The following is a 115,343-nucleotide window of genomic DNA, read 5'->3' on the forward strand; positions in this document are numbered from 1 at the left end:
GACAATCATTTGCCCAAGGTTGGTTCATTAAGGTATCTATGGCCAGTTTCGGGGTATCACGTGGTAAAAGTGGATCTTTGAATACTTCAGCGGTGGAAACATGGGCATCGGGTGCGATGATTAAGTACCAAGGCTCACTCGGATTTACCGCTTGTAAGCGTTCACCTACACCTTCGGCAAAAGCGGCGAAACCATGAATAAAAACAGGAATATCGGCACCCAATTTAAGGCCGATTTTAGCCAGTTCTTCGGTCGATAATTGGGTGTTCCATAACGTGTTCAGTGCCACTAAGGTGGTGGCAGCATCTGACGAGCCGCCACCTAAACCTCCGCCCATGGGCAGACGTTTATCCAACCAGATTTCGGCGCCGCCAGTAAAGCCTGTGGTTTGTTGTAATGATTTTGCGGCTCGCAGAATTAAGTTATCGCTATCGGCGACAACATTAGAGATATTGGAGTGCAAAATCAGTTCTGCGCTTTCAGTGACCTTAAAATCGAGCATGTCACAGTAATCAATAAACTGAAACAAGGTTTGCAGTTCATGATAACCATCTGCGCGGCGACCATTCACGTGTAAGAATAAGTTAAGCTTGGCTGGTGCTGGCCAATGGCGTGAAATTGCTGCGGGCATGCTAAGGTTTCTCTTCGAGTATGATTGCAGGCTTGCCGAGGGCTTGCCATTGATTCAATTGTAGTTTGAGTTGTAAGTCACCACGCTCAAGCTTTAATTGATGGGGCACGTTGGCGCCGCTCTGGGATTGCCAACTTAAAAATGTTACCTGCCAAGGCGGTGGGGTTTGAGTGTTCGTGAGCTGTTTGGGTTTGCCTTGGCTATCGCTTTCCAGTACTTGGTCATTCGGGCCAACTTGGCCGGTGATCCATAAAGGTAAATCGGCCAAGGGGATGGACCAACCGCTGACGCGCTCGAGTAAACGCTGGGCATTATCGTCGCGAAAATCTTTGCCATCGATATGTAAATGGGCAGAGTTTGAGGTTGAATTAAGCGTCAACACCGTTGTACCTAGCATAGTCGTGAGTGTGAGTTCATCGCGATCTTCACTGTGGCGCCAGTAGATATTGGCACTGAGTTTATCGTCGGGAGTTTTTATCGCGAGTTTTCCCTGTAATTCCCAAGCTTTGGCTTGGCGCGCATCATTGACTGTGATTGGGCTTAAGTCAGTCATCGGCGGCAAAGTTTCACACCCCGCCAGTAAGAGTAGGGCGCTTAAGGTAAAACAAGAGAAAATGGTTTTTGTGAGGCGCTTCAAATTATTCATCTATGACTGATATACCAAAGTCCTTATGATACGAGGGCTTGGAAAGAATACCAATGCCAAACGTAAAATTTCCATCGGTGGTCACTTAGATTTGCTCCCTTGGGGCAAATTTTGCTTTACCTATTATTGATAGAAAATTTAGGTAAGAAGTTAGACCTTTATTCGGTTTTGTTAAGCGTATTCTGTTTTTAGTTGGGCCAATTCAGTAGAATGCCCTTATTAAGAGAGTCGCCAAGAATCTAGAAAGAGTCAGATGAGCCTTGTAGCAATCGGTATTAACCATAAAACAGCCACGGTAGACCTGCGTGAGAAAGTCGCCTTCTCTCCGGACAAAATTCATGACGCTATGAAGAGTCTGGCCAGTCGTACACGCTCGGGTGAAGCCGTTATTGTCTCGACCTGTAATCGCACTGAGTTGTATTGCAACAACGGCGATGAGGCCGACATTATTGCGTGGCTTGAAGAATATCACGGCCTAGATCATGAGGATGTAGCACCTTGTCTCTATAACTATCACGGTCAAGATGCCGTAAGGCATTTGATGCGCGTAGCCTCTGGGCTCGATTCTTTGATCCTTGGTGAGCCGCAGATTCTCGGTCAAGTAAAGCAAGCGTTCGTTAAGGCCAAAGAGGCTGGTACGGTTGCGCTAACCATAGATAGACTCTTTCAGAATACTTTTTCAGTCGCTAAGAAAGTCCGCACTGACACTGAAATTGGCGCCGCCGCAGTTTCAGTGGCATTTGCCGCGGTAAGCATGGCGAAACATATTTTCTCATCGATATCGACCACTAAAGTACTGTTGATTGGCGCAGGTGAAACTATAGAACTGGTTGCGAAGCATCTTAAAGACAACGGTGTGGCTTCAATGGTCGTAGCAAATCGGACGTTAGAACGTGCCCAAGGCATGTGTGAGGAGTTTGGCGCAACAGCAATTACACTGGCGCAGATACCAGATTATCTCCCAAAAGCCGATATCGTGATATCCTCTACCGCCAGCCCTCTGCCTATCCTAGGTAAAGGCATGGTCGAAAAAGCGCTAAAGCAGCGTCGCCATCAACCTATGTTATTGGTTGATATAGCAGTTCCCCGGGATATTGAGCCGGAAGTCGCCGATTTGGATGACGCGTTTCTGTATACAGTGGACGACCTGCATAGCATTATTGAACAGAATATGGCTTCTCGAAAAGAAGCCGCCGAGCAAGCTGAAGTAATTACTGAAGAACAATCTTTCCTATTTATGGATTGGATCCGTTCTTTAGAGTCGGTCGACAGTATTCGCGAGTATCGCAGCCAGAGCATGGCGGTAAAAGATGAGTTAGTGGAACGCGCCTTGAATAAATTAGCCCAGGGCTCAGACACTGAGCAGGTATTGATTGAACTAGCCAATCGCCTGACCAACAAACTTATCCACGCACCGACACAGGCCCTCACGGCAGCGAGTCGTCAGGGCGATTTGAATACTCTCGGTCAGTTAAGATCAGCGCTTGGATTAGATAAAAACTAAGGTTAGCGAGTTAAATGAAGGAATCCGTTATCCGCAAGCTGGAAGGCTTGCTCGAGCGCAATGAAGAAGTCATGGCTTTGCTGGGTGATGCTAGCGTCATTTCCGATCAAGACAGGTTTCGTGCGTTATCGAAAGAATATGCCCAGTTAGAAGACGTTGTTGCTGGCTTTAAAGCCTATCAGCAAGCGCAGGCCGATCTCGATTCTGCCAAAGAAATGCTGGAAGAAGACGATGCTGAAATGCGTGAAATGGCGCAGGAAGAGATGAAAGCCGCTAAGGCCAAACTCGAGCAGCTCGAAGACGAATTGCAAATTCTATTATTGCCAAAAGATCCTGACGACGATAAAAACGCCTTCGTTGAGATCCGCGCTGGTGCAGGCGGCGATGAAGCGGCTATTTTTGCCGGTGACTTATTCCGCATGTACAGCCGTTATGCTGAAGCGAATCGCTGGCAGATCGAAATCATGAGCTGCAACGAAGGCGAACATGGTGGCTTTAAAGAAGTGATCATGAAGGTCAGTGGTGACGGCGTATACGGCAAACTTAAGTTTGAATCCGGCGGCCACCGTGTACAGCGTGTGCCAGAAACCGAATCCCAAGGACGTGTGCATACTTCAGCGGTTACTGTTGTGGTACTTCACGAAGTGCCTGAAGCGGAAGCGATTTCAATCAACCCAGCCGATCTGAAAGTTGATACCTATCGTTCATCAGGTGCAGGTGGTCAGCACGTTAACAAAACTGACTCAGCTATTCGAATCACCCATATTCCTACTGGGATCGTGGTGGAATGCCAAGATCAACGTTCGCAACACAAGAACCGTGCCCAAGCCATGAGTGTACTGGCCGCACGTATTCAAGCTGTTGAAGACGAAAAACGCCGCAGCGCCGAAGAATCGACCCGTCGTAGTCTGGTTGCCAGTGGCGATCGCTCCGAACGTGTACGTACTTACAACTTCCCGCAAGGCCGCGTGAGCGAACACCGCATCAACTTGACCTTATATCGCTTGAACGAAGTGATGGAAGGCGATCTCGATGCTATTTTATTGCCTCTGATGCAAGAGCATCAAGCCGATCAGTTAGCCGCACTGGCTGACGAGCAGGGGTAATTTTGTCAGATCAATCTAGCATAGCCGAAGCCCTGCAATGGGCTTATGTGCAGTTAGCATCAACCTCTGAATCCGCTCATTTGGATGCAGAGGTTTTGTTGTTATATTGCCTCAATAAAAGCCGCAGCTATTTGTATACTTGGCCTGAAAAATCCCTAACGGTTGAACAGTGGAAACGCTTCCAGCAAATGGTACAGAAACGCCAAAAAGGCGTACCTGTGGCACATATTGTTGGTGAGCGCGAATTTTGGTCGTTGCCTTTTATCGTCAACGACACCACTTTGATCCCGCGTCCTGATACGGAAATTTTGGTCGAAACCGCCTTGAACCTGCCGCTTTCCACCTACGCCAAAGTGCTCGATTTAGGCACAGGCACTGGAGCCATTGCGCTGGCGTTGGCGTCTGAGCGTGAGTCATGGCAAATCACCGCGGTCGATAAAGTCGATGATGCCGTGGCTTTGGCTATCGCAAACCGCGAGAACTTAAAGCTGCCACAGGTCGAAATTCTCCAGAGTGACTGGTTCAGTGCCGTAAAGTCGCGGGACTTTGATTTAATCGTCTCAAATCCGCCCTATATTGATGAAGCTGACGAACACTTGCACCAAGGTGACGTGCGTTTCGAGCCCCAAAGCGCGTTAACCGCCGCCGAGGAAGGCTTTGCCGATCTTTATTATATTGCCAACACAGCTCGAGATTACTTAAAGCCTAACGGCTATATCCTGCTCGAACATGGTTTTGAGCAGGCTGTGAAACTCAGAGCTAAGCTTATTGAACTAGGCTACGAGAATGTCGCCACAGTGCGAGACTTTGGCAGTAATGACAGATGCACTATGGGTAAATGGGCGGAATAAGTTACTAAAAATAAATTCGATGACCCATAGAATAATGATGAGACTTTAGACTTATTAACTTGTCATCTCAAATATAACGCTATTGCCAATCTGCAATGGCGTTTTTTATGTATAGATATTTGCTTAAAATAGTGTCTTCAGTGAATATAAGATGACTATTCTTAGGCAATATAGTTATGGGATATAGTTTAATCAGCTGTGGAATGGGAAATTTTTCTTCAGCATTTGCTATAAATTTTATATAGCGTTAATAGAAATAACGTAATTAATTATGATGAAAATGGATTTTTACTAGAATTCTAAGTTAAATTTTTGCTTAGCAACATGATGCCAGCATTTACTGGCATTATGGGGTTTAAATTTATAGCCTTAGAAGCTGTAGCCTATTCCTACAGTGAAGCTCGTCATTTCAAATACTCCAGAATCCTGGTAGGCTAATGTTGTCATAATTTCGAAGCCATTATAAAAACGACAACGCCAACCTAATGCGGCATATAAGCCATATCCATCGTCTGAATACTCATCTATAGTTATAACATCATCACTACTATTTTCGTAGTCATTCAATTGATAATTAGCTTTAGATTGAGATAATCCTGCCTTAAATATCGCATTATGTCTTGCTGATATTTGGTATGTATATGTGCCAGCAAGCCGAGAGGAATAAGAGTTCTCCAACACGTAATCGTCAAAAACACCATGTATTGCTGCGGTAAAAGGCTCACTTTGAAATGGTGTGTAACCTACTTCAACTCCCCAATCTGGGGTGAATTGATAGCGATAGGCAAAGTCATAATGGGTTATCCCCCCATAGTCTTCTGTTGAGCCTAAACCCAAGCCTGCAGAGAAACCATGGGTTTCGTCTGCGCTAGATGCTGTAGTGGAAATGAGTAAAGCTAAAAGTATAAATAAGCGTTTCATTGTACTTCCTGTAATCACATTAATCCATGAACGCTAAAAGTAACAGATTTGGTTGCTAATTGTAAATGTTTTGATTTTTTATTTATTTCGTATGGTCTCCCGATAAGTAGACAGATATCAGTAAGTTTATATTGAAACAAATGTAATAATTTATTATTTCTTCTTCTTAGACTTCAGTAATTCGCTATGTATTTTACTTGGTAAGCAGTAATTATTGTTAAATCCTCATTGTTTCTAAATGAACTAAATTAAATTTTTATAGTATTTTTGTGTTGGCTGTATTTGTATACAGTGTGCGGAAATACATTTTTAATGAATGGAAGTAATTTAATTCAGATTTAAGGTTTGATTTTTATGTACCATAATAATTAAAATTTTTTTATTAACGCTATTTTTGATAGCCACGAGTTCAAATCCGAAGTGCAAGATTTGGCAACTAAACCACTATTTTATTATCCAGTTAGAACACTAGGTTACTCGCTCCTTCCTGCATACCGTTCTATTTTTTCGAATGTTTAGGACGTGATTTCGCGTTATTCTTTTGTAAACTTCCTTGTTATTCTGCCTCCATCAGCAAAGCGTTTGCGTCTTGTGTTAGCCGTATGATCTTGGCGTTTCACGTATCGCTTTGCTCAACCGATAGGAGAGCAGCAATGAAAGTATTAAGTCAGTTTTCCGCCAAAGCCGTGAGGGATGGCGATGGGGTCAATATTCGCCGTGTCGCCGATTTTGTGACGACTAAATTTGATCCTTTCTTGATGATCGACGAAATAAAATCCGATGATGAACAAGACTTTATTGGCGGTTTCCCCGTACATCCCCATCGCGGGATGGAGACCTTTACTTATATTCGTAAGGGCGGTTTTGAGCACCGTGACCAAATGGGTAATGTGAAGGCGATTCGTGCCGGCGATGTGCAGTGGATGAGTACAGGGTTCGGTGTAGTGCATTCTGAAATGCCACTTGCCGATGCTGTCGATGGTCTGCATGGATTTCAAATTTGGGTCAATATGCCCGCCAAAGACAAGCTGCGTCCAGCTAAGTATCAAGATACTGCGGGTAGCGCGAGCGTTGAAGTGACCAATAACACTGGCGCTAGCTTAAAAGCCTTAGCGGGTGATTGGGGCTTTAAAGATCAGCCGCTTATTAGTGCGGCTATTCAAGGATTAGCGGGTGAGGCTGCTATTGCTGATTTAAGTCTATCGCCAAATGCTGAGGCCACGCTCGATTTGTCTCAACATGAGTTTGTCGCCTTGTACTTGTACCAAGGTGACTTAAGTAAAGGTGAAGATTCACAGTGGTCATCTGCTTCAAATCAACATCATCAGGGCGAGTTTTTAGTGATCGATAGCCAAAGTGTGCTTAAGCTTAAAGCCGATGAGCGCGGCGCTGGGATGCTACTGTTTGCGGGTAAACCTATCCGTGAAAAAATCGTCCAGATGGGTCCCTTTGTGATGAACACCCAAGCGGAGATTCAGCAGGCGATTCGCGATTACCAAGAAGGGCGTTTCGGCCAGATCGCGTAATTTGTTAAATCTGCCGCACTGAGCTAATTCTAAATCCAAGCCTAAATCTAAGTCTAAGCCCTGTATTGCTACGGGGCTTTTTTGTTGCTGTTTACGCCTGCTATGTCTATTGCTTAAGGACTTGAGGCAAAAGCTGCGCTTTGTTGCTACAATAGCCGTGCTTTTGGGTTGAGCGAGCCTAGCGCTTAAATCTAAACTCAAGCTAGCCCAAAGCTAACCTGAATCTTGATAGACCAGTTAAATCGATAAGTAACGCAATTTCAGTAACCTAGCAGCCGCTTCGTTACCCACCACAGGATATTCACCTTGAGCAACTCTGATACTAAGCCTAATCCATCAATGGCTTTTTCGACTCTTAAGCTAAAACCCGAACTGCTTGAGAACCTTTCTTCTATGGGCTACAACGAGATGACGCCAATTCAGGCGCAAAGTTTGCCACCCATTTTAGCGGGGCAGGATGTGATAGGTCAGGGTAAAACTGGCTCGGGTAAAACGGCCGCCTTCGGCTTAGGATTACTGAACAAGTTAGACGTTAAACGCTTTCGCATTCAAACCTTAGTGTTATGCCCAACCCGCGAGTTGGCCGACCAAGTGGCGCAGGAAATCCGTACCCTTGCCCGTGGTATTCATAACGTTAAAGTACTGACACTTTGCGGCGGTGTGCCTATGGGGCCACAAGTTGGCTCGCTGGAACACGGCGCGCACATTATTGTGGGTACGCCTGGCCGTATCGTTGATCACTTAGATCGCAATCGCTTAGATTTAAGCAATCTCAACATGTTAGTGCTCGATGAAGCCGATCGCATGTTAGAAATGGGTTTCCAACCAGCCCTCGATGCGATTATCGAACAAGCGCCTCGTGAGCGTCAGACGTTGCTATTCAGCGCGACGTTCCCAGAGCAAATTCAATCGATTGCTAAGCAAATCATGTATGACCCAAGCATGGTTAAAGTTGAAGGTAATCACGACAGCTTGAGCATAGCCCAACATTTCTATCATTTAGATGATGACAAGGCGCGTATGCAAGCGCTGCAATTATTGTTGTTAGAACATAAGCCTGAAAGCGCGGTGGTGTTTTGTAACACGAAACGCGAAACCCAAAAAGTGGCCGATGAGCTTGAAGGTTTAGGCTTTAGCGTATTGGCTTTGCACGGCGATTTAGAGCAAAGAGACAGGGACGAAACCCTGCTGCAATTTGCTAATAAGAGTGCCTGCGTCTTAGTGGCGACCGACGTTGCCGCCCGTGGTTTAGATATCGATGCGCTGGATGCCGTGTTTAACTATCACGTTGCCTACGACACCGAAGTCCACATTCACCGCATCGGTCGTACTGGCCGTGCGGGCAGTAAAGGCGCCGCTTATACCTTCTATAACGACCAAGACGGTTACAAAATTGCCTTGTTAGAAGAGTATTTAGAGCGCGAAATCACCAGCGAATCACTGCCATCTGAAAGCCTGCTCGGCAACACGCCTGCAGCCCCAACCATGATCACTCTGCAGATCGATGGCGGAAAGAAGGAAAAACTGCGTCCAGGGGATATCTTAGGCGCGCTGACAGGCGAAAACGGTATCGAAGGCTCACAGGTGGGTAAAATCCAAGTGACCGATTACCGCGCCTATGTGGCCGTTAATCGTAAGGTTGCCAAGAAAGCACTGAACAAAATTACTGGCGGCCGGATCAAAGGAAAATCTTACCGCGCTTGGCCAATGAAGTAAGTTTGGCCTAGCTTGAGTTGAATCGTACCTCGATTTAATTCGCTCTATTTTTAAAGGGAATAAACTCAGGTTTATTCCCTTTTTTGTTGGGTTTTATAGCGGTAGTCACTACACCTTTGTGTCTACTTCACCTCGAATCTTATTGGGCGATTAAGTAACACTTTGTATTTGTCTGCTTAATTGATATGCCCCTCAGCTTGCCTGTGTTAGAAGTGATTCTGAGTAAAAAATAAATGAGCGGATTAACGGCTTTGTCAGGTGATAGGGCTGCATCGGTTTGGAGTATTTATGTTTCGATGGACTATTTTACTAAGCATCTTTTTAAGCGCAGCGAGCGTTGCATCAATTCAGCCAGAGCCGCAACCGGAGTCTAAGTCAGAGTCGCAACCGTTACAGCACTTTATCTATATTAATCATCGTGAGGCCAACGGAGAAAACATTCGTGCCGACAAGGCGCTGCACGATCCCCGTTTTGGCGGTGCGCAGATTGTTTATACTTGGCGCAGTTTAGAGCCTAAGCAGGGCGAATATGATTTCAGTGCGATTAGGGCCGATATTGCGTATCTCGATTCGATAGGCAAAAAATTGTGGATCCAGCTGCAAGAGAAATCCTTTACGCCCAGAGTCAATGTGCCGCGTTATTTGCTCGATGATCCTATTTATCAAGGCGGTGTGTTGAAGCAAAGCATGTTGAGTGCACCAGAGCGTGATCCCAATAAACCGGTGACGGATGATGAGTATGGCTGGTCAGCCAAAATGTGGGAGCCCTCAGTGCGTGCACGTTATCAACAATTGGTGCGTCAGCTTGGCCAAGAGTTTGATGGGAAAATTGCGGGCATTAACTTTAGTGAAAGCTCAATTGATGTGGGGACTGAAAACGCCGACGGAACAACCACCTTCCCCAGTGATTTTAATCCTAAAGCCTATATTGATGCGATTGGCGAGAATATGCAGGTATTAGCTGAGTCATTTCAGCATTCAACCGCTATGGTGTATTTGAACTTTTTGCCAGACGAATGGCTGCCATGGAATGACAAAGGCTATATGCGAGGCTTATTTGCGCAAGCCAAATCGCTCAACATGGGTGTTGGTGGCCCAGATCTGATGCCTTACCGTAAAAGTCATATGGCACAAAGTTATGCCTTTATTAAAGAGTACCCAGCGACACTGGTGAAAGGTATGGCGGTGCAAGACGGTAATTTGCGGCAGATTAATCCTAAAACGGGTAAAAAGAATACTGTGCCTGAGCTGTTGGATTTTGCACAAAACTACCTAGGCTTAGACTACATTTTTTGGGTTGAAGATGAACCCTATTTTACGGATGAAGTCCTGCAGCAGTTGCCAGATACAAAGGCGAATTAACTTAGGTTGCCGTTTTAGGTTGTTTAAGGCAGTGATTGTTCAAGCCGATTATTGTTCAAAGCGTAGATAACGAGCTAAGCATCGATAAAGACAAACTAAGACAAACTAAGACAAACTAAGACAAACAAAAACGCCCAATTCCATACGGAGTTGGGCGTTTCTGTTTGGGACTTAATACGGCTAAATCGCTAAGCAAGTTCGCTTAGCTTTTGCATTAATCCTGTGAATGTCTTGGACGACTCGCACCGTTATTTGGGCGACGGGTGTTTTTCTTTGGGCCATTGGCGTAAGGGTTCTCACCCGCTTGGCCACGATTCTCGCCAGCACCTGAACGGCTTTCAGTTGGACGACTAGTGCCTGCGCTATTGGCTCGGCCATCGTTTGAACGTGGTGGACGAGGTTTGGCATCGGCACGGGGTGCGCTACTGGCTTCGCCGCTGTGTCTTGGGTTCTTGTCGTTTGGCTTGTGACCGCGCGCGACGTCACCGCTGCGTTGACCGTCTTTATGCTCGGCGCTTCTTGGAGCACCATCGCGTGAGCTAGGTTGGTTTGAGCTGCGGGTATTTCTACGACTTGGTACTGATTTACCGCTACTTTTCCCGCCGCCACCCAAACGTGATTCTGGCAATTCATGGTTAAAGCCTTCAACCATTTCTCGGTCTAATACGCGATTGATCAAACGCTCGATATCGTTCAGCAGTTTGATTTCTTCGTTACTTACCAGTGACACGGCTTGACCCGATGCGCCAGCGCGGCCAGTACGGCCGATACGATGCACATAATCTTCTGGCACGTTCGGTAAGTCGAAGTTAACCACTTGTGGTAATTGGTCTATGTCTAAACCGCGGGCGGCGATATCGGTCGCAACCAGTACGCGAGCTTGACCATTTTTAAAGTCGGCTAAGGCTTTAGTACGGGCGGTTTGGCTCTTATTACCGTGGATAGCGGCGGCTTTGATACCTGCCTCTTCAAGGCTTTTCGCCAGACGGTTAGCGCCATGTTTAGTGCGCGAGAATACCAATACTTGTTGCCAATCGTTTTGCTTGATGAGTTGGATCAAGAGTGCCGATTTTTGGCTCTTATCAACTGGGCAAACCCATTGTTTTACTGTGGTCGCCGCCGCGTTACGTGGCGTGACCGAAATTTCGACTGGATCATTGACTAGGCCTTTGGCCAGCTCACGAATTTCATCGGAGAAGGTGGCTGAAAACATCAGATTTTGACGTTGCTTAGGTAAAATGGCCAAAATTTTACGGATATCGCGGATAAAGCCCATGTCGAGCATACGGTCGGCTTCATCTAACACTAAGATCTCAAGCTGGCTGAATTTCACCGCTTTTTGATTATATAGATCCATCAATCGACCAGGCGTGGCGACTAATACGTCGACACCGTGGCGCAATTTAGCAATTTGTGGATTGATAGGCACGCCACCAAATATCACCGCTGAGCGCAGTGGCAAATTCTTACCATAGGTTTCAACACTTTCTGCAACCTGAGCTGCCAATTCGCGTGTCGGAGTTAACACTAATGCGCGCACTTGGCCTGCTTGGGCACGGTTACCTTTACTCAGGAGTTCGAGCATAGGTAGGGTGAAACCTGCTGTTTTACCTGTTCCTGTTTGGGCGGCCGCCATCACATCTTTGCCTTGAAGCACAGCGGGAATTGCTTGAGCTTGGATTGGCGAAGGTGTGTCGTAGCCTTGTTCGGCAACGGCTTTAAGTATCGGGGCCGATAAGCCCAGGGAGGTAAAACTCATAGATTGGTCTCTTGTGGCAACACTGTGCTGCATTTATGGTCAATAGCCAGGTCTGCTGGCGGGCGTGCAGCTTACAGGATCAGGGCTTTAAGTGCCATCTAATAAAGGTTTTTGGGTTGGGTTTCATTCATATTGGCACATAAATCGCTTGTCGGCGGCTTTCACTCGGCCTCGCTTATCTTTTAGGCGCAAGTTTAGATGGCAGAGTTTGAGGTTATGGAAGTTAATTGATTTCAAGGAATAAGATGACTATTAAGCTTAGTTCATAATATCAATTGAAGTCATAGGCATTTTTTATCTAGAGTTAGAATGAGTTAGCGGTAGATCACGCTACAATAATGAGAGTGGTATAAACTAAAGTCGATTGGAGTAGAATTAATCAATGACTCAATTGGTTTAGCTATCTGTGCAGTTCGTGATTGATGTTATTCGCTGAATTTTTAACAATGAACCGAGCGAAAGAATTATTGAGTGTTTTCACGGTTACGTTTAACTGAGTCATTCATGTTTAACTTAGTCATTTAGATGGAGTGGCTTAAGAGCAGTTCTCTGCATGCTTGCGATTTATCTCACGTTTATTTTAGGATGAGGCATTGTGGGAACGGTTAAACGCCTCTCATTTATAGGTGGAATTATGACAGCGATACAGCATATTGAACGCCTTGCACGAGGACGCAGTGAACAAGCCGTCGCTGTGATTAAAAATGTGCAGCAGATGTCAAATATCCCCATGCATGAGATGCAACTCGCGCTTAAACAATTGCTCAACTGTGGCCGAATTGCGCTGCATTTTCACCCCGATAGAATCGACAGCCGTGGTATGACTGTTGCCGAAGGTTTACTGCGCGATGGTCAATACCGTAGCCAGTTTGAGACGCATATTTCCAATGGTCAGTTGTCACCTGAGTTAGGTGGCCCACGGGATCATTGGGAAAATCAGCTTTTTGGGGATGTATACAAGGGCACTAAATCTCGGCCTAAATACGGTGCACTCGATCTGGGGATGTGGCAAGACGGTCCCGCCCCACGTTTTGGTAGCTGCTATTTTTTGACTCATACAAGTGCGATGGCGCGCTCAACCTTTAGTTATCTCGACTCGTATCGTAATCCGAAAGAGAAAGGCACGCTGTCATGTTTCGATGATATTTTAGCGGCGCTGCTGACTGAGAGTTTTGAGCGTCACTATGCCTTAGGCAAATCCGACTTTAAGCCGCTGAATGTGATCCATTATTTGGGGCATCAGCTCAATGCTTCCTTGCTGTCACGTTTCGAGCGGCCGCTATCGAATAATCTTGATCATTATATCGAGGCGCAGATCCATGGTGATGTTTCCCTCGATGAAGATATCGCCATGCTGGTGGCGGACCCCAGTTTTAAGGGTACTGATATTGGCGCAAGCTTAAGTAAAATTTGCGATAAATATGATATTGAGCTGCAATATCATGATGGCTTTAGTCTGCATACGGCGCAGATCCCCAGTGATTTCCGTGGGCCAACTATGCCATCGCTGGCTAATCGGATTGCCATAGAAGACAGAGTTGATGCCCATGCCATAGGCGTGGCGGCGCGGGATTTATACCATTCCCCCCTGCATTGGCGTGAGCGCGGTAATCGTGCACAAGTCGCCCATGAACTTAAGTTGCTCTGGCATGTGCTAGTGAAATACGGTGGAGTGCAATAAGCGCGAACTCTTTAAAAATGCTTAATTGTAAACGTAAGCATTAACAACTAAATGAGTTTAGGGCGTAAATAAAACAGCGAGATAACATCAGGTTAACTCGCTGTTTTTTTCTATAGATATTTTATCGTTAAGGTCGCTTAGCAACCGGTGTCGACTTTTTTATAAGTGGGAACGCCCGTTGTCTCCCATTTATAGTCGATATAGCAATTTGTCGCTTCGACTTGCGCTTCTGTGGGCGTGGCAAGGTTCAGTTTTTGTTTTGGTGTGGCGATAACTTCATAGGTGCCGTTGGTGGTGTAAATTCGATAGGACCACTCATTCACATTTAGCCCTGCCGCTTTAAAAATTTCTGGCGGAGTCGTGTAAGCTGTACTTGGCGTTATACCGCTGGTACTGGCAGCCCAAGGCTGATAGTTTTCGCCACGGATTTCGTCGTAAACGACTCTATTCGTGGTGCCGCTGTTAGCAATTTCCGACTTTGCCTTGAATAAAGTGACGGCGGATTTCATCGAAGCCAGTGCACCTGAGAGCTGACTCTTATAGGCATCTGATTGTAAATTAATGAATTTAGGTGCAGCTACTACGGCTAATACGCCAAGAATAATAATAACCACAACGAGTTCAATCAGGGTGAAACCAGCATTTTTATTTGGCATAGATAGAGGACATTCAATACAAAGAGCTTCATGCTACCTAAGTTTTTTAAATCAGGCTAGTACTAGGTAAAGTTCCGTTAACTCCTAGATTTATTTATCTTTAGCTCGTTTTTGTGAGTCCGCTAGCAAAAGTCTGTGATAGGGTTTCATCTGTTGTAGATGCCTGCGATACTGCGTCCCTATCGGAACTTTTTAGCTGTTGCAAGCCCCTTAAACTGAGTTGTTATCGATAGTCGATCCCCGCTACGAGTCGCTTAATTGTTTTCTTGTTGGAGCACCATGGATAAGTCGTTAGAAAAATCCCTTCTTGTTTGGCTTAAAGCCCAGAAAAAAGCCTGTGGCCTGTTCCTTAAATTGTCGTTATGGCTTGGGATGATAAGCGCCGTCGCTATGGTGGCACAGGCTTATATTATTGCGACGATTCTGGATGGCGTGATCATAGGGCAGCAAGTCGTACCGCTAACTGACAATGCCCAAACGATCAGTTCCAGCGTGAGTATTGATACCTATACACCTCATTTTATTGCGCTAATTGCCTTGATGTTACTGCGTGCCTTGCTGGCTTATGGGCGTGAGCGCGCCAGTTTTGAGGCGGGTAAGCGTCTACGTGGCCATATTCGCGCGGCAGTGATGGATAAGTTGACTAAGCTAGGTCCTGCATTTATTAAAGGTAAACCCGCAGGGAGTTGGGCAAGCATAGTCTTAGAGCAAGTCGAAGATTTACAAGATTTTTATGCCAGATACCTTTCGCAAATCAGCCTTGCTGGTTTTATTCCCATCCTCATTTTAGCAGCGGTATTCCCGATTAACTGGGCGGCAGGCTTAATCCTGTTACTCACAGCGCCATTAATCCCTATGTTTATGATCTTAGTTGGCATGGGCGCTGCCGATGCTAATCGCAAGAACTTCAGTGCGCTTGCAAGATTGAGCGGCCATTTTATGGATAGATTAAAAGGCTTAAGCACCTTGAAACTTTTTCACCGTGGTGATGCCGAGCTTAAGGTGATCGCGAGTGCTTCAGAAGAGTTTCGTAGCCGCACTATGTCGGTGCTACGCATGGCATTTTTAAGCTCTGCGGTCTTAGAGTTTTTTGCCGCGGTATCGATTGCAGTATTGGCAGTTTACTTTGGTTTCAGTTACTTAGGTCACTTAGATTTTGGCTATTATAGCGTCCATGCTAATATTAGCTCGAGTATAGTGCCTGAGGTGGGCGGTATTCCTTTCAGCTTATTTACTGGGCTATTTATTCTGATTTTAGCTCCTGAGTTTTATCAACCGCTGCGCGACATGGGGACTCATTACCATGCTAAGGCGCAGGCTATAGGCGCGGCAGAAGCTTTGATTACCTTGCTCGAACATCCGGAACCTGAATTTGCCGGCCACGTCCGCATCAATAGCATAGAGACGCTGAGTGCCGACAATCTTGAGGTGTTCAGTGTCGATGGCACGCGTTTACTTGGCCCGCTGAGTTTTGAGTTAAAAGAGGGTGAACGCTTAGCTTTAGTTGGTCCGAGCGGAGCGGGTAAAACCAGTTTACTCAACGCCTTATTGGGATTTTTACCCTACAAGGGCCATTTGTTGATTAATGGCCATGAGTTATCCGCATTAGACTTAGCCCATTGGCGACAGCACTTAGCTTGGCTTGGACAGGAACCGCAGTTATTTCACGGCACAGTGCGGGATAACGTGGCCTTAGCCGACCCAACTCTGCCCGACGATACGCTGTGGCACTTACTGGCTGAGGCCAATATCAGCGACTTCGTTAAGGCGCAACCACTGGGTTTAGATGCGCCGGTCGGTGAACAATCTTCCGGTTTATCCGTCGGCCAAGCTCAACGTATTGCTTTAGCAAGGGCGCTTGGGCAGCAGGCGAGTTTGTTTGTCCTCGATGAACCCACAGCTAGTTTAGATAGCCAGAGTGAGCAGGCGGTGAGTTCTGCGCTGAATCGCGCCATGGCAGGTAAGATGTGCATTATGGTGACCCACAGATTAGATCAGTTAGATCAAATGGATACTATTCTTGTGCTCGATAAAGGCTTGATAGTACAGCGGGGCGACTTTACCACTTTGTCTGACACAAACGGCTTATTCCAAACTTTACTGCGTGAAAATGTTGAGTCCGTGGCGGATATTGAACTTGTACCGTTATCGGCCAGCGCCATTGAGACGCAGCTTGATAGTGACGCGCCACTCGACAGTGCCGCCGAGTCCACTAAAGGAGATGCCCAATGAAAGTGCTGATCCCCTTTATTCGATTGTTCTCGCGTCAATGGTTGATGATGTCCGTGGGCTTGCTGCTGACCATTATTACTTTGATGGCGGGCATAGGTTTACTGTCACTTTCGGGCTGGTTTCTTTCCGCTACTGCTGTTGCAGGTTTGACGATAGTCACGGCGCAGTCCTTTAACTTTTTCACTCCTGCTGGCGGGGTACGTTTCTTATCAATTGCCCGAACCGCTAGTCGTTATGGCGAGCGTTTAGCGACCCATGAGGCAACCTTTAAGTTGTTGACTGAGCTTCGTGTTTGGGCGTGGCGTAAACTCTTGCCGCTAAGTGCTAAAAATCTGCAGGGGCTACGCCGTGGCGACATGCTCAATCGCTTAGTGGCCGATATCGATACCCTCGATCATCTTTACCTGCGACTGCTCACGCCTATGGCGGCATCCCTTCTGATGACGGGGCTCTTGTATCTGTTTCTTGCTTGGTTCGATGCCAAACTTGCTCTCAGTCTTTGCTTATTCTTAGTCGCTGTTTGGCTGGTGATGCCACTGCTATTTTATCGCCTTGGACACGCGCCAAGCCGAACTATGCTCGAAACCAAGCGTCATTATCGGGTGCAGTTGCTGGATATGTTGCAAGGCCAAGCCGAACTCAGTCTATTTGGCGCGAACGACAGATTCAGGCAAAAACTGAATGATGCGCAGACAGAGCTGTTTCGCAGCCAAAGCGCGATGGCCAATATTACTGCACTCAGCCAAGCCATGTTGATCCTCTCCACGGGCTCAGCCTTGATCATGATGCTGTATTTAGCCGCTCAAGGTGTGGGTGATGCCGTGCCGCCGGGGCCCATGTTTGCACTTATGGTGTTTGCGACTATGGCCTGCGTCGAGATGATGATGCCGATCGCGGGCGCGTTTCAGCATTTGTCAGGTTGCGTATTGGCCGCAACGCGAATTAATGAAATCACCGAACAAAAGGCCGATATTCAATTTGCTGTCGATACTGGCTTGAGGGCAAAGTCTGGCGCATTACAGATTGAAGGTATCCACTTTGGTTATCGAGACGATCAAAACGTGCTGCAAGGTTTGTCCCTTGAGATAAAAGCTGGGCAAAAAGTCGCGTTACTTGGACCAACGGGGTGCGGTAAGTCGAGCTTATTGACGCTGATTACCCGAGAATGGCAAGCGCAGCAAGGGCACATCAAGCTCGATGGTCATGCACTTTCAGAGTACAGCGAGCGCGGTCTTAGGGATGCGATTACTGTGATTAGTCAACGCATCTATTTGTTTGCAGGTACTTTGCGGGAAAACTTAGTATTAGCGCTACCTGTTATCGAAGGCGAGAAACGCACGGCCCACGACGCACGCTTGATTGATGTGTTACAGCGGGTTGGGCTTAGCGCTTTACTCACGGGTGATAAGCCGCTGGATATGTGGATTGGTGAAGGTGGACGTCAGCTTTCGGGGGGTGAGCAGCGCCGAATTGGTGTTGCTAGGGCGCTGCTGCGTGATGCGCCGCTGTTATTGCTCGATGAGCCAACAGAAGGGCTAGATAAACGCACCGAGCGGGAAATTTTAAGTTTACTGTTTGAATTTGCTCAGGATAAAACCTTGCTGATGATTAGCCATCGTTTAACGGCTATGGCGAAGATGGATCAAATTCATTTACTCGGTCAGGGGAAGATTATTGCGTCTGGTACTCACCAGAGCTTAATTGAAGACAGTGCAGAGTATCAGGCCTTGTACCAAAGACTCGCTTAAGGTTTTAGATTAAAGTTCTTTGGATTTGATTTTTGGAATTAAGACGTTGGCGCTCAATATTATAAATAGCGATATATTTTACCCATTAAAAGCGGATATGAATCTATGAACCCTGCGATGCCAGAAGCATTAGCCCCACAAATTAATGCTCATTTTAATGGTAAGTTTGAGGTCGAGCTTAAATATCGTTTATTGGATCGCCACGCTTTTTTCGCTGCCTTACAAATGAGAAATCCCGAGGTCATGCTCGAAGATAACCTTGAGCATGACTGTTACTTTGATCTGCCATCACAATCACTTAAAGGTGAGCACAAGAGCTTGTGTATCCGTGAGATGCAGCCATCGGGGATAATGCTGTGGATAGTGAAAGGGCCAGAAAAAGACCGCTGTGAAGCCGTTAATATCACTGAAGCAACAAAAGCAAAAAGTATGCTGCAGACCTTAGGCTATGAGTGTGTACTGGAAATTAAAAAGCACCGCAGTATCTATTTTCTGGGTGAATTTCATCTAACAATCGATCATATCGAAGGTTTAGGGGATTTTGCTGAACTCGCGATTATGACCAATGATGAAACCCTATTGCCTAAATATGAAGTGCAATTACAACAACTCGCCGCTGACTTAGGCCTAAGTGAAGTGCAGCGAGAGTGGTTATCCTATCGGCAGTTGCAGCAGGCTTTAAATAATAAGTAATGGTTCAATCTTTTGGATTAACAGCTTGAGACTTACATAGCTTAAAGTTTCATCGCTTAAGTTTAATGGTTTACACCGCTAGGTTTTGCCTAACCAATCCTTCGCAACAAACCGCTATGGCTCAGTTCAAATCCCTTTGAGCGTCACTGTCCATATCGCATTCACAGTCTGTTTTAACTCGCTATCGACGACTTAAACTTAAGTAGCGTACTCAAATTTGAGTATCACATTTCAATTCAAGCCACCTTTACAAATTCAAATTCAAACGGCTTACATACTGATTATTCAGTTTTATTTGCCGTGAGTAACTTGATGCGTTTTAGCCTAAGCGTTGTGAAAAGGCGAGGTAGCGTTTAACTTCCGCTTCAGGGAATTTTAATTCGTCACCATCTTGAACACTTGAGAGTAAATTCTCCCGAGCGAAGCGTTTAATGGTCGCTGGTGTTTTATCTAGCATTTTGCACACTTCATCTAAGGTTAATAAGTTATCGCTCATGGCACTCTCCCAGTAATTCAATAGAAACATAACCCAAAGAGTATAGAACAATAATTCCAATCAAGATGACGCAGCAGCCTAAACCGCCAAGGCTATGATTCTATTTTGTGGTTGCGGGCGGTTTCCCGCACTTGGCTCTCTATTTGGAGATGGCCTTTCGCTGCCGTGATCGCCAGAACGGCACGGGACTTGAATTCGCGGCGATATAAGGTTGCGACCACAAATAAGCTGGCCGAGATAAAAAGTATCGGGTGTACAAACCAGCACAATACCGCCATTGAAAAGTAATAAGCGCGTAAACCATAGTTATAGGAGTGTGCCGCTTGATCTTGCACTGTCGCCATTTGTCTTGCATAGGCTTTGAGATTGTCATTTGAGCCATCGGTGTCCAGAGGGCCCGCGCCTATCATCACGTTCACAAAGCCGTATTGGCGCATTGACCAAGTAAACTGGAAGAAAGCCATCACAAAAATGCCGACTAGTAGAGCTAACTTGACTTGCACCAGAGCATGATTCGGTGGCGTAGCAAAGGGAATCGTCGCAATAACACTTTCTAGTCGTTCAACTTGCGCAAATAAGGTTAGTACACCCGCAAGCACAAACAGCGTGGTCGAGGCAAAAAAAGCAATATTGCGTTCTAAGTTGGCCAGTAGTGCCGCATCACCCACGCGCACACCGCGGGTCATCACCTCAAGCATCCAGTAAATTCTATGCTTATGCAGACCACGGGCAATACAGTCGGTATCTCTCGCCTTGCTACGGGCAAAGGCGGTGTAGCCAGCCCAAGAAACGATAAACCACACCAATGCAGAAATATCTAACAACGAAAATGTCATAGCCACCTAATTTTAAAGTTAAAAGTAGAAATCAAAAATCATCAAGTCTAATTAGAGTGTGATTATGAGGGCTTTTATCAACGATGTGCAATCCCCTACAAGTGCTTTAAAATCAAGTCGATTAAAAATTTGAACTCGCTTGCAATAGCCCGATATTAAGGGATAGATATTTCATTCTGAGGGTTGTGAAGAAATCTCTTTGAGAGGTAAAAATTAGCCAATAAAAAAGCCAGACTCAGTCTGGCTTTTTTATTGTTATCGCGATGGCTAAAGATGCATCGCGATATTCTAAAGCAAGTTCAGTGTACTTATTCTTCGCTATCACCGAGTGACAGTAGGGTCGCATTACCACCAATAGCTGTGATGTTGTTGGTGCGAGTCTTTTCAGTCACAAAACGGGTTAAGTAGTGTGGGCCACCGGCTTTAGGACCTGTGCCTGACAGGCCTTGACCACCGAAAGGCTGTACACCCACCACAGCGCCGATTTGGTTACGGTTAATGTAGACGTTACCCACATTCACTTTGTCGGCAACTTCAAGGGCATGGCCTTCGTTACGGCTGTGGATACCTAAGGTTAAGCCAAAGCCTGTGCTGTTGATCTCGTTGATCACTTGGCTCAGTTCGGCTGCCTTGTAGCGGATCACGTGCAGGATTGGGCCAAAGTGTTCTTTTTCGAGCACTTTGATTGAGTCGATTTCCACTGCAGTTGGCGACACGAAGTGACCGTTCTCAGTGCCAGCAGGCAGCGGCATTTGCTTGATAAGCTTACCGACTTGCTTGATATGATCGATATGCGCATCTAAGTTGGCTTTGGCGGTGGCGTCAATCACTGGGCCTACGTCGGTTTTGATTGAACTCGGGTTGCCAATCACCAATTCATCCATGGCGCCTTGTAGGACTTCGATCACGCGATCGGCGATGTCTTCTTGGAGGAAGAGCACGCGCAGTGCGGAGCAGCGTTGGCCCGCGCTGGTGAATGACGATGAAACCACATCGTTAACTACTTGCTCAGGTTGAGAGGTTGAGTCCACTACCATGGCATTTTGACCGCCCGTTTCGGCGATTAATGGAATAATCGCGCCTTCGCGGTTGGCGAGTGTGCGGTTAATCAGTTTTGCCGTGCCAGTTGAACCGGTAAAGCACACGCCACCGATACGTTCATCGGCCGTAATTGCGCTACCCACAGTCGCACCAGTGCCTGGTAGGAATTGCAGCACCTCGACAGGAATACCCGCTTGATGAGCGAGTTGCACCGCACGGTAACCAATAATTGAGGTTTGCTCCGCGGGTTTTGCGATAACTGTGTTACCCGCCGCTAATGCCGCCGACACTTGACCTAAGAAGATCGCCAGTGGGAAGTTCCATGGGCTGATACACACGAACACACCGCGGCCTTGGAGGAACAGTTCGTTCAGTTCACCCGTTGGGCCTGGAAGCAGTTCAGGTTTTGCCATCATCTTCTTGGCTTGTACTGCGTAGTAACGACAGAAATCAACGGCTTCACGTACTTCGTCGATACCGTCTTGAATGCTCTTGCCCGCTTCACGGGTGCACAGGGCGATCAATTCTTCGCGGTTTTCTTCTAATAAATCGGCTAACTTTTGTAGTGCAGAGGCACGGGTTTCCACTGGTGTGCGTGCCCAAGAGGCAAATGCTGCTTCAGCAGACGCGACTGCTGCTTCGATTGCAGCTTTGTCGGCGAAGGCGACTTGACCTACGGTTTGGGTAGTGTCGTATGGGCTAACAACCGTTTTATGTTCGCCAGTTAAGGTTTTACCGTTAACCAGAGGGCCCGCTTGCCATTGGGTATTTTTAAACTGTTCTAGTGCCGCGAAAAATGGCTCAGATTCGGAAATGATGTTCATATTGAGTCCCTTGGAATTTTTGCGTTCGCTACCGAAAATATCGGCAGGTAAAACGATTCTGTTGTTAGCCAGGGTTTTATAGCCCGTCAGCGTTGTTAGCGGATGTACCACTAATGACTCTATGGGGGTTTTAGGATCCACCAGTTTGTGGACGAACGAAGTATTCGCGCCGTTTTCCAGCAGACGACGGACTAAATAGGGCAGTAGATCTTTATGGGCACCGATGGGGGCATAAATACGTACCGCTTTAGCACCGGCTTCAGCCAAAATCGTGTCGTACAGCTCTTGTCCCATGCCGTGTAAGCGTTGGAACTCATGGTTACGATCGCCCGCCATATCGGAAATTGCCGCCACGGTTTGCGCATTGTGGCTAGCAAATTGTGGGTAGATAGCACCGCGAGTCGCATCCGATAACAAGTAACGGGCGCAGGCGAGGTAAGAAACGTCAGTACCGGCTTTGCGAGTGTAGAGTGGATAAGCGGCTTCGCCAGCTTGTTGCGCCCACTTAAGTTCGCTATCCCAATAGGCGCCTTTTACCAGACGCACAGGGATTTCATCCCCTTGATCTTTCGCCAGACGCGTTAACCAAACCAGAACTGGCAGGGCACGCTTAGAGTAGGCTTGTACGACTATGCCGAGTAATCCCCAGCCTTTAGTTGCCTCTGCATTAAACAATTTTTGGAACAGTTTCAGTGATAACTCGAGGCGATCGACTTCTTCGGCATCGATAGAGATACCGATATTTAAGCCGCGTGCCAGCTTAATCAGGCGAACTACTGTGTCGTACAGTTCAGTTAAGACGCGATCTTCATTGGCCACTTCGTAACGTGGGTGCAGTGCCGATAGCTTGATGGAGATGGTTGGCCGCGGTGATTCATTTTCGTTATAGCTTTGGGCACCGAGCTCAGTTATCGCATTGGCGTAATCGGTATAGTATTTCTCGGCATCTTTGCGAGTTAACGCCGCTTCGCCCAGCATGTCGTAGGAATGGGTATAACCTAACTTACGTTTGTCTTCACTGTTCTTCAGGGCTTCTTTCATGTTGCGCCCCAGTACGAACTGCTTACCCATGATCTTCATCGCTGCCATCATGGCTTGACGGATCACAGGTTCACCCAGACGATTCACTAAGCGGCTCAATAAGTTGCTTGGGGTACCATCGAGTTTTTTATCGAGTTTAACGATTTTACCTGTGAGCATTAAGCCCCAGGTCGATGCGTTAACTAGCACTGAGTCACTCTTGCTCATGTGCTCATCCCACTTAGCGCCTGAAAGCTTATCTTCAATCAGTGCATCGGCAGTGGCCGCATCGGGAATTCGCAGTAAAGCTTCGGCTAAACACATCAGGATAATGCCTTCCTGTGTTTCTAAGCTGTACTGTTGCAGGAAGGCATCTATGCCAACCATCAAACCTTTTTTATCGAATTGACGAACTTTGTTAACCAGTTCGTGGGCACGACGAGTGACGCGCTCTATGGCTTCATCACTGGAGGGAACTAGTTGGATCAACTCTGACAAGTATTGTTCTTCATCGACAATGTAGTTGTCGCTGATCGCTTTGAACAGTTCGTCGAGATTGGCAGAATCGTAGCGGCCTGCCAGCACTTCACTCGCTTTGAACATAGTTATCGCTTCCATCTTGGCCGTTATTGGGGCGCTATTGTTGAAACAAATTGGGAGGCGCCAAACGCATTTGATATTTTGTATACAATATGAGGGTTTGCGCGCGCAGATTATACAACCAAAATGTGACGGACAACACTATAGCGTGAAAGATTGTGAAGCTTGTTTGATTAGCTTGTTAATAAGTCGATGTAACGCTTGATTGACAAAAAAGCCAGTGTTTGAAAACACTGGCTTTTGGAAGGTAAATTAAGACTTTTTGTGTGTCAGACTCACATCCAACGTTTTTTATTGCGACGTTGTGGTCTAGGTAAATACACTAAAATAATGCCTAGGATTAAGCCCATGCCTGCGATTAATCCACCTTGGCGCCAAAGTTCAAAACGTTCGTCTTGAGCTGTGCGATCTACCGCATTTTTCAGTTGATCACGTTCTTGAGTCGTTTTAGCTAGGTTGGTTTCTAACTCGCTTAGTTTAGCCTTTAATTCGAGCAGTTCGTCGGCATGATTATCCGTTGAACTTGATACTTCTGCTAACTTAGCTTTGGCCTGTGCGAGTTCAGTTGTTAACGCAGGGACTTGCTCACGGAAACTTTGAGTCGAACTGATCAAGTTGGTTTGTACCCAACCTTCACGGCCTTTATGGTCGATTATTTTGGAGTAATCACCTTGAGTTTCGTTGAGCAGTGTCACAGGTTGACCCGCTTCAATTGATCCAACAATTCGAAACTCAGTACCAGGGCCACCTAAAAGATACAGAAACACGTTATCCGAGATGTAGCGGGATTGGCCTTCGGCCAGCAGGTTGGAAGACAGCAAGATCATTCCTACCAGAGTCAGGAGTCTAAACACTTTTGTATTCTCATCAACGAAATAGTCTGCACATGCTAGGGATTTGAGGCCTGTAATGCAAGAGGGAAGTCATAGACTTCCCTCAACTTTACGGCATCCATGCTATGACCATTCCAATTTAATTCAATCTTTCCTACGACCTTCTAGTCCTAGGCGCTAATACTGCTTAATGTCAGCAACACATTTAGCGAGACTTCTTAATTAAAAATACCTTTAATCATATAGAAGAAGATGATTGATAGGCCAGCACCTGCTGGTAGGGTCACAACCCAAGATACGACGATATTACGTACCACACCAATGTTAATCGCTGCGATACCACGGGCCATACCTACACCTAATACCGCACCCACTAAGGTTTGTGTGGTAGAAATAGGTAAACCAGTGCTAGAAGCAATAACTACAGTTGTTGCCGCGGCTAATTCTGCCGCAAAACCACGACTTGGCGTTAAGTGAGTGATATTTTTTCCGATAGTTTGCATAACGCGCTGACCAAAAATCGCCAGACCCATCACAATACCTACGGCACCCAAAGGTAAAATCCACCAGACTAGAGGTGATTTCGCTGCAATCTCACCACCGCTATTGACGACAGAAACAACCGCCGCTAATGGACCAATCGCATTTGCTACATCGTTTGAACCATGGGCAAAAGCCATACAACAAGCTGTCAGGACCATCAGGATCGCAAACACTTTTTCAACGTTTTTGAACTGGGTTTGACGATCTGCTTTATCGCTCATTTGTAAGCGTGAAATGGCGATTTTACCTAAGATACCAACTACAGCGGCAACAGCACTTGCGAGTAGGTAAGACTCGGTAACTGAGAAATGCAGACCAACATGGGATAAGCCTTTCATAATCGTCATTAATGACATGATGAAACCAGCAAATGCCATATAGAAAGGTACGAAACGCTTAGCATTACTCAATGGGTCGTCAGTGTTGAAAATGAGTTTTTGAGTGCTTTGGAAGAGGATGAATGCCATAAAGCCCGAAATAGCAGGGGTTACGATCCAAGAGCCTACAATCCCGCCCACTTTATCCCATGAGACTGAATCTGCGCCAACACCCACGGCGGCGAAACCAATAATGGCACCGACGATGGAGTGAGTCGTTGATACCGGCCAGCCAAGAGCCGATGCGACGACAAGCCAAATACCTGCTGCCAACAATGATCCTATCATGCCGTAAACCAGCAATTCAGGAGTCGCAGTGAAATAGCTAGAATCAATAATACCGCTACGAATGGTATTGGTAACTTCGCCCCCAGCTAAAAATGCACCGGAAAACTCAAAGATCATTGCGATAATAATCGCTTGTTTAATTGTAATTGCGTTTGAACCTACAGAGGTTCCCATCGCATTGGCGACGTCATTCGCCCCAATACCCCATGCCATGAGAAAACCAAATGCAGCCGCAATGGCAATAAGCCACGGGCCATTGGTGACTAAGACGTTAGCCACCTCAATACCTGCATCAACCATATTGATACCTTGATAACCTTAATTTGTTAAACGCGAGCCAGCATAAGCTCAAGACGCGAACCGACGCGTTCGGCAAGATCTGCAAGACCACCGACCCATTCAATCGTTTTGTAGAGGAACATCACATCGACAGGATTCAATTCAGATTCCATAGCGAATAACTGACGGCGTAACTGAATTTGTAGATCGTCAGTATCTTCTTCGATGATATCGAGTTCATTTATCATTTTTGCCACTAAGTCGACTTCACGACCACGGAAACCTGTTTCTAACAGATCTTCGAGTTCATTAATGACTTGTTTTGCTAGTGCTACCGCATCGATACAGCGTTGAAGATAAGCAATAAATGGGACTTGCATGACCTGAGGGATTAACAGCTGACGGCCGATAACACGACCGGAAATATCTTTGGCTTTGTTGGCTATCTTGTCTTGTTGAGTTAAAAGTTCCAATAAATCTGTACGTTCTACTGGCATAAATAAACCGCTTGGCAGAGTCAGGCGGATTTCACGCTTCAGTGAATCTGCTTGCTTCTCGGCTAAACTAATTTGCTTACGTAATTGAACTGCACTGTCCCAGTTGCCTGTGATAGTGGCTTCGAAAAAGGGGACGAGTAACGATGCGCAATCGTGTACTTTGTCCATGTGCTCTTGAAGAGGCTTAATTGGCGATTTTGCAAACACGCCCAAAATAGAGTTTACTGGCATTGCCGTTTACCTATTTAGATTGTTCCATTATTGGAAAAAGCGGGCGCATGTTAACCTATGCGTCCGCGTATTGAAACTGTGTTTTTTCAGAAAAAACGACAGGTTTATTCTAACGGGTTATATACCAACTGCAAAACCAAATCCTACGGGATTTTTATGACACATTTGTGACATTATGAACTAAAGATGACGCATCGATGAATATTTGATGACAAAGTGAGCGGTTACGCAATGAATGCTGAGATTGAATTAAAACTGTTTTTCCTGCCGATATATCAAGAATCCCTGATAAATAAGTTAGATAGTCTCGATAATGCCGTACCTCAAGGTCAACGTCGTTTGGCGAATGGTTACTTCGACACCCCTGACTTGCAATTACGTCAGTGGGACATGGGATTGCGGGTGCGCGGTTACGATGCGCACCGAGAGCAGACCATAAAAACCGCAGGACAAGTCGTGGGCGGCATTCATTCGCGGCCCGAATACAATGTGACTATCCAATCCGATAGCCCAGATTTAAGTCTATTTCCTACCAGTATTTGGCCCGCTGATGCCGATTTAGCGGCAACTCAAGCTCAGTTAACTTGTATATTTCACACCGATTTTCATCGTCGCGCTTGGCATGTTCAGATTGATAACAGCGTGGTCGAAGTTGCGTTAGACATAGGTGAAATCACCGCTAATGGCCAGCAAGAAGCCCTGTGTGAGCTCGAGTTTGAACTCCTCAGTGGCGGTACTGAGGCGCTACTTAAGCTAGCGATGCAAGTGGCGAGTGTGGTGCCAGTGCGTTTAGGTAAGGCCAGTAAAGCGCAGCGGGGCTATCGATTGGCGGGCAAGGCTAAGCCGCTCGATTTAAAAGCATTGGAATTTCTGCCACTGGCCGAGTCACACGATTCTTCTTCACAGGATTTAAGTGCAAACTGCCAAATTCTGCTTGAAACCGCCCTTGAGCGCTGGCAATTATTAGAGAGCATGATTGCAGAGGAAAGCGACCCTGAAGCCTGTGTTGCACTATGGTGGCGGATGCGCGCCTGTATTCGTTTGCTGCGCATGACCTTAAATCAGTTCGAATTATTGAATGTGACACTGTCTAGCCAATTTATGCTGATTGAAAAGCAGCTCGATTTTATTGAGCAGGCACTGGCGTTGACCGCCTTGCTTGGTAGCCAAAGAGGCTTATTTGCTAAACTTGGCCAACACGCCCAAGTTAAAGTGCGACTTCTGGCGCAACTGACAGAGATTAATCTGACGGAACGCTTACTCTCCCTATGGCAACAGACCGAATATGGTCAATTACAGCTGGCTATTGTTGAATTGTTACTTAAGATCAGTGTTGGTGAAGTGGACATCACCCATCAGCCTAGCTTACGCCAGCATGCCGATAGTGCTCAGCAAGCTTCTTGGATGGCGATAATTGAGGTCATGCCACTCAATAGCGTCATGACAGCGGCGAATTATCTACAAGTGGCCACAGTGTTGGATGCGAGCATTCTTGTGGGTCATGCCTACGGCAGTTTATATGAGGCGAAATCACGGGACGCATTTCGTGCACCTTGGCAAGATCTTGCGCTTGGGATTAAAACTTTGGCTTGTTATCGCGCCTTACAGGATACGAGTCGGGAGTTAGATATCAATTTAGCTGAGTGGCTGGAAGACAAGCAGCAGAGTTTGTTGTTTGCTATGGAATCGACACGCCGTAACGCGATGCAACAGCAGGTCTACTGGTAATATTACTTTTTATCGCTGATAAACGGAAAAGGCTCAATCTAATATAGATTGAGCCTTTTCATTAGTCCGTTTTCTCAACAAAGTCAGCTATTTTTTGTTTCGATAGCCTGCTTAAGTTCCGCAATTTGAGCCAGCATTTGCGCTTGATTTTGTTCTATTTTTTGTTGGTTCTCTTCCATTCTTGCTAAGGCTAATTCAAGCTCTGATTTGATTTCGGCTTTATGCGCATCTTGGCGTTCTTGACGTTCAGATTCATCTGGCGCAACAAATACCGATGCCATATAACCTGAAATCACCCCAAAAAAACTCACACCGCTGACAATGACCACGCCACCTATGATGTGGCCTGCTGTGCTTACAGGATAATAATCGCCGTAGCCGACGGTAGAGATAGTGACTAATGCCCACCAAATCGCTTGCTCAGCGGTCTGGATATTGGCGCCTTCGGTGCCGCTTTCGACGATGAGCATAATGACGGAAGCTAATGTCAGAATCGTCACCATAGCAACCAGTAAACTGGCTAAGGTGGCTTGTTTACGTTGTTTTACCAGTGGGAGCAGCAGTGAGCGACTCATGCGGATCAGGCGTATTACCCGTAGGATTTGAAAAAGCCGTGCCATACGTAGGGCTTCAATCGCCGGAATACTGGCAATAAAATCAATCCAATGGTGTTTAATGAAAAAGCGTTTATCGCGAGCACGGATCAACCCAACAAAGAAGTTGATCATAAAAATCATACAAATACTGGTATCGACAAAGAAGAGTAAGCGGTAGGTTTCGCTATCTAGGCGGCCGAAGGTCATGACAAGTACTATGATCACCGACAGCAAGGACAATAGCATCATCGCCATTTCGAATGGAGAAGGAGTGCCAAGGGTGCGAAGCGACCATGGGGTTTTATCTGTCATGCCAAACATGATCCCTGTTAAGTGCGGCGAATATCACTACTAAAGTAAAAGACTTTAGGCTGTGAGTAAATTGACTGAGTTAATAAAAGGGCTATATATCGATTAATCGCGCCAGCCAATGGTAAGAAGGGTTGGCGCTTGAGATCAGCGTTGCTTTAGGTTTCATCAACAAAGTGGACTAAATCGTCGAGCACACGGCGTTTAATTTCTAGCTGTGAATCGGCACTTAAACCATATTTCTCTGCCAGTTGCACATAGTCATCTGCATTGAGTGACACGGTAAGACGCGGACGCGTTGGCCGTTTCGATACGCTAAGACCTAAAATAGTGCGAATTTGATCAGAAGGGCTAACGCCTGCATCTAACGCGGCTTTACGAATAGAGTATTGAAATTTTTCATCGAGATCGAAGGCAACCTGTGTCGCCTTAGCGGCTTGTTGGTTCTTTAACCATTGCTCGGGCAGAGGGTGTTTGGTTTTACTCATGGCGTATTACCTATTGCTATCAACCGTTTCTAGCGCTTATCTGTGAGATTGTATTGGGATTATTGATAAAGTGCGAGCACGCACTTTATCTTATTTTCGTGTTATTTCGCCGGCCAGTATTCCCGAATATCCGTTAGCGGGCGATATAGGGTCAAGACGACATCGGTATCACCCCCTTCGTAGACTTCCACTTCGACGGCGCAGCTTTCATTGTCATCAAGTAATAAATAGTACTCAAAAGGCTCACCTGTGGCGCCATTGGCATCCTGTGGCGGCTTTTGGCCACGATAATCCTGACGATGGAAATAGCCAAAAGCGGCAAAAGTCACTTGGTGGTATTGTTTTCCAAGCCATTGTTCAAGTTGTTCAGCTAAGTCGGCCGATAATACTTGCGTAGTTAACTCGGCATGACCCGGTTCCTCGAACAGGGCGCTGAATTGCTCGAGATCGAATAATTGCTCCACTTGGGCGCGGGAAACCTTAATCGAAAAGGCGAGATAGGTTTCGTCGTCTTCTTCAATGCTCAAAAAGAGAGTATCGCTACCATGTCCCTTGAGTAACCACTCGGAGTGTTGTTTACGTTCAGACTCGTAAGTATGTACGGCTTCGACTCTTAATTGTTGACCACGGAGTTGTGGTGGCAGGGCAAAACTATCATCGATTGAGATCATGTCGCCGACATTGAGCTGGGACGGGTGATTGAGCTCGCGCTGTGGCGGGGCTTTCTTACCAAAAATACTATTGAAAAATCCCATAGTGACTCCTGCTGACTATGCTCGCGTGCGGCCTCATATCGATTGGCTGCGGATATTCACGGGCAATAGTGGTCATTTTTATTTAATGAGGATGAAACAAAAAAATGCCGAGGTCAGTAGGGGGTGATGATCCCACTGAGACTCGGCATTCGGTCAATCATTGCTTAGCTTTTACGTGCTTTGATTCGATCTAGCACTGCATTTGCGTTTGACTTTTGCTCACCAATACCCGCTTCGGCTAATTTGGCTTGCAACGACTTATCACTGTTTTCATCGGCTAAGGTTTCAGCCGCTTTTAAACGGTCGTCAAATTGTTGCTGACGTGCCTTGATACGTTCTAGTGAATCTTTAGCGTTCAGCAGCTTAGAGTTGCTAGACGCGAACGAGTCAGTAATGGTTGCCGTCGCTTTTTGGACGCTTTCGGTGGTTTTAACCATGCTCAACTGACGTTGATAATCAGACAATTGGCGTTCGGTTTTCTTCACTAAGTCTTTCAAGCGTGCAGCATGGACGCTAAAGCTGTCGTTGGCGCTTTGTTGCTCAGACAACTCTTGGTCTAACTGAGCAATCTTTTCAGCAATTTCAATCGCTAAGGCTTCATTACCTTTGTCCAATGCTTGAGTTGCATAACCTTCGTGTTCTGCAATCGAACGTTTCAGACGGTCGATTTCACGGCTGGCTTGCATTTCTTTTGCCATGACATCGGTCAGTTCACGTTTAGCATTGGTTAAATGCTTTTCTGCATCACGGATTTCCTGTTCGAAAATACGGGTTGAGTTTGCGTCAACGATGCTTTGGCCAACTTCGGTGGCACCACCGCGAAACGCTGTTAAAATTTTATTCAGAATGCCCATTTTGTGGCTCCTTATTTCAGATAGTCGACCAATTCATCAATAACTTCTAAACAGTTATCAGATAAAACTGCTAATTCTTGCTCGATTTCGAGCATGCTAGATTGTAGTGATAGCGCACCGTAAACCACGTATTTGTCATCAATTTTTGCAAAAGCTGACAAGGGCATTGGAATGTTGAGCTCTAGCATGGTTTCAAACATTTCACTGCGACGTTCTTGATTTACTTCGTTCTCGCCCCACAGGTAGCTGATGCAAAGTACTTGGTTGTCCGTTACCGATACAAATACCGGGATTTCTTCACGGCCGACCACATTCACTTGCAACACTTCGACTTCACCATCGATTGGATAACAATCAAATTGAAAGCCAGTTTGGCTGTTGTTGCCAAGACTGTTGAGGTGATTGGCAATGGTATGGATATTCATATTTGTCCTTATTGACATATTATGTCTGTGTTCAAAGATAGCACTGAGACATAATATGTCAAGTGCTATCTCATCCTATTAAAAAAGATCCAGTCCTTGATTCTCGGACCAATCTTGCAAATGGTAGTGATACAGCTGCAATGAACCCAATTCATTGGGTTTTATGTTGGCGGCATCTTGATAAAAATTGGCTGGAAACTCAAAGGCGCCATCCACTAAACCTAAAGTGAGCCAGTCATCTTTGATGGGCAACACAGTTAACTTCGCTAATCTGTGTTGTGCATCGAGTCCGCCTAAGGTTGCAATACTCCAGCCCCATTCACCAAAACTGGGCACATTATGATGGTACTGCTTGACGTCAAATCCCGCCAATGCCAAGGTTTTTGCTACCGAAATAAAGGCCTTAGGGGCATGGTAAGGCGATGTCGACTGTACAGTCAGAGCGCCATCACTGCTCATAAGTTCCTTTAATTTACGGTAGAAATAGTCCGAATACAGCTTATTAAGATCGGGATGGCTCGGATCAGGCAAGTCTACGATAATCGCATCGTATTTCACGCCTGTGGCAATCAGTTTATCGACACCATTAAATGCATCGTCGTTGATCACTGTGACACGGGGATCATTCAGTGCATTGCCATTGAGCGCCAACATAGCGCGACTGAGACTATCGGGCATATCTGTATCGGGCGATTTAAATAATTGCACTAGGCCCACATCGAGATCGAGCAGCGTGACTTGTTCAGGTTCCCAGCGCAGTACTTGTTTTAGACCGAGTCCATCACCGCCGCCAATGATCAGCACCTTGTTGTGACGGGCACTGGCCGCGAGCGTAGGATGAACGAGAAACGTATGGTAGATGTGCTCGTCTATGCTAGAAAATTGTAAGCGACCATTGATGTATAAAGCATAAACGGGCGGTAGACCGTTACCGCGCAACCGCTCGGTGAAGGTCAGCTGTTGGAAACGTGTCGCCTTGGCGTAAACCACTTTGTCTTTATAGAGCAAATTATTGAATTCTTGCTCCCAGCGTGGGCCGTGGATTGCTAATACGAGTAAGACGCCAGTCACGATAAAATGCCCACTCAAAAGCAGTTTAGGGCGGCGGATTTTAGGCCAGAATCGCCAGATAAACACAAAACCTGCCAATAGATTGAAACTGGCGGTTAAGGCGGCGGCGAGTTGGATATCGATGGCGAGCATAAAGCCAACCCAAATGGCGGCACCTATGCCTGCGCCTATGTAATCAGCTCCGTAAATGGTGCCCGCGTTATGCAGTAAATGCTCGTCGGAAAGGGATTGGCGAACCCTAGCAATCAGCGGGATTTCCATACCAATCATCAGGCCCAATAACACACCCCACACATAGGGTAAGTATTCGCTGAGTTTTTGCAGCGAGCCTATCATGCCACCTTCGGGCAGTTGATCTGGCGGTAAACCTAAGGTATTAGCAATGATCAATGGCAGTTGTTGACCAAAACCAATCACCGCTGCTGTGATTAAAATGGCGAGTGAGCCACAGAGTGCAACTGTGAGTTCTAAAATCACAAAACCGGTAAAGGCATCACGGATCTTACGGGCGGCGAAGGCACCTAGCCCCATGGAGACAATCATTAAGCCTATCATGGTGTAAATGGCGGCTTCTAATGCGCCTAAAATGCGGCCCGCATAGTGGGATAAAAGATATTCGTAGATCAGGCCGCAACCTGCTAATACGGCCATAATGCCCAGTAAGAGAACATCGTCGAACCAACCTAGGCGGCTAGGTTTAGCCGCCGAGGGAGTTAAGCTAATTTCTTGCATTCGATTAAGCCATCAGTGCCGTAAGAATAAGTGCGATAGCGATACTGATCGCCATTTCTACTGCGGCGATACCGATATTGTGTTGTCTTTCCACTTCATCGGCTAAATCGATACGGGCTAATACCAGTTTCTTCACGACGAACAGCAGTAAGGAGAGTGCGATCAGCATAATGACTGAGAACACTAACCAACCGATCACGTTAGTCACATAAGCCGTTGGATTATAAATAATAAAGTGACTGGCGGCATTAAAGCTCAGTGCCATAGCAATCATATAACCCGCGTGGCGTAGCGCTAACGCTGTATGACCTTGGGCTAAGGCTTGCTGCATAGACGAGTCTTGGTTGCGGCTTGCGAAACGGTTTTCACGCCAGCGCGTGAGTAGCACTAACATCAACTGCGAAATCGCAAAGGCGCTGAAGATGGCAATGAAGGTATCGACAGTTAAATCTTCTGCCCACAGCAAGACAGAGCGAATGATAATGGCGGTAGCAATAGCAACGCTGGCATCGACGATAGCGACGGACACATTACCTTTGATGATTTGCTCGTTCTTATCAAACTCATTTAGCGCTATTTTATCGTGGAGAAAACGGCCGAGTTTAATCAGTACTAAACCGAATAAACCATAGCAGCTCATGCCAATCGCTTCGGTAAGATAAGAGTGTGCCGCAGCGCCTGTGATAGCGCCTGTAAGCACTATGCCTAGGGCGGCAACTGCGCCAGCGGTACTAATGCCAAAGGCAAAGTTATCCCGCTCTGCCAGCTCCTTACTGCTATTGACCTTTACACTCCAACCTTGCAAATAACGCATTAGCGTTAGCAAAATCACGGCTATGGTGAGATCGATAGCCAGAATGATGGCTAGCTCTGGTGTGATACCGAAATCCTGAAATAATGTCATTGGAAATCCTTAGTTACTTGCCCCGGCGCACACTGCGGGTCGTGCGATTACTGGAATTGCGGAAACTGCTGTCTTTAGCATAGTTAGATCGAAACTTACTGTTCGAACTCTTGCTCGCACTTGTCGTGCTGGCCTTAGGTGCGCTGGTACTTTCACGGGATAACGCCGTGCCACCAGTTCGCGGCTTAGCATAAGGGCTGTCAAAGCGCTTGCCTTGTGAGTCGAAACGTTTTTTCGTTTGTTCGAAAGTCTTATTTTGCGCATCCGCTTGTTTGGGTGAGGTATAGCGATAACGACCTACGTCATTGTAATAGCTATAACCTCGGTTACCCGACCAACGATCGTAGGAAACTGGGCGATTGAAGACATTCGAAAACATCGAATACATGCCATACCAAGCCCAAAACGAAGTGCCGCTTGAGTCGGTTTGCCAGTTGCCGTAAGAGGGATTACCAACTAATTGACTGCCTGGACCAAAATCTTCACCGCCGTTGGCTAATGTTGCGGCCTCACGGCTAATCGCATTTACGCGAGCCAGTTTGCCGTCGGACATATCGGCGACCACGTTGACGGGATCAGATAACATATCGTTAAACAGACTGGGATCTGCGGCTTGATAAAGATTTTCTGCTTCGGCCAGCTGTTGATCGAGATCAGCAAAGTTACTCGCCACTTTCGATTCATCTAAACGACGTTTTAGCGAGGTATACATGGGACCTTGGGTACCAGAATCCTTTGCTAATTCATCGAGTAAGGGTGCTAAATCGGGTTTCTGTTGCTTTAGCAGTGTCGTGTATTGTTTTAAGAGATTAGCGTTACGCAACTGGCCGTCATCGATCATCGTCGTGAGCGTAGCGAGACGTTGCTGTGTGAGTTGTTGATACTTCGCGATTTTATCCGGTCTGTCATCGCCACAACCCGTCAGCGATAGCGAAACGGCTAAAAAAAGTATCGATGTGAGAACACGGGTTAGCATTCCTGCCATGTTTTCTCCAAAAGGTAATGAAATAAAACTCAAATACTTGCAGGCAATAATAATCCGCTTGCCCAATATGCCTGCCGCGCAGGTTATAGTACCCTTAAATGCCACAGATAAAAGTGTAAACCTTTATTTGTGTGTTGCATCAGGTAGCTGCAAGTCTCGTCGAACATAACATGATGTGGCGTCAATCTATATCATTTACGACATAATATGTCGATAGCTAAATTTGTTAGGGATTATTATGACCATGCAAAAAGACAGTAATAAGTCATTGTCTATTCTTATTAATCAAACCGCTGAACGCAATTGGCTGCGATTAGAGGAAGCATGGTCCGAAGGACTTGCGCAATTAACGCCTGCTCAGCAGCAAGAACTCAAAACGGTTTTGGGACTCAGTGATTATGTAGCGGCTCAACTATGCCGACATCCCGAGTGGATCGCTATGCTGTTTGCAGGCGATTTAAGCCTGATTGATCGTAAAAACTTTGATGTTGATTTACATGAAGAACTGGCTAGCACGACCACTGAGGAGATGGCTAAAACCACCCTGCGACGATTTCGTAACTATCAAATGGTGCGTTTAGCTTGGCGTGACTTTTTAGACTATGCCAGTTTAGAGGAATCCTTGCTTGATCTGTCGGCGCTAGCCGAAGCGTTAGTAATCTGCGCCCGCGATTGGCTCTATAAAGATATGTGCGCTCAATATGGCACGCCTATGGACAAAGAAGGGAATCCGCAACCGCTACTGATTTTAGGCATGGGTAAGTTAGGCGGCCGCGAGCTTAATTTCTCCTCCGATATCGATTTGATTTTCACGTTTCCTGAGCATGGCGAAACCGTCGGCGGTCGTCGCAGTTTAGATAATCAACAATTCTTTATCCGCATGGGGCAAAGGCTAGTGAACTTGCTCGATCAAGTCACAGTCGATGGTTTCGTGTTCCGCGTGGATATGCGTTTGCGCCCCTACGGTGAAAGTGGCCCCTTGGTGGTGAGTTTTAGTGGTCTTGAGGATTATTACCAAGAACAAGGGCGAGACTGGGAGCGTTATGCCATGGTCAAGGCGCGTGCGCTCGGGCCTTGGAACCATTTCTCCGATGAACTACACAGCCTCCTGAGACCCTTTGTGTATCGCCGTTATATCGACTTTTCGGCAATTGAATCCCTGCGGAAAATGAAGCAACTCATAGCGCAAGAAGTGCGGCGCCGTCATTTGACCGACAATATTAAACTCGGTGCAGGCGGTATTCGTGAGGTCGAGTTCGTGGTGCAAAGTTTTCAATTGATCCGTGGCGGCCGTGAGCCTGCGTTGCGTCAGCAGAGTTTATTCGGTGCTATCGATACGCTTTACAGCTTAGGGCAGTTTGAATATTTGGCGGTGGATGAGCTTAAACACAGTTATTTACTGCTGCGCCGGGTTGAGAATCTGCTGCAAGCCATTGACGATAAACAAACCCAAACCTTACCGAATAATCCATTGGATTGGGCTCGATTGTGCCATGTACTCGATATGGCTAATGAGGTTGATTTACGCACTCATATTGAAGCGGCAATGAGCAAAATCCATCGTCATTTTAAAGCCACAGTGGGCGGCGAAGAAGGCGAAGAAAAAGCTGAACATTGGACGACGCAGCTGTGGAACATGCAAGACCTTGATGATGGCATTACGTTGTTGGCCGAACAGCAAATTGATGATGACAAGCTGTGCCCTATGCTCAGCAGCTGGCGCGAAACAGTGACTAAGCGTTCGATTGGTCCACGCGGGCGGGAAACCTTAGATAAATTAATGCCAAGATTATTGGAAGAATTGATTCATCAACAGAGTCCATCGTCAGCTTTTGAACCCGTGTCTAAGGTGCTGGAGCAGATTTTAACTCGCACCACTTACCTTGAGCTTTTGTGTGAAAACCCCGGCGCGCGGCAGCAGTTGGTGAGCTTGTGCTGCGCCAGTCCTTGGATTGCCGCGCAGTTGGCTAAATTTCCCATGTTGCTCGATGAGCTTATCGATCCGTCGCAGCTCTATGACACGACCTCCATTGACGATTATCCGAGCGAGCTGCGTCAGTACATGATGCGCGTGCCCGAGGATGATATGGAGCAGCAAATGGAAGCGCTGCGACAATTTAAGCTTTCACAACAACTTAAAATCGCCGCCGCCGATGTCACGGGGGTTTTACCCGTGATGCAAGTGAGCGATCACTTAACCTTTTTAGCCGAAGCCATTATAGAACAAGTGGTGATGCAGGCGTGGCAACAGGTTTCAGTGCGCCACGGCGTGCCTGCATACCTTGAGGGCAGTGACACAGGCTTTGCCGTTGTCGGTTATGGCAAGCTCGGCGGGATTGAATTGGGTTACGGCTCCGATCTCGATTTAGTTTTCTTGTGTGAAAATAAAACAGAAAACGGCCTGACCAATGGCGATCGCCCGATTGAAGTTGGTCATTTTTACCTCAAACTCGCCCAGCGCATTCTGCATTTATTCTCGACTCGCACCACTTCGGGGGAGTTGTATGAAGTGGATATGCGCCTGCGTCCTTCTGGCGCCTCGGGTTTGATGGTCAGTGAGATTGAGCGTTTTGGCGAATACCAAGCTAACGAGGCGTGGACTTGGGAACATCAAGCTTTAGTTCGCTCGCGTTTTGTTTTTGGTGACAATAGTTTAGCGGTTAAATTCAGTCATATTCGCGCTTCAGTATTGGAAAAGTCCCGTGATAAAGCTGAGCTGCAAAAAGCGGTACGTGAGATGCGTCAGAAGATGCGCGATCACTTGCTTAAAGTCAGTGATGGCATGTTTGATTTAAAGCAGAGTCCAGGTGGGATTGCCGATATTGAGTTTATTGCCCAGTACTTAGTGCTGGCTAATGCTCACGAGTATCCAGAGCTAACGATTTGGTCTGATAATGTGCGGATTTTTGGTGTGTTAGCTGAGCTTGAACTTTTGCCAATGATGAGTGCCCAGCATTTAACTCAGACATATTGCTTACTACGGGATGAAAATCATCGACTTACTCTGCAACAAAAGGCGGGGCAGTTACCAGTGTCAGAGGTAGAAGACCATGCTGAGCGGGTGTTAAACATTTATAGTGCTGTGCTTGAATAGTGCAGTCTTTAAGGGGATTAAGGCTGATACGAATTTCAGCCTTAACACCGCAAGAATACACCATTTAGGCTAGAGTTTAATGAGAGCAGTTAGCTGAGAGTGCCATGCAATTACCTACAATTCCTGAAAACGAGCTGCAACGCTTGGCCACATTACGCGCACTTAATGTGCTCGACACCGATGCCGAGGAACGTTTCGATCGTATTACTAGGCTTACGCGTAGAATTTTCTCTTTGCCCATCTGTGTTGTGACTTTAGTGGATGCCGATAGGCAATGGTTTAAATCACGCCAAGGATTGGAGGTGACTGAAACACCTCGGGAAATTTCATTTTGTGGACATGCGATCAATCATGACGGCATTTTCATCGTGAACGACGCCCTCAAAGATCCCCGCTTTAGTGACAATCCTCTGGTGACTGAGCAGCCGCATATTCGCTTTTACGCCGGCTATCCCCTCACCATTCACGAGCAATATCGGGTGGGTACTTTGTGTTTAATCGGTACTGAACCGCGGGATTTTACGGCTGAAGACATTGAAACCTTAACGGATTTAGGACAAATGGTAGAGGCTGAATTACTCTCTATCGCGCAAAACACCTTAGATCCCTTGACTACGATTTCGAATCGACGTGGTTTTGAATTACTGGCCCATCAGTCACTGGCGAGTTGTCGACGTACCGAATCTGAGGCGGCCTTAGTATTCTTCGATCTCGACTTTTTTAAGGAAGTGAATGACAGCTTTGGTCATCGCAAGGGCGATCAGGTGTTATATGATTTTGCCCATATCTTAATGACCGCTTTTAGGGAGTCGGATGTGATCGCAAGGCTTGGCGGCGATGAGTTTGTGGTGCTGCTAAGTTTTGTGCATAGAGATACAGTCAATCGGGTCATCGAGCGTTTTAAGCAGTTACTTGAGCAATATAATCAACAGCATCCTAAGCAACATAGATTGGCGACCAGCATAGGTATCGCCCATTGGACACCGGATTCAGATATGAGCTTAGAGGATCTGTTAGATTCCGCTGATAAAGCCATGTATCAGAATAAAGCTGCACATCACAGTGATGCATCTTAAATTGTTTACGCTTATGCCAATGAAAAGGGAGACAATAATGCCCCCCTTTCATTGGACTTTATTCGGCGAAGAAGTACTAAGCTGCGCCATTAAGCCGTAATGAGCATGACCCAGTGTTGATATAAAGGTAAGCCAATTAGCACGTTAACCGGAAATGTGATCCCGAGTGAGGCTAGCATAGCCAGACCTATATTGGCTTCGGGGATTGCGGCACGAATGGCCGCAGGCGCTGCGATATAAGATGCGCTGGCACTTAATGCCGCTAACACTAAAATGCTGCCTGAAGGTAAGTCCAACCAAACGCCTACACCAATACCACACCAAGCCAATACAAAGGGCGCTACGGCGGCAAACACTAATAAGCGCCATTGTTTAAGTGGTAGCGGCAAACACACTTTGGCCGTTACTAAGCCCATTTCCAGTAAAAATAATGCCAGTAAGGTTTTGAATCCGCCTAGTAGCACAGGTGTGAGCGACGCAAGTCCCGTTGGGCCATAAAGCCAACCTATCACCACACCGCCAAGGAGTAATACAACGCCACGACTGGTTAAGGCTTCGTGCAACACGCTTGATTGAGTTTCATTTTTGGGTGATGTTTCAATTGCTTTTTTGGCACTTAAGTATCTGTGTAACCAGAGCATTACGACAATAGCAGGTAGTTCCAGCAGCACGAGATATAGGGTCGTTTCTGGCCTTAAGATCAGTCCAGATTTTTCAACCATAGCCATCACCACCGCAAAGGTTCCCGCACTGACGGAGCCGTAATGGGCGGCAATACTAATGGCATCGGTATGGCCAATGCGAACCAGCCGAGTTAGTACAGGGTATAAGGCCAAGGGGATAATCAAACCTAAGGCAACAACCGCTAACAGCTCAGTGATCACTAAGTTTTGAGTGTGACCGTGGAGCGCCATTCCGCCCTTTAAACCTAAGGTAAGCATTAACAGTATGGATAGGGTTTCGTAGATCGCGGGGGGGACTTTAAGATCTGATTTCACTAGGCCAGCTAACAGGCCTAAGGCGAAAAATGCAATGACAATATCGGGCATAGGTATCTCATTAAGTTTGACTTTTAAGCGGTTCAAAACGCGCTTGTTTGTCGAGTGATCCTGATGGCTGGTGATTTTGGACCTAATTAGTTATATTGAAAAATAAATTGTTTACCACCTAGGTATAGATAATTGTCTATGGATAAGCGTTCGTCATCGACTCAGCTTAAATTGCGGCATTTGAGTTTTCGGTTACTGCAGGTGTATGTGCAAGTGGTGCGGTTAGGTAATATTTCCGCAGCGGCGAGGGCATTGCATTTAACTCAACCCACAGTGTCATTACAGCTTAAAAAACTGGCCGATGTGTTGGGCGAGCCATTACTCGAGAGTCGTGATGGCCGCATGTTACCGACCTTGATTGGTAATGAGTTGTACCGCGCAGCCTGCGATACCTTGAGTCGTTTTGAGGATTTCGATGCTTTTATGCAGCAGGCTAAAGGTGGCAGTGTCGGTCACATTAATATCGGTATTGTCACTACCGCAAAATACGTGTTACCACGGATTTTAGGGGCATTTTATCGGCAGTTTCCACAGGTTAAAGTGACCTTAAACATTGGTAACCGTGCCCATGTATTAGGCAGATTTGAACGTCAAGAAGATGATTTATACCTGTTCAGTCATCCTCCAAGTGGCGATAACGTGTTATCTGCACGCATCATCAAAAATCCGCTGCAACTGATTGCACCAAAGGAGCATTGGGCTGTGGGTCGTGAACAAGTGAATTTTAACGAGCTTAAAAATGAGCGTTTTATCGTTCGCGAACCGGGGTCAGCCACCCGCTTAATGTTCGAGTCTTGGTGCAGCGGCCAAGGCATCACGCTCGGTGACACTATGCAAATCGAGAGTAATGAGGCGATACGCTTGAGCGTCGCGTCGGGCTTAGGTTTGTCGGTGATTTCGGCGCATACCTTGCAAGAAGGGCGCGAAAAACCTGCAATTCTAACTGTTACGGGGTTTCCGCTCGAAAGTAACTGGTATCTAGTTGGCCGTAAAGATCGCCGTTTGCCCTATGCCGCCATGCAACTGGTGGACTTTATGGCGGCGCATTTGATCGAGTGTATCGAGCCAGAATGGGTTGCCACTGATATCAGTGAACTGGCTATGCACTTTAATCATGCACCACAAACTCGATCCTAGCACTCTTGAGTCTTGCTTGTATTATGGAATGCTTTAATAAACTAGATCATAGCGTTATGCATTGAGGGTAACGGTTGAACACATCTTGCGCCATTACCCTCTGATTCCATTATAAAGCGATACTCTAGACTTTAAATCGCGTCAGTAGATTGTTCAGTTCAACGGCGAGTCTTGAGAGTTCATGTGCCGAGGCACTGGTTTGCTGTGCCCCCGCAGCACTTTGGCTGGCAAGATCACTAATATTCACAATGTTTTTATCGACCTCACGTGCGACTTTCGCTTGTTCTTCGGCGGCGCTTGCGATGACCATGTTGCTGTTATTCATCGTACTGATTTGGCGATTAATCGTGTTTAATGCATCCCCTGCCAATCTTGCGACTGAGAGTGCCTGTTCAGCCTTTTGGCCGCTGTGCTGCATTGATTGCACTGCCGTTTCGGTGCCGTGCTGGATTTTGTTAATCATGTCTTCAATTTCACGGGTCGAGGACTGAGTGCGATGGGCTAGGGCACGAACTTCATCAGCAACAACCGCAAAACCACGGCCTGTATCGCCTGCTCGCGCCGCTTCAATGGCTGCGTTTAAGGCCAGTAAATTCGTTTGCTCAGCAATGGCGCGGATCACATCGAGAACTTTACCTATATCCCTCGCTTGAATCGCTAAGGTTTGAACAACCTGTGAACTTTGTGTCACATCCTGATTCATGTCGATAATGGCTGCGACTGTCTGATCTACCTGTTTTTTACCTAATTCGGTACTGCGGGCGGTTTCTTCAGAGGCTTCTGAAGCGAGCACCGCCGTATTGGCAACTTCATCTACTGCCGAACTCATTTCGGTAATCGCAGTTGCCGCTTGCTGTATTTCATCATTTTGTTGCTGTATGCCGCGGGAAGCATCTTCAGTGACGGAATTGAGTTCTTCGGCGGCGGAGGCGAGCTGGCTAGAGGAGTTTGCTATATGGGATAAAGTGTCGCGCAGGTTTTGCTGCATTTCAGCTAATGATTGCATCAGTTGACTGGTTTCATCTTTACCCTCTGTACTGATTTTCTGTGTTAAATCCCCCCTTGCGACTGCTACTGAAATGCCTACAGCTTCCTTCATTGGCTGCACGATACTGCGAGTTAAAAATATTGCCACTACAAATGCAGCGATTAAGGAGCCCACTATCATAATGCTGTTTAGCCATTTACTCTCGTCGTAGGCTTGTGCAGTTATTTGACCTTGTTCCTTTGCATATTCAGTATTCAAGCTGCCAATGCTAATGAGCGTCTTTGTCATTTTTTCGGCTTGCACTATCATGACATCATCCATGATCCGTTTAGCTTCGGCTGCATCATTCGCCTGTAGCTTGCTGATCATCTCATCTTGATGCTTTAAATACAGATCAAGGCTGCCACTAAATTCTTGATAGAGCTCCTGCTCACCTGGCAGGCTAATTAAAGGCTCATAGTTTTTTTGATCCGTTTTAATACTCTGGCGGATTTGCCTTAATGTATCGAGTCCTTTGTTAAGTTCAGCAGCCGAATTTGCTAATAACAGGCGAAATGTAAACACCCTAGCGCGCATCACATTGAGGTTGATGCTCGACAGACTGACCAGCGTAGGTAGGGTATTATCTTCAATTTCTTCTGCAGTGGATCGCATGGATGACATTGTCTGTAATGACATGATTCCTTGAAGTAGCAACACAAGAGCAAGTAATCCAAACGCAGCAATTAATCGTGAGCCAATCTTAAATTGTCGTAACCACATAAGTTAATCGTCCCTGTATTTAAAAGAGTTCCGTTTAAGGCAGTTCTTAATATTTTCTAGCGAATATTTCGAACTAAGTGTCATGGCGCTTAGTCAGAATCATGAGTCTTTAGTTGGTTGCATAAACTATAGATTATATTTTTGAGCTTTTATGTTGCAGGTTGTAAATTTGATCGATTTAAACCTATAGGCTGTAAATTAGAACAATTGAAACTAAGTTACACCGTACCTTAAAACTCAAGGTTAGCAACAGCTAGAAGCAAATTGAACGTAATGAGTCATTTAGTTGTGTGGATTGAATCGATTATGGTGGATGGATTTTCTATTTTATGTATTTGATTTTTAATTATTATAATGTTTTTGCTGTACTAGTTTGTCTATGATTGCAGATTTTCAATTTAGGTACTTATTCATCTTTCTAGGCTTGTATCTGCAAATAGCGTATTTGACTTGTTATATTCTGAATACATGAATTATCTTGTCACTAATTGTTCCTCGAATTTTTATCGTGATGGTTAACTTCTCGCTTATCAATATTAGGGTTTTGGTCTAACTCAACAGAGCGATAAATCGCTAATGTTTTACGGTCATTCACTTCGACTCATTGCTATTAATCGACTGTAGGTGCGGCGGAATTCAAAACTGAGTGCACCACCTTGATAGAGTTCACTCAGTGGCACGTCGCAGCTGAGATATAAGCTGACATTTTGATCGTATAACTCATCAATCAAGCTAATAAAGCGCCGTGCTGTGTCGTCGTTGGCCGCATAGGAGAGTTTGCGCTCGCCCGTGGCTGCGGCTTGGTTATCACCTGTACCGTCCTCTGTGCCGCGGGCACGGATCCAGCTTTTCACTTCGCCACCTAATTTGGGAACGCCGCTTACCATTAAGATCTTAAATCGACTGGCGATTTCGATGTAATCGAGTTGGGATCTCGGGCCGTCACATAGGGCATAAAAATCGAACCAAGCGACTGAGTTGCCTGTTGGTGCTATAGCGGCGCGGATCACTGGAATTTCACGGTTGCAGATGGTGAGGCTAGTATTACTCATTCTGCTATCACTAATGCCAATAGCGCTCATATTGGGTGTATTTGGCGTTAACCTATTCACTAGCTTGTCAAAAATCTGCTCAAAATCGAGTGTTCCGGTAATGCCGATATTGCGGGAAATCGAGGCGTTAACTTCAGCGCTATCAATGCCAATCTCGTTGTTTAATGAAGGATTGCTAGCGTGCATCCTATGGTCTTGGTTGCCATTGAGGTGCAGCATTTGAGTGTGTGTTTGCAGCAGTTGGATGCAAGGTAAAAATCTGTGCCTAGCTAGGCCGTTCTCATATAAGCGCTCAATAGGAATATTTGAGGTGGCGACCAGCACCACACCTTGTTTGAATAGGCATTCAAAGAGCCCTGCGAGTATCATGGCATCGCCAATGTCCGAGACAAAAAACTCATCGAAACACAGCACCTTGCACTCTTTTGCGAGATTTTTAGCTATGAGAGTTAACGGATCTCGTTTACCCGAATGTTCGCGTAATGCTTCGTGTATCCGCGCCATAAATCGGTGAAAATGCAGTCTTAACTTGCCTTCACTCGGCAAGCAATCGAAAAACAAATCCATCAGAAACGTTTTGCCCCGACCCACATCGCCCCACAGATACAGACCTTTGATTGCTTGTTTGTTGATAAGGGAAAACTGTGCTGAATGTGGCTGTAGCATCAACTGCTTAAATAGCACATCGAGCGCCAACACCGCCTGTTGCTGCGCGGGATCGTCAATGAGATCTATGCTCACCTTGGCGCGATACGCTTCAAGTGGTGTCACGATTGGGGTTATCGATTGCGAGCTAGCGGAGTTTGAATGTGCCATGTCGGGGTCTCGTTGGCGGTTTGTTTTCGGTGTTTGCTGCTAGTGTGTTCTTTAGCTTTGTTTTAGTGCGATATCAATACTCACCTTTTTGAGGCATCCTGTTACTCATATTCAGGTACTCGGGAGCCATATGGCAAGATGCTCAGGGTAACATAGTCGCTGGCGTGACTTAAGTCCCGCTCTGGGGCTTAGGTTAAATACTAAGCGAAACCAGTGCTTTATTCTCGAGGACTTTTACCATAACATCTTTGTCACAAAAATAATGATATGGAATGAATCCTATGGCGAGTAAGGGCAATGGCATTACGGTTATCAGTGCGCAAACCTTGATTGAGGGCGACATTCAGTTAGAGAGCGCGGCATTCATTGCGGGTAAATTGCAGGGCAAGATTAGATCAGCAGGACAAATTAAGATCGAACTTGGCGGCGAGATCTCTGGTGAAGTCAGTTGTCATGAGCTGCGGGTTTGTGGCGTATTTCGCGGAAGAGTCTGTTGTAATAAGTTGATTATTACCAGTTCTGGTGTGGTTGACGGTGAAGTCGCCAGTCATCAGATGGAGATTTACGAAGGCGGGCAGTTTATTGGTCAGCGTATTAAAGGTCCTGAACTTGATGCCTTGCCGGACATGCTACAAGCACTCGCGCCAATAGCTCAACGCTCGGATGCGCATTTATATGCCAGTGAAAGCACTTTACTAAGAGGTGATCATCTGGCGATTCGCCCTTGGCTGTATGTTGCTGTGGCAACTGTCGTCATAGCGTTAGGTTTTAGTTTTGGACCAGAGCAATTGCGTGAGTGGTTACCGAATCTTAGTGACAGCCCGCTGAAAACTGAGGTGTCTCCGGCAATCGAGGGGCTTAAGGCAGTAAATGGTATGGCTCCTGATCAACCTGCTACGCCAAATAGCGCGAATGCCGACAATATGGCGGTATTACCGGCAGATGATCCTGATCCGCAGATCATGCAGCAGGATTCGGCGATGGAAGATTTACAACAAATGGAACAAGGCCATGAACAGATGACGCAGGGTGATAATGGCGCACCGCCTGCCAGCGACAATGCGACCAATAAGCTTTAATCTGTCGATCGCGCATTTGAATCTTTTAGAAGGATAATTTGGCTTTAGTTGTCAGTTCGGCCAACCTTGACCCTTTCAAACTGCCACTCTGGTAGCTTAGTTTTTAAGTCAGGAAGAATTCGAGCAACATCGCCCCGCAAGATAATCAATGGCTCACCGCTAAACGCCGCGTTGGCTAACTGCTGCAGCCTTTCGGGCGTTAGAGCCTGCAACTCTGCATTCAGCTTTTGCACATCAATTCGAGTTAATCCTGTCGCGACTTGGTGGATATATTGATTTTCACGTTGAATGCTGTTGTCTTGGCTGAGCAAATCTTCACCGATCAAATAGGTTTTAAGTGCATCGATTTCACCTTGGCTAACACCTTGCGTCTTAACGAGTGTTAGGTGATCTACTATCCCCACCACAAACGCGCCCGTATGTTCTATGGCTGTACTGCCATAAAACTTGATACTGCTGGAGAGCGGTGCATTAGCACATTGGCCGTAGATGCCATAGGTGAGGCCGCGTTTTTCCCGTAAATCATAGTAGAGTCTGCCCGAAAAACTGCGGCCCATGAGTGCGGATAAACTGCGACAGCTTAAGGCGACTTCCTGTGGGTTCAGTAGCTGCTGAGTTGATGCATCACTTAGGACATGATCTATGGCATAGCCTAGGCGGACTTGGGTTTGCACGCTGCCCGGCGCATCAATAAGGTAAATCCGCTTGATTTGCTGAGGCTTTACTGTCTCTAGTTTATCCACTTTCGGCACTGAATTAGGCAATATTGGCCACAGTTTAAGGCTAGCCTGAAGGTCAAATTTAGCGTTATTTGCCAAAGAGTTGGGTAGAAAAAGATGCCACTGTGCTTGTGTTACCGCCTGCTGTTGGATTTGTTGCAGTTGCCTTAGGCTGAGCGAATCGAACAATGCATTATTATTGATCACTCTATTGTAGGGATGTTCAGGGCCGAGCAGTTTATCGCGCCACACTTTATCTATCTCGGCGCCACTAAAGGCGTTTAAGTGTTTATTGAGCTTGAGTTGACGGCGAATATTGTCGACATCGACGGGGGCGGTTGTCGCATCAACAAAGGCATCTGGCTGCCAAAATTGCAGTAGTAAGCCGTAGATATGGTTAACATCATCGGGGCAAGTGAGGCTTAAATTAATGCTGTGCAAGCTGACACGCATACTGAAAGTTTCAAGACAGGGATCTGAGCGGCTAATGGCAAGTGCGCGGGCCTTTTCTTGAAAGGCAATCTGTAAAATATCAGGATTATTGAAGGGAACTTGCGGGCTCACAGCCGCTAAACTGACCCTGTTGCTCACACTGTTATTCATTTGAACTGAGGCAAGGCGATGTAACTGATAGGGTAAATCCAATTCGGTATGGACTTCATCGGTAAAAATTTCATCCGTTACGGGGATAATGACGCCGCTTTTGGGTAAATGACTGTTCAAAGAGCTAGGCAAAGAATGGGCTAAAGAGTTTGGCGTTTCAAAATGGGCCAAACTCGGCGGTTCGCTCGGCGTGAAGACGATTTGCGTCTGCTGGCAGGCGTTTAGTGATAAAGCCACAGCGCAGAACATTAAGCCTTGTAGCTGCTTTGACATTGTCTGAGTCGTCATAATACCGCATCCTCTAAACTGTCACTCATATCGTTAGGCAGCCATTCCAGTAGCGTTTTACCCCAGCGAATATACCAAGGTGGCAGTAGGTCGACTCGGACATAATCTTGGTTGAAATACCGTTTTGCGACGCTTTGGATATCGTCGGTCGTGACTGCGTTGATCCGTTGCCACTGCGCGGTAAAGGGATGGTCTTTATCTTGAGCCGACGTTGCGGAAAGCTTGATGGCTAAGGCCTGTGTGTCATCCAGTTGTTGTAATTGATTGTTTAACCACACTTGTTTAAGTGTGCAAAGACTTGCTTCATCCAGAGCATCTTGCTGCGTTTGTGCCACAAGTCCCAACACTTTTTGCACTAAGGCATCGAGTGAGGTCCGTGCCCGTGGAACCAAGACGATATTCGCTATGCCGTGATTTTCTAACTCAAAGGGCAGGGAATAGCTGAGCATTTGTTCGGGATTATGCAGACTGAGTTTAGCGAGTGCACTGGCGGTGTTTTGAAATAAATAGCCTTCTAGCAGCCGAATTGCCGCAGCATCGGGGTGATCTTTACCTACTGTATGCCAAGCGAGCAGTAATCCGGGCCAAGGTCCGCGCTCATCCACTAACTCAGCATGTACTTGTTTAGGCTGGATTGTTAACTCAGAAAATTCAGGTTCAGCAATCGTTGGCCTAGACCAAGCCGCAAAATTTTGCTCAATCCATTGTCGGGTTTGTGGGCTTAGTTTGCCGACAAGGGAAAGCTGCATCGCATCGGGACGATAATAATCACGGTGAAAGGCCGTTAGGTTTTCTGGCGTGGCTTGCAAGATATCTTCGCGGCTGCCAATAATACCGTGACCGTAGGGAGTACCTTTTACTTGCTCGAGTAAAAACACCATCGCGCTGCGGATATAGGGCTGATTATCTATGGTTTGTGCCATTTCCTGCAGTACGGTTTCCTGTTGATTTTTAACCGTAGTGGCGTTAAGGCTAGGGCGGATAAAGCGATCGGCTTCGAGATATAAGCCCAATTCTAATGCTTGGTTTGGCAGCGTCACATAGTAGTTGGTGTAGTCAAAATGCGTGCTGGCATTAAAACGTGCACCTAAAGCACTGAACTGCTGAGCATAGGTATCGCCGGGGGCATTTTTACTCCCTTTAAACAACATGTGCTCAAACAGATGGGCGTAACCGCTCTGACCTTGGGCTTCGTTGCGGGCGCCTAAATTAAATTGGCTGGCGACTGTGACTGTTTGTTTATCTGCCATGGGCAGTAATCGCACTGTTAGGCCATTTTGTAGCGTATAGGTCTCTATATTCGCTTCGAGCGCATATAAGGCTTGTGCATCTTGCTCAGCGCGACATTGGGCCTGTAGCGTATGACTGAAAACACTGGCCGAAAGGGCGATAAAAAAGGTGATTTGAGTGTTCATAAGGGCGTCCTGCCGAGCTTATTTTTTAATTTGTTAAATGTCTTACTCAAGCTGGATACCATTAACGACAGGCAATTGATACATTCGCAGGTATCGATACAGATTGCACCACTGTCGACGACTGCTCGGATTTCATCGAAATCAGTTGAATAGCATTCAGTTTTTGAAAAGAACTGCTATGATGGCACAGTTCTTTTTCTGGCATAAGTACAAGATATGGTAAGCAGATCTCCGTTCGAATCCTTTCAGTGGAAAAGCGATATTTTTAACTGTGAAAGCACTGATATTGATAATTTCTATCTGCTGCTTGAGCAGGAAATGACCCGTTTGGGCATGGTTGAGAAAACATTGGGTGAAGTGGGTAAATACGATGTTAGCTTGTATCAGTCACCGGCCGCTAAGTCAGGCTTACCTTCTTTATTGATCAGCACAGGATTTCATGGCGAAGAATCTGCAGGCCCATGGGGTTTGTTGCATTTTTTGAGTGAAGCTTCAGCAGACCTATTTGAACGGGTGAACTTGAGTTTATTGCCTCTCGTCAATCCTACTGGATTCAGTCGTGGTCATAGATTTAATAAATACGGCGAAAACCCAAATCGTGGTTTTGTATTTGAGAATGGTAAACCTAAAGCGAATGAACATACATCGGTTGAAGGTAAGCTATTGTTAGAACACGCACAGTTACTGCTTGCTGCGAGTCGAGACGGTATTTTAACTTGCCATGAAGATGTCTTGAGTCGTGAAGCCTATGTGTATTCTTTTGAGCCAAGCCAAGTGCCAGGACGTTTTAGTCTCGATCTGCGCGATACTTTAGGTGGTTATTTCCCGATTGAGGTAGACGGTGAGATTGATGGGTGTCCTGTTAAGGATGGTTTGATCTTCAATCATTTTGATACGTCTTTTGAAGCTTGTTTAGTACGAAGTGGTGCTCGTGTCGGTGCTTGTACTGAAACGCCTGCGTTGCAAAACTTCGATCAACGCGTATTAGCAAACAGTGCTGCTATGACTCACTTCTTGGCCCTGTGTGCACCTTTATGTGATTGATATTTTAGTCTATTACGTTAGTGAATAGCCTGACATGACAAAAAAATACCCGCAGATTGCGGGTATTTTTTTAGGTGATATTCGCCAGTGAATTATTGATTAATTCGCATTGGCACACCAGTACGTTCATCGAGTAGCTTCTTGATCACAGAAGAATCAGTGTCAGCTTTAGCGATAAACTTAGCGATCTCTTTTGGCAGTGATATCGCAACGGGCTCATTTGATTCAAACTCCGCCACAGTGCGAGACAATGGTTGATGCACGGCTAAGTAGCGTTTACCGTCTGGCTCTTCGGTTGCTTTAATCGGCTGGTTCACAAATTGTACCCGAGTTCCCACTGGTACAGTCTTGAATAGATGTTCGATATCTTCATGGCGTAAACGCACACAACCTTGACTGACACGCAAACCGATACCGAAACTTGCGTTAGTACCGTGAATCGCATACAAGTTGCCGATATACAGCGCATACAGTCCCATAGGGTTATCTGGACCCGCTGGCCATACCGCTGGCAGGATTTCACCTTTAGCAGCATATTCTTTACGAATGCGCGGTGTGGGTGTCCAAGTTGGATTCGCACGCTTGCGTTGTACTGTGGTCACCCAGTTTTCTGGTGTGTCTTTACCGATTTGGCCAATACCAATAGGCAATACTTCAACAGTCTTTTTGCCTTTGGGATAGTAATATAAACGCATTTCAGCCACGTTGATCACTATGCCTTCACGGGGAGCGTTTGGCAGGATCAATTGCAATGGAATGATCAGTTGGCTACCTGGTTTTGGCAGAAATGGATCCACACCTGGGTTAGCTTCGAGTAAGTTACTGAGACCAAGCTGGTATTTGGCTGCGATATCTTCGAGAGTGTGTTTACCCTCTGGAACCGTATAATACTGGTTCTCGCCAATTAGCCTGCTTTGGGCGGCTGGTAAAGGATATTCCGTTGCTAAAGCGGACAGACTAGGGAAAACCAAAGTCAATAATAAAGCTGTGGTGCGAAGCATACTCATAAGCGGATACTACGATTCCTGTTAATAAAAAAGCGTGTTTAACGCAGCTTTCTCTCTTAAAACGAGAGCGGCAATTTGACGAGCAAAATGCACTGGCGCGCGAAGCTCGCATCCTTCCTTATTTTGGACATTATTTCAACTGAAATATGATCAGTACGGCGTATTTATCGCTTAATTTTTTGTTTTAACGGTTTTCCTTGGCGGCGTCAATTGTCAGTATTTAGTCTTGTCGTTAAAACCTGCTGTACTCAATTGTCTTGTGTATGCCTTCCTGCTTGATGATAAATATTTGCAGTGTTAACCAATCTAAAACGTGTCTGTTTGAATGGCGAGCATGTATGGCGTTACTGGAACTGAATTGATTTGTTTTGGGAAAACAGTGTGTGGTCATTTTCTGACAAGGCTATTGCTCATCGGATAAAGTGAGTTTAAATCATCTCATTGGCAAATAAATGGAGTTAAAACAATTAGCTTAAGGATAATGTTCAAATATTCACTCTTTACACGACATTATTTTATCTGACACTAAATTGGTCATGATACCGTTAGTTTATACAGGTTTGTGAGCTGAGTTTTGCTTGAATGATTTGAGTTTACGTTCAGTTTGTTATTTTTAACTATTTGATATTTATTTATTTTAATTCTTATTAAGTCGTGTGGAGATGTTCTGCTATCCTTTAGGTTTTACGTTAGCCTTTATCTAAAGGTTAATAGAAAGTTGTTTTTATGACATTTTTTATGTAGATGATTGAAATTTAATATTTAACGCTCCAATAATTCGATATTTTTGTGCTAATATAAAATCATAAAATTGTGAGTTGAGTCATTTTTAACCTCGGTGATTTGTCTATCGTTTAACTAAACAACCTGTATTAAGGAGGCGTTTGTGGATGCAGATTCCATCAATAGTTTTTTTCTGATTGGCGCCTTGCTTACAGCAGTGAGTGTTTTACTTAGTCCTATGTCTTCCCGTTTGGGCATCCCTATTTTATTGATTTTCCTCGCTGTGGGTATTTTGGCTGGCGAAGATGGCCTTGGTGGAATCCAGTTTGATGATTATTCAACTTCCTATTTAGTCAGTAACTTAGCCTTAGCGATTATTTTACTCGATGGCGGTATGCGCACCCGCGTTGTCAGTTTTAGGGTGGCGCTATGGCCTGCATTATCGTTGGCGACCTTTGGCGTTGCCATTACGACCAGTATCACCGGCATGATGGCAGCATGGTTGTTCGATTTGCATTGGTTGCAAGGTTTGCTGGTGGGCGCGATTGTGGGCTCGACCGATGCCGCCGCGGTATTTTCCCTGCTTAAAGGGCGTAGCCTTAATGAGCGGGTTGGTGCGACCTTAGAAATTGAGTCCGGCAGTAACGATCCCATGGCGGTATTCTTAACCGTAACCTTGATTGCCATTCTTGCCAATGTCGACAGTGAGTTGTCCTTCAGCTTTATGCTTATTAGCTTTATTAAGCAATTTGGTCTGGGGATCTGTTTAGGTTTGGGCGGCGGCTGGATGCTGTGGAAGCTCGTCAATTTAAGCAAGTTAGCTGATGGTCTGTACTCTATTTTAGTTTTAAGCGGTGGTCTGATTATTTATGCTGCGTCCAATAAACTGGGTGGTAGCGGTATTTTGTCGATTTACTTAGTGGGTCTGTTCCTCGGCAATAAGCCAACCCGTGGCCGTCATGCGATTTTGAACGTACTGGATGGTATGACTTGGGTCAGTCAAATCGGCATGTTCCTCGTATTAGGGTTATTGCTTACCCCTTCAGATTTAGTCGATATCATGATCCCAGGTTTTGCTCTGGCATTCGGAATGATTTTATTTGCTCGCCCTGTCGCCGTATGGATCAGTCTATTGCCATTTAAGAGCTTTAGCAGTCGCGACCGCTGGTTTATTTCTTGGGTGGGGTTACGCGGCGCTGTGCCTATCATCTTAGCAGTATTCCCTATGATGGCGGGCTTACCGGGTGCTCAGTTGTACTTCAACTTAGCCTTCTTCGTTGTATTAGTGTCGTTGCTGGTTCAAGGTGCATCTTTGACCACTGCAGCGCGTTTAGCTAAGGTGGAACTGCCCCCAAAGCCGTTACCCGTTTCGCGCTCGGGAGTTGAAATTTACCCGAGCAGCGAATGGGAAGTGTTTGTCTATCGTTTGAGTGAAAGTAAGTGGTGTATTGGTGAGCCGCTAAAGCGCTTGGCTATGCCAGATGGGACACGGATTGCGGCGGTATTTAGGGATGACACTTTGCTGCATCCATCGGGTAGCACTCGTCTCGAGGCGGGCGATATACTCTGTGTGCTGGGTCAGGAGAAAAGTTTAGAAGCCTTGAGTAACCTCTTTAGCCAAGCGCCAGAAAATAAAGAAGTACAACGATTCTTCGGTGATTTCTTTATTGAAACAGACGTTAAGCTTGCGGATCTCGCGCCTATTTATGGTTTGAGTTTAGATAATCTCGCTGATGATATGACAGTCGCAGACCTTGTGGTATCTCAGCTTGGCGCCAATCCTGTACTTGGGGATCAGTTCCACTGGCAATCGTTGCATTGGGTGGTGGCGGGGCTATATGAAGGCAAAGTCACTAATGTAGGTATTCGTTTACCGACTGAGAATGCGCTCTAATCCTATGTGCTAGATGGTCCTTACTATCGAAAGTCGCCATAAAAAATGCCAGCTTATTTGCTGGCATTTTTGTATTCAAAGCTAATTGAGCTTATTGATATAAAGATTTGTCCGTTGGGTCGGGACGGGTCTTAAAGCGGCGATGTAACCACATATATTGGGCGCGGTTTTTATCTATGATGGATTCAATAATCTTGTTACCGCGAATCGCGTCGGCTAATTCATCTTCGCCGGGGAAATTATCCAGCGGTGGCATCACTTCAATTCGATAGCCTTTATCATCTGTAGTACGTTCCACAAAAAAAGGCAGGACTTTGGCTTTGCCGAGTTTAGCTAACGTGGTGGCACCGGTAATCGTTGCCGCATCTGGCATGGCATAAAATGGGATAAATACCGCGCTGGAACGGCCAAAGTCTTGATCGGCCGTGTACCAAATCACATCGGGATTGCGTAGGCAGCGTATCATTTGGCGCAAGTCGCGTTTAGAAACGAGACCTTTATTGGAGCGTAAACGGCCTTTGACCTGCAGGTATTCCATCACAGGATTATTGTGTGGGCGATAAACCCCCACGCCGGGTTGGAATTGGCCGAAGATACGTGCGCCCATTTCCAGCGGCAAACAATGCACGGCAAAGAGGATAACTCCGTGGCCAGCATCGAGGGTGTCTTGCACGTGTTCTTCGCCTTTGATACTCATGTGCTGCTGCACTTTTTCATCGGGCCACCACCATGCATTGATGGTATCGAAAATGGCTTTGCCCGTTTCTTCAAAGTTACGCGTGAGTAAATCTTCTCGCTGTGCTTCCGTCATTTCAGGGAAACAGAGGGTCAAGTTACGGCGCGCTGTGTGGGTGCGGCCAGCTGCGAATTTCATCACTAAGCGACCCAATCCCTTACCCAGCGTCATCTGCCAAGGAAGCGGTAGAAGCTGAGTTAAACGCATCAAAAATACGCCAAACCACATGGGCCAATGCTTAGGATGATATAAAGAAGATGAAAACTCGGCTTTCTCGACCACAAAAATACTCACTACTTTTGAAAATTACTGCTCATTCTAACTCAATTTTTGCTGAAAATTAGGTACAATCACGGTTTAATTTCTGCATAAAGATAAGAGCACTATGAAGGTTTCTCTGCCAGCATTTGAAAAAGCCAGAGTGTTAGTCGTCGGCGATGTGATGTTAGACCGCTATTGGGTTGGCCCTACGGGACGTATCTCCCCTGAAGCCCCCGTACCTGTGGTGAAGATTAATCAAGTCGAAGACAGACCCGGCGGCGCGGCCAACGTGGCGCTCAATATCGCGACCTTAGGGGGGCAAGTCCAACTTGCCGGGCTCGTCGGCCAAGATGATACTGCCCATGCCCTAACGCTCGGTGTGCAAACTTTAGGGGTTGAACCCCAATGGTTAAGTATTACTGATAAACCAACCATCACTAAGCTGCGGGTGTTATCACGTAATCAGCAGCTTATCCGCCTCGATTTCGAAGAAGCCTTCGACAAGGCCGATAGCGTGCGTTTATTGAAACAATCCGAGGCCTTACTCGATTCTGTCGATGTCGTGGTGCTATCTGACTATGCAAAGGGCGCTATCGATCAGCCGCGAGATTTTATTGCTTTAGCGCGTTCGAAAGGTGTGATGGTATTAGTCGATCCTAAGGGCAGTGACTTTGGTCGTTATCATGGCGCGTCGCTCATTACCCCAAATATGAGCGAGTTTGAAGCAGTTGTTGGCACTGTGACCTCTGAAGCCGACCTGCTGGAAAAAGCCCGTGGCTTACTCAAGCAACATCATTTTGATGCCATTTTAGTCACCCGCTCTGAAAAGGGCATGACCTTAGTGACCGCTAATGCGCCTGAGTTGCACATTCCTACCGTTGCCCGTGAAGTCTATGATGTGACGGGGGCTGGCGATACTGTGATTTCGGCCTTAGCAACCTCATTAGCCGCGGGCGCCGATTTACCGCAAGCTTGTGCGATTGCGAACACCGCCGCAGGCGTTGTGGTCGGTAAACTTGGCACTTCTACCGTGAGCCGCATTGAGCTTATTGAAGCTTTAGCTTTGCACCATGGAGAATCGGGTTTTGGGGTGGTGAGTGAAGATCAACTGGCTTACGCCTTAGAGCAAGCCAAACTACGCGGTGAACGTGTGGTGATGACTAATGGTTGCTTTGATATTTTACATGCGGGCCACGTGAGCTATCTTAAACAGGCGAAAGCTTTGGGCGATCGTTTGATCGTCGCGGTAAACGATGATGCCTCGGTTAAACGCCTCAAGGGTGAAGGCCGTCCAGTTAATCAGGTTGATCGTCGTATGGCTGTGCTCGCTGGCTTAGCTTCTGTTGATTGGGTTGTGCCTTTTAGTGAAGATACGCCGCAGCGCATCATTACTCGATTGCTGCCAAATCTGCTGGTCAAAGGTGGTGATTATAAGCTTGAGGATATTGCTGGTGGCGCTGAAGTGATTGCCGCCGGTGGCCAAGTGCAAGTGCTGGGCTTTGAGGATGGTATTTCAACCACGGCGATTATACAAAATATCATGGCGAATCAGTGAGCTTAGTCGCTCTGGCATTCGCATCTAGCCTGACTTGGACGCCCATTGCCGATAAGCAGGCTTTGATTTGCCCTTTACCAGAGCTTGGCACTTGCTTGGCATTATTGCCAGAGCAAGTGTTGGCGCAGCTTCCTGCAACACTCGAACAATTTAGGCTTGATTTAGGCCGCAGAAGTGCCATGGTCATGCCCGTCGATGATAATAAGATTGCAGGCCTAGTCTTAGTGAATGAGCAGCTGACACCACAAGTACAGTTAGCCAGTGTCGATATGGTGACCTATCAATTACCTTTGCTTGAACAGCCGCAATTAACCCTATGGCATGAGCTCGGTCATTTGGAGAACCTTGCTCTGCAAGGCTCTGTGTTACCGACTCACTTGAGTGCATATCAACATGAATGGCTAGCTGACATTTATTTGGTTTGGCGTATCGCTCGGGAGAAAAATGATTTTTCCTTGGCGTGGCAGCAATACCACAGACGCAACCTTGATGCATTAACAAGCCCGCAATATTTGTCGCATTGGAGTTCGCCAATGTTGATACAAGTGTTGCATCGATACGATGTTGCTCAAGTGGCTAAATTTGCCGAGTATCGGGACTTTTTAACGAATTTTTACCCTAAAGCCGAGCAATTAGAGCCGAGATTATTAGGTGAGTATTCGAGCTTAATGCAACGCACTTTTGGCGCGAGTGTATTGCAACCCCTTCCTGAATATCTATTTTGGCGAAAAGCGGATCTTGGACACTATCTCCAACCGACGTTCGTTTTACTCATGGGCGAAGAAAAAGCACATAACTGGTTGGTACAAAATTCAATGTTATGAATGTGTTAATTAAATCAGTAGTGAAGCCTGTTTTAAACTGAACCCTAGCTGAACAAAAGTGAAATACGCTGGTTACGGCCCAGTGAACAGCAGTAATCCCTGAGCGGCTTTGGTAAGCTTTCCCCCTAAAAATAAGAGGGGAGACATTACTATGGCTAAGCGCTCGCGAGTACAAACTGAGCAAACCATAAATCAAATTATGGATGAAGCGTTAAGACAAATTTTGACTATCGGCTTTGAGACTATGTCTTATACTACGTTATCTGAAGCAACGGGTATTAGTCGCACAGGTATTAGTCACCATTTTCCACGCAAAAGCGATTTTCTTGTTCGTTTGGATAGTCGTATCGGCAATCTATTTGTTGCTGCGCTGGATTTTTCTAGCCAAGAGGCATTGGAAACATCCTGGATGCAGGCAATGCAGGAAGAGCATTACCGCGCAGTATTAAGACTGTTCTTTAGTCTTTGTGGTGGTGCAAATAATGAAATTACCCTCTTTAGAGCGGTGAGTACAGCGCGTCAGCAAGCGATTGCTGAGTTAGGCTTAGCGGGCGATCGCACGATCAACCACCTATTAGGCCGTACAGCTGTGATGTTGCTATCCAATTTTGATGTGGCAAAAGCAGCATAATAGACTGACCAATGAATATAAAAATGGAGCCAGATGGCTCCTTTTTTGTGGGTAAAAATCGTGATTTGTACTGAGGTAAGTCATACCCCAATAGTGTAGGATGACCACTCAATAATGATTTAAGTTAGTGATATTGCCTTGTACTCTTGATTTGACAGGATAAAACATATGGACATGACACCCATCTCTAATGAGGCAGATATGCCTAAACGCACCATTAAGCTTGATAACACTGAGCTTATCAAAACCAGTTTTTGGGTGAGTCAGATTTTTATAATCATTGCGACTGTTGTTGGCGTGTATTTAGCCGCGCAAGAAGGGTTGTCACAGGCAATTAAATTTGATGCCCTGAGCAATATGCAGAATAACTATCATCTGCGTCATGCCCTATATGACGAAGTGAGTGACAATGTTGAAATCTTGAGTCATTACGCTGACACAGTTGAGACTGTGAGTAGTAATAGTTTAGTGAAAATGCATCCGCAGATGGGATTATTTGTCTGGGATAACATGCGCTATTCTGCCAATGCGCTAGAAACACCGAGTGATATTTTGTCTGATATTCGTCGTTTGTATTTAGAGTCTGAGAAGATCATTAGCAATATTGAAACCCGTCACTATAGCGTTTCTTACGGTAAGGATCAGTTGCAAAATGTATTGAGTAAAATCAAAGAAGATACTTTGCCAAAACTCAAAACGAATTATGAAACCTTGTCAAAAGAGCTTAAAGATAACGATATTGCCGTCGACTAACGTATCTTGGCTTAGCTCCCCCCAAACATCAGGGGTTATTCTTATCCCTGATGTTTGAATCCATGGATGAATTCAGTGTTGCTGACAACACTTCTGCATGATCTGCTTTAGTCCCCCATTATTTTATGGCACTTAAGCTAATGATGAATCTAGCCAGATTTTCTACGTCGGTATTTGTCATCAAAACCTTGTTGAGTTAGCTTAATTCCTGTCGATAGGCTTGAGTTAATTTTTGCTGTTGTAGATAGATGCGAATCGCCAAGAAGGTTAATGCGGCAGCAATCACGGCACTGATTGCGTGGTGGAAGACTAAGTGACTTATCAGGAACGTGGGCAAGTCTTCAAAGCTGTCGATAAGGAAAAGCTTAGTGATTAAGCCGATATAGACGAGAAGATGCAGAGCCGCGCCAGTGATAAAGAGTCGTTTAAATTTATCAATCAGTTTGATATCTAAATTGATATTAAACCATCGACAAAACAGGTACCCACTCAGGCCTATGGTAATCGATATCCAGCCAAGCCCGAGTAATGAGGTTTTGATTAATACGGCAGACAGGATAAACAGCCCAAGCAACATTTATTATTTCCTTAAACCAGCTTCAGATTTAACTTACTGTTTTAGCTTACATTAAGCATATCAGCATTGTGGGCAGATAAGCCTCGCATCATATTGGCGCAGAGACTAGCTTAATAGGCTTAAAAAAATGTGAAAAGAAAGGGAGCCATTGGCTCCCTTCATTTCTTTAGAATAGTGTTTATCGCCTAAACGATTTTTACTCTGTTGATATTAAATCAAGCTCAAAGTGCCTTTAAAATGGCTTCAACACTGGCCTTAGCATCCCCAAACAACATTTGGGTATTTTCTTTGAAGAACAGTGGGTTTTGCACGCCGGCATAACCTGTGTTCATCGAACGTTTAAAGCCGATCACGTTTTGCGCTTTCCATACTTCCAGCACTGGCATACCTGCGATTGGACTGCCTGGATCTTCCATTGCCGCGGGGTTAACCGTGTCGTTGGCGCCGATAACGAGCACAACATCTGTGTCTTTAAAGTCTTCGTTGATTTCGTCCATTTCGAGCACGATATCGTAGGGGACTTTCGCTTCAGCGAGCAGTACGTTCATATGGCCTGGTAATCGACCTGCAACTGGATGGATACCAAAACGCACTTTCACGCCGCGATCACGTAGTTTTTGAGTGATTTCCGCAACAGGATATTGCGCCTGCGCCACTGCCATACCGTAACCCGGAGTGATGATGACTGAAGTGGCATTTTTCAGCATATCCGCCACATCTTCGGCGTTGGTTTCACGGTATTCACCCATTTCTTCATCGGCAGTCGAGGCCACACCATCTGTACCAAAACCACCTGCGATAACTGAAATAAACGAGCGATTCATGGCCTTACACATGATGTAAGACAGAATAGCACCCGATGAACCCACTAACGCGCCGACCACAATCAAGAGGTCGTTCGACAACATAAAGCCTGCCGCTGCCGCTGCCCAACCTGAGTAGGAGTTCAGCATAGACACAACCACTGGCATATCCGCGCCGCCAATGGATGCCACTAAATGCCAGCCAAAGGCGAAGGCAATCAAGGTCATCAACAGCAGTGCTGGCATAGTGCCGCCTGTCTGTACGAAGTATACCAACAGGGCGAAAGACACTAGCACTGCGACTAGGTTCAGCTTGTGGCGATGTGGCAGCATCAGAGGTTTAGATGAAATCAGTCCGCGTAACTTACAAAAGGCAACGATAGAACCCGTAAAGGTCACCGCACCAATGAAGATCCCGAGGAAGACTTCGACCAAGTGAATGTTAAGCATAGCGCCAGTGAGGTGCTCTTTGCTGGCGGTCTTCACCGCTTCACTTAGCGCATCTTGTACTGCGGCGAGGGTCGTATTGATATCACCACCGACAGCCACCACGACTTGTGAGACTTCCTGTGGGTGTAAGTCGATAAAACTGTTGAAACCCACTAATACCGCGGCCATACCCACAAAGCTGTGCAATATAGCAACCAGTTCAGGCATTTCAGTCATTTCGACTTTTAGTGCTAAACGGATACCAATCGCGCCGCCAATCACCATAGCGATTAAGATCCACGCAATTCCGTTAGTATCGGGGTTGAAAATGGTAGCCAGTAGGGCGATTGCCATACCTAAGATACCGAATAAATTGCCGTGTTTTGCCGTCTCTTGCTTCGACAGTCCCGCGAGACTGAAGATGAAGAGAATGGCGGCAATAATGTAAGCTGCTGTTACCAGTCCTTGAGACACGTTAAACCCCCTTAATCCTTACGGAACATCTTCAGCATGCGCTGAGTGACGGTAAAGCCACCGAAGATGTTAATACTGGCGATCAGCACGGCGATAAACGCCAGTACAGTGACCAAAGTTGAACCCTGACCGATTTGCAGTAGGGCGCCGACCACGATAATGCCCGAAATCGCGTTAGTGACTGACATTAAAGGCGTATGCAGTGAGTGGGATACGTTCCATACCACGTAATAGCCAACAACGCAGGACAGCAAGAATACTGTGAAATGCGACAGGAACTCTGGTGGTGCTACCGATGCCACGGCAGCAAACCCTGCAACGCCTAAGGCGGCGAGCACGTATTTGAGCTTAGATGGCGCCTTTGGGGTGGTATTTTTAGGCTCGATTTTCGCCGCTGGTTTTGCTGGCGCCGCAGAAACCGAAATCGGTGGTGGCGGGAAGGTCACTTCACCTTCTTTAATCACTGTCATATTGCGCATGACTACATCATCAAAGTTGATGCTGGCTGTGCCGTCCTTTTCTTTACACATTAACTTCATCAGGTTGACTAAGTTAGTGCCGTAAAGCTGCGAGGATTGCGCCGGTAGACGACCGGGAAGGTCGGTATAACCAATCACTTTTACGCCGTTAGGAGTAACAAACAGCTCACCCGATTGCGTGTATTCGCAGTTACCACCCGTCGCAGCGGCTAAATCGACGATCACTGAGCCGCTCTTCATGCTATCGACCATGGCTTTGGTGATGAGCTTAGGCGCTGGACGACCAGGAATTAGCGCTGTGGTGATGATGATATCGACTTCTTTGGCTTGCTCGGCAAACAGTGCCATTTCGGCGGCAATAAATTCATCCGACATGGTTTTAGCATAACCGTCCGATGAGCCACCTTCCTCGTTACCAAAATCCAGTTTAAGGAATTGGCCACCCATAGATTCGATTTGCTCGGCTACTTCTAAGCGGGTATCGAAGGCGCGCACTATGGCGCCAAGCGATCCTGCGGTGCCAATGGCGGCAAGGCCAGCTACACCAGCACCAATGACTAACACTTTGGCGGGCGGCACTTTACCGGCAGCGGTAATTTGGCCAGTAAAGAAACGGCCAAATTGATGTGCGGCTTCAACAACGGCGCGATATCCACCAATGTTTGCCATAGAGGAGAGGGCATCAAGTGACTGGGCGCGGGAGATGCGTGGCACCATGTCCATTGCCATCACGTTGATCTTGCGTTTAGCTAACTTCGCAACCAGCTCAGGGTTTTGTGCGGGCCAAATAAAGCTGACGATAGTCGCCCCGTCTTTGATTTGTTCAATTTCGGCGTCGCTTGGCGCATTGACCTTAAAGATCAGATCGGCTTGCCAAACGTTTGATGTCACCTTCGCGCCCGCAGCTTCAAAAGCTGCATCATCGAAACTTGACAGTTGACCTGCATTGGCCTCAATAACAACTTCAAAGCCGAGTTTTTTAAGCTGCTCAACGGTGGCTGGGGTCGCGGCGACCCTAGTTTCACCAGCGAGACTTTCTCTCGGTATTCCAATCTGCATGACTACTCCCTGATGGTTTATATAATCGTTCCGCCTGCTGTTCTTCCTTCATCGTACTCAACTGCAAAATCTGTCGTCACCAGCGTTTATTCGGCGGGTGATTCGAGTCAGTTAGGGCATTCAATCTAGGATGGACACTTTTTGTTTTTAAAACAAACTATTCTGTGGGCAACAGAATAGTTTGTTCGACAGGCTCATGACCATTGTGGCAATACTTTAGCTTGGCACAAGTGCATATTTCTCAAGCAGGCCGTTTCTGCACTGGTCGGATCAAAAACTTTTAACCAGTGCACACTTTTGTAGCTTAAATTTTGCACTTTGTATATTCCAAAATGGAATTAAAAATCCTATTTTATTCTTTTTTGCTTTTCTTAAACCGCGATAAGCTTGTGGACATTACACTGTCATAGGGCCGTCTCATGTTGTTAAAAGAACTTTCATCGCTGGCTTCGCCATTGTCTCAAGGACAAGTCGATAAGCTAAAACAACTCACTTCTGAGTTAAGTGCTGTGCAATTGGCCTGGGTGAGTGGCTATCTTGCTGCCACAGCCAATGCGGGCCAATTAGCGCCTGCCGCACAGGCGCAAACGGCTCAAACTGTGACTATCCTCTATGGCAGCCAAACGGGTAATGGCCGTGGTGTCGCCAAAGCGCTCGCCGATAAGGCGCAAGCGCAAGGTTATGCGGTCAATCTGGCTTCAATGGGCGAATACAATGTTCGCCAATTAAAGCAAGAAGCTGTGCTTTTATTGGTGGTCAGCACCCATGGTGAAGGTGAAGCGCCGGATGATGCGATTGAATTACACAAGTTTTTAGCATCGAAACGTGCCCCTAAGTTAGACAATCTACATTACTCTGTGCTTGCGCTGGGGGATTCTAGCTATGAATTTTTCTGCCAAACCGGTAAAGACTTCGATGCCCGCCTAGCGGCACTCGGTGCTAAATCACTATTACCTTTAATTGAATGTGATGTGGATTATGAAGCTGCCGCGGGCCAGTGGCACGCCGATGTATTAGAGGCCGTTAAGCCGCTAATCGAAACCTCGTCCGCCAGTGTGGTATCCATCGGCACCGCTAAAGCGATTGGCGAAAGTGAATTTACTAAGCAAAACCCCTATAGCGCCGAAGTGCTTGTGAGCCAGAAAATTACCGGCCGTGGATCAGACCGAGACGTGCGCCATGTTGAAATTGACCTTGGCGACTCAGGGTTAACCTATCAAGCGGGTGATGCCCTCGGTGTATGGTTTAGTAATAACGAAGTGTTAGTCGATGAAGTCTTAGCAGGCCTGTCATTGGTCGCTGATGAGTTAGTAACCCTAGGCACAGAATCCTTGTCCCTTAAGCAAGCTTTGCTTGAGAAGAAAGAGCTGACTCAGTTGTATCCTGGATTAGTCAAAGCCTGGGCCGAATTGAGCGGCAGCGCTGAACTGCTGGCATTGAGCGAAGATAAAGAACAAGTGCGCCACTTTATCCTTAAGCATCAATTTGCCGATTTAGTCACTCAGTATCCGTTATCAAACAACTCAGTAACCTTAAATGCAGCAAAACTGCTTGAGCTACTGCGTCCATTAACGCCAAGACTTTACTCTATCGCCTCAAGTCAAAGCGAAGTTGAAACAGAAGTCCACTTAACTGTGGCCTTAGTGGAAGATGAGCGCCACGGCTCAGCACGTTTTGGCGGCGCGTCACACTTCTTAGCGTCTGCGCAGGAAGGCACGCAAGTTAAGGTTTATGTTGAGTCGAACAAGCATTTCCGTTTACCCGAAAATCCAGAAACACCGGTGATCATGGTGGGCCCTGGTACCGGTGTTGCGCCGTTCCGTGCCTTTATGCAGGAGCGCGTAGCCCAAGGTATTCAAGGCGATAGCTGGTTATTCTTCGGCAATCCACACTTTGAGCAGGATTTCTTGTATCAAACTGAGTGGCAACAGTATTTGAAAAATGGCGATCTCAGCCGTATCGACGTGGCGTTCTCACGCGATCAAGCCCATAAGATTTATGTGCAGCACCGCATTAAAGAGCAAGGCCAAGCCCTGTGGCAATGGTTGCAAAATGGCGCGCATCTTTATATTTGTGGTGATGCTGAACGTATGGCCAAAGATGTTCACCAAGCCTTGATTGAGGTGGCAGTCGAAGTCGGTGGTTTGAATACCGAAGCTGCCGAAGCCTATTTTGAAACCCTGCGCAGCGATAAACGTTACCAAAAAGACGTGTATTAATCTCAACCGTTGCGCAGATAAGAAACGCATAAGAATAGCCAAAGCTGCACACGTGATGACCTGTGCAGCCAGCGAACCCAATTTTAAGAGGCAGTTGCCATGAGTGAGCAAAAGTTAGCGTTAAACGAATACCTAAAGACCGACAGTGATTACCTGCGCGGGACCATCAAAGAAGGTTTAGATTCTTCTGTGACTGGCAGTTTCAGTGACGGCGATCAGCAGCTGATCAAATTCCATGGCTTCTATCAGCAGGATGACCGCGATTTACGTAACGAACGTAAAGAGCAAAAACTCGAACCTTTATATAGTTTTATGTTACGCGCCCGTGTACCTGGCGGTATTTGTTCTCCACAGCAATGGTTAGGCGTGGACAAAATTGCCTCGACGCTCACCAGCTCGAACAGTATTCGTTTGACGACCCGCCAAACCTTCCAATACCACGGTATTCCTAAGCGTAACTTGAAGACCATTATTCAAGACTTAGATCGTGAAGCGCTGGATTCGATTGCCGCTTGTGGTGACGTTAACCGTAACGTGATGTGTAACCCCAATCCGGTGGAATCGAAACTGCACGAGCAAGCCTATGCGGTGGCGAAACAACTGTCTGATCATCTATTACCACATACTCGCGCCTACGCCGAAATCTGGTTAGATGAAGAAAAGTTACTTTCGACCGAAGATGAAATCGTCGAACCTGTGTATGGCAAAACCTATCTGCCACGTAAGTTCAAAATGGCGGTTGCGGTTCCTCCCGATAACGATGTTGACGTTTACACTAACGATTTAGGCTTTATTGCTGTTGCCGAAAATGGCGAGTTGGTTGGCTTTAACTTAACCGCGGGCGGCGGCATGGGCTCGACCCACGGCGAAGTAGAAACCTTTCCCCGCCTAGCGGACGACTTTGGTTTTATCAAAACTGAAGACGTGATGAAGTTTGCCGAAGCTGTGATGACAGTGCAACGCGACTGGGGTAATCGCTCTAATCGTAAACGCTCGCGCCTTAAATACACAATCGTTGACCACGGCTATGAGAAATTTAAAGCCGAAGTTGAAGTACGTGCTGGGGTGAAATTTGAACCTAAACGTGATGTAGTGATTGGCGATCGCGGCGATCGTTATGGTTGGGTCGAAGGCGTTGACGGTAAGTGGCATTTAACCTTATTTATCGAAAGCGGTCGTATTAAAGATTTACCAGGCCAAACCCTGCAAACGGGGCTGCGTGAAATTGCTAAGATCCACAAGGGCGATTTCCGCATGACCTCGAATCAAAACATGATCATCGCAGGCGTCGCAGCTGAAGATAAAGCTACCATTGAAGGTTTAGCCCGTAAACATGGTCTGCTGGGCCAAGTGTTGACGCAAACCCGCGGTCACTCGATTGCCTGTGTGGCGTTGCCGACATGCCCATTAGCGATGGCGGAAGCCGAGCGTTATTTCCCTGAGTTTATCGATCATATCGATGCGCTGCAGGCAAAACACGGCATTAGCGAGCAAGCGATTGTCGTGCGTATGACGGGTTGTCCTAACGGTTGTGCTCGCCCATTTGCCGCTGAAATTGGCCTTGTGGGTAAAGCGCCGGGCCGTTATAACTTGTACTTAGGTGCAAGTTTTGAAGGGACTCGTTTGAACAAAATGCACAGAGAAAATATCCAAGAGGCGGACATTCTCGCCGAATTGGATACCCTGTTTGGCCGCTACGCCGTAGAGCGTGATGCAGGCGAAACCTTTGGTAACTTCACCGTCCGCGTGGGTGTAGTGAAGGCGGTGATCGATGCCGCTAAGGATTTTCATGGCTGATATTGAGCAAAAAACCAGTGATAAAGTGCCGACTGTGGTCAGCGCTGCCGAACTCAAGGCATTATTGAGTGCGCCTAAGGCAGAGCAAGCGATAGAGCTTGAACGTATTAATCAGTTCTTAGGTGGATTAAGCGCACAAGAGCGAGTTCTATGGGGCTTAACTTATTTGCCCGGTAATCATGCGCTGTCCTCAAGCTTTGGGATCCAAGCCGCTGTAATGCTACATATGATGAGTCAGGCACAGGCGAATATTCCGGTTATTCTCACGGATACGGGTTATTTATTCTCTGAGACTTATCAGTTTATCGACGAGCTGACAGAGCGTTTATCACTGAATTTAAAAGTGTACCAAGCAGTGATGACATCGGCATGGCAAGAGGCGCGCTTTGGCCAGTTATGGGAGCAAGGGGTAAACGGACTAGAGCAATACAACCGGTTAAACAAAGTTGAGCCTATGCAACGCGCTTTAGCCGAGCTTGAGGTCGGCACTTGGTTTGCAGGGCTTAGACGCAGCCAAGCCAGTACCCGTGAGGCGTTGCCGATACTGGCGATTCATGGTACTCGCTTTAAGTTACTGCCGATTATCGAGTGGTCGAATAAAGATGTTCACCTCTATCTGACGCAATTTGATTTGCCGTACCATCCACTTTGGGACCAAGGCTATGTTTCTGTGGGGGATACCCATTCGAGTAAACCACTCGAATTAGGCATGACAGAGGAAGAAACTCGCTTTAATGGCCTACAACGTGAGTGTGGTTTGCACTACGATATCTAGTCATTTTATTGATTTTAAATATTAAACGCCTCAACTTAGTTTGGGGCGTTTTTTTTATCATTTTAAGGTAGGTGGGGTTTGGGGTGAATTTAATACTCTGGATTGCCGAGGAAGTTAAGTGATGTGATTTAAGCGTCATTTAACTAAGATAGATTGATATTCATAGAGTTAGTTTGCATTCATTTTTAAATGCTAAAAATGTTGTACATTTTTACTCACAGAGTTATGCACATTGGTTAAGCCTGCGCTATATTTTGAAGTTCCCGTAGATGGTTTTGAAGCGTTTTACTGCGTTAATTGACATGATTCATGTCTTTTATGAGGTTAAGTTGTTGTATATCGGTATTTATGGGCTGGGTTTGCTGTGTATCGATATGGCTTAATTGGATGCAGTGAAAGCGTTGAAAACCTGACTCGCACCTGCGAGTATCAAGCAGTTTGATTGACTTGCTAGCTCTCGTTAATCAGCCATCATTACCTCGGTCAGCTGTCGTCAAAGCTGCCGAGGTCAAGTTAAGTCGACCCCAGTCAATCTCCAATAGTGATTTGTTCTTGTTATGGTTATTTCTCAACCTATCTTTGATTATCGAGTAAGATATCCTTGGTGTTTCCTTTATTCTCGTAGCATGATCAGTTTGCAACTCGCGTAAAGCTTTAGAATATTTTCTGTAAGCCTAGGTTGCGCCAAAGAATCCTTGCAATGGGATGGCTTGACTGGATAGATGAGAAACAAGAAATGAGAGTGTGTGGATGAGATGGTATAAATGACGGCCCCTTTATATGCGATGCGAGATCATGTCAGGCGTCCAAGTGTTAATAAGTCGAGTGACCCAGCACCTCAGAGACGAAAGCGTGGTTTTCGTCGTTTATTGTCTTGGTTATTTAAGGGATTAGTTTGGGCATTTATTTGCTCAATTTTATTAGTGATCCTACTACGATTCGTCGATCCTCCTATGTGGACTTGGCGTATCGAGCGTGCCTTATTTCCACCAGCACCTATCGGTGAGATCAGGCATCAATGGCGCGATTTAGCGCAAATTTCTCCCGAATTACAATTGGCTGTGATTGCTGCGGAAGATCAACGTTTTGTTGAGCATACTGGATTCGATTTAGCCGCGATAAGTTCGGCACTGAAATACAATCAAAAAGGCACCAAAGTCCGCGGGGCAAGTACCTTAAGTCAGCAGGCGGCGAAAAACCTTTTTATGTGGTCGAGTCGCAGTTTCTTTCGTAAGGGATTGGAAGCTTGGTTTACGTTATTGATGGAGTTGACTTGGGATAAGTCGCGTATTCTTGAAGTGTATTTAAATATTGTAGAATTTGGCCCAGGCATTTATGGCGCCGAAGCGGCATCAAAGCATTATTTTGGAAAGTCAGCGGCAAAACTCACCCAATACGAGGCCTCATTACTCGCAGCCATTTTACCCAATCCTTGGCGCTATAAGGTGTCTCCACCGTCATCCTATGTGCAGCAGCGCTCAGTTTGGATCCGTAAGCAAATGCGTCAGCTAGGTGACATCACGCTTAAAAAAGTCCACGAAGCACGATGACGCTCTGGTGAGGTAGTTTGAGTGAGATGAGCTTAATTTGTCATTGAGTTCTTTGCTTAATCGTCGATGACTTTGAGATGTTTTATTACCGAATTGAAATAAGATTGGAGTTATGTTTAATAAACGTTAATTCTAATGCGTTTTTAATGCTGCGAACTCCTATCCTGTTCGCTTCTGTGTCGGTTTAATGTTAAATTATCGGGAAAATTTTATACCTTAGTTTCGCTTAGCCTAAGCATTTTAAACTGGGTTTGTATTGCGTAGGGCTGAGTCGTTGCGTTTTCTGATTTTGCATTATCTGCGTAAGGGATATGTAAGAGCGGATAAATATTTAAATACCTAAGGTGAGTTCTTTAGGTATTGTTTTCATAAAATTGAATGTCATTAAATGGAGTTTCTTAAATGAAAAAGATTGTGATTGCCGCGGCAATTATTGCAGCAGGTGCTGGTGGTTATTGGTATATGCAGAATGGCGCTGGTTCTAGTGCCTCTGCCAATCCTTTGCTCGACTATGTGCCTGCCGATACGCCGATATTTTCGGGCCAGTTAAAACCCTTCCCGTTAAAAGCGTATTTACAGTCTATTTCTGGAAATTATCAGCAATATCCAAGTAACACGCTTGATGAACTCGGTGTGCAGGATAGCCCTATGGGCAAGTTCTTCGTTAGCATTTATCAGCAGTATATGGATGGGATGAAAGATCCTGCCTTACTGTTAAAAACCTTCGGTTTCCCCGATGAAGTTAAACCTTATATTTATACTTTAGGTGCTTTGCCTGTATTAAAGATTGATGTTAATCAGGCTGAAGCATTTTGGGCTGTATTAGATAAAGCCGAAAAAGACAGTGGTGTAACCCACGAAATGCGTAAAGTGGGCGATGTTGATTATCGCGCTTATGCACTATCGGATGAAAGCTCAGCAGAGAAAGCTGAACTGCTATTTGCCCAGAAAGATGGCATATTAACGATGACTTTCAGCACCTCTATTACCGAGCCTGAGTTATTAGAAATGGCATTTGGTATTAAGAAGGCGCCGCAGTCATTAGCCGCTTCTGGCATATTAGAAGATATTATTAAGACCCATGGTTTTAAAGATGACAGCATTAGCTTTATTAACCATGTGGAAATTGTAAAGGCATTGACCTCTGCAGATAGCAATATGCTAGCTAAGCAACTGACTCAATTTTTTGCTGATGAAAGTGAGGGTGAAGATCCATTAGCTCAAATCAGAACACCAGAATGTCGTACCGAACTGACTGCGATTGCCGCTAACTGGCCGCGTACTGTTGCTGGTTTAACGGCGTTTTCTGTGACTGAAAAAGAAAGCCATATGGCGGCTTCATTTGTTGTCGAAACGAAGAATCAACCTATTCTTGCGGCAATGCAAAAGATGCGTGGTTTTATTCCATCGCATCTGGCGGATATCGACAGCACTATCTTCTCCATGGGTATAGGTTTAGATATCAATGAAATTACCCCTTCATTAACGGCTATTTGGGATGATCTGCAAAAGCCACAACTGACCTGTGCACCATTGGCAGAGTTGCAGGCTGAGTTGAGCCAACAGAGCCCAGCTATGCTAGGCATGTTCACTGGCATGGCTAACGGTGTGAAAGGCATGAGCGTTTCATTGCTCGACTTTAAAATGAGCACACAAGATCAAGAGCCTAAGTTAGAAAGCTTAGATGCTTTAGTCAGCCTTAGCGCCGAAAACCCATCCATGTTGTTCAATATGGTCAAACCTTTCGCCCCTATGCTGGCTGAAGTGCAATTAGCCGATAACGGCGATGCTACTGATTTATCTCCAATATTGATGTTGCCTCCAGAGTTAGGTGTTAAGCCAATGCTGGCGATTAAAGGCCAACATTTAGTGGTGTATAGCGGTGATAAAGGCTTGGCTTTAGCCAACAAATTAGCAGGCGAGAAACTGTCAGCTAATGGCATGTACAGCTTGTCTGCTGATTACGGCAAGATGTTTACGCCAGTGCTTACACTGTTAGAAATGAGCGGTGAGCCGATCCCTGAAGAAATGCAAATGCTTAAAGATTACAACATGCGAGTTCAAATGAGCTTCGATGTGAATAAGCAAGGCTTGGTCATAGGTTCAGTCGCCAATTCTAAAGCGACTGAAAAGAAGTAATGCGTTAGTAAACTCATATTTGTTTGAAATGAGCCAGCAGATTGCTGGCTCTTTTTTTGGCTTAATTTAGCTTAGCTTGAGCCAACTTAGTGTGCTGTGCTGGCAGAACAAGTTGCGCTTTGGGCTTGGCGGAGCGCATTAAACTAACGAGCCCTTGCCATTGAATATCACTGTTCTGAGGGAGCAAAATATCCGGTTCAGTCCCAATACCGGACAGGAGTCTCCCCTGTGCATCATAGGTTAACGAACTGCTGAATCTTATGTTTAATCCACTGTTTGGCAGTTTGAAATGATACTGACGTGCAAAGTCGCCTGAGGTTTTTTCACCAATCAAATTTGCCCTAGACCAAGATTTAGTACGATAGGCAATCCACTCGCATTCTTGGCGACAATGGGGACTCACGAGTAGCGCTAAGCGATTTCGCCCTTCAGGAGCCACCGCAGGCTTAGTGCGAACATACCAAGGGCTGAATTTCTCTTTATCGACAGAGGGTAAGTTACGGGTGAGAGATTTGAGCCTAGGAGGACTGTACTCTAACGCATCCAGAGGCATAAAATTGAGCGGCTGTAGATAATCATTTCTCAGCTCTGGTGAGCGGCGATAGTGCGCAAATCCCATCACGTTAGGTGCTAAAGTGTTATTTAAATCCGCATCTTGATATCGCGACAGCATAGTCAATAATTTCGGACTAAAGCCACTGGCATCACGTAAATCAATGATCAGTAAGGGATGTGTCATGCCTTTGAGCAGTTCTTGCTGTTGTTCTTTATCTAATTCAAAGGCGTAGAGATCGCTGATCTTAAGTTTGACCGTCGTATTGTTGACCGTCTCTAATTGATTTGGCATGTCTTGAAATTCGGTGCGCTCAAATTGAGATAATTGGTTAATAAACTCGAGCACATTAATATCTTGAGTCTCGTCTTTTTCACTGATAGTTGCTAATTGAACTTGCGGTTTATGGCTTGGCAGGGCGAGAGTCACCTGCTGGCTTTGCAGATCATCATTAATTAGCGTAATGACTACATAGGGCTTTATGCTGAGTCCTAAGTCTTCGCGCAGTAGGTTAAGTTTTTTCAGCCAAGGTAACTGCATTTCTTGACTTTGTTTTGCCGGCTCAGGTAAGTAGGCTTGACTGGTCGCTACCCATTTGCTCATAGGTAAACCATCGATATGAGTGATAAAGGGGAAGTCGTTGTTGACTGGATTATTACCGTTATCCAAGGCTAACCATTGGTCGTTGACTGGCCTTAGCGTTAACGGGAGATCGCCGCTTTGATCGTCGAAGTTATGCACTTGAGCGCCTGGATCTTTGAGGGTATTGAGTAATTTAGTGACTTCAGCAGCAAAGCGATCATTGGGAGTAATATCTTGATACTGTTCAACAATAAGGCTAGCCATAAATTTAAGCTGCGGGTTGGCTTTGTCGGCCGTTAAGGCATAAAACGCTGAGTGTTGCTCGATTTGATCCAATAAGGCATAGAGATCTTGGCGTACCTCTTGTGCATTCAGCACTGGTGCAGCGCTATCTTTTGGCACAGCGAAAAACGCGAGCTTAAGTAAGCTCGCGAAAATAATGACACTGAGTAGCATGACTATGCTGCGGTAGCTAAAACTCATATTCCTCCATGATGTTAAGGCGCTGCTTCAGGGCACAAAAAGGTGTGCGACTATCGGCTTAAATGCCATTAGGATCAATGTAAATCGTCCTACTCAACCCTAAACTCAGGTCCATCTGAGCAATTTAGCAGCAGGTTTGGTAGATTAGCAGCAAATTATGGTCGATTTTTGTACTTAGTCACTTTATATACCCAAACAATCTTAAATAGCGGGATCAAGTGGGTATATCTTTCTTAAAGAATATCGTTGAGTGAAATTCCGATACCAATACGTTGATTGTGATAGTTGTAATCGATTAGGCTTTCGCCATAACCATTAAAGTATTGAGTATAAAAGCGTAAGTTGCCGACGATAGGATGACTCCAAGTCAGTTCTGCTGAGCCTCTGTCGATATCTTCTAGATTCGTTTTAACGGTTAAAGTGAATCTATGTTCATCAATACCATAAACGCCAATAAACTCTGCTTTACCTATATAGTCATCAATATTCGGGTTATCGTCGCCGCTGGCTTTATATGGATCTGTTTTTTCATCTTCAGGAATACGCCACCACACTTTGGTGGAGAAGGCGAGTGGGCCTGCATCAAAAATCATAGTGGCATAGAGGCGATTCCAACTGCGGGAAAGTGGCCCTGCTTTACCATTCGATTGATGTACGGCACCAAACCCCCAAAAGGAATTGGTCACACTGCCAATTTTCCAATCGTTATTAAACAGCATAAAGACTTCAGGCTCGTGATTGGTTTCCCTAAAAGGTGATGAAGTGTCTTTGTTATAAACCTGCCAATAGGATTGATTGGTGTAAGCAAAAAATAAATGGCCATTATCACCAAACACATTGTACCAAATAGGAAATTTAAAACTGATTTGGAACTTAGCCTCAAACTCATCTAATGAATAGGGGTTGAGTATTGCATCTTCGGTGAAAGGTGCCATGTTGGGATCTGGGCTGTAGGTAACTGGTAAAAGGTAATTCACTTTATGTGGCGTAATCACAAAAGGTAGATCCGCCGTGGCAAGTTCATCTTTTACTCTTCCTTTGACTAATGATTCTTCGGCATTTATGTCCGTACAGGCTAATAGCCCTGCCAATGCAATACTTGAGTAAAGTGGTTTCATCTGCCCTCCTTGATGTGTTTATTTATTTGTCAGTCGTACTCAACAAAGATAGTTATTTCCAGCTTAACATTAGAAAGTGAATTTATGGTTATGGAAAAATCCTGTGTCACTTAATGACAAATCTTGTAGTCAGCCATTTTTAGTCCCATAGAGACATGTTTAGGTAGAATTTTTGGCAATAACATAGTGCCAAAATCATGCACTTAGCGGACAGAAATTAATTTGATGCAATTCGCTTAATCTTATTAAGTCATTTTATTTCAATTGGTTAACTTGGGTTTGGGGCATTTTTGATTTTGAAACCTAAGGTTTTCCCCACTTTAAGTGAGTGGTCACTTATTCTTTTATATCTAAATGATATAAAAACTAATAATTATCTATTTATTATGGAATATAAGACGCGCTATATTTCTACAGACTAAAGTGATCTTGGGGATTCTGATGGAAATTTTCTCTTTACCGGGCCAAGCGGCCAAAGGCAAAGTCTGGCTGGTGGGTGCAGGTCCCGGCGACGTTGAGCTATTGACGTTAAAGGCATGGCGCATCCTTAAAACTGCTGATGCAGTGCTATACGACGCTTTAGTCAGCCAAGATATCCTCGATCTTATTCCCAAAGACGCTGAGAAGATTGCCGTAGGTAAACGTGCGGGCAAGCATAGCGCCGCACAGGACGAGATTAATCAGTTACTTGTCACTAAAGCCTACACCCGTAAAAATGTGGTGCGCCTTAAAGGTGGCGATCCTTTTATTTTCGGCCGCGGGGGCGAAGAGTTACAAACTTTAGTCGAAGCTGGGGTTGAGTTTGAAGTCGTTCCCGGCATTACTGCTGCCAGCGGCACGTCAGCCTATGCGGGAATTCCCCTAACCCACAGAGACCATGCCCAAGGCGTCACTTTTATCACTGGCCATTGTCAGTTAGAGAGTCGCCCTATGGATTGGCAAGGTTATGCTAATCCTAACAATACCTTAGTCGTGTATATGGGGATTCTGAACGCAGGCATTATTCGCCAAGGTCTAGTCGATGCGGGCCGAAGCCCTGAAACACCCGTGGCGATAGTGTCAAAGGCAACCACTAAAGAGCAACGTCGTTTTATCGGCCGTTTAGGTGAGCTTGAACAGCTTGCCGCCGATCCAGAATTACAAATGCCAGCTTTGATGATCATAGGTGAAGTCGTCACGCTGAGTGACGCCTTGCATTGGTTCAAACCTGAAGCGATTGAATCGACTCAGGTCAGTGATGAACAGACTCAATCGGTTAGAGTCTCGGCCGTCGCGTCGATAAGCTAAGCTGCAAACAGTTAAAGTTATTAAGCAGTTAAAAATATTAAGCTAATCCATGCTGTGGTAACACGGCGAATTTAAGGTAACGGAGAATAATATGGCCGGGCGTGAACTAAGCCACTTACAACAACTGGAAGCTGAGAGCATCCAGATCATTCGTGAAGTTGCAGCCGAATTCGATAATCCTGTGATGTTGTATTCCATCGGGAAAGATTCTTCCGTTATGTTGCATTTAGCACGTAAAGCCTTTTATCCAGGCAAGATCCCATTCCCGCTACTGCATGTCGATACAGGTTGGAAATTCAAAGAGATGATCGCGTTCCGTGATGCGCAGGCAAAGAAATTTGGCTTCGAGTTACTGACGCACATTAACCCAGAAGGGTTGGCGCAGGGGATTAACCCCTTCGACCATGGCAGTGCGAAACACACTGACATAATGAAAACCCAAGGTTTAAAGCAAGCACTTAACCAATATGGTTTCGATGCGGCTTTCGGTGGGGCTCGCCGCGATGAAGAAAAATCGCGCGCCAAAGAGCGTGTGTATTCCTTCCGCGACCGCCACCACAGATGGGACCCTAAAAATCAACGTCCAGAATTATGGCGCACCTATAACGGCGCAGTGAACAAGGGCGAAAGTATTCGTGTGTTCCCATTATCTAACTGGACTGAGCTGGATATTTGGCAATATATTTATCAAGAAAACATTGAGTTAGTGCCTTTGTACTTTGCTGCTAAACGTCAAGTGGTTGAGCGCGGTGGTCAGTTAATCATGGCCGATGACGAGCGGATGAAGTTAGCCGAGGGCGAGCAGATTAAAGAAGAAGTGGTGCGTTTTAGAACCTTAGGTTGCTACCCACTCACGGCCGCCATGTATTCTGAGGCCGACAGTCTAGAAAAGATTATTGAAGAAATGCTGTTAACCCGTTCGAGCGAACGTCAGGGCCGATTGATCGACTCAGATCAAAGTGCCTCTATGGAGCAGAAGAAGCGTCAAGGCTACTTCTAATCTCTACAGGGTTAACCCTATTTCGCGAAGGTGGCGCTAATCAGCGCGACCTTCAGCCAAGCAGATCAAGAGTGAGAATATGATGGACAAAGCGGTCAATAAAACCAATCTCATGGCGGCAGAAATTACCCTCCATGGTGTGAAAGAATATCTAGCCCTGCAGCAACACAAAGGCTTACTGCGTTTTTTAACTTGTGGCAGTGTTGACGATGGTAAAAGTACCTTAATCGGCCGTCTGTTACACGACAGCGCGCAGATCTATGAAGATCAATTAGCGAGCCTAAAGAGCGACAGCGCTAAGATGGGCACCACAGGTGAAGCCATTGACTTAGCCTTACTGGTGGATGGCCTACAAGCTGAGCGCGAGCAGGGCATCACTATCGATGTGGCTTATCGTTATTTTTCAAGTGATAAGCGCAAGTTCATCATCGCCGATACGCCAGGGCATGAGCAGTACACTCGCAACATGGCAACGGGTGCATCAACCTGTGATTTAGCGGTGATTTTAGTCGATGCCCGCTACGGCGTGCAGACTCAGACTAAGCGCCATGCGTTTATCGCGTCATTACTTGGTATTCGTCACTTTGTTGTGGCCGTGAATAAGATGGATTTGCTTGGGTTTGACGAGCAAGTATTTAACCGTATTCGTGCCGATTTTACGGATTTTGTTAAAGACTTCGGTAATCTCGATATCCACTTTGTGCCGTTATCGGCGCTTAATGGTGACAACGTGGTTGAGCGCAGCACCCAAAGCCCATGGTATCAAGGCGGTACACTGCTTGAACTGCTAGAAACCATTGATACTCAACGTGAACTCAGCTCATTGCCAGTGCGTTTTCCGGTACAATATGTGTCGCGCCCTCACTTAGATTTTCGCGGTTTTGCAGGCACTTTAGCCTCTGGCATCATTAATGTTGGCGACGAGTTAGTCGCTTTGCCATCGGGCAAACGCAGCAAGGTTGAACGTATTGTGACCTTCGATGGTGACATACCAGAAGCGGTTGCAGGCCAAGCTGTGACTATCACGCTGGAAGATGAAATTGATATTTCCCGTGGCGATTTACTGGCAAAACCGGATTCTGCACCTGCCGTCGCTAACGTGATCAGCGCTGACATAGTGTGGATGGATGAAAAGCCATTACAACTTGGTCAGTTATACGACATCAAAGTGGCTGGTAAGAAGACGCAAGCCTCTGTGACTGCTATCGATTATGTGGTTGACGTTAATACCTTAGCGCGCAGTGCGACGGATACGCTTGGGTTAAACGCGATTGCGCGTGTGACCTTAGAGCTGACCGAAGACATAGTGTTTGATGCATATTCGTTAGTGCGTGATACGGGCGGAATGATCTTAATTGATCGCCTGAGCAATGCGACGGTTGCCGCTGTGATGGTGGTGTCGGGTCAACACGTTAACAAACAAACTGCATCGCAATTTAGTGCCTTTGAAGTCGAGTTTAATGCCTTAGTGCGTAAACACTTCCCCCATTGGCAAGCGATAGATATCACTAAGCTTGGAGCTTAATTTGTGAGTGACTTGTGGCTATTAGCGATTATTTTGATAGGGCTTGTGGCTGGCTTAATTAGCGGCCGTATCAATCCAGCGGTATTGTTTTTATTTGCATTTTTGCTCTGTTATTTGCTTGGCATGGTTGCGCTCGATACCGCATTAACAAGCTTTACCAATATTGGCTTAGTCACGCTGGTCCTGCTGGTGTTGGCCGCGACGGCGTTAGAAAAAACGTCCCTGCTGGGGAAGTTGAGTCAAGTCATAGGCAATAGTTCTTTGCCTATGACAATGGCAAAGCTCGGTTTTTCGACGGCTTTACTGTCGTCATTTACTAATAACACTGCGGTCGTGGCATCACTGATTGGTGTTGTGCGCCGCAATCAGGCACACGCGCCGGCTAAGTTATTATTGCCGTTAAATTATGCGGCAATTTTAGGTGGCACACTGACCCTGATTGGTACCTCGACCAACTTGATTGTGAACTCCTTTGTAGAAAACGCCGGCTTACCCGCCTTAGGCTTCTTCGAGTTTACGCCAGTTGCAGTGGTGATCGTCGTCGCAGGCATTTTGTTACTGACCTTACTGGCGAACATTCTGCCCGACAGACGGGAAGAATCAGGTGAAGAAGCGCTGCCATATTTGCTCGAAGCCCATGTGGCGAAAGGTTCGTCCTTGGTCGGTCGCAGTGTGGTGGATAACAAACTTAGGGCACTAAAAAAGTTATATCTGGTTGAATTAGAACGCAGTGGCATTTGTATTTGCCCTGTGCCGCCCCAGTTAGTGTTGCAAGCGGACGATGTGCTGCGCTTTAGTGGCGCGGTGGAATCGGTTGAGTTATTGCACCAATTCGATGGTTTAGATTGGTTTGGTAAACATCAAGCCAAAGGACAAAATTTAGTTGAAGCTGTACTCGCACCGTCGTCCAGTTTAGTGGGCAGTTCATTGAAAGCATCGCGTTTTCGTGAGCTATTTGATGCGGCTGTGATGGCCATTCGCCGCGGAAATCATCCGCTGAAGGGTGGACTCGGTGACATTATTCTGCAACCCGGTGATGTGTTGTTATTGACGCCAGGTGATGGTTTTAGCAATAGCGCAAAGCTGAGTTCAGAGTTTGCAGCGATCAGTGGCTTAGATTTGAATGTGCGTCTAGACAGTCGTCGTGGTCGTTGGGTATTGCTGGGCTTTGCGGCAACGATCATCCTGAGTGTCACTGGCATATTACCCTTGGCTAAAGGTTTAGTGATATTGCTGCTCAGTTATTTTGCCATAGGCGCAGTCACACTGGCTGAGCTTAAACGCCGTTTCCCATTGGAATTAGTGGTGATCGTGGGGAGTGCATTAGGGCTTGCCAACTTGATGATGAGTACAGGCCTTGCGAACAGTTTAGCCCAAGGATTACTCTCAGTTATTAACGGTTATGGGGTATTTGGCGCTTTTGTCGGCGTGTATTTAATGACTTTATTGCTGACTGAACTGGTGACCAATAACGCAGCGGCGGCGCTGGCGTTCCCTATCGCTTACGCGATTGCACTTAATTACGGTGTCGATGCAAGGCCCTTTATTATGGCCGTTGTCTTTGGTGCCAGTGCGAGCTTTATTTCACCCTACGGCTATCAGACCAATTTGATGGTATTTAATGCGGGTAATTATCGCTTCAGTGACTTTGTCCGCCTTGGATTGCCGTTATCTGTGCTGTATTCCCTGATAGTGATATTTATGGTGCCGATCATCTTTCCATTTTAGTGATTAGCTTGAGTTTATTGCCCTTATGTTAGCGGTTAGTCAACATGGGGATTGAGGAGTTTTTATGACAAATATCGTGTGGCATCAACATCCTGTAGACCAAGCCGCCAGAGCCGAGCAGAAAGGCCAAAACCCAGTACTACTTTGGTTTACCGGACTTTCTGGCGCGGGCAAGTCAACATTGGCGGGTGCACTAGAGCGGGCGTTATTTGAGGCGGGATTCCACACTTATTTGCTCGATGGCGATAATGTGCGCCATGGCCTGTGTAAAGATTTAGGGTTTACGGTTGAAGACCGTGATGAGAACCTGCGTCGTGTGGGTGAAGTGGCTAAATTGATGGTGGATGCGGGGCTTGTGGTGTTATCGGCCTTTATTTCCCCGACCCGTGAAGAACGTGATGGTATTCGTGCCCGTTTTCCTGCGGGGCAGTTTATTGAAGTGCATGTAGCGACGCCTTTGAGTGTGTGCGAGCAGCGTGACCCTAAGGGGTTGTATGTGAAAGCGCGCAGTGGCGAAATTAGCAATTTCACTGGTATTTCATCACCCTATGAAGCGCCATTAGCCGCTGAGTTAACCATAGATACCAGCAAAGGCGATTTAGTGACACAAGTGCGTGCATTAATCGATTATTTAACGGCGATCAATGTTATTAATGCCGATAAGGCAAAAGCGCTAGCTTAACATTTAGCCCTTATCTTGCTTAAAAGGAGCCTTTAGGCTCCTTTGTTATTTCTGGGTTTTACTGCTTATACCATTGATTCATAATTTTTTATGGCGTGAGCATTATTCTATTTTAAAGTCTTTAGCAAACAAGAGCTGTAGAGCCTTCAAGTATTCTTGATCCGGCTTAGGCTGTACTAGTTGGGCGAGTTCATCACCAATCGGTGTTAAGCGATAATAACTAAAAAGCAGATTACCGCTCTTGGGCGTAAGCTTCATTTGTATGCCTTGCAGGGCAAATTGAATCGGTGTTTTGTTATTGAGTAGGCCGGTTTCGAACTCACTGCTGTGAAGTATTCCCGCATCGACTAAGGTCAGAATACTGGAATAAGGTAGCCCAAACTGGGATAAGCCTAAATTGACTGAGGTGGTTTTACGGAAATACTGGCCAATCCCACCCGACAAGCGGTAGCCACTGATGAGTTTTAGGCGCTGCTCGTTATTCACCTTAGCCGCCATGCCAAGGGCTTTTTCAAGAATTTGTGCTTCCCTGTGAGTCAGTTGCTTGAGCAGCGCTAGGGTACGTAGACTGAAGTTGCCCGGATTGACTATCTCGCTCGACAATATCCGAGCCCATAAATCTTGCATCTTGCGGTTATGGATTTGTTCCGCCATCAAGAAAAATTGATGGCTCCAATCGGGATCAAGATCGACCCCAGTGACATCTGAGTGGGTATAACTGAGGGCTAAGGCAAAAATGGTTTCCACATTGGCCTGATATTCGCTCGATAACTTGCGTGCTCTATGTTGAGCTCGCTCGGCTATTGAGGCGTTCGCAGGGCGATATTCTTGCTCACTGGCGAGCCCTAATTGGCGACCGAGTAGCAGGGCTTTTTTGCGAGCGGATACCTCGGATGCTGACTCGCCTTCTTCTGCCAACAGTAAAATATCTGAATCCTTCATCGCGTTATTAATCCTTGAGCCTGCACTGTGGTTGAGGTGAGGGTTTAGTGAACTCTTACATTCGGTTGTAGCTTACTTTAGATGATCATCTCTTTAGTTTGAGCATCTCGTTAAGCCAATTCTTTGGTTCGTTATTATGCCGTTTTATTTAACGACTTTAGCGATTGATTTCGCACTTTTAGTTGGCCAAGACCATAAGGTTTCATTACCCGGTTCAGGATGGCGCGGAACATTCAGCGCTAGCAGTAACGAACATACGGCAAAGCCCGCCCCTATGTAAAATACAAAGGCGGGATCGGTTAACCATAATAAGCCCAAAAGCACAGGAATAATCACAGCCGCTATGTGGTTTATGGTGAAACTGACTGACATAGTGGCGGCAATATCTTTGCTGTCGGCGATTTTTTGAAAATAGGTTTTCATCGCAATTGCCATCGCAAAAAGTAAATGATCGATAACGTAGAGTGCTGCCGCCATATTGGCTTGTTCGACTAGGGCATAGCAGATAAAGACTAAGATGAGTCCGATATATTCCACAGTAAGCGCATTACGCTCACCAATACGTCCAATCAAACGACCAATAGCAGGCGCAAACAGTAGATTAACGGCATAGTTGATTAAGAACAGCGCAGTGATTTCACTGACGCTATAACCAAACTTTTCAACCATCATAAAGCCCGCAAATACCATAAAGATTTGCCGCCTTGCACCTGAAAAAAAGGTGAGCAGGTAATAGAGCCAATAGCGTTTACGCAGTATGATTTTTTTGTGTTGTATTTCCGTTGTCTCAAACTTGGGGTAATACCATGTTATGGTTAGCACAATGACGAGACCTAATACGCCTATAATCAAATACATCTGCAGGTAGTCTAGCTTCAACCAAGTCATTACTAGCCAAATGCTGGCATAACCGACTAAAGCGGCCGCCGAACGCCACGCCAGTGCTTTACCCATAAAGCCAGCCGCGTCTTTTTTATCGACCCATTGCAGCGTTAGCGATTGGTTGATGGTTTCAAAATAGTGAAATCCGACAGACATCAACACAGTCGTTAGATATAGGCCTATGACCTGAGGAAAGAAACCTGTTACCGCTACGCCGATACATAAAATGGCGAGCGAGAGCAGGGCGAAGGCTTGTTCTCGAATGAGCAGCAGCACAAAAATCGCCGTAAAAGCCAAGAAGCCGGGGATTTCGCGCAGGCTTTGTAACATGCCGATTTCAGCACCAGTGAATTGGGCTTTCTCAATCACGAAGTTGTTGAGCAATGCCTGCCAAACGGCAAACACGAGTGACATAACAAAGGTCATCCACAGCAAGAGTGCTTTAGGATCTTTTGCTTGAATAGCTTTCATGGATAAGGGACTCAGGCGATAAGTGTTCAAATGCTAATGCTTTTTTCTTAGGTTGGCTATATAAGGTGTGACTTATCCCTTTCAATTTTGTAACAATGTTTAGGCGAATTAACTCTCTAGGTTACAAAGACGCTAAAGCGAGAATATACCTAAGGCGTTATTTTTGTGAGGCAGTTAAAACTACCGCATATACTTGGGGTGTTTGGCGCTAAGCCCGTGATCTATTTCATGTAAATTGGCGGGTAAATCACCTAGTATGAAATATCATAATTGTCATTTTACTTTTGCATACCAAGTTAAATTCCACTGGAATGCCAATGACTCTGGGTGTCCATTGCTACTTTTAGCGCATTTAGTCTGAGCGTTGTGATGTCATTTGATATGCCAAACGGGCATAGAGAGTCGAAATTAAGTCGCCTGCACCGTCTTTTCTAGGCCGCTTATTGTTATTTTGCTTGGGATTAATCGAGGCTAAATTGAAAAGAATTCTTATCATTTACTCTAGTGTTCACGGCCAGACCCAAAAGATTGCTAAAAAGCTCGCACAGCAGTTAATGGCTTTGGGTAATGAAGTGGTTACTGCCGATATCAAGGCCGCTCCAGTGCTCACTGAGTTCGACAAAATCATCATAGGCGCCAGTATTCGCCATGGTAAACATAACCCAAGTTTGTACGAGTTTATTGAAAAGCATCAAGCCGTATTGACGGATAAGGTCAGTGGTTTTTTCTCTGTCAGCTTAGTGGCACGTAAACCCGAGAAAAACACCCCAGAGACCAATCCTTACATGCAGGCATTTTTAAGTAAAACCACTTGGCGGCCACAATTGCTGCGCGTTTTTGGGGGTAACTTGAATTACCAAGGCTATAACGCTTTAGATAGAAATATTATCCGTTTCATCATGTGGTTAACGAAAGGACCTACGGACCCTGTTACCAATGTTGAATACACGGATTGGCAGAAAGTGACTGAGTTTGGTGAGCAGATCCACAACGCTTAAGCTTGATATCAAATTTCGGTGCTTCATTTAGCCCTATTCTATTCGCGCCCTGAAAGCGGTATGTATGCCTTAGTCACGAGGGCAAAGGAGCATTAAATATGATCAGTATGATGACTAAACTTCGCTCCTTATGCCGAGTCATTATGGCGCAACTGCATGTGTGGATTGTCGTGTCGACGAGCCTACTCGTGTGTGCCAGTCCGTGGATTTTTATGGGCCGACGGATACCCGATAACGCCAGTTTTTGGGATTATTTGCATGTATATTTAGGTTTAGCGTGCACTGTGCTTGGGATTCTTTTTTTACTCAGTAATACCTTGCGTGGCAAGTGGCACCAATACTTTGGCTGGTTGGCGGGCGATTGTGCACAGTTAAAGCAAGATATTGTTGGACTTGCTAAAGGCAAATTCCCCGTCGCTGGTGGCAAAGGGCTGTTTAGTGCCATAGAAGGTATCGGCATGCTGTTGCTAGTGGCTACAGGGGTTACGGGCCTAGTTTGGTTTGTTGTTCAAGGGACGCCAACAGCACTGGCATGGCGTGGTTATCATCAAGTCTTTGCGCAGGCTTTTATTGGTTTCTTGATCCTACATCTCGTCTTGGCTGCGAGCCATATTCTTGATTTTATTCGGCAATAAACTTCAGAACCCATATTGAGCGCTTATACCAATCACTTGGATTGAACACGCATAAAAATGGCCTCCTAATTTGGAGGCCATTTTTTTATTCCAACGATTGTTTTGAATTAGCTAAGACGTTGCTGACGGGTCACACCAATTGCGGCGGCGAAGACTAGAAATAACCAGCTTAGACTGCCACCCGATGAGGTTTTAGCGGGGGCGGCATCTTTCTCAACAGCAAGGTAGTTAATTAACCCAATTAACTCATCTAAGGTTTTGATGCTGTTTAAATTTACCGCATATTTATCGTTCACGATAAAGGCGGGTACGCTGTCGATTTTGAATTCATTCTGCTGGGTGCGCCACAGGGAAAGCTTTTCATTAGTGCTTTTGCTATCGGCTAATTCATCGTATTTAGCAGCATCGACATCAAATTGGGCGAAGACTTTTTTGATGTCATCACGGCTGTTAATTTGCGGCTCGTGCTGATGGCCTGGTGCACTGTGATCGTGGCCGTTTGCGCCCTCAGCACCTTGGATTGCGGTAAACATGGCATGGGTTAAGGCGTCTTTGTTATCAACGCTTTGGATCACGGCTAATGAACGCATCACTTCGGTGCCAATGTCGCTATTCATAAAGTCGACATGCTTATTGTCGAAACTTATCTGTTTGTTGAGGTTCGCCTTGATATCAGGCAAATAGTTGGTTTCCATATTGAAGCAGTTATGGCAATAAAATGAATAGAATTCAGTGAGTTTTGGTTCGCTGCTAGGCGCTTTGGTCGAGATTTGAGTGTAATGTGTGCCTTCAACAAAATTGGCGGCAAAGGTGCTCAATGGTGCAATCGCTAAGGTTACAGCCAAGGCTAATTGTTTAATCATAGTTTCCTCAAATTCGGTGGGATTGAATTCACAATGTCAGTCGTTGTTATCGTTGATATTCAACGGTCAACATTAGAGATAGAGTGAGCTTCAACCTAGGAGTTAAGCTAGCCCAAATGGCAGCGTTGACACATAGGTTCAGGTTAAATGGAAAGGCTTAATTATGACTGAATTGGCATGAAGCTAGTAGGCTAAATCTGTGATCTCAATGGAAGTTTTACCTTAGATTTGGCAGGACTGCAGACAGGATCGCATCGCTAAGTCGGTGCATGTTGATTAAAGCCCCGTTCTGCATCATCACTGGCTAAATTCTTACGCAATATCCCTAAGCGACTGCCAAGCTTCGCACACCTCGCGAAAACGCGCCGCATCGCCATCGGGTCTGTCTGGGTGCCATTTGAGTGCTAAACGACGCCATTGCTTGCGGATATCACGGGCGGTAGCACTCTCGTCTAATTCGAAAACTCGCAGCGCGTTACCTTTGTTCATCAGATTGATATTTAAGCCAATATAGCTCTTATAATTGCTCCAGAATGCCTCAAGTAATTCTCGTACTACGTTTTCGCTGGTGTCGTAGTTATTCCAATCGAGGTAATACTCACGCAGGGAAGTATCTTGCATTATCAGCAGGTTAACGTTTGATGGTACTAAGCGGAAGATTTGAATTTCCATGGCTTTGACTTGCAGCCATTGCTTGGGCAGTAATATTTCTTGCAGCTCAAACAGGGCGTTCATCAGCAGGAAGTTACGTTTGAATAAATCGTTACCCGGATTTTCATCAAGCTGGTGGATCAGCCCTTGGGTTTGTAATTCAGTGGCTAAGTGATGGATTTTCCAACTTTGATTTGAAGCTTGTAAAACCGTAAGCAACGGCCAAATCAGTGGGTTATCGCCCTTAGTGTTTGCAACTCGAATCGATTGAGATTCTTCAGTGAGTGAGGGTTTGGCAAATAACATACTGACTGTCCCATCCTAAATTGTGAGTGTTACCAATGCGCCGATAAAACCGCTGGGCTGCAACAAATATGACTCGAAAGGCGACGATAAATGATCATTCACTAAGTTGAGCCGCAAACTATGCCACAGAGCCAAAGTGTAGGCAAAGATGAATTTTAGAGCAATACCGTGATGGTTTACTCCTACTTTAGATGGTTTCTCGGCGTAAATAAGCCGTTAACAGCAGTGAGGTTTTAGGGGAAGGTAGTTAAGAGAGGGCTAGTTTTAGACATGACGCCCTTGTTTATATCACATAAAATCAAGGGCATGCTTATTTTTCACATAGAGTGAAGGACTAGATTTCGGTGAAGATCACTTCTTGATCTAAGCGAGACTTAGGCAACTTAGCGTTGAAATCATTTTCTGAGTGATAACCTAATGCAACAACCACGCAGGCACATAGAGCTTGCTCTCTTAAGCCTAGGACTTGATTCATTTTAGTGGTATCAAAACCTTCGATCGGACACGCATCAATATCTAATACACTTGCACCGAGCATTAAAGTGCCAAGCGCTAAGTAGACTTGTTTTTCCATCCAATGCTGGGCATCTTTCAGCTCAAATTTATGCATATTAGCGAAGAAAGAACGGCCATTATGTTGGCCTTGCTTGGCTTCTTCATTAGCAAAGCGGCCATCCTTCGCTTCTTGCTCGAGTACTTGCAGTAAGTGTGCTTCATCTAATTGAGCACGAGCACAGAGTACGAGTACATGGGAAGCATCGAGAATTTTTTGGGTATTAAACGCATAGTTTTCGGTCGCTTGGGCAACTAACGCTTTACCTTCCGCCGTACTCGCTAACACAAAATGCCAAGGCTGTGAGTTAGTCGATGATGGGCTGTACTGCAATAAGGTTTTGATTTCTGCTATTTTATCCGCAGGAATCGTCTTAGTTGGATCAAAGGCCTTAGTGGTGTAGCGCTTTTTGGCGAAGAAACTTAAATCACTCATGTAACGGCTCCAAATCATTAAGGAATACAAATTCAATGGCAGCATTTTAAGCAGGTTTAAGTAAAAAACAATGTGATCAAAGCAGGTATTAGTTTCAAAAAAAATTTGAAACTGGGAGCTTATGCGCACTAGACAAAGCTTATGTGTGATGGAGTAGATGGCATGAAGTTTCAGACAATCCCAATTATGCGGATCTTTGATGAAGATAAAGCCAAAGAGTTTTACCTTGGCTTTCTGGGGATGGAATTAGATTGGGAACATCGCTTTGAGGATGGCTACCCGATTTATATACAAGTTTCACTTGGTAATTTTGTTTTGCACTTGAGCGAACATTCAGGCGACTGTACTCCTGGCTGTAAGGTTTTTGTGAATGTGAGTGAACTTGATCAATTATTTGCTCATGTGACTTCTAAGCCATATAAATACAACAAACCTAGTATTGAAGATGCGCCTTGGGGCGATCGTTGCTTTACTGTAACAGATCCGTTTTCAAACAGGATTTTGTTTAATGAAGCAGCAGACACATAACAGAGTGAGGCATTCGAGGCCTGCGCATTTACAAGTTTACGCGCATGGGCACTGCGTTATGCTTTCAGGAGAAAAAATGAGTTCAGTTGAATTGTGGAGAAGCTTTGTTGACGAGTTTGCTCAGTTACATGATGGAGTATTTGAAAAATGGGTCTTGCAAGACGGGAGCTATCCAAACAGGCAGGAAAATTCAGAAATAAATGAGTTCTTAACGTCACTAACTGTCCCGCAAAGAGAGATTCTCGTCAAGATGCTTATTAATGCTAGACATGGTGGTATTCATAATGCCTTAGTACGACTTAATGACAGAATGGACTGCGAAAATGGTCAGTATTACGAAAACGGCATTGAGATGGAATTTCAGCCCTTTGGTTCCACCCTTTACTATGACTATGTTTGTCGCCGAGAAGGGGATAATTGGGAGCAAGAATAGGTATTATCGGAATATCTCGCTTCCAGTGATCACCCTGCATATAGCCTAGCACACAGCTTAATGATTTCAGTTGCTTAACAAAGCAATCGCTGGTTGAAGGCAAACCAAAAGTGCATTAAGTTGTTGGTTTAAAATGGTTGGCTTGATTTATTATTCGCTAACGCGGATCCGCTTATACCCAACGTTATGTGTAAGGGAATCTTAATGATCGAAAGACCCAAAGTAATAAACCTCACAGAAGCCAGAACGATTCGCAAAGTCCATTGCGGAGAGTGTAACTGGGAGCAGGAAATAGCTGCTATCACTGAAGCTGAGATAAAATGTTGCCCTTGGTGCGGCTGGAGCGATCTGGAAATAAGTACTTTAAAAGCAGAAGGTGGCTTCCAAGAAATAGAATGTCAAAAGCACGGTAGAGTTACGGTTCTACTACCTAGCTGCAATATTGATCCACTAGACTTCATGAACAACTTATTTTGTCCATTCTGTGAGTAACACATAACAATGCAAACCAGCCTGATGGCTTTTTCGTTCCTTGTTTTGCTACGCTATCGCAAAACAATCCACTACAAAGCAGCGGCTGTTTGCGGCTTATGCGTGAAGAGAGATCGGATATATAAATGGAAAAAGCATTAATAGATATTAGGTATTACGCTAGCGACTCCCTATATGAGACAGGTAAGAGTCTACCTTCGAGTTGTTCTAGCTTTTTCAAATTTCCTAAGCTGCTTCATTACTGGGGTGCTCGTATAGCCACAATACTTGGTGCAAATGGATTATCCCTCGGAGAATTCGATCACCTATATGTAAACTACACAAATGCTATTCCAGAAGGCACGATGGTTTTTTCCGATAGAACACCAGAAAAGTGGCTTAGGTATATAGACTGCGGTGTAAATTTTGAGAAATTAAAATCATTAAATGAGTCCGAACTTGAACAATTTGTAATTCGCAGTACCTTTGAGTGTCTTGAGCACCTTTGTAAGTTGAGCATAGAAAAAACCGAAAAAATCAAGCTTGCTTCAAACGAGGTGGAAAGATTTGGTTCTGCGGTCGAGCTTCCGGTTAAGGCAAAACATACTAAGTCATATTCGGTTCTGGTTTCATATAAATTGCGCCCAAATGGCGAAGCATCTCATGGGCTTGTAAAATACATTAATCACAAAACAGGTGCTACTTTCACTAAAAGGTTTGTTGATCTTAAAGGGCCATCGGATATATTTCCTCTGGTAGGTACAATTTCAGTAAAAGATGGAAAAGTCCTGATCACGCCGAGGGCATCATTTAAAGCTAGCCTTTACACAAATTCATATCAGATTCCAATGGAGATTGATTTAAGTGAAGCGGCAAGCGCATAACAAGGCGCTGCTAGGGACAAATCTACGCTGCGCTTTGGTTTGTCCTAGAGCGCGGCGTTAATCCATAGAAAATTTAATCCGAAAATCATAGATTAGAGCAAGAATTCTAACCCATTTATGTCTACTAGCTTTTTACGTACATATAGCAAAACTGGTAGTTAAAATTGGCATTGGGTCACCAGTGAGCGTTGGTGACATGGATGTCGCCGTCGAGCCTATAAGGACATATTCATGGCGTGTCGCTGGAGACACAATGACAATAAACTCCCTGAACAGATAAACGGCTATTTAGCTTTTGTTCAATACCTATTAATTCAAAGGCATAATTTTTATGGTGTTGTGAAAGATGATTATATCCTGACTTGTCTAATTTAGTTTTTGTCATGAACGTTGAATGTTGGGATCCTAATTTGAATCCTTCGCTCACTGCACGTACTTATAAAGGTCATGACAGTGAGCATGAGGGACAGGACTTAAGCCGCTTAAGCTAGCGTAATACTTTGCTTAAAAATGCTTGGGTACGGGCTTCTTTCGGGTGGCTAAATAGTTCATCGGGAGGGCTTGATTCGACTACATAACCGCCGTCCATAAAGATCACTCGATCGGATACATCGCGCGCAAAGCCCATTTCGTGGGTGACAATGACCATGGTCATGCCCTTTAGCGCTAAATCTTTCATCACGTCTAATACATCCCCGACCATTTCGGGATCGAGTGCCGATGTTGGCTCATCGAACAGCATCAAGTCTGGTTCCATCGCTAATGCGCGGGCAATGGCGACCCTTTGCTTTTGGCCGCCCGATAAACTGGCGGGGTAGGCATTGGCTTTGTCACTTAAACCAACCTGTGCCAGTAGGTCGAGGGCTTTGGTCTCGGCTTGAGCTGGCGTCATCAGTTTTAGACTAATGGGCGCTAAGGTGATGTTTTGGATGACGGTTTTATGGGGGAACAGGTTAAAGTTTTGAAACACCATGCCCACTTTTTGCCGCAGTTTATCTACGCAGGCGTTTGGCGCTGTGATCAATTGACCTTCAATCTCGATATCGCCTTGGCTTGGCTGCTCTAACAGATTGATACAGCGCAAAAAGGTACTCTTGCCACTGCCGCTTGGGCCGATCACGCTCACCACTTCGCCCTGACGAATATGCTCGCTAATGCCCTTGAGCACTTGGTTATCGCCGAAGTTTTTATGCAGGTTGGTTATTTTAATCACTTTGTTTCAACCTCTTTTCAAATTTCGACAGCACAAATGTGAAGCTGTAGGTCAGGAATAGGTAAATAAGGGCGCAGGTAAATAAGGGCACACTGTCCTCGAAGGTACGGCTACGGATGATTTCACCGGCGCGCATAAGGTCAACACCACCGATAAAGCCAATGACAGCGGTTTCCTTGAGGAGCACGATAAATTCATTACCAAGTGCGGGCAGAATATTCTTAATCGCTTGGGGCAGAATAATCGATTTCATGGTCATTGCTTGGGACAAGCCAAGTGAACGGGCCGCTTCGGTTTGACCTTTATCAACGGCTTGAATCCCTGCGCGGATTATCTCAGAAATATACGCGCCGCTATTGAGACCAAAAGCGATAATGGCGGCGGTGATTTTATCGACATCTAAGGCTGAAAGCACGATGAAGTAAAGGATCACTAATTGCACAACTACTGGGGTGCCACGGATCACACCGACATAAAGATTGGCGGGGAAGCGGATATACCACTTAGACGACATCTTCATAAAGGTAGTGCCAATGCCTAACACTGCGCCTAATAACATGGCGAAGAAAGTGACGATTAACGTCACTTTCAAACCATTTAATATCAGCAGTATGCCTATCATGCCATCTTCGCCAATCGGGCTAAACAGCGAGGTATTAATTGCGTCTATCATGCTGATATCACTTTATATGGGCAGAAACGAGCGTCTGATATTGGCCGTCAGCTTTCATATTAGCCAGTGTTTTATTGATGCTCGCCAGCAGTTCAGGCTGCTCTTTTGACACGGCGAAACCATAAAACTCAGCAGGAAAATCCAGTTTAATCATCTTTAATTCAGGATTTTTAGCCAGATAGTTAGCGGCAGGTTCGCTGTCGAATAACACTAAATCCACCTTGGCATTTTTAAGCTCCATAATGGCTTCGAAACCCGTATTAAAGGCGGTGATATTTTGGGTGTATTTCTTTGACATGATGTCAGCGGTTGTGCCTAACTGCACCGCAAAGTGTTTGCCTTTAATATCTTCAAGCGTATGAATACTATTGTTATCTTTATTAACCAGTACCACTTGGGTCGCTTCGTAGTAAGGCTCAGAGAAGTTTACGTTGGCTTGACGTTCAGCAGTAATCGTCATGCCCGAGGCGATAAAATCAATCTTGCCTGAGTTGAGTGCGACGATCAGTGAATCAAACTTCATGTTTTCGACTTTCAGTGTCTTGCCCGCATCTTTAGCGATTTGCTTGGCCAGATCGATATCAAAGCCTTTGATTTCATCGCCACTTTGGCCGCCAACATATTCAAAAGGAGGGAAGGCGGCATTGGTGCCAACGACTAACACGTCATCGCTTTTTCCGCATCCAGCTAACAACAAGGTGGCAGTTAAGGTCAGGCCGCCTAATAACATGGATTTTTTCATTTAAGACTCTCTTGTTCGATTTCACTATCAGTGTGGCGACTATAGGCAGATGAGCATTAAGTGTCAATAATTATGCTTTTAATTTGATTAAAAATTCATTTCTATTTTGCGGTTTTCAGTCGCAAGATTGAGGCCCGCTGCTTTCCTGTACAAATTTGTGTGTAAGTTGTTTTTTCTGGGTTGAATTATTGTGCCTTGGTCTATAACTATTGTTACTGTTAGGTTTTTGGCTATCTATACTTCTGTGGTGTTTATTAGCGGCTTCTCAATGAGAGTGTCATAATTTGAACTATCGCCTATTATTCTTTGATTAAATTGGCTAGTTTAGCCGCTCTTTAACGGCAACCTTAGTTGGTGTTATTCCTATTTTATGCAGTTTAATCCTCTGGCTGATTTGATTATCAAGCTAGAAACGATGTTTCAGGAGTTAAAAGTGAACTATCTCAACTCAGCATTAGTGTGCTTAGCCCTGTGCTTATCGAGTGCACTGCAGGCCGAAGAGCAAACTCAGTGGTATTACAGCTTAGGCAGCCATGATTTTGTGGTCGAGGATTCTCACACCTTAGGGGTAAATGCGAGTCTATTGTTAGAACATAAAACCCAAAGCGATATTTTGCTGACGGCGGCGCTGGATGCCTATATAGACGTAGATGTCGATAAACTCGACCCTGACCACATCCCTGTGTGGTTTAAGTCTGCCTATGCCGCGAGCGGTGAACTTTATCGTGTTAATCCCGCGTTTTCATTCGGTTGGCAGTTCGATTTACAGGGAAAGCGTAATACCGTTAGCTCGGTTGAGAAACAAGCGAAGGTATTTCCTGGGTTGACAGCTAACTTTGACGGACAAGCATTACAGGCCCAGTTAAAGGCGGGGGCGGGTTATTACTATCTCGAAATCGATGATGATGTGCCTAGAACTCGAGGTTACGATCGTGGCGATTTTGGGAATGGTACGTTTGCTTATACCTTTATGGGAAGTGTAGGGGCTAATGTGACGCCTAAGCTACATATGCAAGTGGCCTCACAAACCTGGCAAGACGAAGACCAATGGTTAGAGAATCAATATCGCTTTGAGCTGAGTTACCAAACCGATTTTTGGCGGCCCAATAGCGTGTTAATGCTGAGCGCTGAGCACACGCAGTACAATTTAGACCACTATGCCAAAGTCGATGTTAACTCGGCTGAGTATTTGCCTATTCTGCCATGGGATAGCGATACGCTAGTGCGTTTAAGCTTAGTTGTTCCTTGGTAAGAATAGGGTTATTTATGGGTTAAGTGCTTCTCGACTAAGGCGATCATGGCTTGAGCCGCGAAGGATAAGACTTGGTCTTTGCGCCAAAAGAGGGATAACTCCCAGCGCAGCTCGTCACTCGCCAGCGGGATATTTACGACGCCTGGCACGCTGTAGCGCCGCGCGATGGAGCGCGGTAATACCATAACCCCTGTGCCTGCGGCGACTAAGGCAATCCCGAAATCGGCTTGGCTAACGCGGGTGATGTTTTTAGGGACAAATCCTGCCTGTCGGCAGGCATTGAGCACTAATTGATAGAGAGTGTATTCGGTTTCGAACATCACCTGAGGGTCGGCACTAAGATCGCTAAACGATAATATCTGTCGGGTGGATAACGGATTTTCCTTAGGCAGCACTACTACCATAGGATCGTTAAACACGCGTATGCCATCATAGCCCTCATCAAAATCAATAATCCCAGTAGCCAGTTCAATTTCGCCCTTTTGGATTGCCGCGGTTTGCTCTACACCGCCACGGACGAGTAAGTGCATCTCTATCTGCGGATATTGCTGGCGATATTTGGCAATAATCGGGGCAAAAATTTCGGCACTGCCTAGAGGAGCCAATCCGAGATTGAGTTCGCCCGCGGTTAAACTGCGTTGGGCCGTGAGTTCAGCGAGCATGCGTTGTCGGCCAGCGAGTAACTCTTTGCCATGTCGGTAAACAACTTCGCCCGCGGGCGTGAGTTTGACTTGGGTGCCGCGTTTACCGCGTTCGAGTAAGATGAGGTCTAGCTCCTCTTCCAATTGGCGTACGGCTTTTGATAGTGCAGGTTGGGTGAGATGGACTTTTTCGCTGGCTTTACCGAAGCCTCCAGCATCGACGATTTCGATAAAATAGCGGATAACTTTGAGGTCCATTAAGGTTCACCTTTAAATGTATTCTTAAAATTCATGCATTACATTCTTAATATTCATTTTTTTTATCAAATAGGCAAGCCTAGAATAGCCCTATAGAAAACTTTGTTCTAACCGAGAAAATCATGTCATTCCCACAAGCCGCAATACGTCAGTGTCGACATTGGGCTTTGTTATTAAGCCAAATCGGCCTCTTCTGTTTACTGTCCTTCGCATGTCACTGGTTCGCCACTTGGGCACATTCTCCTATTCCAGGGAGTGTGATTGGCTTAGGCATACTCTTATTTTTATTAGGTTTTAAACTCATTCCTGAAAATGCAGTGCAACTGGGCGCCGCTTGGTTGATTGGTGAGTTATTGCTGTTTTTCATCCCGCCAGTGATATCCGTTATTAAGTACGAAGGTTTGTTTGAGCAATACGGCACCAATATATTGTTCACTTTAGTGATGGGCAGTGTGTGTGTGATGTTTGGTACAGGCTTTGTGGTCGATAGAGTGTTTCGTTTTGAGCGCCAACTGAACATCAAAAAGCAAGCCCGTCGCCACGCTAAGGCGGCTTAATGATGACTGACTCAAAAGTGGTGGATTTTGTGTTGTCGCAGACCGGATTAGCCTTATTCAGCTTATTGCTGACAATATTCTGTTACTTCGGCGCCAAGCGTCTCTATAAGTACCATAGAGTCTGGTGGTTAGCGCCCATAGTGTTAGCGCCAATAGTGATTACCTTATTGGTGTTTAATCTTAAGATCCCGCTGCCAACCTATTTTGAGTACACCCATTGGTTGATGGCCATGTTAGCGCCCGCGACTATCGCCTTTGCTTTGCCGATTTATCGTGAGCGTAACTTGATCCGCCAGTATCCGCTGACGATAGGGTTAGGTGTGACGGCGGGATTGTTTTTGGGGATGATGTCTTCTTGGCTGTTGGTGAAGTTTGTGCCTTTACCGGTGGAATTGTCTAAGAGTTTGCTGGTGCGTTCGGTGTCGACTCCCTTTGCGATGGAAGCGACCAGTGCCTTTGGCGGCGTGCCTGAGTTGACGGCCATGATGGTGTTAATTACAGGCGTCATTGGCATCTTGGTGTGCGATCCCTTATTTAAATTTATGCGTATTCGTACTTCGTTAGGTAAAGGTGTTGCTCTAGGGGCATCTGCCCATGGTGCTGGCGCCGCAAAAGCCAATGAAATCGGCAAGCAAGAGGGCGTTATCGCCAGTTTGACTATGATTTTTATTGGTATTGCTATGGTGTTAGGCGCCCCCGTTTTTGCATTGATTTTTATCTAGGCTTTGAATGCTATCGTGTGAGTTTTATGGCTTGAATTTACACACCTCAATTTCGGCAAATTTGCCTCTTCGAGCGCTAACTCCTTCTCGGTTATGCGCTTTTTTTTTGAGCTTACCTTCATAAAATGTGGCATGCTGTACCAAGTTGAAATACATAGTATTAATGGTGATACCTATGTCTAGTAAGTCAGACAAACAACCAAACACACAATACAGCGTGAGTTTACGCCCGATTATTGAAAGTGATCTTGAAGCTATTTTTGTGCATCAAAGCGATCCCATTGCTAACCAGCTTGCTCAATTTCCTCCTCGGGATCGAGAAGCGTTTTTTAAACATTGGCATCAAAATATTCTGGGACAAGTGAATGTATTACCAAGGGCGATAGTGGTTGATGGCAAGTTTGTGGGCAATATTGGGCATTGGCAAAGTGATGGACAAGCGCTGATAGGGTATTGGATTGACCGTGAATATTGGGGCAAAGGTATCGCGACACAGACCTTAGCGCAATTTTTGCCTTTAGTCAGTTTAAGACCCCTTTTTGCCCATGTGGCTAAACATAATTTAGCTTCACTGCGAGTGCTGCTCAGACACGGTTTTGTGCTGACAGACCAACTGATACAAGAGAGCGAAGATACTGAAGCTTTACTCGAATTTGTCTTACGCTAGCGGATATGATGCTATAACGCGACATTTTATGGCGTATGTTAACGCTTTCATTCGCCTAAAATGACGTATTTAGATGCTTGAAACCACTGTTGTACAGGGACTTTTGTTAAAAGTGCAAAAAGTCGCCCATTATTTTCATTTCAAATTTTTATACTGAAAAAAGCCTATTCCTAAGATTTTGTCTCTACTGTAATTGAAAAGCCTAGATCTAGATGCTTTATTGCTCTGAATTGGTGACAGGTTAAGCTGGTTTTATATAAAAAAATTGAGAAGAAAGTGCTGATCTTACTGATAAAAGTCTAATTGCATTCTATTTCTTTCACTGTAGAACTCCTATACTTAGCCAAAACCTGTGCCATAGCACAATCGATCCCTTATCTATTCAGTGAAATCTATATGAAGATCCGTTTTCTGCTCAGTAGTTTTATTCTTGCGTGCAGCAGTCTCACCGTTGCCACGACAGCGCATTCAGCCGATTCGGCCTCTGTCGCATATAAAAGCACCAAAACTCAATCGACAGCAAAAACGAAGCAAGCACCATTAAAGCAAGAAATTGCAGGACGTAGTGCGATAGTCGTGGACTTAAAAACCAATGAAGTGCTTTATTCCAATAATCCTAATGCAGTAATGTCAATTGCATCTGTCACTAAGTTGATGACAGCTATGGTGGTGCTGGATGCAAAGTTACCTATGGAGCAAAAGCTTGCGGTAAACATCCGTGATACCAAAGAAATGAAAGGTGTTTATTCTCGAGTTCGTATCGGCAGTGAAATCAGCCGTAAAGAAATGTTATTGCTGACCTTAATGTCATCAGAAAACCGTGCAGCTGCAAGTCTTGCACATCATTATCCCGGTGGTCATAAAGCTTTTATTAAGGCGATGAATGCCAAAGCAAAAGCGCTGGGAATGAAAAATACCCGCTATGTTGAACCTACAGGTTTATCCTATAAAAACGTTTCGAGTGCCAGTGATCTGATTGTATTACTTAAGGCCAGTGAAAAGTACCCTATGCTAGGCCAGCTGAGTTCGACCGAGAAGAAGACGGTTACCTTTGCCAACCCAAGATACAGTTTAGATTTTCGTAATACCAATCGTTTGGTTTATAAAGATAACTGGGATATTCATCTAACCAAAACAGGCTTTACGAATGCAGCAGGGCACTGCCTTGTGATGCGTACTGAAATGGCAAAACGCCAAGTGGCATTTGTCGTGCTCGATGCTTACGGCAAATATACTCATATTGCGGATGCTAACCGTTTACGTAACTGGCTAGAGACTGGCAAAGTCACTCCTATTCCTGCTGAAGCTAAGCAATACAAGAAACAACGTAGCCAGCAGCAATTAGCTAAGTTGAGTGAGACCTAGTTTCTCGGTTGCAGCTTTATAAAAGTTAAAACATAAAGGCCAGATGAGCAATCAATCTGGCCTTTATGTTTTAACGCTTTGAGTTTCTACTCAATTTTGGTAAATTTATGATGGATTTGAGCGTACCATAATCGTTATTTTATGTTCTCAAGGATGACATTCGTGTGGATTTATTTTTAAAAAAAATTCAACTTATCTATTTTCCCTTCTTATTTCTCAGCCTGTTATTTGTTTCTGGTTACAGTTTTGTCCATTGGCTGTTGTTGGTTAACCTTGAGTTTTTTAGCCTAGATGAAGATATCGTTAATTTGTGGCTGCCGCAGATACTGTCTTGGCTATTGTCGATCATTTATATCCGACCTAGGCTAAAACGACTCAAGTTTGTTAAAGATAATTCGCGCTTTTTCTATTTATTGATCGCGGTGCAATTAATGGCTGTTCCTTGCATCGTTGCGCAGGAATATCTCAAGACGACCACGGGGAAGTTAACGCAATTAGCTTCGATACAAGAATTATATCTCCATAAAAATACTCAGTATTATCAGTTGCAGCAATCTTATATTGATAAGACGCAAATTGGTTTGCAGCGAAGCCTAGAGGTTACAGGTAAACATAGTAGTCACTTAAATATGGCGCTGTATATCGCTATGCCGATTTTTGCAGAGCGTGCAGACAGTTGGCATGCTAAGGCCCTCGCTTGGTATGGTAAAGTTTATCAGCAGGAGATCAGTAATCGACTTGAACCCGATGAGAAAGAAGCGCAATTCAAAGCGTTTTTGGCTAAATCCCTAAATGAGTTCAATGAGTTGGACCCCCAGAGTTTTGTTTACCTTGAACGATTAGCCCCATCCTCTCTTCGTTCAGAGTTGCTCAGCGCCGCACAAAAAAGTCCGCTTTACCAAGCTGAACATCAAACGATTTTTATGCCCAAATTTGAGCCATTTGAGGCTCGTAATGGCCATAAGTTAGTGTGGATTTTTATCTGGTTTGTTGTTGGCGCTTTAGTCTGGTTTGTACTCTTACTGCGGGTCAATCTGGATGAGAAAAGCGTAAAGCCGAGACGCAAATAAATCACGCTCGGCCTTTGATTTAATCAAGTTTAGGCATGTTCAAACATTAAGAACAAGTAAACGATAAACAACACTATATGAGTCGCGCCATGCAATGCATTGGTGCGACCGCTACTAAAGCTTACCTTACAGACCATTAAACTGGTGATTAACAGCACCATGTCGGCGGGTGACAGGCCTAAATGGACTTCTTGATCTATCACGCTGCCAATAATTAATACCGCAGGGACTGTGAGTGCAATCGTCGCGAGCACTGAGCCAAAATACAGATTCATCGCCCGCTGTAATTGATTGTTTAACGCGGCCTTAAAGCCTCCCACAGCTTCGGGGGATAAAATCAAGCAGGCCACAATAAAGCCCCCTAATGCCTGTGGAGCACCTAGGGTTGCTACGCTGTAATTGATGGGCATAGCTAAGGTTTTTGCCAGCAAAATGACCACAAGTAAGTAGCCAATTAATAGAATCGTATGGTAAGCATTACTGCGCAGTATGCCGTGGTGTTCCTCATGGTCTTCATGATCGGCATCGACAAAGAAATGGCTGTGGCTCTTCGTCTGTACCACTAAAAAGACGCCATAGAGCAGTATCGAAATAATGATCAGCATCCAAGACATGGCTTTAGACATGCCGCCAATAGTGCCACCTTCGGTAAAATTGGGCAGTACTAAACAGAGTAGGGCGAGGGGAATAATCGCCACGAGATAGGATTTTACGCCATCTAAATTGAAATGCTGGGTATGGTAACGCCAGCCGCCAAGTAATAATGTAAAGCCCACTAAGCCATTGATGATCAACATGACTACGGCGAACATAGTGTCGCGCGCCATGACAGGGTTAGGTTCTCCGGTCAGCATCACGGAGGAGATCATCACCACTTCGAGTGAAATGACCGATAAAGTTAAGATTAAGGTGCCATAGGGATCGCCAAGCTTAATCGCTAGTGCATCTGAGTGGCGTACCACAGAGAAAATAGCCCAAGTCACTACACCCAATAGGGCGAGTGAAACGGGAATATAGGTCGAGAGGGCGGTGCCATCGGCGAGTAAGCTATCGCCACCGGTCTTAAAGAATACTAAGGTCAGTATTCCCAGTAGCAGGGCTAACTCGTCTTTCATAAATGTCTTCATAGGCAATTTGTCCTAAACGAAAAAAAGGCCGTTAGTATAGACACTGGTTATGGCACACTTTGCATGAAACTTCCTTTAGATTTGGAGTTAAGGATAAATGTTTGAACTAGATCGCTTTTTAATCTAAAACCCCATTTTTAAGCTAGCCATGGTGTTCTGTTTTAATCAGCTTACCGAGTTGATCATAATGATTCCAATCACCTGATTCTCGATCGCTGAGATAACTGCCTTCAGTGCGTTTTTCACCATTAGGCCAAAAACTTTGCCATAGACCTTCCTTGCGATCCCTAAGATAAGTGCCTTGTTCGGCTAACTTGCCATTGTTGTGGTAATAGCTTGCATCGCCTTCTTTTTGGCCTTTCACCCAAGTTTCAACGAGTTCTGGCTTACCGTTCTGGTGATATTGTTTAACTTGACCATCAAGCGAACCCTTAGCATAAGTTGCCTCTAATTTGAGTTGGCCGTTACTATAATATTCTTTCGTTTGGCCATGGCTTTGACCCTCTAAAAACTCAGTGCTAGCAGCTTGCATCCCGTCCTCAAACCAGCTTTCCCACAATCCAGTTTGATTACCTTTATCCATAGCCCCGCTGAGTTTTAGCTGGCCATTGTTGGGATAGTACTCGGCATACGGGCCTGTTTTATCATTTTTATCATAGGTTTCGGAGCGGTAAACCACTTGCTTAAAGCTGTAAAACTCCCTAATTCCGTGGCGCTTGTTTTCCTGCCAATGGCTTTTTTGCTGGATATTCCCCTCGGGGATTGTGCCATAGGTAGGGTCTTTTTCTTCGTAGCGATAATCCGTCCACAGACCGGTTTTTTGGTCGTCCAGATACTCCCCTGTCACACGGCGGCGTCCGTGGTAATACTCTGCATAGTTACCATTAAGTTTGCCATTGGCGAAGGTTTGCTCCCGTTGTTTCAGGCCTTCGCTGTACTGTATCCATAGGCCTTCTTTATTGCCGTTTTGATATGTGCCTTCTTCATTGGGATCACCATTGGCATACCAGCGGGCGAAATGGCCATCAAGAGGGTAACGACTGGCATTGTCTTTTTTATCCCGTGCGTAGTGAGATACTTCCCGAGGTTTACCGTTATCGTAAAATGACTCATATTTTCCGACCCATTGGCCATCGATACGTTCGCCGCGCTCACTCACTGTGCCGTCGTCAAAATAGGTTTCTGATTTCCCTGTTGGTTTACCTTCAACGTATTGATCTAGCGTCCGCAGCTTGCCATTGTTGTGGTAACGGCGTGATTCTCCGTGACGCTGCCCTTGTCGCCATTGTTCGGAGGATTGCAGCTTGCCAGCGTGATAGCGCTCAAATTGGCCATCCTTAATTCCCATGTCGTAGTGGCTTTTTTCGAGCAAATGACCTTCGGTGTCATAACGCTCCGATGGTCCATGAAGCGGGTATTGGCCATTGTCAGCCTGCTTTGAGTCTTGGTAGTTACGTAATTCTTTAAGTTGGCCGTTGTTGTGGAAATATTTTTGCGTACCGGCGAGTTGATCCTGTTTATAGTTGAGAGCACTAGTGAGAATGCCCTCGGCATTAAAATATTGCTGTGGCCCGTCTAATGCACCATTAACATACTGTTCTTCAACTTGTAATTTACCTGCATCATTAAATTGCTGGCATTTCCCTTGGCGTTGCCCAGCGCTATATTGGCAGCGGCTGGCGAGTTCACCATTGGGGTAAAATGTCCGTTCTTCACCCTCGAGCAGATTGAGATTAAACTGGCTGCTGCTCGATTTAGTCCCGTCATCGAAAAAGGTTTCCCATGCTCCTTGGCGACGGCCTTCGGCATCGAAGCGGCCCGTCACTGTGGCTTGTCCATTGGGATTTTGTTCTAAATAAGAACCTGAGAGTTGGTTGTTCGCATAGCTCTGGCTTTGGGACAAGGTACCGTTTTCATAGAAACTTTCCCATTCCCCGTGGCGCAGGTTATCGAGGTAACTTTCTTGGGCTTGCAGTTTGCCACTGGCATAGAAACGTTTTACTTGCTCCTTTTTACCGTCTTGATAGCGCGTCGTTTGGCTGAGATGGCCGCTGCTGTTGTATTCCTTCCATTCGCCCGTTGGCACGCCTTTGGCAAATTGCTGTTCCTCAGTAACGGTGCCGCTCAAATCGAACATATGCCAAGTGCCATCTTGATAACCCTGCTGATAGTTTCCTTCGACTAGCTTGCTGTTATTGGTATGAAATACTTGCCATTTACCATTAGGGATCCCCTCGGAAAACTGCCCTAAGGTATAACCTTGGTTATCGCGCACTATGGCGATATCGCCATTTAAGGGCATGCCAGTGGCGAGATTGTAATAGCTGGGAATTCCGTCCTGTTGGCGAATTTCGACCATCATGGAGGAGAGATTTTGCGCTGCTTGTACATGGACACTGGTTAAGCTGGCTCCCGCAATCGCGAGGCTGATAAAGCGAAATGGCGTATTGAACATGCTGATTCCTTGCTCTGTTCTGGGTCTTAAGGCCGCGCGGTTTGCAGCCTATACAAGAATCCTAATTTTTTGCTGTTAAGTTTATTTATCGGGCTGTGCACTTATATAGAGTGCACAGCGCCAAGGGTTAAGTTAATCGATTAAGCGAATATGCTTAGGCTAAAAAATAGGGAAAACATGGTCCGAGGTAATCACCGGCGGCGGTATTTCCCGATTTAAAAACTCGCCATGATGGAAGCTATTGATCACTTCTATCCAGCCATTATCCCTAAATTCGTATTGTTTACCATGAAGCCTGCCCTGCTCGTCATAATTCGCTATTTCAAGCACATAGTCTTCGGTATTACGCAGTTCCCAGTGGCCGACTTGTTTACCTTGGTCGAAGCGTCCGTACCAATAGTGTCTCTCAGGATTTGGCATTGGGTTGAAACCGAACTCACCATGGGTGTACACCCAGTCGCCATCCTGTTGCCCATTGCGGTATTCGCCCTTTTCATACAATTGGCCGTCAGTGGCGTAGCGTTGTACTAATCCTTCGGGTTTGCCATGGTTAAAGTTTATTAATTCAAGCAATTGCCCAGAACTTGTCTCATTACGGAACTCACCATCGAGCTCGCCTTGGGCATCATAGCTAAAGGTGAGGGTGGCATCTTCTTGTTGTTTCTTCCAAGCGCCAACGGGCTTGTCGTTGGCATATTGGCCGCGCTCGGCCACCCACTGTTCCCCTGTCTCATGGTTAATTTTCAGCATTTCGTAGGGGCCTTCGCGCTTACCCTCTTTAAAATACTCGCGGGTAATCACTTTTACAGTTTGACTACGGTTTAGGGTTTGCAGATATAAACCGGTCAATTGGTTATCGATATGCTCGCTGCGGCTAATTAACTCACCTTGCTCAAATATTTCGTTGAGGACCCATTTTTTAAGCTTGTCTTCTTCTATGTTAGAGGTAAGTTGACCTTCACTAAAGCGTTGATGCTTACGGTAAACCCAGTTGTTGTCTTGGTGTTTTTCTTCGGTTGAACTGAGCATTTCGCCCTTTTCATTGTATTTAATCGATAACTTCACATTCCATGGCGCCTCTATGATTTCCTTTTGGGCTATCTGGCCATTTTTAAAGTAATCCAGTTGTTCACCGACTTTATAATCATTGTGGTAGCGGTAGTGGCGCTTTACCTTGCCATCGTCGAAATATTCGAAGTAATCCCCGTGTTTCTTACCTTTGACATAAGCTTGGGTCGAAATGATTTTACCAAAGCCCCAATTGGTCTCGTTGCCATGTGTAAGCCCATCCACCATAGGGATTTCGACGTGTAAGTTGCCATTGTCATAGTACTGGGTAATACAAGTACCACTATTACAGACTTTGCCCCTAAGCTTGCCCTCGCTATCAAAAAGCTCGCTTATACCGACCTCTTTGCCATCTTTATAGGTTGTTTTGTACCGGATCTTCCCACCTTCCCAGTAACCCGTTTCAAGGCCTTGTTTAACGCCATTTTCATAGTGCGATTCAACATACAATTGACCCGTGGCGATATATTTTTTGAGCAGGCCATGAAGTTGACCTTGCTCGTTGCGAAAGCCTTGTTCGTAGGGCTTGCCATCCTCAAAGTAGCATTGATAAGCACCGCGAAATTGTTCGCTCGCGAGTGTTTTACCGATATTGTTATCGGCGAGGGCACTGGCGCAGAAAAGCATATCTTTGTCTTTGTAATAAATCTCAGCTTTATAATGTCCGTCAATCACTTCAGTCGATTGCTTTAAATAGTAACGAGCCAGTTTTTTATCTTTGACGACATTCCAATGTTCATCGAGTAGCACACTGTCTGCACTGGCATTAGCACTGATAAGTACGAATGCTCCAAGGAGCAGTTTTAATATAAATAGACGCATAACTGCTCCTTATGGCAAAGGCTTAAAGGTGAATTCATAGGGGATGTCTACGGGGTTTTGAGAGAGAGTCATATAACTCACCTTCGCTGCAGGGCCCTCCACACTCAAATAGCGGCCATCGACCAGCGCCTCTTTAATCCGCAGTTCGGTGGTTTCGGGCAGTCGAATCGTTAGGGATTTGCCTTGGGCATCCTCGACTTTAAAGTAGTTCTTAAGATCTTTACTCGGCTCGTCACCATAACCGGTTTTTGTTAGCCAAGCTTGTAAATCGATTAACCAAGGACGTGGGTTAGCTGCCTGCTCTAAGGGTTGCCAACTGATATCACCTTGGCAATGGATTTTTCCTTGGATGTGTTTATCGTAGAAAAACTGCCGCTCGCGGTCGGGCGTCATCAGGGTATAGGCTGGTCCGTTTGGGGCATTATGCTCAAACAGCCAAGTGACTTCGTGTTTCCCTTCTTTAAAACCTTGTTCTATTTCAGGTTTACAGGCACTCGCTAATGCGGCTGACATAGGAATATACAGATTATGGCCATTTTCAGTCTCAGGTTTTATCCCTTGGATCGCACTGATTTCGGCGTTTGATGGCTCAAGATCTTGATAGAGGAAGTTATTGAGGCTCGAATCGCCAAACTCGCTTAAGGGATTGGCCAGATTTTGGTTGTAGTCGGTAAAGGTCACAAAGCGGATGTTCTTGGTTTGGCTTAACTCCGGCTGTGGCTGGCTCTCCAGTATTACAACGGTTTTAGGGATTTCATCTAGCTTAAGTAGCAGGGCGCGGGTGCTAAGGTGATGAGGATCATCGACACCGATTAATTCCCCCAGTAGTTCCTTATCCGTCACCGTTAACCATTTAGGATAATCACCATCGCGACGGGCTTCGGCCATCTTTCCTTTAAATTGATGAAAAGGAAGGTTAATGTTTTTAGTCTTACTCTGCTTTGTCACGACTTTAAATAGCTTTGCCTCGGCGTCGAGCACCTGAATCGTGAGGCTCGCATCGCCAAAGGTATAGGGAGTGGCGACCAGTTCATCCCACGACTTTTCGACTATCTTATTGCTTTCGGGGATAAGGGTCAGCTTGGCGGTGATATGGTCTATCTGTTTGAGTTTATTGGCGGTGTTGTCCCAGCCTGTGGCGATAAGATCCACCGAAGACTCAATCGAGCGGTTGAAATTCATCGCCACACCTTTGCTGTGCTGCCAGAAGTGAATATCTATCGGATTTCCGCTGGCATCAAAGGCGGCTAAGTCTTCATAATTCACATTAGCAACCACATATCGCGGGCTCATATTATGCACAAAGCGCAATTGCAGCACTTCTGGCGTATCAGCGCCCCATGGGCCAATATTATCAAGAATACCTTGCTGATCAGCTAATAAGGATTTTATAAAGTCCTTATCATGGGCTTTATATTCCCGCGGAACATCGCTAATCGGGTAGAGCTCTTTTTGCAGATCATCTATATCACGCTCCGCATCGTAGCGAGCGTCGGCATGCCAAAGCATGCTCATAATATAAGGGCTATCCTTGGGCGCCATGGCGATGCGGCGGGTGAGAGTACTGCCTTGCTGCACTTCCTGTTGAAAAAACGCCATGCTCTCTAACCAACCGGTTTTACGGTTAAGCTCGAACTTGCCATAGGCCTTAAAGTTGTCTTTCTCACCTTGTACTACCGCAAATAACTTATCTTCGGTCACTCCCTCAACCGTCCAAGTTAGGCGTGCGTCCATGGGGGCGCTAATGCTATAACCCACGCGAGGCTCTAGCGCCACGGGCAAGGTTGGAGCCTGTTCAAACAGTGATTTAAGATTAGTCCAGTGCTCAAATAGCTCGATAACCTCTTTTTGATCCGCCTTCGCGATGGGCGTCAGTTGACGGACTTCACCCTTGCTGAACTCGACATTAAAGCCGTCTTTAACCAATTGGACGATTTCATTGGACTTGCTTTTAGGGTCGATATTACTCACCGGAATAGGCAAGCCATAGTCGCTTATTTGCAATAGGTTAGGTTGGAGAAAAAAGCGGGCGCTATGGGTTAACGGCGTCGTTAAGCTGGTCGCCTTACCCTCTGCATTCTGTAATTGGTAATCCAGCAGCAGTCGTGCTTGCAGCACTTTGCGGGTTTCAAAGCCATCATTGAGGTTTATGGTGGAGATAATCTGATATTCACGCTCTGTGGGTATGTTGGTATTAACTGAATTGGAGGGTGACGTTGAGTTATCGCAGGCGGCGAGCACTAAGGCTATGCCTAGTGCTGTTATACCGATTGCGGCGTTAACTGCCTTGTATTTCACTATGGCCATTCGTACTCCTTTGGCTACGCATGTTATTGAAATGTAAACTCATTAATCTTTTTCTGGCGACATTATACACAAAAAATATCTGAGGCATAAAAGAAAACCCAAACCAAGCTTGCTTGATTTGGGTCTGTGTTGATCGCGGTTTTGCTGCGCGAGAGTGGCTAACTCAATGGTGAGATGAGTGCCTAAAAAAGCCCAAGCTGATGGATTACAGCGAGAGGATCACGCTGGCAATTGCCGCACTCATGAGGTTAGCGAATACGCCAGCGGCAATGGCGCGAAAACCATTACGAGCGATAAATTCGCGGCGCTCTGGCACCATGCTACCCAGCCCACCGATCAAAATCGCCATGGTTGAAATGTTCGCAAAACCACACAGGGCAAAAGTCACAACGGCCTGAGAATGGGCGCTCAGTTGGTCTTCGACTTTCATTAACTGGATGAAGGCTACAAATTCATTCACTACGATTTTTTGGCCAATAAGTGAGCCTGCAGTAATGGCCTCATGCCAAGGAATACCCAGCAGCCACGCCATAGGGGCGAACAGATAACCGAGTAAAAATTCGAAGCTTAACTGGTAACCGAACCATTCACCCACAGCGCCTAACATGCCATTCAGTAGGGCGATAACACTGACAAAGGCCAGTAGAGTGGCGCCAATCCCGACAGAAATCCGCATGCCAGACATAGCGCCATCGGCTAAGGCTTCAACCACATTGGTGGCGCGTGGCAATTCGACAGAGGTGATTTCATCGGCACTGTTTTTGTCATTGTCGCTAGGCGGCATGAGGATTTTAGCCATCAACAGACCCGCGGGTGCCGACATAAAGGCGGCGGCGATCAAATAGTTAAGATCGACACCTAAAGCGGCATATCCGACTAAAGTACCGCCCGCGACTGAGGCTAAACCACAGCTCATGACCGCGAAGAATTGCGAATCGCTCATGTGCTTTAAATAGGGTTTAATCACCAGTGGCGCTTCAATCATACCGACGAAGATGTTTGCCGTGGCAGATAAAGACTCGGCGCGGCCCGTGCCCAGTAAACGCTGCAGACCGCCACCAATAATGTTGATCACCTTAGGCATTAGACCAATATGGTACAGGGCTGAAATCAGCGCCGAGAAGAAGATGATGATACCTAACACATTGATTGCAAATACGAAGCCGACTTTACCCGTGGCGAGATCGCCAAACAGGAAACCAATCCCTTCGTTGCCATAGGCTATCACGCTCGACACGCCCGCAGTAACGGATTGCAATACGGCCTTACCCGCAGGGACGTAGAGCACTAACAGGGCAAATATAATTTGTAAGCCTAGGGCTAAAATCACAGTGCGGTAGGGAATATTCTTGCGGTTCACTGACAGTAACCAAGCAAAAAACAAGATACTAATCATGCCTAATATCGCGGTCATAAGGGGTTATTCTTTTGAGTTAAGGAAGAAGCCGCGCATTGTAGGCCGAGTCGCAGTAAGGGCAAGTCGAGGGCGTTACTGGGCTGTTACGATAAAATAGTCGAAAATAGCAACAGTTTAAGTTACTGTTTATGCAGGAGAATAAAAGCTATTTTAGCTACTGTTGCCCAGAGGAAATAATATTTGTGCCTGTGGCAATAATCGAAATCACGCCACAGACGACTTTAGGCTGGTGCAGTAGTCAGTGCTGGTTTGAAATGTAGCTTAAGTGACTGTTGTTTAAATGACAGTAGCTTAAGTGGCTGCAGTTTAAGTGGTTGCAGTTTAAGTGACTGTCTTACCTAACCAAGGTTTGAGCTTTTTATCCCAGTAGGGCGGGTGGCCGATATGGGACTTTAAACACTCGATTATCACCTTGTACTTAGTCGGTAAATGGCGCCGCCTTGGGTAAACCACATAGACGGGCATCTGTTGTAGTGGTTTCCAATCGGGTAAGAGTTGGATCAGTTTTCCGCTTTGAAACTCATCACTGAGTAAATACGTGGCCACATAGCCTATGCCGCGCCCGGCAATCACCGCATTACGCACGGCTTCGGCTAAGTCGACACGGTAATTTCCCGCCACATGCACGGTTTGTTCTAGGTCATCCTTAGCAAAACTCCAGCGATCATAATTACGGCTCTTGCTTTGATAGATAACACAATTATGTTGCGCTAACGCCTGTGGATGGTGTGGCACGCCATGCTTGAGTAAATAATCGGGAGAGGCGACCACCACAAAGTTAGTCTCGGCGAGGTGCTGGGCGATATAACCTTCGTTCAGCTGTTCATGGTTAGTGATCCACAGATCGAGGCCTTCTTCTAGCATGTCGGCTTTATGGTCGAACAGGCTTAGCTCAAATCGCAATTCGGGGTATTTTTGCTGCAACACTTCCAGCGCGGGGATAATGTGTAAGGTGCCAAAGGATTGGGAGGAACCGAGACGAATCGTACCGCTAATGTCATCGCGGGCATCCAGCATAATCGCATCGGCATTTTGCGTCGCTTCAAACACTTGCTCACAGTAATGGGCAAACTGTTGGCCCGCGTCGGTTAGCACTAAGGTGCGAGTAGTGCGCTGGACTAACAGCAAGTTCAGCTCGGCTTCCAGTGCGCCAAGCTGCTTGCTGACATAGGAAGTCGAGGTTTTTAACTTGGCCGCCGCTTGGGTAAAACTACCACTGGTCACCAGAGTGTGGAATATCACCATCTGGCTAGCTCTATGTTGTATCACGCTAGGCCCTCTAGAATCTAAATCGCTATTTTAAGCTAGCCTTGCCCTAACCGACAGCCGTTTGTGCCGATCGTGTGCTATTTCAAAACAAACTTACCAAACGGCACACGTTAAAGTCAGTTGCTCTAAGTGCGAGTCTTCCTTTACTCTTGAGTTAAATCTTAACACCCACAAGCTAGGGAATACGTGTTACCTGTGGTTAGCTTGTTCAATGGAGGAATAACGATGACACAACAAGACAAGCAAGCCTTAGCAGAAACAAGTCAGATACATGCCCAGAAAGTACAACCGATACCGCAGGAAGCCTTTGACTGGTATGACGAATATGCCCATGGCATTATCGATCGCCGTGAGTTTATGGGGCGGCTCGCAGGGCTGGTGGCGCTAGGTTTTACCATGACGATGCTCACGGGCGCACTTATGCCGAACTATGCCCTCGCCGAGCAAGTCTCCTTTAACGATCCCAGTATTCAAGCCAGCTATGTTAAGTTTCCCTCGCCAAATGGTTACGGTGAAGGGCGCGGCTACTTAGTCATGCCCGATGAGTTATTGCTCGCGGGCAGTGCCGCAGGTGAGCCGAAAACCTTAGATCCCACTAAAAAAGCCGCAGTGGTATTAGTGGTGCACGAGAACCGTGGCCTTAATCCCTATATCGAAGATGTGGCTCGCCGATTAGCCGCGCAGGGTTATATCGCCTTCGCCCCCGATGCGCTTTATTCCCTCGGTGGTTATCCGGGTAATGATGATGCGGGCCGCGCCATGCAAAGCAGTTTAGACAGAGCCAAAATCGAGCAAGACTTTATTGCCGCCGCGCAGTTTTTAAAATCTCATCCCCAGAGCAATGGCAAACTCGGTGCCGTAGGTTTTTGTTTTGGCGGCTATATAGTCAATATGCTGGCCGCGACGATTCCCGATGAACTCAATGCTGGCGTACCTTTCTATGGCACACCCGCGGCTGCAGAGCTGCGTAGCCGCGTGAAAGGGCCGCTAATGTTGCAGTTTGCTGGATTGGATCAGCGGGTAAACGACACTTGGGCCGAGTACGAAACTCAGCTAAAAGCCAACAAAGCCGATTATGTCGCTTATCTTTACCCGAATGTGAATCACGGTTTCCATAACGACTCTACAGGACGATACGATAAAGCCACTGCTGAACTGGCATGGACGCGCAGCTTAGCCTTTTTTGATACTCGACTGCGTGGCTAAGTGAAAGTAAAGCTCCGCTTATTCTAATTCCGCTTACTTTGATTAAGTCGATGAGTGACCGATTCTCGCGCTCTATATCATTCAAGCAAAAGCCGACTCTAGAGTCGGCTTTTATCTTAAATCTCCCACATACCTATGCGGCTTTTATCTTAAATATCCCACATACCTATGTGGGTTAGTCGTGCTCGAGGATCACTTCTTTTAAGCTTTGGATGGTTTTCACATCGAGATTACCAGCTTGTGTGCTCCAGGTGAGTCTTAGGTAATTGGCTAAGTCTTTAATCTGCTCGTCGCTTAACTCATCAGCATATCCCGGCATGGCATAAAAGCTGGTGGTAGCGTTGTAATGCTGGCTCTGAATACCTTTTAGTATCACGGCGACGATATTGTGTGGACTCGCTTTATCTAAGGTGGCGTTTCCTGCCATCGCGGGGGCGACATTAGGGCGACCTTCACCATTTTGACCATGGCAACCGGCGCAGTAACCTTTGTAGAGCGTATAGCCTGGCAGTTCAGGTTTATGGCCGTTAAAGGTGAGCGGATCCGGTTTAAGATCATCGTCGTTATCGAGCAGATAACTGCTAACCGCGCGCATATCATCATCGGTTAAGTGGCTAAAGCTGTGATACACCACGGGATACATGCCGCCAAAGACGGTGCCTTTGCGGGAATAGCCTTCGGTAAACAGCGACTTAAGATCCTCATGGGTCCAGTTCTGCCTATTAAGCTCGGCGGGGCGAATGTCCGATGCTTCAAGTCCTTCGATAATCGCGCCCTCAAAGTGCTTGTCCTGCTCCATGGCAAACAGCGTGTTTCTTGGGGTGTGGCATTCACCGCAGTGCCCTAGGGCATTGACTAAGTAATTGCCGCGGTTCCAATGTTCGCTTTTTTCCTTGCTCGGGGTAAATTCCTTAGCATCGTGGGCGACTAAGTTCCAGGCTTTTAAGCCAAAACGTAGATTAAACGGAAAGTAAACATCATTGTCGCGATTGGCTTGTTTGATGGGTTTAGTACTCATCAAATAGGCATAAATCGCCTGAGTGTCTGCGTCCGTGAGCAGGCTGTAGGAAGTGTAAGGCATAGCAGGATAAAGGTTGCCGTTGACGCCAACACCGTGGTGCATGGCATCAAAAAACTCCTCGTAACTGTATTTGCCAATCCCAGTTTCTTTATCTGAGGTGATATTGGTTGAGTACACAGCACCAAAGGGCGTTTCGAACGGCAAACCGCCCGCGAGTTCGCGCCCACCGACTGCAGTATGGCAGGCCACACAGTCGCCTATCTTCATCAGATACGCGCCGCGTGCGATGTCGTTATTCGTATTGCCGCCTTCATCGGCAACGCTGCTGGAACAGGCGAGTAAACCTAGCCCTAAACTCAGGAGTAGATTGTGGCTCAACAGATTTTTTATCCTACTAATGTGCGGGAAATAGCGCGAGAAATAGCGCAGATTGGCTGATGTCATCACAGGGTTAGCCCCTTAGTTTTGAGGATCAGATCTTTGACCGCCGCATAGTATTTTACGTAGCCAGTACAGCGGCATACGTGTTCACTCAAGGCATCTTCAACGACTTTTTCAACTTGATCTTTAGCGATAGGTTGTCGCTCTAATCGCTCAAGCAGTGCGGTCGATTCGTTGACAAAGCCCGAGGTGCACCAACCACATTGAAACGAAAAATGCTCCAAAAAAGCCTCTTGCACTGGGCTCAGGGCGGTGATTTCGCCAAGGGAGTTTTGTCTAGCATGACCTTCGACAGTGCGGACGCGTTTACCATTAAAACGCTCTACACCATTGATGCAGGTACGCACCACTTCGCTCATGCCTTGCTCGTCGTCGACGATCACTGTACAGGCGTGGCATACGCCTGCGCCGCAACCAAACTTAGTGCCTGTGAGGTTCAAGTATTCATGTAGAAACTCAATCATCATCACACCATCGGCGACTTCAATCGGGCCTACGGCTTGGTTATTAATGGTCAGTTTAATAGACTGGCTCATGCCATGGCCTCCTTAATTTTTTTCGCTGTCATAGGTAAATCGTAAAAGCGGACATGGGTTGCTTGATACACGGCTTCAATCAGCGCCGCGACCACAGGGATCATCACCACTTCGGCGATACCACGGCTGGGATCGTTATCAGATAACTGCGGCAATATGGTATGACGTTGATCCCACACGCCCACATGCCGCGCTAACGGCACCTGATAGCGATTGAGGTTCCACGTACCATTGCCGGCGCCTGCTTCAAATGGCGGTAAGCCTTCATGCAGTGCATGGCCAATCCCCATCGCAAGGCCACCTTGAATTTGCCCTTCGACTAATTCTTTAACAATCACTTTGCCCGCCTCTAACCAAGTATGAGAACTCAGTAGCGTGACTTCGCCATTGCCTTCGTTTACGGCGACTTCAACCAAAGTGGCGCAGGGGGCGTAGTAGGTCACCATGGCATTGTTCAGTTCGGCCTTGGGATAACTCATGGCTTGACGATCGATCAAGTGATAGCCATTAGACTTCATGCTGGCTTGGCGCGCTTTGATACTCATAGTCGTGTCAGAAGTGGCCGCAAACGTCGCGTTCCCTTCGCCGTATTGCAGTGCCAGCGCATCGAGTGCTAAACGCTCTTTAGTGCCAAGAATGTCGAAATCAGCTTCGGCCCAAGCCCAGCGATTAAAGGCATGGCCCATCACGCCGACCACTAAACCCATATCGTGGGCGCGTTTCGCGAGAATATCGATCGACAATGGCGGAAAGCCCAAGGCGGTTAGCTTGCCATCGACCCAGCGACCATCCCGTGAGTTATGCAAATTAGTCGAGCCCATCGGGGTGTTAAAATACAACTCGTTCCAAATTGATACCGCCGCAGGCCACAGGCCGTGGCGATAGATAATATCGGCTGCGATGCGGCTGACATGGCTTTGGTAATAGGCCGACATAGACGCTGACGATGCCATGGCTTTAACCGGTGTCCAGCGTGGATTGGCCGCCATTTCATCTTGGCGTTGCTGCGAAATGATATAAGGATTATCAGTTTGCACTAATTGCATCGCATCCCAAATATCCACTTCGGCGAGTTTTACCTCATCGGCAAAGTTGCCAAGGGCATCGCTGACCACAACGGCTTGGGAGGTTTGCGTGCCTGTGCCCATTTCGATAAAGCCGATTTCTAGGGTGATTTTTCCGTCTTTAGCTAGGCGAACCGCCGCACTTGGCGCTGCTGCGCCCGTACCATAATCTTTGGTGGCGATACCAAAACCGACGCCGTAACGCATCCCCGGATGTTTGGCCTCATAGTCCTTTTTATTCACCGCGCGGTTTTGCCACACGGGAGCTTGCTCGGCCATCTCGAGCATTTCGCGGTAACGTAAAGTGCCGTTAGGAATTGCGCCTTGAGTATTGCGCTGGCCAGACTCCATCACGTTGGCGGCGCGCAGTTTAAAGGGATCAACCTTTAGCTCATCGGCTATCTCGTGGATCATGCATTCCATCGCCGTCATCGATTGCAGCGTGCCATAACCGCGCATCGAACCCGCATCTGGGTTACGTGACGCATAGGCGGTGGCGATAATATCGTTGCGCGGCGTGTAGTAAATGCTTTGCATCGCTGTCGCACCAACCGAGGTCACAGACGGAGTAAAGTTGACTCGTCCGCCGCCATCGACAGTCATCTGCGAAGTTAAGGCTTGGATTTTTAAGGTCGATTTATCCACCGCTAAGCGGCTTTTCATGATGAACGGATGACGCTTAAGGCCAGACTGGAATTGTTCGAATCTGTCATTGGCGAGTCGGATTGGCCCTTTGGCATAAACGGCCGCGATCACGCCGTAATAAGGAAATATCGAATGGTCTTTCGCGCCAAATCCACCGCCGATATAAGGCGAGTGCACCACAAGATGTTTTACCTTGCCAGCCAGTGGGCTAGATAACAGCATGTGTACTGCCATCTCTTGAAAGTCCTGCGGCGACTGCGAGGTAATCACCGTATGAAAGGTTTGGCTAGCCGCATCATACCAGCCGTTAAAGGCTTCGGGTTCCATCATCATAGGATCGATGATCTGGGTGCGATATTCCCGCTCTAGCACTTGCCATTGTTGATTGGCTTGGGCGCTAGCAATCTGCTTATCTATCTCGCCCGCATAATAAAGCCCGCGCTCAGACACTGTCCCTTTTGCATTCGGATTGCCTAACCATTCTGGCTTGCGATCTTTTACGCTGGGGAAAAATAGCCCATCGTGGAGCGGACTATATAAATCTTCCCTTGCGCCATTTTCACCTTCAACTCGAATAAGGCGCCAGCTGGCGTACGGGTCTTTCGAGTCCGACATAAACGGCGTTTGCTCACCAAAGCGCAGTAAGGTCTGGTCAAATTGCAGCAAGGACTTAGCTTGCTTAAAAGCGGGGAAACTGTCGAACAACAATATCGCCACCGCATGACCTAAGTAGTCGGCGGTTTGCCCTTCGGCCAGTAACATGTTGTCACCGTAAAAATCGGGCAGCTTGATTTTATCACGGGCCAGATCGGCCGCAGTGATCACTTTATAGGGCTTAGCCGACGCTGGCAGGTGGTCGAGGGAAAAGCCTTGATAAACATGGGAGGCATCGGCGGCGCGAAGTATAAAAGCGTAACCTTGCTGCTTGGGCCAGCCCTCCATGTCCATAGCGCGGTAATCACGGCCATAGACCTTTTGGCCTGTGACTTTCGCTATGCCGTCGTTACGAAACTTAGGTTTGGATTGACCATTAACCTGAGTTTGCCATTGGGCTGCCAGTTCAGGTGAGACAATCGCCGCATTCGCGCGACTCATTTCCCACAACAAAGGGGCCGAATATACGGCAACCCCGCCAATCACACATTGCTTGATAAAGGTCCGGCGTGACGTATTAGATGGTTCCATATCTCAACCTCAGTTGTGCTTCCGTGTAATATCAGCCGCGCTGCATGGTATCGCCCGAT

General features: G+C 46.1%; 92 protein-coding genes (1 of these 92 only partly in view). 43 read left to right on the forward strand and 49 right to left on the reverse strand.

Features of this window, described 5'->3' with window-relative positions; genetic code table 11:
* Positions 1-631, reverse strand: the 5' portion of a protein-coding gene (ispE, locus tag KO533_RS09965; RefSeq protein ID WP_219253941.1) for a 4-(cytidine 5'-diphospho)-2-C-methyl-D-erythritol kinase. 224 nt of this gene lie to the left of the window's left edge; 631 of the gene's 855 nt are visible here — the first part of the coding sequence; it begins with the start codon at positions 629-631; the stop codon falls past the left edge of the window.
* Position 632: 1 nt separating this feature from the next.
* Positions 633-1,277 (reverse strand): lipoprotein insertase outer membrane protein LolB, encoded by a 645-nt coding sequence (gene lolB / locus KO533_RS09970; protein ID WP_113939046.1) that lies wholly within the window; start codon positions 1,275-1,277, stop codon positions 633-635.
* 253 nt (positions 1,278-1,530) lie between these two features.
* On the opposite strand from lolB, the gene hemA reads away from it, so the two are divergent.
* Genes hemA through prmC form a run of 3 tightly spaced genes read left to right on the forward strand, consistent with a single transcriptional unit; the run spans position 1,531 to position 4,738 of the window.
* The gene (gene hemA, locus KO533_RS09975; RefSeq protein ID WP_028761678.1) at positions 1,531-2,781 is read left to right on the forward strand and encodes a glutamyl-tRNA reductase; all 1,251 of its coding nucleotides are present in this window, start codon (positions 1,531-1,533) and stop codon (positions 2,779-2,781) included.
* Positions 2,782-2,795: 14 nt separating this feature from the next.
* Positions 2,796-3,887 (forward strand): peptide chain release factor 1, encoded by a 1,092-nt coding sequence (gene prfA / locus KO533_RS09980; protein ID WP_131523734.1) that lies wholly within the window; start codon positions 2,796-2,798, stop codon positions 3,885-3,887.
* A gap of 2 nt (positions 3,888-3,889) precedes the next feature.
* Complete coding sequence (prmC, locus tag KO533_RS09985; protein ID WP_212599726.1) at positions 3,890-4,738, forward strand: peptide chain release factor N(5)-glutamine methyltransferase; 849 nt, start codon at positions 3,890-3,892, stop codon at positions 4,736-4,738.
* 369 nt (positions 4,739-5,107) lie between these two features.
* Here the strand turns inward: prmC and KO533_RS09990 are convergent, their stop codons facing one another.
* A complete protein-coding gene (locus tag KO533_RS09990; RefSeq protein WP_219253943.1) occupies positions 5,108-5,659 on the reverse strand; it encodes an outer membrane beta-barrel protein in 552 nt (183 codons plus the stop codon).
* A 653-nt stretch (positions 5,660-6,312) separates the two neighbouring features.
* On the opposite strand from KO533_RS09990, the gene KO533_RS09995 reads away from it, so the two are divergent.
* The 3 genes from KO533_RS09995 to KO533_RS10005 all read left to right on the forward strand — a co-directional run bounded on the left by KO533_RS09995 (position 6,313) and on the right by KO533_RS10005 (position 10,263).
* Positions 6,313-7,185 (forward strand): pirin family protein, encoded by an 873-nt coding sequence (locus KO533_RS09995; RefSeq protein WP_219253945.1) that lies wholly within the window; start codon positions 6,313-6,315, stop codon positions 7,183-7,185.
* 339 nt (positions 7,186-7,524) lie between these two features.
* On the forward strand, positions 7,525-8,901 hold the full coding sequence (gene dbpA, locus KO533_RS10000) for an ATP-dependent RNA helicase DbpA (protein ID WP_011847678.1): 1,377 nt from the start codon (positions 7,525-7,527) through the stop codon (positions 8,899-8,901).
* 288 nt (positions 8,902-9,189) lie between these two features.
* Entirely contained in the window at positions 9,190-10,263 is a 1,074-nt protein-coding gene (locus tag KO533_RS10005; protein WP_219253947.1) for a hypothetical protein, read from the forward strand.
* 214 nt (positions 10,264-10,477) lie between these two features.
* On the opposite strand, the gene KO533_RS10010 is transcribed toward KO533_RS10005, so the two are convergent.
* Complete coding sequence (locus KO533_RS10010) at positions 10,478-12,022, reverse strand: DEAD/DEAH box helicase (protein ID WP_113939041.1); 1,545 nt, start codon at positions 12,020-12,022, stop codon at positions 10,478-10,480.
* 634 nt (positions 12,023-12,656) lie between these two features.
* Between KO533_RS10010 and KO533_RS10015 the strand changes: the two genes are divergently transcribed.
* Entirely contained in the window at positions 12,657-13,703 is a 1,047-nt protein-coding gene (locus KO533_RS10015; protein WP_219253949.1) for a DUF3626 domain-containing protein, read from the forward strand.
* Positions 13,704-13,840: 137 nt separating this feature from the next.
* Here the strand turns inward: KO533_RS10015 and KO533_RS10020 are convergent, their stop codons facing one another.
* On the reverse strand, positions 13,841-14,359 hold the full coding sequence (locus KO533_RS10020; RefSeq protein ID WP_113939039.1) for a prepilin-type N-terminal cleavage/methylation domain-containing protein: 519 nt from the start codon (positions 14,357-14,359) through the stop codon (positions 13,841-13,843).
* Positions 14,360-14,638: 279 nt separating this feature from the next.
* Between KO533_RS10020 and cydD the strand changes: the two genes are divergently transcribed.
* The 3 genes from cydD (at position 14,639) to cyaB (ending at position 19,032) form a co-directional block, all read left to right on the forward strand.
* On the forward strand, positions 14,639-16,591 hold the full coding sequence (gene cydD / locus KO533_RS10025) for a cysteine/glutathione ABC transporter permease/ATP-binding protein CydD (protein WP_219253951.1): 1,953 nt from the start codon (positions 14,639-14,641) through the stop codon (positions 16,589-16,591).
* Complete coding sequence (gene cydC / locus KO533_RS10030) at positions 16,588-18,339, forward strand: cysteine/glutathione ABC transporter ATP-binding protein/permease CydC (RefSeq protein WP_219253952.1); 1,752 nt, start codon at positions 16,588-16,590, stop codon at positions 18,337-18,339. The genes cydD and cydC overlap by 4 nt, the downstream gene beginning before the upstream one ends.
* Before the next feature lie 105 nt (positions 18,340-18,444).
* Complete coding sequence (gene cyaB / locus KO533_RS10035) at positions 18,445-19,032, forward strand: class IV adenylate cyclase (protein WP_219253954.1); 588 nt, start codon at positions 18,445-18,447, stop codon at positions 19,030-19,032.
* Between the two features lie 319 nt (positions 19,033-19,351).
* Here the strand turns inward: cyaB and KO533_RS10040 are convergent, their stop codons facing one another.
* The 6 genes from KO533_RS10040 to KO533_RS10065 all read right to left on the reverse strand — a co-directional run bounded on the left by KO533_RS10040 (position 19,352) and on the right by KO533_RS10065 (position 26,897).
* A complete protein-coding gene (locus KO533_RS10040) occupies positions 19,352-19,528 on the reverse strand; it encodes a helix-turn-helix domain-containing protein (RefSeq protein ID WP_006082937.1) in 177 nt (58 codons plus the stop codon).
* Between the two features lie 92 nt (positions 19,529-19,620).
* Positions 19,621-20,364 carry a DUF599 domain-containing protein gene (locus tag KO533_RS10045; RefSeq protein ID WP_131524297.1) on the reverse strand — a complete coding sequence of 248 codons (744 nt, stop codon included), beginning with the start codon at positions 20,362-20,364 and terminating at the stop codon, positions 19,621-19,623.
* Positions 20,365-20,672: 308 nt separating this feature from the next.
* On the reverse strand, positions 20,673-23,867 hold the full coding sequence (gene putA / locus KO533_RS10050; RefSeq protein ID WP_219253956.1) for a bifunctional proline dehydrogenase/L-glutamate gamma-semialdehyde dehydrogenase PutA: 3,195 nt from the start codon (positions 23,865-23,867) through the stop codon (positions 20,673-20,675).
* A gap of 257 nt (positions 23,868-24,124) precedes the next feature.
* The gene (locus tag KO533_RS10055; RefSeq protein WP_113939030.1) at positions 24,125-24,676 is read right to left on the reverse strand and encodes a TIGR04211 family SH3 domain-containing protein; all 552 of its coding nucleotides are present in this window, start codon (positions 24,674-24,676) and stop codon (positions 24,125-24,127) included.
* 224 nt (positions 24,677-24,900) lie between these two features.
* Positions 24,901-26,190 (reverse strand): inorganic phosphate transporter, encoded by a 1,290-nt coding sequence (locus KO533_RS10060; RefSeq protein ID WP_028761838.1) that lies wholly within the window; start codon positions 26,188-26,190, stop codon positions 24,901-24,903.
* Between the two features lie 26 nt (positions 26,191-26,216).
* Positions 26,217-26,897 carry a TIGR00153 family protein gene (locus tag KO533_RS10065; protein ID WP_105251552.1) on the reverse strand — a complete coding sequence of 227 codons (681 nt, stop codon included), beginning with the start codon at positions 26,895-26,897 and terminating at the stop codon, positions 26,217-26,219.
* Positions 26,898-27,128: 231 nt separating this feature from the next.
* Here KO533_RS10065 and KO533_RS10070 point away from each other — a divergent pair, with 231 nt between their 5' ends.
* Positions 27,129-28,625: a CYTH and CHAD domain-containing protein gene (locus tag KO533_RS10070; protein ID WP_219253958.1), complete on the forward strand. Its 1,497-nt coding sequence runs from the start codon at positions 27,129-27,131 to the stop codon at positions 28,623-28,625.
* Positions 28,626-28,708: 83 nt separating this feature from the next.
* Here the strand turns inward: KO533_RS10070 and KO533_RS10075 are convergent, their stop codons facing one another.
* The 8 genes from KO533_RS10075 to KO533_RS10110 form a co-directional block, all read right to left on the reverse strand.
* The gene (locus tag KO533_RS10075; RefSeq protein WP_105253058.1) at positions 28,709-29,533 is read right to left on the reverse strand and encodes an ion transporter; all 825 of its coding nucleotides are present in this window, start codon (positions 29,531-29,533) and stop codon (positions 28,709-28,711) included.
* 155 nt (positions 29,534-29,688) lie between these two features.
* Positions 29,689-30,018, reverse strand: a complete 330-nt coding sequence (locus KO533_RS10080) for a hypothetical protein (protein ID WP_028761837.1) — start codon at positions 30,016-30,018, stop codon at positions 29,689-29,691.
* Between the two features lie 101 nt (positions 30,019-30,119).
* A complete protein-coding gene (locus tag KO533_RS10085) occupies positions 30,120-30,773 on the reverse strand; it encodes a DUF4178 domain-containing protein (protein WP_219253960.1) in 654 nt (217 codons plus the stop codon).
* Between the two features lie 164 nt (positions 30,774-30,937).
* Positions 30,938-31,627 carry a PspA/IM30 family protein gene (locus KO533_RS10090; protein WP_219253962.1) on the reverse strand — a complete coding sequence of 230 codons (690 nt, stop codon included), beginning with the start codon at positions 31,625-31,627 and terminating at the stop codon, positions 30,938-30,940.
* 11 nt (positions 31,628-31,638) lie between these two features.
* Positions 31,639-32,052, reverse strand: a complete 414-nt coding sequence (locus KO533_RS10095) for a DUF2170 family protein (RefSeq protein ID WP_105251554.1) — start codon at positions 32,050-32,052, stop codon at positions 31,639-31,641.
* A gap of 78 nt (positions 32,053-32,130) precedes the next feature.
* Complete coding sequence (locus KO533_RS10100; RefSeq protein ID WP_173496768.1) at positions 32,131-33,855, reverse strand: polyamine aminopropyltransferase; 1,725 nt, start codon at positions 33,853-33,855, stop codon at positions 32,131-32,133.
* A gap of 4 nt (positions 33,856-33,859) precedes the next feature.
* Entirely contained in the window at positions 33,860-34,759 is a 900-nt protein-coding gene (locus KO533_RS10105; protein WP_113939026.1) for a DUF350 domain-containing protein, read from the reverse strand.
* Between the two features lie 13 nt (positions 34,760-34,772).
* Entirely contained in the window at positions 34,773-35,744 is a 972-nt protein-coding gene (locus tag KO533_RS10110; protein ID WP_105251557.1) for a hypothetical protein, read from the reverse strand.
* Positions 35,745-35,982: 238 nt separating this feature from the next.
* Between KO533_RS10110 and glnE the strand changes: the two genes are divergently transcribed.
* Positions 35,983-38,838, forward strand: coding sequence for a bifunctional [glutamate--ammonia ligase]-adenylyl-L-tyrosine phosphorylase/[glutamate--ammonia-ligase] adenylyltransferase (glnE, locus tag KO533_RS10115; RefSeq protein WP_219253964.1), 2,856 nt, complete (start codon positions 35,983-35,985; stop codon positions 38,836-38,838).
* Positions 38,839-38,942: 104 nt separating this feature from the next.
* Positions 38,943-39,914: a sensor domain-containing diguanylate cyclase gene (locus KO533_RS10120; protein WP_219253966.1), complete on the forward strand. Its 972-nt coding sequence runs from the start codon at positions 38,943-38,945 to the stop codon at positions 39,912-39,914.
* 89 nt (positions 39,915-40,003) lie between these two features.
* On the opposite strand, the gene KO533_RS10125 is transcribed toward KO533_RS10120, so the two are convergent.
* Entirely contained in the window at positions 40,004-40,963 is a 960-nt protein-coding gene (locus KO533_RS10125; protein ID WP_219253968.1) for a sodium-dependent bicarbonate transport family permease, read from the reverse strand.
* A 138-nt stretch (positions 40,964-41,101) separates the two neighbouring features.
* Between KO533_RS10125 and KO533_RS10130 the strand changes: the two genes are divergently transcribed.
* Positions 41,102-42,100: a LysR family transcriptional regulator gene (locus KO533_RS10130; protein WP_219253970.1), complete on the forward strand. Its 999-nt coding sequence runs from the start codon at positions 41,102-41,104 to the stop codon at positions 42,098-42,100.
* 124 nt (positions 42,101-42,224) lie between these two features.
* On the opposite strand, the gene KO533_RS10135 is transcribed toward KO533_RS10130, so the two are convergent.
* Together KO533_RS10135 and zapE are read right to left on the reverse strand one after the other, a co-directional pair.
* Positions 42,225-43,850 carry a methyl-accepting chemotaxis protein gene (locus KO533_RS10135; RefSeq protein ID WP_168822572.1) on the reverse strand — a complete coding sequence of 542 codons (1,626 nt, stop codon included), beginning with the start codon at positions 43,848-43,850 and terminating at the stop codon, positions 42,225-42,227.
* 587 nt (positions 43,851-44,437) lie between these two features.
* Positions 44,438-45,718, reverse strand: a complete 1,281-nt coding sequence (gene zapE / locus KO533_RS10140) for a cell division protein ZapE (RefSeq protein ID WP_219253971.1) — start codon at positions 45,716-45,718, stop codon at positions 44,438-44,440.
* Between the two features lie 281 nt (positions 45,719-45,999).
* Between zapE and KO533_RS10145 the strand changes: the two genes are divergently transcribed.
* On the forward strand, positions 46,000-46,797 hold the full coding sequence (locus tag KO533_RS10145) for a polymer-forming cytoskeletal protein (RefSeq protein ID WP_219254029.1): 798 nt from the start codon (positions 46,000-46,002) through the stop codon (positions 46,795-46,797).
* A 44-nt stretch (positions 46,798-46,841) separates the two neighbouring features.
* Here the strand turns inward: KO533_RS10145 and KO533_RS10150 are convergent, their stop codons facing one another.
* Both KO533_RS10150 and KO533_RS10155 read right to left on the reverse strand, forming a co-directional pair.
* Positions 46,842-48,407 (reverse strand): insulinase family protein, encoded by a 1,566-nt coding sequence (locus KO533_RS10150; protein ID WP_251073407.1) that lies wholly within the window; start codon positions 48,405-48,407, stop codon positions 46,842-46,844.
* On the reverse strand, positions 48,404-49,822 hold the full coding sequence (locus KO533_RS10155) for a pitrilysin family protein (RefSeq protein ID WP_219253973.1): 1,419 nt from the start codon (positions 49,820-49,822) through the stop codon (positions 48,404-48,406). Before KO533_RS10155 ends, KO533_RS10150 begins: the two co-directional genes overlap by 4 nt.
* Positions 49,823-50,038: 216 nt before the next feature.
* On the opposite strand from KO533_RS10155, the gene KO533_RS10160 reads away from it, so the two are divergent.
* Positions 50,039-50,866 carry a M14 family metallocarboxypeptidase gene (locus tag KO533_RS10160; protein ID WP_219253975.1) on the forward strand — a complete coding sequence of 276 codons (828 nt, stop codon included), beginning with the start codon at positions 50,039-50,041 and terminating at the stop codon, positions 50,864-50,866.
* Between the two features lie 92 nt (positions 50,867-50,958).
* Here the strand turns inward: KO533_RS10160 and KO533_RS10165 are convergent, their stop codons facing one another.
* Entirely contained in the window at positions 50,959-51,873 is a 915-nt protein-coding gene (locus tag KO533_RS10165) for a L,D-transpeptidase family protein (protein WP_105251568.1), read from the reverse strand.
* An 886-nt stretch (positions 51,874-52,759) separates the two neighbouring features.
* Here KO533_RS10165 and KO533_RS10170 point away from each other — a divergent pair.
* Positions 52,760-54,490, forward strand: coding sequence for a potassium/proton antiporter (locus KO533_RS10170; protein WP_219253977.1), 1,731 nt, complete (start codon positions 52,760-52,762; stop codon positions 54,488-54,490).
* A 91-nt stretch (positions 54,491-54,581) separates the two neighbouring features.
* On the opposite strand, the gene KO533_RS10175 is transcribed toward KO533_RS10170, so the two are convergent.
* Positions 54,582-55,508 (reverse strand): LpxL/LpxP family Kdo(2)-lipid IV(A) lauroyl/palmitoleoyl acyltransferase, encoded by a 927-nt coding sequence (locus KO533_RS10175; RefSeq protein ID WP_212600424.1) that lies wholly within the window; start codon positions 55,506-55,508, stop codon positions 54,582-54,584.
* A 103-nt stretch (positions 55,509-55,611) separates the two neighbouring features.
* Here KO533_RS10175 and hldE point away from each other — a divergent pair, with 103 nt between their 5' ends.
* The 4 genes from hldE (at position 55,612) to KO533_RS10195 (ending at position 59,250) form a co-directional block, all read left to right on the forward strand.
* On the forward strand, positions 55,612-57,042 hold the full coding sequence (gene hldE, locus KO533_RS10180) for a bifunctional D-glycero-beta-D-manno-heptose-7-phosphate kinase/D-glycero-beta-D-manno-heptose 1-phosphate adenylyltransferase HldE (protein ID WP_113939015.1): 1,431 nt from the start codon (positions 55,612-55,614) through the stop codon (positions 57,040-57,042).
* The gene (locus KO533_RS10185) at positions 57,039-57,866 is read left to right on the forward strand and encodes a hypothetical protein (protein WP_219253979.1); all 828 of its coding nucleotides are present in this window, start codon (positions 57,039-57,041) and stop codon (positions 57,864-57,866) included. The genes hldE and KO533_RS10185 overlap by 4 nt, the downstream gene beginning before the upstream one ends.
* A 151-nt stretch (positions 57,867-58,017) precedes the next feature.
* Entirely contained in the window at positions 58,018-58,497 is a 480-nt protein-coding gene (locus KO533_RS10190; RefSeq protein ID WP_006082899.1) for a TetR family transcriptional regulator, read from the forward strand.
* Positions 58,498-58,665: 168 nt separating this feature from the next.
* Complete coding sequence (locus KO533_RS10195; RefSeq protein WP_131524277.1) at positions 58,666-59,250, forward strand: hypothetical protein; 585 nt, start codon at positions 58,666-58,668, stop codon at positions 59,248-59,250.
* 196 nt (positions 59,251-59,446) lie between these two features.
* On the opposite strand, the gene KO533_RS10200 is transcribed toward KO533_RS10195, so the two are convergent.
* The 3 genes from KO533_RS10200 to KO533_RS10210 form a co-directional block, all read right to left on the reverse strand.
* Positions 59,447-59,827: a hypothetical protein gene (locus KO533_RS10200; protein ID WP_105251574.1), complete on the reverse strand. Its 381-nt coding sequence runs from the start codon at positions 59,825-59,827 to the stop codon at positions 59,447-59,449.
* 221 nt (positions 59,828-60,048) lie between these two features.
* Positions 60,049-61,533 (reverse strand): Re/Si-specific NAD(P)(+) transhydrogenase subunit beta, encoded by a 1,485-nt coding sequence (pntB, locus tag KO533_RS10205; protein WP_105251576.1) that lies wholly within the window; start codon positions 61,531-61,533, stop codon positions 60,049-60,051.
* Between the two features lie 11 nt (positions 61,534-61,544).
* Positions 61,545-63,071: a Re/Si-specific NAD(P)(+) transhydrogenase subunit alpha gene (locus tag KO533_RS10210; protein WP_219253981.1), complete on the reverse strand. Its 1,527-nt coding sequence runs from the start codon at positions 63,069-63,071 to the stop codon at positions 61,545-61,547.
* Between the two features lie 419 nt (positions 63,072-63,490).
* Here KO533_RS10210 and KO533_RS10215 point away from each other — a divergent pair, with 419 nt between their 5' ends.
* The 5 genes from KO533_RS10215 (at position 63,491) to KO533_RS10235 (ending at position 71,551) form a co-directional block, all read left to right on the forward strand.
* Entirely contained in the window at positions 63,491-65,290 is a 1,800-nt protein-coding gene (locus tag KO533_RS10215) for an assimilatory sulfite reductase (NADPH) flavoprotein subunit (protein ID WP_219253983.1), read from the forward strand.
* A gap of 99 nt (positions 65,291-65,389) precedes the next feature.
* Complete coding sequence (cysI, locus tag KO533_RS10220; RefSeq protein ID WP_219253985.1) at positions 65,390-67,087, forward strand: assimilatory sulfite reductase (NADPH) hemoprotein subunit; 1,698 nt, start codon at positions 65,390-65,392, stop codon at positions 67,085-67,087.
* Entirely contained in the window at positions 67,080-67,862 is a 783-nt protein-coding gene (locus KO533_RS10225; protein WP_105251580.1) for a phosphoadenylyl-sulfate reductase, read from the forward strand. The genes cysI and KO533_RS10225 overlap by 8 nt, the downstream gene beginning before the upstream one ends.
* A 764-nt stretch (positions 67,863-68,626) precedes the next feature.
* Positions 68,627-69,412, forward strand: coding sequence for a monofunctional biosynthetic peptidoglycan transglycosylase (gene mtgA / locus KO533_RS10230; RefSeq protein WP_219253988.1), 786 nt, complete (start codon positions 68,627-68,629; stop codon positions 69,410-69,412).
* 402 nt (positions 69,413-69,814) lie between these two features.
* A complete protein-coding gene (locus tag KO533_RS10235) occupies positions 69,815-71,551 on the forward strand; it encodes a hypothetical protein (protein WP_173496778.1) in 1,737 nt (578 codons plus the stop codon).
* Between the two features lie 61 nt (positions 71,552-71,612).
* On the opposite strand, the gene KO533_RS10240 is transcribed toward KO533_RS10235, so the two are convergent.
* Together KO533_RS10240 and KO533_RS10245 are read right to left on the reverse strand one after the other, a co-directional pair.
* Positions 71,613-73,169, reverse strand: coding sequence for a S41 family peptidase (locus tag KO533_RS10240; RefSeq protein WP_219253990.1), 1,557 nt, complete (start codon positions 73,167-73,169; stop codon positions 71,613-71,615).
* Positions 73,170-73,402: 233 nt separating this feature from the next.
* The gene (locus KO533_RS10245) at positions 73,403-74,287 is read right to left on the reverse strand and encodes a phospholipase A (RefSeq protein WP_219253992.1); all 885 of its coding nucleotides are present in this window, start codon (positions 74,285-74,287) and stop codon (positions 73,403-73,405) included.
* 441 nt (positions 74,288-74,728) lie between these two features.
* Here KO533_RS10245 and cobA point away from each other — a divergent pair, with 441 nt between their 5' ends.
* The 5 genes from cobA to cysC all read left to right on the forward strand — a co-directional run bounded on the left by cobA (position 74,729) and on the right by cysC (position 80,509).
* Positions 74,729-75,574: a uroporphyrinogen-III C-methyltransferase gene (gene cobA, locus KO533_RS10250; RefSeq protein WP_219253994.1), complete on the forward strand. Its 846-nt coding sequence runs from the start codon at positions 74,729-74,731 to the stop codon at positions 75,572-75,574.
* Between the two features lie 91 nt (positions 75,575-75,665).
* Positions 75,666-76,574, forward strand: coding sequence for a sulfate adenylyltransferase subunit CysD (cysD, locus tag KO533_RS10255; RefSeq protein ID WP_168822611.1), 909 nt, complete (start codon positions 75,666-75,668; stop codon positions 76,572-76,574).
* Positions 76,575-76,656: 82 nt separating this feature from the next.
* Positions 76,657-78,099: a sulfate adenylyltransferase subunit CysN gene (gene cysN / locus KO533_RS10260; RefSeq protein WP_173248558.1), complete on the forward strand. Its 1,443-nt coding sequence runs from the start codon at positions 76,657-76,659 to the stop codon at positions 78,097-78,099.
* Between the two features lie 3 nt (positions 78,100-78,102).
* Positions 78,103-79,827 carry an SLC13 family permease gene (locus KO533_RS10265; protein WP_219253996.1) on the forward strand — a complete coding sequence of 575 codons (1,725 nt, stop codon included), beginning with the start codon at positions 78,103-78,105 and terminating at the stop codon, positions 79,825-79,827.
* A gap of 64 nt (positions 79,828-79,891) precedes the next feature.
* Positions 79,892-80,509: an adenylyl-sulfate kinase gene (gene cysC / locus KO533_RS10270; protein WP_105251589.1), complete on the forward strand. Its 618-nt coding sequence runs from the start codon at positions 79,892-79,894 to the stop codon at positions 80,507-80,509.
* A 102-nt stretch (positions 80,510-80,611) separates the two neighbouring features.
* Here cysC and KO533_RS10275 read toward each other — a convergent pair whose 3' ends face one another.
* Together KO533_RS10275 and KO533_RS10280 are read right to left on the reverse strand one after the other, a co-directional pair.
* Positions 80,612-81,451, reverse strand: coding sequence for a TIGR03899 family protein (locus tag KO533_RS10275; RefSeq protein ID WP_028761753.1), 840 nt, complete (start codon positions 81,449-81,451; stop codon positions 80,612-80,614).
* A 144-nt stretch (positions 81,452-81,595) separates the two neighbouring features.
* Positions 81,596-82,804 (reverse strand): MFS transporter, encoded by a 1,209-nt coding sequence (locus tag KO533_RS10280; RefSeq protein ID WP_219253997.1) that lies wholly within the window; start codon positions 82,802-82,804, stop codon positions 81,596-81,598.
* A 476-nt stretch (positions 82,805-83,280) separates the two neighbouring features.
* On the opposite strand from KO533_RS10280, the gene hemG reads away from it, so the two are divergent.
* A complete protein-coding gene (hemG, locus tag KO533_RS10285; RefSeq protein ID WP_113939252.1) occupies positions 83,281-83,802 on the forward strand; it encodes a menaquinone-dependent protoporphyrinogen IX dehydrogenase in 522 nt (173 codons plus the stop codon).
* Positions 83,803-83,909: 107 nt separating this feature from the next.
* Positions 83,910-84,437: a cytochrome b/b6 domain-containing protein gene (locus KO533_RS10290; protein ID WP_219254033.1), complete on the forward strand. Its 528-nt coding sequence runs from the start codon at positions 83,910-83,912 to the stop codon at positions 84,435-84,437.
* A 107-nt stretch (positions 84,438-84,544) separates the two neighbouring features.
* On the opposite strand, the gene KO533_RS10295 is transcribed toward KO533_RS10290, so the two are convergent.
* The 3 genes from KO533_RS10295 to nfsB all read right to left on the reverse strand — a co-directional run bounded on the left by KO533_RS10295 (position 84,545) and on the right by nfsB (position 87,245).
* Positions 84,545-85,300: a DsbA family protein gene (locus KO533_RS10295; protein ID WP_219254000.1), complete on the reverse strand. Its 756-nt coding sequence runs from the start codon at positions 85,298-85,300 to the stop codon at positions 84,545-84,547.
* Positions 85,301-85,612: 312 nt separating this feature from the next.
* Complete coding sequence (locus KO533_RS10300; protein WP_131524261.1) at positions 85,613-86,257, reverse strand: DNA-J related domain-containing protein; 645 nt, start codon at positions 86,255-86,257, stop codon at positions 85,613-85,615.
* Positions 86,258-86,591: 334 nt separating this feature from the next.
* Positions 86,592-87,245 (reverse strand): oxygen-insensitive NAD(P)H nitroreductase, encoded by a 654-nt coding sequence (gene nfsB, locus KO533_RS10305; RefSeq protein WP_219254002.1) that lies wholly within the window; start codon positions 87,243-87,245, stop codon positions 86,592-86,594.
* 162 nt (positions 87,246-87,407) lie between these two features.
* Between nfsB and KO533_RS10310 the strand changes: the two genes are divergently transcribed.
* The 3 genes from KO533_RS10310 (at position 87,408) to KO533_RS10320 (ending at position 89,561) form a co-directional block, all read left to right on the forward strand.
* Entirely contained in the window at positions 87,408-87,773 is a 366-nt protein-coding gene (locus KO533_RS10310) for a glyoxalase superfamily protein (protein ID WP_105251592.1), read from the forward strand.
* A gap of 76 nt (positions 87,774-87,849) precedes the next feature.
* Positions 87,850-88,206, forward strand: a complete 357-nt coding sequence (locus KO533_RS10315; protein WP_251073408.1) for a DUF6547 family protein — start codon at positions 87,850-87,852, stop codon at positions 88,204-88,206.
* Between the two features lie 617 nt (positions 88,207-88,823).
* Complete coding sequence (locus tag KO533_RS10320) at positions 88,824-89,561, forward strand: hypothetical protein (protein WP_106649617.1); 738 nt, start codon at positions 88,824-88,826, stop codon at positions 89,559-89,561.
* Positions 89,562-90,048: 487 nt separating this feature from the next.
* Here KO533_RS10320 and KO533_RS10325 read toward each other — a convergent pair whose 3' ends face one another.
* The 3 genes from KO533_RS10325 to KO533_RS10335 are packed head-to-tail and all read right to left on the reverse strand — an operon-like array spanning position 90,049 to position 92,189.
* Complete coding sequence (locus KO533_RS10325) at positions 90,049-90,774, reverse strand: amino acid ABC transporter ATP-binding protein (RefSeq protein WP_028761645.1); 726 nt, start codon at positions 90,772-90,774, stop codon at positions 90,049-90,051.
* Entirely contained in the window at positions 90,767-91,447 is a 681-nt protein-coding gene (locus tag KO533_RS10330) for an amino acid ABC transporter permease (protein WP_006085903.1), read from the reverse strand. The genes KO533_RS10325 and KO533_RS10330 overlap by 8 nt, the downstream gene beginning before the upstream one ends.
* A gap of 7 nt (positions 91,448-91,454) precedes the next feature.
* A complete protein-coding gene (locus KO533_RS10335) occupies positions 91,455-92,189 on the reverse strand; it encodes a basic amino acid ABC transporter substrate-binding protein (RefSeq protein ID WP_105251595.1) in 735 nt (244 codons plus the stop codon).
* Positions 92,190-92,559: 370 nt separating this feature from the next.
* On the opposite strand from KO533_RS10335, the gene KO533_RS10340 reads away from it, so the two are divergent.
* The gene (locus tag KO533_RS10340; RefSeq protein ID WP_219254004.1) at positions 92,560-93,441 is read left to right on the forward strand and encodes a hypothetical protein; all 882 of its coding nucleotides are present in this window, start codon (positions 92,560-92,562) and stop codon (positions 93,439-93,441) included.
* Between the two features lie 8 nt (positions 93,442-93,449).
* Here KO533_RS10340 and KO533_RS10345 read toward each other — a convergent pair whose 3' ends face one another.
* Positions 93,450-94,340, reverse strand: coding sequence for a LysR family transcriptional regulator (locus tag KO533_RS10345; RefSeq protein ID WP_219254006.1), 891 nt, complete (start codon positions 94,338-94,340; stop codon positions 93,450-93,452).
* Between the two features lie 122 nt (positions 94,341-94,462).
* On the opposite strand from KO533_RS10345, the gene KO533_RS10350 reads away from it, so the two are divergent.
* The 5 genes from KO533_RS10350 to KO533_RS10370 all read left to right on the forward strand — a co-directional run bounded on the left by KO533_RS10350 (position 94,463) and on the right by KO533_RS10370 (position 98,721).
* Positions 94,463-94,897 carry a CidA/LrgA family protein gene (locus KO533_RS10350; protein WP_028761649.1) on the forward strand — a complete coding sequence of 145 codons (435 nt, stop codon included), beginning with the start codon at positions 94,463-94,465 and terminating at the stop codon, positions 94,895-94,897.
* A 2-nt stretch (positions 94,898-94,899) separates the two neighbouring features.
* On the forward strand, positions 94,900-95,619 hold the full coding sequence (locus KO533_RS10355) for an LrgB family protein (RefSeq protein ID WP_028761650.1): 720 nt from the start codon (positions 94,900-94,902) through the stop codon (positions 95,617-95,619).
* Between the two features lie 175 nt (positions 95,620-95,794).
* On the forward strand, positions 95,795-96,286 hold the full coding sequence (locus KO533_RS10360; protein WP_219254008.1) for a GNAT family N-acetyltransferase: 492 nt from the start codon (positions 95,795-95,797) through the stop codon (positions 96,284-96,286).
* A gap of 396 nt (positions 96,287-96,682) precedes the next feature.
* Positions 96,683-97,651: a D-alanyl-D-alanine endopeptidase gene (pbpG, locus tag KO533_RS10365; RefSeq protein ID WP_105251600.1), complete on the forward strand. Its 969-nt coding sequence runs from the start codon at positions 96,683-96,685 to the stop codon at positions 97,649-97,651.
* Between the two features lie 164 nt (positions 97,652-97,815).
* Positions 97,816-98,721 carry a hypothetical protein gene (locus tag KO533_RS10370; RefSeq protein WP_251073409.1) on the forward strand — a complete coding sequence of 302 codons (906 nt, stop codon included), beginning with the start codon at positions 97,816-97,818 and terminating at the stop codon, positions 98,719-98,721.
* A 29-nt stretch (positions 98,722-98,750) separates the two neighbouring features.
* Here KO533_RS10370 and KO533_RS10375 read toward each other — a convergent pair whose 3' ends face one another.
* The 6 genes from KO533_RS10375 to KO533_RS10405 form a co-directional block, all read right to left on the reverse strand.
* Positions 98,751-99,848, reverse strand: coding sequence for a calcium:proton antiporter (locus KO533_RS10375; protein ID WP_025008445.1), 1,098 nt, complete (start codon positions 99,846-99,848; stop codon positions 98,751-98,753).
* A gap of 142 nt (positions 99,849-99,990) precedes the next feature.
* Positions 99,991-102,303 (reverse strand): toxin-antitoxin system YwqK family antitoxin, encoded by a 2,313-nt coding sequence (locus KO533_RS10380; protein WP_219254010.1) that lies wholly within the window; start codon positions 102,301-102,303, stop codon positions 99,991-99,993.
* A gap of 159 nt (positions 102,304-102,462) precedes the next feature.
* Positions 102,463-104,193, reverse strand: coding sequence for a hypothetical protein (locus tag KO533_RS10385; protein ID WP_219254012.1), 1,731 nt, complete (start codon positions 104,191-104,193; stop codon positions 102,463-102,465).
* 9 nt (positions 104,194-104,202) lie between these two features.
* The gene (locus KO533_RS10390) at positions 104,203-106,500 is read right to left on the reverse strand and encodes a hypothetical protein (RefSeq protein ID WP_219254014.1); all 2,298 of its coding nucleotides are present in this window, start codon (positions 106,498-106,500) and stop codon (positions 104,203-104,205) included.
* A 205-nt stretch (positions 106,501-106,705) separates the two neighbouring features.
* The gene (locus tag KO533_RS10395; RefSeq protein WP_105251603.1) at positions 106,706-107,914 is read right to left on the reverse strand and encodes a NupC/NupG family nucleoside CNT transporter; all 1,209 of its coding nucleotides are present in this window, start codon (positions 107,912-107,914) and stop codon (positions 106,706-106,708) included.
* Positions 107,915-108,238: 324 nt separating this feature from the next.
* Positions 108,239-109,186, reverse strand: coding sequence for a LysR family transcriptional regulator (locus tag KO533_RS10405; RefSeq protein ID WP_028761657.1), 948 nt, complete (start codon positions 109,184-109,186; stop codon positions 108,239-108,241).
* Between the two features lie 225 nt (positions 109,187-109,411).
* On the opposite strand from KO533_RS10405, the gene KO533_RS10410 reads away from it, so the two are divergent.
* Positions 109,412-110,392 (forward strand): dienelactone hydrolase family protein, encoded by a 981-nt coding sequence (locus tag KO533_RS10410; protein WP_219254018.1) that lies wholly within the window; start codon positions 109,412-109,414, stop codon positions 110,390-110,392.
* A gap of 175 nt (positions 110,393-110,567) precedes the next feature.
* Here the strand turns inward: KO533_RS10410 and KO533_RS10415 are convergent, their stop codons facing one another.
* Genes KO533_RS10415 through KO533_RS10425 form a run of 3 tightly spaced genes read right to left on the reverse strand, consistent with a single transcriptional unit; the run spans position 110,568 to position 115,284 of the window.
* The gene (locus KO533_RS10415; protein WP_219254037.1) at positions 110,568-111,857 is read right to left on the reverse strand and encodes a cytochrome c; all 1,290 of its coding nucleotides are present in this window, start codon (positions 111,855-111,857) and stop codon (positions 110,568-110,570) included.
* Positions 111,857-112,390, reverse strand: coding sequence for a 2Fe-2S iron-sulfur cluster-binding protein (locus KO533_RS10420; protein WP_006082848.1), 534 nt, complete (start codon positions 112,388-112,390; stop codon positions 111,857-111,859). The genes KO533_RS10415 and KO533_RS10420 overlap by 1 nt, the downstream gene beginning before the upstream one ends.
* On the reverse strand, positions 112,387-115,284 hold the full coding sequence (locus KO533_RS10425; protein WP_219254020.1) for a molybdopterin cofactor-binding domain-containing protein: 2,898 nt from the start codon (positions 115,282-115,284) through the stop codon (positions 112,387-112,389). The genes KO533_RS10420 and KO533_RS10425 overlap by 4 nt, the downstream gene beginning before the upstream one ends.
* Positions 115,285-115,343 lie beyond the last annotated feature (59 nt).

This window comes from Shewanella sp. NKUCC05_KAH, from assembly GCF_019345585.1.
In the GTDB taxonomy this organism is placed as follows: Bacteria; Pseudomonadota; Gammaproteobacteria; order Enterobacterales; family Shewanellaceae; genus Shewanella; species Shewanella oncorhynchi.

Coding starts and splice junctions, on each gene's coding strand:
- lolB (WP_113939046.1), bottom strand. CDS start 1,277: ATGAATAATTTGAAGCGCCTCACAAAAACCATTTTCTCTTGTTTTACC.
- hemA (WP_028761678.1), top strand. CDS start 1,531: ATGAGCCTTGTAGCAATCGGTATTAACCATAAAACAGCCACGGTAGAC.
- prfA (WP_131523734.1), top strand. CDS start 2,796: ATGAAGGAATCCGTTATCCGCAAGCTGGAAGGCTTGCTCGAGCGCAAT.
- KO533_RS09990 (WP_219253943.1), bottom strand. CDS start 5,659: ATGAAACGCTTATTTATACTTTTAGCTTTACTCATTTCCACTACAGCA.
- KO533_RS09995 (WP_219253945.1), top strand. CDS start 6,313: ATGAAAGTATTAAGTCAGTTTTCCGCCAAAGCCGTGAGGGATGGCGAT.
- dbpA (WP_011847678.1), top strand. CDS start 7,525: ATGGCTTTTTCGACTCTTAAGCTAAAACCCGAACTGCTTGAGAACCTT.
- KO533_RS10005 (WP_219253947.1), top strand. CDS start 9,190: ATGTTTCGATGGACTATTTTACTAAGCATCTTTTTAAGCGCAGCGAGC.
- KO533_RS10010 (WP_113939041.1), bottom strand. CDS start 12,022: ATGAGTTTTACCTCCCTGGGCTTATCGGCCCCGATACTTAAAGCCGTT.
- KO533_RS10015 (WP_219253949.1), top strand. CDS start 12,657: ATGACAGCGATACAGCATATTGAACGCCTTGCACGAGGACGCAGTGAA.
- KO533_RS10020 (WP_113939039.1), bottom strand. CDS start 14,359: ATGCCAAATAAAAATGCTGGTTTCACCCTGATTGAACTCGTTGTGGTT.
- cydD (WP_219253951.1), top strand. CDS start 14,639: ATGGATAAGTCGTTAGAAAAATCCCTTCTTGTTTGGCTTAAAGCCCAG.
- cydC (WP_219253952.1), top strand. CDS start 16,588: ATGAAAGTGCTGATCCCCTTTATTCGATTGTTCTCGCGTCAATGGTTG.
- cyaB (WP_219253954.1), top strand. CDS start 18,445: ATGAACCCTGCGATGCCAGAAGCATTAGCCCCACAAATTAATGCTCAT.
- KO533_RS10040 (WP_006082937.1), bottom strand. CDS start 19,528: ATGAGCGATAACTTATTAACCTTAGATGAAGTGTGCAAAATGCTAGAT.
- KO533_RS10045 (WP_131524297.1), bottom strand. CDS start 20,364: ATGACATTTTCGTTGTTAGATATTTCTGCATTGGTGTGGTTTATCGTT.
- putA (WP_219253956.1), bottom strand. CDS start 23,867: ATGGAAGCGATAACTATGTTCAAAGCGAGTGAAGTGCTGGCAGGCCGC.
- KO533_RS10055 (WP_113939030.1), bottom strand. CDS start 24,676: ATGATCTTGCTGTCTTCCAACCTGCTGGCCGAAGGCCAATCCCGCTAC.
- KO533_RS10060 (WP_028761838.1), bottom strand. CDS start 26,190: ATGGTTGATGCAGGTATTGAGGTGGCTAACGTCTTAGTCACCAATGGC.
- KO533_RS10065 (WP_105251552.1), bottom strand. CDS start 26,897: ATGCCAGTAAACTCTATTTTGGGCGTGTTTGCAAAATCGCCAATTAAG.
- KO533_RS10070 (WP_219253958.1), top strand. CDS start 27,129: ATGAATGCTGAGATTGAATTAAAACTGTTTTTCCTGCCGATATATCAA.
- KO533_RS10075 (WP_105253058.1), bottom strand. CDS start 29,533: ATGACAGATAAAACCCCATGGTCGCTTCGCACCCTTGGCACTCCTTCT.
- KO533_RS10080 (WP_028761837.1), bottom strand. CDS start 30,018: ATGAGTAAAACCAAACACCCTCTGCCCGAGCAATGGTTAAAGAACCAA.
- KO533_RS10085 (WP_219253960.1), bottom strand. CDS start 30,773: ATGGGATTTTTCAATAGTATTTTTGGTAAGAAAGCCCCGCCACAGCGC.
- KO533_RS10090 (WP_219253962.1), bottom strand. CDS start 31,627: ATGGGCATTCTGAATAAAATTTTAACAGCGTTTCGCGGTGGTGCCACC.
- KO533_RS10095 (WP_105251554.1), bottom strand. CDS start 32,052: ATGAATATCCATACCATTGCCAATCACCTCAACAGTCTTGGCAACAAC.
- KO533_RS10100 (WP_173496768.1), bottom strand. CDS start 33,855: ATGCAAGAAATTAGCTTAACTCCCTCGGCGGCTAAACCTAGCCGCCTA.
- KO533_RS10105 (WP_113939026.1), bottom strand. CDS start 34,759: ATGACATTATTTCAGGATTTCGGTATCACACCAGAGCTAGCCATCATT.
- KO533_RS10110 (WP_105251557.1), bottom strand. CDS start 35,744: ATGGCAGGAATGCTAACCCGTGTTCTCACATCGATACTTTTTTTAGCC.
- glnE (WP_219253964.1), top strand. CDS start 35,983: ATGACCATGCAAAAAGACAGTAATAAGTCATTGTCTATTCTTATTAAT.
- KO533_RS10120 (WP_219253966.1), top strand. CDS start 38,943: ATGCAATTACCTACAATTCCTGAAAACGAGCTGCAACGCTTGGCCACA.
- KO533_RS10125 (WP_219253968.1), bottom strand. CDS start 40,963: ATGCCCGATATTGTCATTGCATTTTTCGCCTTAGGCCTGTTAGCTGGC.
- KO533_RS10130 (WP_219253970.1), top strand. CDS start 41,102: ATGGATAAGCGTTCGTCATCGACTCAGCTTAAATTGCGGCATTTGAGT.
- KO533_RS10135 (WP_168822572.1), bottom strand. CDS start 43,850: ATGTGGTTACGACAATTTAAGATTGGCTCACGATTAATTGCTGCGTTT.
- zapE (WP_219253971.1), bottom strand. CDS start 45,718: ATGGCACATTCAAACTCCGCTAGCTCGCAATCGATAACCCCAATCGTG.
- KO533_RS10145 (WP_219254029.1), top strand. CDS start 46,000: ATGGCGAGTAAGGGCAATGGCATTACGGTTATCAGTGCGCAAACCTTG.
- KO533_RS10150 (WP_251073407.1), bottom strand. CDS start 48,407: ATGACGACTCAGACAATGTCAAAGCAGCTACAAGGCTTAATGTTCTGC.
- KO533_RS10155 (WP_219253973.1), bottom strand. CDS start 49,822: ATGAACACTCAAATCACCTTTTTTATCGCCCTTTCGGCCAGTGTTTTC.
- KO533_RS10160 (WP_219253975.1), top strand. CDS start 50,039: ATGGTAAGCAGATCTCCGTTCGAATCCTTTCAGTGGAAAAGCGATATT.
- KO533_RS10165 (WP_105251568.1), bottom strand. CDS start 51,873: ATGAGTATGCTTCGCACCACAGCTTTATTATTGACTTTGGTTTTCCCT.
- hldE (WP_113939015.1), top strand. CDS start 55,612: ATGAAGGTTTCTCTGCCAGCATTTGAAAAAGCCAGAGTGTTAGTCGTC.
- KO533_RS10190 (WP_006082899.1), top strand. CDS start 58,018: ATGGCTAAGCGCTCGCGAGTACAAACTGAGCAAACCATAAATCAAATT.
- KO533_RS10195 (WP_131524277.1), top strand. CDS start 58,666: ATGGACATGACACCCATCTCTAATGAGGCAGATATGCCTAAACGCACC.
- KO533_RS10200 (WP_105251574.1), bottom strand. CDS start 59,827: ATGTTGCTTGGGCTGTTTATCCTGTCTGCCGTATTAATCAAAACCTCA.
- KO533_RS10210 (WP_219253981.1), bottom strand. CDS start 63,071: ATGCAGATTGGAATACCGAGAGAAAGTCTCGCTGGTGAAACTAGGGTC.
- KO533_RS10215 (WP_219253983.1), top strand. CDS start 63,491: ATGTTGTTAAAAGAACTTTCATCGCTGGCTTCGCCATTGTCTCAAGGA.
- cysI (WP_219253985.1), top strand. CDS start 65,390: ATGAGTGAGCAAAAGTTAGCGTTAAACGAATACCTAAAGACCGACAGT.
- KO533_RS10225 (WP_105251580.1), top strand. CDS start 67,080: ATGGCTGATATTGAGCAAAAAACCAGTGATAAAGTGCCGACTGTGGTC.
- mtgA (WP_219253988.1), top strand. CDS start 68,627: ATGACGGCCCCTTTATATGCGATGCGAGATCATGTCAGGCGTCCAAGT.
- KO533_RS10235 (WP_173496778.1), top strand. CDS start 69,815: ATGAAAAAGATTGTGATTGCCGCGGCAATTATTGCAGCAGGTGCTGGT.
- KO533_RS10240 (WP_219253990.1), bottom strand. CDS start 73,169: ATGAGTTTTAGCTACCGCAGCATAGTCATGCTACTCAGTGTCATTATT.
- KO533_RS10245 (WP_219253992.1), bottom strand. CDS start 74,287: ATGAAACCACTTTACTCAAGTATTGCATTGGCAGGGCTATTAGCCTGT.
- cobA (WP_219253994.1), top strand. CDS start 74,729: ATGGAAATTTTCTCTTTACCGGGCCAAGCGGCCAAAGGCAAAGTCTGG.
- cysD (WP_168822611.1), top strand. CDS start 75,666: ATGGCCGGGCGTGAACTAAGCCACTTACAACAACTGGAAGCTGAGAGC.
- cysN (WP_173248558.1), top strand. CDS start 76,657: ATGGACAAAGCGGTCAATAAAACCAATCTCATGGCGGCAGAAATTACC.
- cysC (WP_105251589.1), top strand. CDS start 79,892: ATGACAAATATCGTGTGGCATCAACATCCTGTAGACCAAGCCGCCAGA.
- KO533_RS10275 (WP_028761753.1), bottom strand. CDS start 81,451: ATGAAGGATTCAGATATTTTACTGTTGGCAGAAGAAGGCGAGTCAGCA.
- KO533_RS10280 (WP_219253997.1), bottom strand. CDS start 82,804: ATGAAAGCTATTCAAGCAAAAGATCCTAAAGCACTCTTGCTGTGGATG.
- KO533_RS10290 (WP_219254033.1), top strand. CDS start 83,910: ATGATGACTAAACTTCGCTCCTTATGCCGAGTCATTATGGCGCAACTG.
- KO533_RS10295 (WP_219254000.1), bottom strand. CDS start 85,300: ATGATTAAACAATTAGCCTTGGCTGTAACCTTAGCGATTGCACCATTG.
- KO533_RS10300 (WP_131524261.1), bottom strand. CDS start 86,257: ATGTTATTTGCCAAACCCTCACTCACTGAAGAATCTCAATCGATTCGA.
- nfsB (WP_219254002.1), bottom strand. CDS start 87,245: ATGAGTGATTTAAGTTTCTTCGCCAAAAAGCGCTACACCACTAAGGCC.
- KO533_RS10310 (WP_105251592.1), top strand. CDS start 87,408: ATGAAGTTTCAGACAATCCCAATTATGCGGATCTTTGATGAAGATAAA.
- KO533_RS10315 (WP_251073408.1), top strand. CDS start 87,850: ATGAGTTCAGTTGAATTGTGGAGAAGCTTTGTTGACGAGTTTGCTCAG.
- KO533_RS10320 (WP_106649617.1), top strand. CDS start 88,824: ATGGAAAAAGCATTAATAGATATTAGGTATTACGCTAGCGACTCCCTA.
- KO533_RS10330 (WP_006085903.1), bottom strand. CDS start 91,447: ATGATAGACGCAATTAATACCTCGCTGTTTAGCCCGATTGGCGAAGAT.
- KO533_RS10335 (WP_105251595.1), bottom strand. CDS start 92,189: ATGAAAAAATCCATGTTATTAGGCGGCCTGACCTTAACTGCCACCTTG.
- KO533_RS10340 (WP_219254004.1), top strand. CDS start 92,560: ATGCAGTTTAATCCTCTGGCTGATTTGATTATCAAGCTAGAAACGATG.
- KO533_RS10345 (WP_219254006.1), bottom strand. CDS start 94,340: ATGGACCTCAAAGTTATCCGCTATTTTATCGAAATCGTCGATGCTGGA.
- KO533_RS10350 (WP_028761649.1), top strand. CDS start 94,463: ATGTCATTCCCACAAGCCGCAATACGTCAGTGTCGACATTGGGCTTTG.
- KO533_RS10355 (WP_028761650.1), top strand. CDS start 94,900: ATGACTGACTCAAAAGTGGTGGATTTTGTGTTGTCGCAGACCGGATTA.
- KO533_RS10360 (WP_219254008.1), top strand. CDS start 95,795: ATGTCTAGTAAGTCAGACAAACAACCAAACACACAATACAGCGTGAGT.
- pbpG (WP_105251600.1), top strand. CDS start 96,683: ATGAAGATCCGTTTTCTGCTCAGTAGTTTTATTCTTGCGTGCAGCAGT.
- KO533_RS10375 (WP_025008445.1), bottom strand. CDS start 99,848: ATGAAGACATTTATGAAAGACGAGTTAGCCCTGCTACTGGGAATACTG.
- KO533_RS10380 (WP_219254010.1), bottom strand. CDS start 102,303: ATGTTCAATACGCCATTTCGCTTTATCAGCCTCGCGATTGCGGGAGCC.
- KO533_RS10385 (WP_219254012.1), bottom strand. CDS start 104,193: ATGCGTCTATTTATATTAAAACTGCTCCTTGGAGCATTCGTACTTATC.
- KO533_RS10390 (WP_219254014.1), bottom strand. CDS start 106,500: ATGGCCATAGTGAAATACAAGGCAGTTAACGCCGCAATCGGTATAACA.
- KO533_RS10395 (WP_105251603.1), bottom strand. CDS start 107,914: ATGACCGCGATATTAGGCATGATTAGTATCTTGTTTTTTGCTTGGTTA.
- KO533_RS10410 (WP_219254018.1), top strand. CDS start 109,412: ATGACACAACAAGACAAGCAAGCCTTAGCAGAAACAAGTCAGATACAT.
- KO533_RS10415 (WP_219254037.1), bottom strand. CDS start 111,857: ATGACATCAGCCAATCTGCGCTATTTCTCGCGCTATTTCCCGCACATT.
- KO533_RS10420 (WP_006082848.1), bottom strand. CDS start 112,390: ATGAGCCAGTCTATTAAACTGACCATTAATAACCAAGCCGTAGGCCCG.
- KO533_RS10425 (WP_219254020.1), bottom strand. CDS start 115,284: ATGGAACCATCTAATACGTCACGCCGGACCTTTATCAAGCAATGTGTG.